This is a genomic window from Shewanella sp. 1CM18E (genome assembly GCF_023161665.1).
Taxonomy (GTDB): domain Bacteria; phylum Pseudomonadota; class Gammaproteobacteria; order Enterobacterales; family Shewanellaceae; genus Shewanella.
On record NZ_JALNTW010000002.1, the window covers coordinates 115343 to 230685 of the forward strand.

The following is a 115343-nucleotide window of genomic DNA, read 5'->3' on the forward strand; positions in this document are numbered from 1 at the left end:
AAGCCACCAATTAAACCTAAAGCAACGCCCACCGCAGTCACTAGCAATAAGTGGGTACCAAACAATACTCTTATCTGTTTCGCTGACGCGCCAAAGGTTTTCAGCATGGCGACCACGTCATAATGACGCTGGCAATAACGCTGCGCCGCAATACCAATTGCAGCACAAGCAAGCGCAATACCCAATAAACTTGCTAACAATAAGAAACGCTCTGCGCGTTTAACCGCTTCAGCAATCGGCGAGTCACCAGATTGCACATCTACCCAGCGCTGACTGGTGTTCAATAACGGTTTAGCCTGTACTTCGAAGTCTTTAAGCGCGGTCGCATCGCCAGCAAACTGATAACGGTATGTTACCCGGCTGCCCGGTTGAATGACTTGGGTTTTAGCCACATCTTCAATGCGCATTAACACAACTGGCGATGAGGCAAATGGGTTAAAGCCCGCATCCGGCAAACGAATGATCTCTTTCGAGAGTGCAAACTTGGCATTACCGAGTTCAATCTGCTGTGGATAACCTAACAACCCGCCTAAGCGAGTCTCAAACCAGATATTATCAGCTTGTGGTAAGCCATCAGCTTTACCAGTGCTAAGCTCAATATCACCTTTTAGTGGATAACCTTGCTCAACCGCGCGCACAGTAACCAGCTGAAACGCATCACCGGCGTAAAGCATCGAGTTAAACTGCATACTGCTAACACGAGATAAGCCAATGTCATCGGCGAGTGTCAGCACCTTAGGATCAATCTGATCTGGCGAGTCAATAATTCTGTCTGCGGCAATAAACTTGGATGCTTGACCGTTAATTGCCAACTGCAAACGCTCACTGACACTTGCAAGCCCGGTTACCGACAACACTGCTAAAGTAATTGCCAATATAATGAGTACAAGCTGCCCTTGAGACAACTCCCTTTTAAATAGTCGCCACGCTAAACTCAGCTCCATGCGCTCGCCTCTTCTGCTTGTTCTGGCTGCAGTTCAGCGCTGTTAACTTTCTCGCTCAAGGAGCCTGAGTCCATAATAAATTGGCGTTGGCAGCGGCTCGCAAGTTCCATATCGTGGGTAACCAACACTAAGGTAGTGTCACTTTCTCGATTAAGCTCAAACAACATATCGGCAATCTTGTCGCTGTTTGCTGAATCTAAGTTACCGGTTGGCTCATCAGCAAATAGCACTTTAGGTTCACAAATAAAGGCTCTTGCAATGGCAACGCGCTGCTGCTCACCACCAGATAGCTGATTAGGAAAATGACTTAATCTGTGGCTAAGTCCAACCCGTTCGAGCATGGCCTGGGCTTTTTCTTTGGCCTTTACTACCCCCGCTAGTTCTGCCGGCAACATAACGTTTTCTAAAGCATTCAGCGTGTCGACCAACATGAACGACTGGAAAATAAAGCTGACTTTCTGTTTTCTAAGCGATGCCTTAGATTCTTCATTAAGATTTTCTAACGCCACTCCATCAAGTTTAATAGAACCACTGCTTGGCGAATCTAGAGCAGCTAATAAACCTAACAAAGTGGACTTACCCGAACCAGATGGCCCGAGGATCGCCACACTCTCTCCCTGCTTGACATCCATATTAATGCCGTTGAGGATAGTCAGTTCTCCCTCTTGGGTATTAACTGACTTTACTAGGTGGCTTACGGTTATGGCGCTATTTTCAGACATAGGATCCTTCTTCAACATAAAAAACCGACTCAGCGGTTTGGTCTTATTATTGGTTTTCAGCAGTTTTGGGCTGAGTGCTTCCCCTATATTAATCCTAGGTGATAGCCTAAGTGCAAGTTATGGCATGCCAGAAAACCAAGGCTGGGTACAACTACTACGTGAGAAAATGCCAAATAGCACAATAATTAATGGTTCGGTTAGCGGCGAGACCTCTGCGGGCGGATTGCGTCGACTGCCCGCCCTGCTTGAATCCTCACAGCCAAAAATCTTGCTTATTGAGCTTGGTGGTAACGACGGCTTACGTGGTTTTCCACCTAAGCAATTGAAAAACAATCTTACAAAAATAATTGAGCTGGCTAAAACACAAGAGGTAAAAGTCCTTCTTAGTGAAATAATGGTGCCGCCAAATTATGGCCCTCGCTACGCCTCACAAATAAATACCGTATATAAAGAACTTGCTGAAGAACATGAAGTGACGCTAATGCCGTTTTTTATGGAGCAAATTATCACCGACAGCTCGTTAATGCAAAGAGATGGCATCCACCCAAATCAAAAGGCGCAGATAATAATTGCTGAGTTTATGTTGCCATGGTTTGAGCAGGCTTTATAATCTGCGAGCTAAATCATTGCACCTGTTTTTTACTAGATAAACCTTGAAACACAAATTTATATCTTGTTCAGAGTTGATAAGCCCAATATAAAATCAACCTTATGTTATAGATTATTCAGGGAATGCTTAATGGAATACCAAATGCGCTATACACTTATTGCTGCGAGCTGCCTTGCGGCCGTTTACTCAACTTCTGCCGTATCAGCAGAGAGCACCACTCCACAGACTATCACTCAAGAACAAACAATGACGCCGGAACAACTGTATCCGCCAGTTGACGCTAAATACGACTGGTTGCAGCTGACATCGCTTGAGCTTTTAAAAGGTGAAATTATCAACCTTTATGACGATAAGTTAGAGTTTGATAGTGATGAGCTAGATACGGTATTTATCGATTGGGAAGACGTAAAAGTATTGCAAACTAGCCGTTTAGTCAGCATTGGTTTTACCGATCTAAGCACTAAAACCGGCCGCCTTTTGGTAGAAAACGGTAAGTCTTACCTTAACGGTGAAGAGTTTGATAACGCCGATATTATGACGATTATTGCCGGCGATCAGTCAGAAGCAAACTACTGGTCAAGCAAGATCACCTTAGGTGTTAACTTCCGCAGTGGTAATACCGACCAAATCGATTATAGCGCCCTAGCAAAAACAGCTCGTCGAACTACCGAGTCACGCTTTAACTTAGACTATATCGGTAACTACTCTAAGACAGACGGTGAAAGCCGTATTAACAACCACCGTATCAACTCAAACTTTGACTGGTTTATCTCAAAGCAGTTCTATGTTCGACCTATTTTTGCTGAAGTGTATAAAGATCCATTCTCTAACATTGAATACCGTGCAACCTTAGGTTCGGGTTTGGGTTATAACATCATTGATAACTCAAAAACAGAATGGAGTATAAGTGGTGGTCCAGCTTACACTTACACTCGTTTCGATGAAGTAAAAGCCGGTGAAGCAAAAGATGACGGCAGTACAGCTATTGTTGTTGAAACCGTTTACGACACTGAAATCACCAGCGATATCGACTTCAACACCTTGTACCGAGTGCAATACGGTAACGAAGTCTCTGGTGGTTATACTCACCATGCTATTGCGACCTTAGAAATTGAACTGACTAGCATGTTTGATTTAGATCTATCCGTTGTTTGGGATCACATCAACAACCCACAAGCTGATGCCAGTGGATTTATTCCAAAACAAGATGATTATCAGTTTATTATCGGTTTTGGTATCGATATTTAAAACACACATTAGAAGTTAATAAGCAGCCGCTTATTACTCACTTTTAAGAAAATCCCTGCCCCCAAAAGGTAGGGATTTTTTATATCCCAATTCAGCAGCTAATTGCATAAATCAGACTTATACCGACTCACTGCCTCTAAAAAATGCGGATTTTTACGTAGGAATGCATATCCATACAAGCGTTTGAATTAGCTTATGTTTACTAAAATTTTCAATAGTTAAACATATCAACGCTGTTTAATTCATAGCATTATCTCTAATCGCATCAGGTTGTTAATAAAATGTTGTCCACATTTCACATTGTTTATCTTGTACGTCAGTGCAATCTAGGAAATGCATAATAACAATAATTTTGGAGACGCTATGCTCAACAAAAAACCTTCATGGCTGATGCCCACAATCATCGCCACTGCAGTGGCAATAAGCTTAGGCGCTTGTTCATCAGACGATGACGATGCCACAGTAGATGAAAACACAGAAGTCGTGACCCCAACTCCTGAACCAGGCCCCACCTTTCCTGAAGGTGCCATCATGATTGAAGATGGCGAAAACCTCACCACCAGAATCCAAGAAGCGCTTATTAACGCCCAAAGTGGTGACGTATTAGTGCTGCCAAAAGGTACCTTTGAAATAGAGTCGACCTTATTGTTTGATGGTGATGTTGACGGTGACGGCAGCTTTGCTAAAAACGTCACTATTATGGGATACGGCATGGAAGAAACCGTACTCGACTTTTCAAACGCTAACTCAGGCGATGGTATTTTTGTGCAAAATGCCCTCAATATCATTATTCAAGATCTGTCTGTCAACGAAGCCAAAAACAACGGTATTAAGCTTAAAAACACCAACGGTATTATCCTGCGCCGCTTAGCCACAGTGTGGGAAGGTGAACTTGATGAGGATAACGGCGCCTACGGTCTTTACCCTGTTGAGTGTGAAAACATTCTGATTGAAGACACATATGTACGCGGTAGTGCCGATGCCGGTATTTATGTCGGTCAATCACAATATATTGTTGTGCGCCGCAATATCGCCAAAGAAAACGTCGCCGGTATTGAGATTGAAAACTCAAAATATGCCGACGTCTATGACAACGAAGCCATGGGTAACACGGGTGGTATTTTAGTATTTGACTTACCTATTGGTAACCATAGATACGGCTCAAGCGTGCGTATATTTAATAACAAAGTCTATGATAACAATACTAAAAACTTTGCGAATGCGTCAGCTAACCCAGCTGGTGTACACATTGTACCGCCGGGCACAGGTATGATTATCCTGTCTACCGACGATGTGGAGATCTTTAATAATGAAATTACCAACCACGACACCATGGGCGTAACTATTTCGAGCTTCTTTATTGCCGAGCCAGATATTTCTGCATTTGTGGCCAATTATGGCCAACCGGGTCAGCCGATTGAAGATGGTTGGCGCCCTACACCGCGCAATATCTATCTGCATGGCAATAAAATTGAAGGTTTCGGTCAAAAGCCAAATGGTTATCTTATTGATGACATTATCAAAGGCTATCTGTTTACCCATGGCAAGTTTCCCGGCGTGCTATACGACGGCCTAGGTGAACTGCTTTCCAATAACGGCACCGCCGCTTACTTAGGTCTGCAAGAACTGCCATTTGCAGCTGACGGCAGTGACAATGTGTGTGCATCAGATAACGGCGATGTATCATTTGGCCGCTTATATGCAAATGACAATACCGACACCAACAGTCCAGAGTTTCTATTTGAAGATAGCCAAACTGACATAATGAACTGCCAACAAGTCAGTTTACCAGTGCATACGGTAACCTTTGGCGATCAAATCTTTGGTTGCGGCGTTGATGACGACACCGCAGGCTGTGACGGCGGTAATCTCGTTGGCGGCGGTGGCAGCATTGGTGAAGGAGAAGGTGGACTAGAAGGCGATGGTGATTTAAGTCTTTGTGTCGCTGAGGGCTCAAATGCTTCATGGGACGCACTACTCAAAGCCAACTGCCCTAACCTATCTGACTACAACCTATTTGCAGACATGAAAGACCCAACCAATGCCCCCCATTCAGGTGGACTGCCTTATGATTTAAATACGCCGTTATTTACTGACTACTCGAGTAAATACCGCTATGTATTTGTACCTGAAGGCACTAAAGCTGATTACTCAGCCACTGAGTCAATGGACTTCCCTGTCGGTACCGTCATCGTTAAATCGTTCGCGCTACCAATGGACACCAGCAAACGTGGTCTGGCGAATGAGGATCTGATTGAAACTCGCTTGCTTATTCACCGTGAAACCGGCTGGACGGCGCTGCCTTACGTATGGAACGCAGAAAAGTCAGATGCGGTGCTTGCAAAAGCCGGTGCGATTCAAGGTAAGAGTGTGAAGCACAATGGCACCGACATGAGCTTTGATTATGTTGTGCCTAGCATGAACCAGTGTAAACAGTGTCACCAGTACAAACCTGATGCCGACAGCCCTGCTAAGTTTGTGCCTATTGGCCCTAAAGCGCGCCATCTTAATAAAGATTACGCCTATAGCGATGGCAGCATGAATCAGCTACTTAAATGGCAAGCGGCTGGGATTTTACAAGGTGTTCCAGATGTAACCAGTATAGATACAGTTCCGGCATACAATGACGGTGATGAAGCAACAGTTAGCCAACTTTCTGATGTCGCACTAATGGATGCTGCCAAGGGATATCTAGATATCAACTGTGCCCATTGTCATCGCCCAGAGGGGAACGCCTCTAATACCGGTTTGAAGCTCGAATATTGGCGCTCCTATGCAGAAGATGCAGGTTTGTCTCACGGTACCTGTAAGTCTCCTGTGGCATATGGTGGCGGCGCATTAGGTTTCGATATCGTGCCGGGTAAACCTGAAGAGTCTATTTTGCACTTTAGAATGGAATCGAATGATCCGGGTGACAGAATGCCTGAAATTGGCCGCAGCTTGTCACACGCTGAAGGGGTCGTGCTTATCAACGAGTGGATTAAGCGTTTACCAGAAGCAAGCTGCTCAAACTAGCAACTCACTTACTTAAAGCTATACCAATAGCGATACACAAAAGCAAAGGCCGGCAAATGTCGGCCTTTTTCAACCGCAATAACTCCAATAAATGGAGAGCTATTTATGCGCATACCGATTTCACTCATCATCATGGCTCTATTTCTATTAACCACGGGCTGTGGCGGCTCAGATGAACAAGCACCTGCTGATGTTAGTGTGCCAGATCCTGCTCCTGAACCAACTCCTGAGCCAACACCCGATCCCTCATCTAGCTGCAACGCCACCACTACAGAAGTAAACTGGAATGCCTTGATGGAGCAAGATTGCGAGTCACTGTCGCAGTACGGTTTGTTTGTCGACCCAAGTATTCCCACCAGCTCAGCAGTATCACCGGGGTTAAGTTACCAACTGGCAACCGAGCTATTTTCAAACTATGCCAATAAGCACCGTTTTATCTTTGTACCCACAGGTAAAAGCATCGAATTTGATCCAACTTCTACTTTTGATATGCCAGTCGGCACGGTTTTAGTAAAAACCTTTTCGTTACCATTTGATACTCAAGTTAGTGGCGCCAATAACGAAGTGTTAATCGAAACTCGGCTATTAATTCATAGAGAGACTGGCTGGACAACGCTGCCCTACCTTTGGCAAGACGGCGAAGCCATACTGCAAGTTGCCGGTAAAGATATTGCTCATACACTTAACCATAAAGGTCAGAGTCAGAGCTTTGCTTACCACGTCCCTAGCCGCGCCGAATGTAAGCTTTGTCATCAAACCAGCAGCGATAGCAGTAAAATTGAGCCTATTGGCTTAAAAGCGCATCTGCTTAATCGAACCATCACTTATCAAGGGGCGCAAATTAATCAACTACAACTTTGGCAACAACAAGGGTTATTGCAAGGTCTGCCGCAGCTTAGCGAGGTTGGAAAAACATACGATATTTTCGATGAGTCAGCGCCGCTTACCGCAAGAGCCAAAGGCTATTTAGATGTTAACTGCGCTCATTGCCATAACCCGCAAGGCTTTGCCAGCATATCGGGATTAAGGCTAGGCTTTTATGTGGACCACACCAGCTTTGAATACGGGATCTGTAAACAGCCTCCAGGCTGGGATGGCGGCGAGCGCGGATTATCTTACGATATTATTCCCGGTGACGGTGAGCACTCGATATTGGTGTATAGGCAAGAGCTAAACCAGCCCAAAGACAGAATGCCACCCGTTGGCCGTTCAATCGCCCATACGGACGCGGTTGCACTTATCAAGCAGTGGATAGATGAAATGCCCACAGAGCTAGCAAATTGCCAGCAATGAACCACTTAAATATAAATTGAGCCGACCTAATACAACCACTAACACTCAATGAGATAAAACCTAACACGATGACTCAGTCACTAATGGCCGATTTAAGCGATGAAAATGCCCGGGGGGATGACCAATCCAATGTTTGAAGCTTTGGCGAAAATGGCTCACTTCGCCAAAGCCCATTAAGTCAGATATTTCATCTATCGAGTAATCGCTAGTTAAAATCAAATCGATAGCCATTTGGCAGCGAACTTGATCCACCAGCTTTTGATAGCTGGTATTAGCCGCCGCCAACTTACGCCTTAAGGTTCTTGCACTAATATTTTGCAGATCTGCCATCGCGTCCATACAAGGTAAATCTGGTGCTTGTTGACGTAAAATTTTAAGTAGATCAGATATATAGGATGACTCTACATCTAGCTGCTGTTGATTAAATTGTTGCTCAAACTGGTAAGTCAGTGGCAACTCGAGGTACTCATGGGCAATCGACCACTCAAAGAACTCAGCGTCAAACTCAACTTCAGCGCCGGTTTTAATCGCTAAGAAACTGGCGTCTCTACAGGGCTCTGCTAACGCAATATGACTTAATTGTATCGGCTGTGCCGTTAACTCTTTAGCAAAGGCCAACAACGAGCAAATGCTGTGCTGAAATTGACAGCTATAGCGCTCAAGCTCAACTTTATTAGTATTGAGCCAGCGCACATGCAAACGGCCTAAATCATTTCTAATCAGGGTATCTGAAAAGCTGCCAACCAGTTCAGGGTGAGCAATGGCAAACTGTAAGCAATCACCTAAAGTATTAAACTTAGCTAAATAAGGCTGCAACACATCTAATTCGACCACTTTATAGCGACTTGCGGCTTTAGCTGCAATTTCAGGATCTTGGCTTAATCTGCGGATAAAACTCATGGCGTAATCAACTTGCCACACATAAACAAATTCACTCGACCTAAGCACAGCGTTGTCTAAGCCAATGTTGGCATACAGCTGCTCAACATGCTCCTCCTTAAAGTTATCGGCTAGATAATTGATTAAGTTTTTGAGTTCATAGGCAGGATACGACTGATCCCCTACTCGCATATTGGGTTTGTAGCTGCAGATCTGTTGCATTGCACTCGATAACTGATGAACGGTAATAATATTTTTAGCGGATCTAAATAAGAATTAATAGCCTTTTATTAATTTAAACTTAAAAATATCTAGGCCTTCAATATGAAGCTTAGTTGTAATTTTTATGTTCGCTACAGACAAACCTGTGTGCTTACTAATTCAACGTTTCTCGATTGCCTGCTACAGGTGTTAGGACGCTGGGATAAAAGTCCAAATATCATAATCACATGTGCAATGAATTCGCTGAAAACAATAGTTAGCTGATTAAATTATTTAATAAAGCAAAAACAAAAAGCCCCGTAAAAACGGAGCTTTCATCTTTGAAGGTTTTCAAGGATTATTCAGCTAAGCCTATAACTGCAAGTCTTTCTTTCGCTAGAAGATATCTTGCACGGACATCATCTTTTTGCTCTTGAGTTAGCTGCTTACCAAGAGTGCGAAGACCGCCATCAGCATCATTATGGTGAATACCAAAAGCAAACTTAAGATATTCCATAAGCAGCGGCTGCGCATCAAGGTATGAGATAGAGTTCATCGCCTGAGAAATTTTGTTTGCCTCAGCCCATTCACCATTATTAACGTACTCTTGCATAGAAACACTGGCTTTTGGGAATATACAACCCACTCCGGTAATGCCACCACATGCGCCAGCAAGTCCTGCATGAACAGTGACAGTGTCAACACCTGCTAGAATTTTTAACTCTTTGTTCTCTAACATCAGCGTTTCAATAGTTGACACATCTGTGGTTGATATTTTCAGAGCCGTGACTTCAGGAAGAGCTGCAAGTCTTCTCAGTATATCAGTTGAAAGCGCATGATATCCGGCTGCATCAGGGTTGTTATAAGGCATAATGGTTATGCCAGCTTCTTTTGCTGCGATTGCAGAAAGCTCATAGTAGGCATACATTTCTTCATCAGAAGGTGCTTGCTTCGTTTTTGGTGGCATCACCATTACGGTATCCACTCCAACTGCCGCAAGTTCTGTAACAATAGTGGCAAGCTCTTCTTTAGTTTCAGCCGCAGCGCCACTGATCAATGGAACATTATATTGTTTAGCAACATCAGAAAGAGCTTTAAGTAAAACAAGACGCTGATCAGAGCTTAGGTAGCTATTCTCGCCTAACGTGCCAGAGCCAACAAGGCCGCCCATTCGACTTCCGCCCTTACCTTGAACTTGCAAAATATCTGCAGCGTATTTCTGTGTAGCTTCAAGATCTATTTCAAGGGCACCGGATCCTGACTCTTTTAGCCATGTAAACACCGCCGGCATAACCGTATAGCGCCAATCTGTGTTATTTGCTTCCATCATGTTACCTTTTTATTAAAAATTACATTACACAAAGTTAATTGTATAAAATATACCAAACAAACTGCGTAAGTTAAACCCCTTTTGGCAAACCTCGGCCTTATTGGTAACAAACCATCTGTGAAACTGGAAGTTCTGCTGCAATACTAAAACACATGCACATAGGTTGTGTCATTAAATGCTGCTGTTAAATAATGCTCCCTTACCTGTAGCTCAACTGCTAATGGCTTCCCTTTCGATGCACAACTTTTAGGATTATCAGTAGCGACCCTACTAATGTTTCAACCACTAAAGTGGTTTCATTTTCAGCTACAAGCTAACTCAAACGCGAGATATCTAACACCAAGTGTTGTGTTTTCAACAAGGTGGATTAGCCTTCGAATGAAGGGCATTACAATTTTTGGGTAACGCTATCTGATAGCGAATTATGAGTTGCACCTTTCGTTGCTATTAATCGCCTGCAGCGGGTGCTGGACAGGATGTCCGAATGTCGTGATCACATGGTCAATGATGTTCCCTACATCATAATGACATTTCCCATATCCCTATGGGTCAGATGTGAAGGAACGACCTTATGTGCAGACACTACTGCGAGACGCTGTGAATATATCCCTATACGCTCTGCGGTTTCATCCCTGAAACCGAAGCCCGCAGCCGTATATGCACTCGGTTAGCCAAGCATAATTCTGGTGGTTAGGAGCAATGGCTATAAGGCTAGTTCACTATCCGTATCTGTCGCTAATTCGCTCCGCCCCCCTTTATGTATCTTCAAAACCTGTCTCGGAATTATCATTTAGGCCGAAGCCTAGTGATTGTTCTTCCTGTGAACATTGCACTTTATGCAATGTAGCAGCTTCTTTGTTTCACTCAGATAAAGGAACAAGGAATCAGTTCTTTCCATACTGTAACTCATTGTTAAAAAACTGGTTTACTGTTAGTCTTGAGTGATTAAAGTATTGGCGATCTGTTCTTATTAAGACCGTTCTTATTCGGAATTCAGCCTAATATACTGTTATATTTTTTAGAGGATTAAATGGAATTTCCAACAGATCGGTTATACAAATTTGCATCATTTAATGAGAACTCATTGTCTGCATTAGCTGACCAAAGCGTTTGGTTTTCAGACGTAGACTCGCTGAATGACCCATTCGAACTATCTTTCGAATATGTAGTTTCGGAAAAAGAAGAGGAAAATATTGCGACATTCAAAGATATTGGTGCTAAAGAAATAGAGCGTTCTCGGTCAATTTCAACAGCCCACGCTAAGAAAATGGCTGAAGATATTTATATCAGAGACCCTGATTTATTCGTTAAGAAAATGCACGAAGCGATAGAGTTGATTCAGAGCCAACAAGAGAAAACACTTGGAAAACTGAATATATTTTCTACTTCATTGGACGTTCCTGAAGAGCCTGAGCATTACAAGAATATGTTAATGTGGGCTCATTATGCTGTAAGTTTTACTGGATTCTGCTTGCAGTTCTCAGCGACAAAATTGCTGGATTCATTTAGAAGTCATAACTTAGAGAGTAAAATTGGACACTGCAAAGTTGATTATTCTGATGTAACTCATAAGGTAAATCCATTTACCTATATGAATAACACTGACGAGTCGTACTTTGCTCCAGTGCAGTTTAAGCATTTGCAATGGAAATATGAGGGTGAGTTCAGGTTCATAAGCAGTGTACGCGGTCTTCATAAGTACTCACCAGATGCTCTAGAGCGCATTTATCTCGGGTGTAAAATGCCAGAGAGTAAGCAAAAAGTTATTCTCGCGATTGCAAAAGAGTATTTCCCACATGTCGAAGTTTATAAAACATCTATTGATAAAACCTGTTATGAGATCGTCACAGAAAAAATATAACAAACAATTTAAGAGGGATTCCCAACGCTTGGAATTTTTGGTTCTACTTCAAATTAAGTGTTTATGGCACAATGCTTTAGGTTTGGGTGGTAGCGTTGCTCCCCCCTTAATTGGGCGTTATATTTACAAGGAAGCTCGGTGAAAAATTTACTCTTAGTTGCAATAATTGCCATATCTACTTTTGGTTGTTCGTCTACCTCAAAAACCACACCTACACAGTTTGTTACCGCAAATAATGAATCAATTAATGACGGTTCCGACTTATATAAAGTTTTCTCTGCATATAACCCAAATCAAAATCCTACATCACTTGAATCTAGAACCGCGCAAGTTTTAGCTGAATATATATGTGCTGACACACAATACATTCCTTTAACTATAAAGAGAGAGGCGGAAGGAATAATTAGTGTCTATTACATAGCTAATACACCTTTAGATAAAGGCGCACAGTTTGGTCGTCATTACCGAGTTGATTATGATAGTAAATCTAATGAAATATCCACAATAGAATACTCAACTAAAGGCTGTGTTTTAATTCCAAATAATGCTCCCAATGGCGCTGAAGTAGCAGCACTTTTCATATCTCATATACTTGCTGATTCACCTTCCGAGTTTCATGTATTTTTAAGTCACTTACATAATAAAGAAATATACGTTGGTACTGCCGCAGGTAATTGGAAAATTAATAAAAGCAGTATTGAGTTAATGTAAATATAACAAGAAAATTAAGCGGGACTGCTAACAGTTGGCTCGGTTCCGCTTCGCTTCACATTTTAGCCAACTTGTTATTCAGCCCCTTATTTGGGCGTTAAAGGTTGCGCTTTTCTAACGAAGTGTAGATGCGGCCGTGACCGTCCATGACATGGACGTCATGGCCGAGCCTCCAAGGATGGACTTGCTGCGTGTCACGGAAGTGTCTGCACATGCGCTGGCCGCACGCCATTGGAACCACAGTTACTAGATGACACTCTGTAGCCAAAAATATATAGAATCTTTGTGGGCTTTGTTATCAAACGAAGTTTGATTTAGATGCAAGGGCTTGCAGAGCCGCAAGCTCCAACAAAATTTTGTCCAATAATCAGTCATGCTTCTAGTCTGGTGCGATAGTTAATTTAGCCACGAACATATAGACATAAAAAAACCTGCACTTGGCAGGTTTTTCAGTTTTTTAAAACGAATGTTCTAAAGCTAACGTTTTAAAACTAATGCTTTTAAACTAATGTTTTTAAACTCAGGCTCAATTACTTAAGCGGCTGGTTTTTCTCGGCAAACTTATCAAATATGGCGTTAAACGATAAAGATGCGCCGTGAGCAATTTTATCTGATAGCTTCTTTTTAAGCTGGTAGCTAACTTTAATCACTGTGCGCTCGTTGGCAAGCTTCATGATCACATCATCGCTCGTTGCGATTTCATCAACTAAACCAAGCTCAATCGCTTGTTGACCATACCAGTGTTCACCGGTTGCCACTTTTTCAAGATCAAGCTCTGGGCGGTATTTAGCAATAAATGCCTTAAATAGCACATGAGTTTCTTCAAGCTCTTGTTGAAACTTCTCACGGCCTTCATCGGTGTTCTCACCGAAAATAGTCAAGGTACGCTTAAAATCACCTGCTGTGTGCTGCTCGTAATCAATATCGTGCTTTTTAAGCAGACGATTAAAGTTTGGCACTTGTGCCACTACACCAATAGAACCCACGATGGCGAAAGGCGCTGAGTAAATCTTGTTGGCCACACATGCCATCATGTAACCACCGCTGGCTGCGACTTTGTCAACGCAGATGCTTAGTGGGATGTCAGCTTGTCTTAAGCGATCAAGTTGGCTTGATGCAAGACCGTAGCCATGAACCATACCACCGCCACTTTCAACATTCACAATCACTTCATCGCCTTTTTCAGCAATAGCCAAAATAGCGCTGATCTCTTCGCGTAGTGAAGCCACTTCACCCGCGTCAATACTGCCTTTAAAGTCGACAACAAAGACCTTAGGCTCTGCTTCTTCAACCTTGTCTTTCTGCTCTTTCTCTTTGGCTTTCTCATCAGCCTTTAACTGCTTCTCATAAGCCTTAAATGCTTTTTTCGACAGTAACTCTTCTTTAAGGTCATGCTTTAATGATTTTAAGTTATCGCTTAAATTAGTTAGCTTAAGCTCACCTTTATCGGTTTTATGTTTAATCGTTGAAGCCAGTACCACAATCACTACTGCTAGAATGGCTACAACGATAGTCACCGCTTTAGCTAAAAACAAACCGTACTCGTACAGGAATTCCAAAATATTCTCCAGCTTAAACTGATTATCTCTTCAATTGAGGCCTATTCTAGCAGCCTATTTAGCAATAAAACACGCCAATAAAAAACCCAGCTTTCGCTGGGTCTTTTTTTGAACAAATATGGCTAATTTAAACCACTATTTTGCTTATGGGCAGCTTTTTAGCACTGAGCTATCTTGCACTAAGATAGTCGCTGAGCCTTTACCTGCGGTTAGCGCAAATGCGGCAACTTGTTGCTGCATTTCAACGGTTGCTTGCGCAGCCATACCATCTGTTACCCCATCAATCTCATCAGGGCTTACAATTGAGCTGTGATGACCTTTACTAAAGCGCACCGCACCTGAACCTGCTTCAGTGCTATCTACACACTTAAGGCCAAGGTTAACAATCAACGGCTCAGTACCAGAAAGTGGGAAACCTTCTACTGTATTTGGCAATACCTGATCAGGCTTGTTCGTTGCATCACCCACTACTTCAATTAAGTGAATTGGTAACTGAGTGCTAGCAAGCGACACGGCATGATTAATTGGGTCTGCGCTATCAAAGGCTGTTTGTACTGCAAAAGCAAAGGTTGGAATAAACTCTGCGTATACTGCAGCCACAATCGCGTTGTATTCATCACTACCAGGCTCTGCACCATTTACATTGGCTTCATCAACCAGCGCTTGGAAGTCCTCTGTAGCAACTATAGTGTCAAACAATACTGGACCAAATGTTGGCGAACCAGCAAATGCACCGGCTAAGCCACCTGCAGGCGCAACTAATGATGCAGCATTTAAGCCGTAAGCATTTGGTAACTCAGTACCGCTAGCAGGGTCGCGAAGACCTGTTGAAGCGTAGTTAGCGAATGTTGAACCAACAATACCACCTAAACTTAAGCCTTGAGCGCTAATTTGGCTGATATCAAAAATCTGCTGACCACCCGCTTGAGCAATGCCCATGTATAGACCTGTCAAGGCTGCACGTAGCGCTAGATGATCTACCGTTGCTTGGCGGAAGTTATCACGAACAGTTAAAGTGCTAGCGATGTTAACAAAAGCTAGTGGGTTACCGTTTTTAAACGCATCTGGTGTACCTACAACCGCGCCATAGCTTGGATCGGTTGCAGAAACCTCATAAATACCATCACCATCAGCGTCAAATGAACGCGCACCATGCAATGGCATATCAATAGCAATCGTTGCAATACCAGAAGCGGCATAAGTACCCGCATATGCTAGCGCCATCTCCTTACCGCCACCTAAACCATGCATCGCCACCGTTGTCGGCCAACCATTAGTTGGTGGTGTAAACGGCAGACCTTGTTGCTGATAAAAACCAGCTAGCTTAGCCGCGTTTGGTAAAGTAATTTGAATCGCAACCTTTTCATAGCCTTTGATAGCAGGGATAGGGTTAAACTTAGTCAGATGCTTAGTTGTATCTGCAGGAGTGCCATCATCAAGTAGCCATGCTTTACCTGCTAACAGTGCTGGATTTGCGATACCTGCAGCAGGGTCAATACCATAAGCCATCGCTTGGCCTGCATAGTTGGCTTGGCTTAAGGTGCCAGCTTCTAATGCAAGTAATACTGAAACCGGGCTATCGCCTTGTGCTTTCCAGTGGCCATTAATCAATGGGTTTAGATTCGCGTCTAAACAAGCTGTAGATGAACAATCGCCATAAATTGGAATTTGAATCTCTGCCGCATATACATCAGCTAAATCAGATACCACATAAGCTAAGCCATCAGCAGGTGTTAGGCCTGCAGCCTGTGCAACAGTGACACCTAGCGGTGTTGGCATTGCTGTGAGCTTAGGTGCATAAGGGTTACCGTCTGTTGGGTCAACCATCAATAATTTAGTGGTCTCATACACATCGGCCACTGACTGAGTGGTAAACAGGCCTGAGTAAGTTACCTCTTCAACACTTGGGCCACCGGCTGCAGCCATGCCCTTCTCGTAGCTGTTTACTAGAGTTTGTAAAAATAACTGATCTGGGGTTTCTAACGGTTTAGTTTCGATATCTAACTTTAATAAATCATAAGTTGCTGACGGCGCAATTGGGCGGCCTGCAGAATCTTGTATAAGTGTGGTGGTCGCATAAATGTATGATTGACCAGCCTTAAGTGGCTTAAGTGGAATAATCGCAACTTTATTACCTGAAGCCTGAGAAACGTAATCAACCCCAAACTGCAGTTCGGCACCCACTTTACAGGCGGATACTGAAGGCGCTTCGCTACACTCTGGATCTGATGAAAGCGCTCCACCAACTGTAGCCTCAAATACACGTACCGCACCTGGTTGCGCAACTGACGCTGCATCAATTGTCAGCATAGTGCCATCGTTGTCTTTCGCTGGAACAACATCAATCGTTATTGGTGATGTTAGAGACCAACCATCTAACGCGCCCAATGCAATTTGCGGATCAACATAATCACCTGACTCTTCTCCAGGAATAGCCAATGTTCCGTCAGTTGTACCATTAAACAATAAGTCATTCGGTAAAGGTAGTTCAGAATTTGCGGGGTCAAAGACATAAACGGACTGTGGCACCAGCGGTTCGGTTTTGTCTACTAACTCGTTATAACTGTCTTCACTACAGGCTGTGAGCCCCAGTGCTGAGGTGATTGCTACGCCCAAAAAGAGTTTTTTCATCTTTTTTCCCCAAATCTTGTTGTAATAGTTTTGTTTTCTCTAAGAAATTGGTCACAATAGTCAACAATGTATACCAATAGGACTTATTGTTAGTCCTTAGCTAAGTTCAAGTTAACGTAAAATTATTGACTTAGCTACATTTTTGTCACAACCAAATGTTAATTGAACGGATAAAATTTAATCGTTTGTTTAAAACAACTGTTTAACATATCAGCGATTCTAGAAGTGACGGGCGTTTGAGCTCTGAGGAAGTATTAACTCATGTTGGAATATCAAGCAGCAAAAGATTTACTAAAAAACAAGACTATCTTGGTAACTGGTGCTGGCGACGGCATAGGTAAAGCCGCCGCGATAGCGTTTGCAAAACATGGCGCCACGGTGATCTTATTAGGCAAAACAGTAAAAAAACTAGAAGCAGTTTATGACCTAATTGAACAAGCCGGTTACCCTACACCAGCCATTGTGCCTCTCGACTTAAAAGGCGCGACAGAACAAAACTACAAGGATATGGCTGAAACGATTGAAGAGCAGTTTGGTAAACTTGACGGCCTACTGCATAACGCAAGCTTACTTGGCGTATTAGGCCCGTTCGAACACATCACCATGAGTACGGTAAATGATGTTCTACAAGTTAACCTGATTGCTGAAATCATGCTAACCAAAGCAATGTTGCCAATTATGCGCAAGTCAGACAGTGCTTCTTTGCTATTTACTTCTAGCAGTGTCGGTCGCCAAGGCCGTGCTTACTGGGGCGAATATGCAATTTCTAAGTTTGCGACTGAAGGCATGATGCAATCACTGGCTCACGAATATGAAGATACGGTTATTCGTGTAAACAGCATCAACCCAGGTGCCACTCGCACAGGCATGCGCGCTAATGCTTACCCAGCTGAAAACCCACAAACTTTAAAAGCGCCTGAAGACATTATGGCGACTTACCTGTATTTAATGGGTGATGACTCTAAAGAAGTGAATGGCCAGCAGCTTAACGCTCAGTAATTCAGTATTAGAGACAATATTTAAAAACAAAAAGGCCGCTAATTAGCGGCCTTTTTAATCTTCATCATCAGTAACTTAATAAATTAGCTACGCTGACGCGATGGCTTTGGCTTGCTTGTAGCAACTTTATGCTTGTGTACAGCACGCTTAATTTTAGCGCTACGTACTTTATTACGCGCAACACTGTGCTTGTCAGTACCAAGTAATGTACGCGTTTCTTCGTCCATACCTGCAGTTTTACGCAAGTAGTTTACTTCTTCAATCGGTAACTCAATCCAACCACCACGTGGCAAGGCTTTAGGTAGCTCAATCATGCCGTAGCGAATACGGATAAGGCGGCTTACCTGAACTTCTTGAGATTCCCATAGACGACGCACTTCACGGTTACGGCCTTCAGCTAAGCTAACGTGCCACCATTTGTTCATGCCTTCGCCACCAGCAGCTTTAACTTTGTCAAAGTTTGCTGGACCGTCTTCCAAGGTTACGCCCATGCGTAAACGTTGAATACAGGCATCTGTCACTTCACCAAATGTACGCACAGCGTATTCACGCTCAACTTCATTTGATGGGTGCATTAGGCGGTTTGCCAATTCACCGTCAGAGGTGAATAACAATAAACCTGAAGTGTTAATATCCAAACGGCCTACTGCAACCCAGCGCGAATCGCGGGTTTTTGGTAAACGATCAAATACCGTTGGACGCCCTTCAGGGTCTTTACGACTACAGATTTCACCTTCAGGCTTGTGGTATGCAATAACACGACAAACCACATCTTCTTCAGAACGAATTGAAACTGTACGGCCATCGATACGAATTTTTGCGTCTGATTCAACGCGATCGCCTAGGCTTGCAATTTCGCCGTCAACACTAACTCGACCTGCAGCAATCCATGCCTCCATCTCACGACGGGAGCCATGGCCTGCACGGGCCAAGACTTTCTGCAATTTTTCACTCATTAGTAGACTCTTCTGTTTTTTCGCTCACACTCTTTTCTGTTGAAAAAAGTGCAGCTAATGATTCAGCATCAGATAAAGGCGGTAAGTCCGCAATGGTATCTAAGCCGAAATAAGCTAAAAAATCGGTCGTCGTTGCATAAAGTGCCGGTCTGCCCGGAACCTCTTTATGTCCAACAACTTTAATCCAATTTCTATCGTTTAAACTTTTGATAATGTGGCTACTTATAGCCACGCCACGCACAAATTCAATGTCACCACGGGTAACAGGTTGACGATACGCAATTACCGCCAATGTTTCTAAAGTCGCACGTGAATATTTTGGGGCCTTTTCTTGCCACAAGGGCTGTAAAAATGGGCTCAGTTCAGCCAATGTCTGAAAACGATAACCACCAGCCACTTTTACTAATTGTACACCTCGATTCTCATAATCGAGCTGTAACTCTTCAATACATGCCTTAATTTTTACCCGTGACACATTAAAGTTAGCCAATACGCTTTCTTTTAATGCTTTAATTGTCATTGGTTTAGCTAACACAAATAGGCTAGCCTCGATTAACTGCTTAAGCTGATCTGGGTTTATCTGCGACAACTTAATAGGCCCTAACATGTATCGTTGAAAACGGCTCAGCTTGTACCAGCTCAACCAGTAACTCTTTTACCAGCTCCATTAATGCCAAAAAGCTGACTACAACCCCACTGCGGCCTTCTTCAAAATCAAATAAGGCTTCAAATGGTAAGTAAGTCTCAGCATTGAGCTTAGCTAATATTTGCGCCATGCGTTCACGAGTCGACAAGACTTCACGAACAACATGATGACTTTCAGTTGCTTCTATACGCTTTAATACTGAAGAAAACGCTCGAGCAATCTCAGTTAGAGACACCTCTGGAGGTAATAATTCAGGCTTGATATTCGCTGCGGGAACCGCTTTAGCTTGGAACATATCGCGTTCCATTCTCGGCAATTCATCCAGCTTTTCTTGCGCATCTTTGATCACTTCATAGGCTTTAAGTTGACGGATCAACTGTGCCCGTGGATCTTCTTCATCTTCTTGCTCAACCTCAGGCCTTGGCAGCAGTAGTCGAGATTTAATCTCGGCTAAGGTTGCTGCCATCACCAAGTAATCTGCTGCAAGCTCCACTTTGGCGCCTTGCAGGAGATTCACATACTCTAAGTACTGTTGAGTAATTGAGAAAATCGGTAAATCAACAACATCAAGTTTTTGTTTACGGATTAAATAAAGCAAAAGATCTAACGGCCCTTCAAAGGACTCAAGAAAAACCTCTAATGCCTCTGGCGGAATAAAAAGGTCTTTCGGCATCACCTTAAAAGGTTCACCCCGAACCACGGCTAAAGGCAATTTTTGCTGAACGCCCTCCATCCGTAATACCCTCTATTTTCGCAAACGCGCGATTATACCTGTAAATGTTCACCGATTAAAGCCATCAACGCAGGCAATTAATCGCGCAGCGATAACCGCCTTAAAGGAACGGTGTTACGTCGCCAGCACCTTCACGGATAACTTCAATTGTATCATCCGATAAATCAATAACTGTCGTTGGTTTTTCACCTAGGTAACCACCGTGAATAATCAAGTCAACTTGGTGTTCTAAGATGTCACGGATATGCTCAGGATCTGACTCAGTGAAGTCTTGGCCTGGCAGAATTAAACTGGTCGACATTAACGGCTCGTCTAGCGCTTCAAGCAAAGCCAGAGCAATCACGTTATCAGGTACACGGATACCAATAGTCTTCTTCTTTGGGTTTTGTAATCTTTTAGGTACTTCTTTTGAAGCCTTAAAGATAAAGGTGTACGGACCCGGTGTATTTTGCTTAAGCAAGCGGTATGCCTGATTGTCTACACGAGCATAATTAGCAAGTTCAGACTGATCGCGGCACATGAGTGAAAAGTTATGATCATTTTCAATCTGTCTAATACGAGCAATCTTGCTCATTGCATCTTTGTCACCAATCAAGCAGCCAAGGGCATAACCTGAATCCGTTGGATAAACAATGACACCACCGCTTTTAATGACGTTCACTGCTTGACTAATTAAGCGCGCTTGAGGGTTTTCCTCATGCATATAAAAGAACTGACTCATTGTACTACCTTCCATTTTTCTGACTGCCAAACCCAATTTACACCTTGGGGTTGGAACATATTTTTACCGATCTCAATCCAGCTACCTGGAAAATGAAAATCGCTGCCTAACGAGCACGTTAAGCCATTATTGATGCTAAGCGAGATAAGGTTATTACGATCATCAATAGTTTGCTGGCCTAACACCACTTCCATTGCATCACCGCCAGCCTCTTTAAATTCACGCACTAAGCGCTTAAGCCATTTAGCCGATAATTTGTAACCGCTTGGATGAGCAAGCACTGCGACTCCGCCCGCTTGGTGCACTATATCTATAGCGCTGGCCATATCGCCCCAATTATTTGGCACATAGCCGGTTTTACCGCGCGCTAAGTACTTTTTAAATACATTGGCGGTAGTAGTGGCGTAACCTTTTTCAGCTAACCAACGCGCATAATGCCCACGGCTAATTGCCGCTTCACCGGCATAACCTTTTGCACCTTCATAAGCGCCCTCAATACCGGCTTTAGCTAAGCGTTCACCTATCTCTTTAGCACGGCTTGATCGTAGCTCACGTTGGTTAACTAAAAATGCGGCCAACTCGACATTATTGATATCAACATTTAGCGCAACGATATGAATATCAAAGTTATTCCAGCGAGTTGAAATTTCAACCCCATTAATAAGCTCTAAAGGTGTGTCATGATGCTGATTAAAATGGTGAGCTTCTTTTAATCCATCTATGGTGTCGTGATCTGTAATGGCAAACATTTGCACGCCTTTAGATATCGCGCGTTCAACCAATTCTGAAGGGGACAGTTGACCATCGGATGCGGTCGTATGGCTGTGTAAATCAACCAATCTTACATCTGTATTATTTTCATCTTTCATGCGCCTATGATACTTGAGTTTAGCCCCTAAGGGTGATTTTAATCCGCTTTTTAGTAATTTAATCCCATGTACAAGCTTTTCTCTCATAATTGTTAGCAAGATTTACCCTTTTTGCAGGACACAGGCGCGGCTAAACAAACGATTTAACCAAGCTTAGCTACAATCACCTCAATCAATATGACTAAACTTAAAGTAGTCCCTAACATCCAGAGTGCTAACTCATTAATAAACATGCGTTTAATTTGTACTTTTAAGCTTCCCTATCAAGTATTGGCTATTCTAGGTAGCAAATTGTTTATTTTTATTCAATTTCTTGAGAAAGCTCTAAAAATATAAATTAATTCAATAACTTTATGTGCTGCAGCTTGCAGAACCCTTTTGAAGATTTCATTACTATGCTCACGCCTGACTAGGCTGACACCTGCCAATCTACAGTGATTGTTTAGATTGAGCTTTCGAGTAATTTAGTTAGTTATTGGATAAAAATAACCACATGAAAAAAACATACCTAGCTTTAGCGCTTTTGTGCGCGATGCCTGTGCTAGCTCACGCCGAAAAAGAGATGGAATTTGCGCCGTCATACCTAAGTGTTGAAGGTGATAAAAAGCCTGAGTTAAAACAATGGCGCGACTCAAACACTTGTAAAGGCTGTCATCCTCGTCAATGGAACGGCTGGCAAGGCTCAATGCACTCTATCGCCTTTATCGATCCAGTGTTCCAAGCTGAATGGGCTATGGGTGAGAAAGAAACCAACGGCGCAGCTAAAAACCTTTGTGGTGGCTGTCACACAGTGCTAGGTACTGTTACTCAAACGGTAGAATTTAAATCTGAATCAGGCAAGTTTGGTGGTTTCACCACCCAAGCAATCGCTAATCAAGGTGTATCGTGTGAAGTGTGCCACAGTGTGGTTGATACCAACATGCAACACACAGCTATGGGTGAGCATGGTAATGCTTCATTAGAAATAGCTAACGACAAAGTTAAACGTGGCCCATTTGATGATGCTAAGCCTCGCGGGCATAAGGCTGAATACTCAGAGCTACATACTAAGTCTGAGTTCTGCGCTAACTGCCATAACGTATTTAACCCTGTTCACGACAACTTTGCCCTTGAACATACCTATGACGAGTGGAAAAAATCTGACTACGCTAAAGCAGATATTCAATGTCAAGATTGTCACATGGTGCCTGTTGAAACAGCAATGCGCGTTGCAGACGAAATGCTACCGGCTAAAAAGCTTGAAGAGCACCGCTTAGGTGGTAAAGCAGCACGCGGCGGCCCAGTTCGTAGCTTAGTGCACGACCATGGCTTTGTGGGTGGCAATGCGGTTATCGCTCCGCTTTTAGGCGTTAAAAACGGCCAAGCTCATGCAGATGAAGCGGTTAAGCGCTTAAAATCAGCTGCCGCACTTGAAGCTGAAGTAACAGGTTCTGCCAATGCTCCGGTATTAGAAGTTACCGTGTTTAACCGCCGCGCAGGCCATGATTTACCAACGAGCTTGACCTTCATTCGCCAGATCTGGTTAGAAGTTATCGTTCGTGATGTTAATGGCAAAGAGCTTTTACGCTCAGGTACATTAACTGCTGAAAACGCGTTACCAGAAGGTACAGTTATTTTCCAAGACACTGCGGTTGATGTTCATGGCAAGTCTGAACACAAACCATGGAAAGTGGCTAGCTTCTCTGTACAAAACACGATCCCAGCTAAAGGTTCTAAAACAGTTAAGTATCCGTTCACTCTGCCAGCTGGTGTGACCGACTACAGTGTTGAGACTAAGCTACACTACCGTTCATTCGATCAAAGCGTTGCAGATCTACTACTTGAAGATAAAGTGATTGTACCTTCGGTTGAAATGGCTGAGTTAAGTCAGACGTACCAAGGCTTAGTGCGTAAGTAAGTAGCCTATTACATGGCATAATTAAAGATAACTCTCGGGTTATCGGTAAAATTAAAAAGGCCCACTCATCAGCGGTGAATGGGCCTTTCTTAATGCAAAAATTCTATATCTCAATTAGCTTGAGCCTAAGTACTAACTCGACTCAGCAAGATGAACCTCATGCTAATTTATAACGCATGATTTTATGCAGTTGATACTTAATAACCCTTTGCTCAAGCTTTGTGGTACATAAGCTACCAAAGATAATGACCGGCAAAAAACATAACCAGTAACCAAGCTCTTCAAATGGCACAACCCCATTTGCCGCCAATACGGTATTAAGTAAAACAATTAAAATGACTAAAAATGACGTTGATAACAAAAAACGTATAAATCTACTCGTCGATTTAGCCAGATTAATAAGCGCATAAGTATCTGCACTAGAAGTATATTTTAATTGAGGATACTTGTTTTTAAGCCATAGACTGTAATTCAATTGCTGACCCTAGTTTCAGAAAGCAGATCTCGAGAGAAAATATCACTAGTCTAACGCCAAGTACAGCAACTCCTAAATCAATACATCCTAAACAAAAACTTTAGTGCAGAAAAACAGCTGTACTCATGCTATGCGCAATTTAACAAAACTTGCTTCGCGCATTGCTCTTTCGTTGCCTCCGTAGAAATATCACCTAAGCAATAATCTAAACGAATAATCTGCTTTTCAGCTCTAGCAGCATTCTCACCCAATAACTCCCAGTCCATGCGTTTTACAGCTTTAAGAGCGAATTTAGCCAAGGGCTTGTTAGGCACAGAGCTTTCAACTTTAAGATTTTCTGCACGCCCTTCTTCAGAGATATCAAATGATATAACGCTGCAACCAGTGACACTAGCTCTAGCCAGTTCAATGGGATACTGAGTCTGTTTTTCGGAGGAACGACTCCATAATTTTGAATTTTGATCTTGTTGGCTAGTAACTAATACTTCCCCATAAATAGATTTTGCATTAGCTAGTTGAGGTATAAATAGCATTAGTAAAACGACTATATTTAGGGCTTTCATAAACATTCCTTTGTTTTAAAATTGTTAAATAACCTATCACTTTAGAAAAAGAATATAAAGTCACAGGTAAGAGATAAGGCAAGAGTTAACCACTAATTAGGAGGTTAACTCTTATTTTGAAGGGGATTTCATCAATCTAAATTTATTTCCCATTAGAGGCAGCCTAGTTTGCGGATCAAGCTTTTCAATCGCGTATCTTAAGGTGTTTCTTGGCATGACTGCCGAGTTTTGTTCAATAAACGCAACAACAGCGTCTTGATGATGAACAGCTGTTACTTTTAGTAGTCAACCAATGCTCTTTTGTACGAATTCATCATGATCTCCCAGTAATTGCTGTGCATTCTCGAATACAAGTTCAGGTCTAAGTTGATACACCTGCTTACCTATTTTACGATTAATAAACTTCACCCAGACCACATTGCTTGCATCACGAGGTTAGTACTTAGTGATATTGTTTTAGGTATATATGTTTAATAAGCACTAAACCTATTTTAAAGTTGGCCTCAAGGGAGATTCCATCCCCTAACGAAAGAGTGATGATTTCCGGTATGCTCACTATCGAGTTAAACAGACATCTGCCTAAATAAATGCTAGTTATATGTTACTAAATAAGCGATTTATCACCATCTGCGTTTCATCTCCCCAGCTCCGACAACAAGCTGCGCTGATGATAAGCCTTTCACTTTTGCCAATTAGGCTTGCATGCTACACTCAGCCTCAGTTAAATTCATTCTAACTGATACAAATCTATGAAACAGTTGCTCGACTTTTTACCTCTTGTGATCTTCTTTGCAGTCTACAAGTTTTTCGATATTTACATTGCCAGTGGCGCCTTGATAGCAGCAACCGCATTACAACTTGTCATCAGCTACATGCTTTATAAAAAGCTTGAAAAGATGCACCTTATAACCTTTGTGATGGTTACTGTATTTGGTTCGCTCACCCTCATCTTACATGACGACTCATTCATTAAATGGAAAGTGACCATAGTCTACGCCCTATTCGCGATTGCGTTAGCTATCAGCCAATTAATGAATAAGCCGATTTTAAAAAGCATGCTAGACAAGGAACTCGTGGTTGCAGATAAAATCTGGGCCCAAGTTACTTGGTACTGGGTAGCATTTTTTGTGATTTGCGGCTTAGTTAACGTCTACGTGGCCTTTAGTCTATCGCAAGAGACTTGGGTTAACTTTAAAGTATTTGGCTTAACGGCACTCACTCTGGTCAATACCGTACTAACCGTTATTTACTTATTTAAAAACATGTCTGAAGAAGATCGTAAGGAACTCAAATAATGTGGTATATGATTTCATCGCAAGATATTGAAAACAGCTTAGAAAAACGTCTATCCGTTCGCGCAGACCACTTGGCTCGCTTGCAAACGCTAACAGATGAAGGACGATTACTCATTGCCGGCCCTCATCCTGCAATTGATAGTGAAAATCCTGGTGAAGCAGGCTTTACTGGCTCATTGGTAGTTGCAGACTTTGCATCGCTTGAAGATGCACAGTGCTGGGCGGATGCCGATCCATATATCGCAGCAGGCGTTTATGAAAGCGTGATTGTAAAACCTTACAAATTGGTTTTACCTTAATAAAAGGACCTAATAATGAAAATTGTTTCATTTAACATCAATGGACTGCGCGCAAGATTGCACCAATTACAGGCACTAATTGATAGCCATCAGCCTGATATTATTGGTCTACAAGAAACCAAAGTGCATGATGAAGCGTTTCCAGTTGCTGATGTTGAAGCTATGGGCTACAAAGTGCATTACCATGGCGGCAAAGCCCATTACGGCGTTGCTATGCTATCAAAGGCCGAGCCCGTCAAACTACAAAAAGGTTTTCCAACAGATGAAGACGATGCTCAGCGCCGTATGATTATGGGCACCTTCACTCAGGAAAACGGCCGTCCACTTACCGTACTTAACGGTTACTTCCCTCAAGGCGATAACATCAGCCACGAAACTAAGTACCCTGCTAAGCGTAAGTTCTACAAAGATCTTATGCAGTACTTAAATGAACACCATAGTGCAGAGGAAGATATCGCTATTATTGGTGACATCAATATTTCACCAGTTGATCTAGATATTGGTATTGGTGAGCCAAATGCCAAGCGTTGGTTGAAAACCGGTAAGTGTAGTTTCCAACCTGAAGAGCGTGAATGGCTAAAAACCTTAATGGATTGGGGTTTAGTCGATACATTCCGCGAGCTTCACCCAACACGCACAGAACGCTATTCGTGGTTTGATTATCGCAGCAAAGGCTTTGATGATAACCGTGGCCTGCGTATTGACGTAGTGTTAGCCACTAAATCACTTGCAGAACGTCTTATTGAATCAGATGTAGACTACGATTTACGCGGCATTGAAAAGCCATCTGATCATGCGCCAATCTGGAGCACATTTAGCTAGTTTAATGGCTATAAGTAAGCCTAAAGACCAAACTAAAAGTTAGGCTCTGATTGAGTTTACATATAAAAAAATGCCAGCAATATTGCTGGCATTTTTTATCTGTTCGAGTTGGAGTCGCATTAGCGGCTAAAATATAAATCTTTACGACTCTTCAGCAGTTTGCTCTGCAGCAGCGCCTTGAAGTTTGTTGGTTAAGGTTATCAACTGGCCAGTTAGCAAACTCATGCTGTAACCTAACACTGCCCCTATCAATAACGGCGGAATAATCGCAGCAACATCACCGCCCATAGCAAAGGTAATGCAACAACCGATAAATGCACCAGGAATAAATGCCAACTTTTGGTAGCTCGCCTGCAAACACATAGCGGAAGTCGCAATAGCCGTGAAAATGTAGCCAAATAACGGAGATACAAAGAAGCTACTACCGGAGATAATTAGCCAGCCCCAGAATACACCTGATAAATTGGTGCTCATCGCCATAAACATGCCTTTAAGGCCTGAATGCGTTTGAGCAAAAAAAGTGCTACAGCTTAAAAAACCAATCCAAGTCACTAAATGAAGCGCGTCTGCAACCCCCGCCCAAATACCTGCGAGTAACCCAGCTGATATAGCAATTTGCCAACGATGTTCCATAGCTTACCTCTTAACGTATAACTCACGTAACGCTCAACTCACTAACTAATGATTCGGGGTCAATTCGATTAGTGAGTTAGATTCAGGCCAGCTAAACTACCTTTTTTATCTGTAAAAAAACACGATCTAGACCTAATTACTGTACTCAAATGTCGATTTATCGCACAAAAACTTAAATTTTGTAGTAAAAGTACCTACAAATAGCTACTCAGCTATATTAATTATTAACAATACAAGCATTAAAAGTTTGTTTAGAATAAATGCTCCAGCTCACCCAATCTGTGTATCAAAGAATGCTTGAATGCTGAAAGTAAAAGATCCACCTTCTGAAGAAGGTGGCTTTGATATAACTCCCTAAAAGGGAGCTTTCCAACCCTGCGTTAACAAGACGCCGTAAATATATCCCTATAGGCTCTACTAAATCATCCCTGATTTAGAAGCTTGTACCGCACTATTAGCAAAGCTCACGTATCAATTGAGCTTGTAAGCTATGTTTAAATGAACTTATAAGCCGTGTATCGCATGGATGCGATAAGCGAGCCTCCATGGACCCTTTTCTTTCAAAAATGTCGGCGTGCTTATAAGTCGTTAAACATCGCCTTAACTACGAAATTCCAGTAAACGTACTTCAGGCAAAGCCTAATTGATGATAACCACCTACTGAAGTAGGTGGTTTAAGGCTGAAAACAAAAAAGCGCCGGAAGGCGCTTCGTTTTTAGGGTGCAGCTATAGGATCTTTTACTTACAACTATGGCCTAACAAATATAACTCATTTAAATTGGCTCTTATTTAGCCAAACAGCTGATCGGCTACAAATGGGTTTTGTAAACGCTCATCACCAAAAGTCGATAACGGACCATGACCAGGAATAAACTGCACATCTTTACCTAAAGGCCATAACTTTTGGGTGATCGAGTCAATTAAATCCTGGTGATTAGATAACGGGAAATCAGTTCGGCCTATTGAGCCTCTAAATAATACATCCCCTACCCATGCAGTTTTGCTCGACTCTGCAAAAAACACCACATGACCCGGCGTATGACCTGGGCAATGTATTACCTTCAATACTTGATTACCAACGGTAACCTCATCGCCTTCTTCTAAATACTGAGCAGGCGTAAACGCATCGCAATGCACAAAACCGAAATGCTGGCTCTGCTTTGGTAAACTGTCTAACCAGTAGTCATCAGCTTTATGTGGACCAACGATTGGCACATTAAGTTGTGCAGCTAACGCTGCCGCACCACCAACATGATCTATATGTCCATGAGTCAGCAATACCTTTTCCACTACCACATTGTTTTTGGCTGCTTCTTCTAAAATACGCTCAATATTTCCACCAGGATCGACAACTGCCGCTTTCATGGTTTCTGAACACCAAATTAAACTACAGTTTTGCTGAAATGGGGTAACGGGTATTAACTGATACTTCATCGATAAACACCTAAGGCTCTTTTCGCTGTGAATGGCTAAAGGGTACGTTATGTTGGCCAATTCCACTATCTATTATTAGGATAATTTGCCCCATAGCTCACAAAAACTGCATTATATTTTTTACTCTGCACTCGTCGCTTTGTGGCAATTTGTTTCCATTTACATAATCCTGATTAATGCCTCATATTTGGTATACAATCAACGCAACCAGCACAATAGCTTGATGATTTTATCCAGTACGATTAATCGCCTACTCCATCACGCAGTGCTCACTTACTAGCGCATTTAAAAAGGTCGAAACCATGAACTCAACTTGTTCAGCTCAACTTACTTTCGCAGGTATGGTTGCCCGTAAGCATTATTTCAGTTTACCTCTAGACTACCAACGCCCTGATGGCGAGAAAATCAGCGTATTTGCACGAGAAATATCGAGTCCAGAAAATAGCGCTAAGTCATTACCTTTTATTGTTTTTTTTCAAGGTGGCCCAGGTTTCGGTGCTGTGCGCCCTGCCGCTAATGGTGGTTGGATAAAACGCGCACTTAAAGAATATCGCGTGCTTTTACTCGACCAACGAGGTACAGGTTTATCCACTCCTGTTAACTATGCCAGCTTGTCGCATCTTACCAGCAACGAGCAGAGTCAGTATCTAAGCCACTTTCGTGCAGATAACATCATTCGTGATGCAGAAGCCATTCGTCAGCAACTGACGGACAACCAAAAATGGACTATTCTTGGGCAAAGCTTTGGTGGTTTTTGTGTCTTAAAATACTTAAATGATGCGCCAGAGGGGCTAGCTGAAGCCTATATTACCGGCGGTATTCCGTCGCTAACACGCAGTGCCGATGAAGTTTACCAAGCAACTTACAAACGCGTATTAGCCAAAAACCATGACTTTTTTACCCGCTTTACCGATGCACAATGCTTAATTAAAGCCCTCGCTAACCATATCGAAAACAACCAAGTGTTGTTAGCAACAGGTGAGCGTTTAACCGTTGAAATGCTGCAACTACTGGGCATTAATATTGGTATGGAGCAAGGACCTGAAAGCGTTTACTACTTATTGGAGCAAGCGTTAATTGATACGCCATCCGGCACTCAAGTTAATCCGCTATTTTTGGCACACTTCTGTCAATTATTGGATTTCAATACCAATCCAATTTTTGCCTTGTTACATGAATCTATCTACTGCCAGCAAACCCATTCAAATTGGGCTGCGCACCGAGTAAGACAAACATACTCGGAGTTCAACTACAGCAGCGAAAAGCCGTTTCTATTTACTGGCGAAATGGTCTACCCGTGGTTTTTTGAGCAATTTGGTAACCTTAAGCCGCTTAAACAGGCCGCTGAGGATTTAGCCCAAAAATCAGACTGGCCAATGCTATACAACCTAGAGACCTTGGCTAATAACCAAGTGCCTGTGAGTGCAGCTATTTACAGTGAAGATATGTTTGTAGAAATGCAATATAGCCTCGAAACTGCAGCCCGAGTTGGCAACTTAAAATACTGGGTAACCTCTGAGTATGAACACAACGGAATTCGTATGGATGGCGAGCATATTCTAGATAGATTAATTGGAATTAATCGTGGGGAAAAGCTGCGTTAATTAATAAAGGCTTAAGCTTAATACGACATTATGTAATCTGTTCCTCACCTGTATCACTTTAGCAAGTCTTAACCAAGACTTGCTTTTTTTTGTGTTAAAATTACAGCGAGTTTTTTACTACGCATATGACGCCCCCATCCGTGCTCCCACATTGGCAATTTTGCATTTCACGATTCATACTTTGAAGACGAAAAAATCGACCAATCAGTAAAGCAAATAACGGAGCCATTATGAACAGTGATAAGCTCGATACATTATCAGCCGAAGTGCTCGTTGGTATTGCAAACGAACACCTACGTTTAAATTGTAAAGACCAACAGGCGCTGTTTTATGACTTAGATATTGATAGCAAGTTACTTGAACAAAAGCTCGCTGCCAGCGGATTTGAGTATGACCCAGTGTGTAATCAATACAAAACTCGATAATTAGCGATAGATAAGGTTAACAACTCATCGCCAACAAAAACCTCCATAGTGGCTACACCATAAGTATTCGCCACCTCCTGCTACATAATCATGACGCCAAACTTACTCGAATATCCACTAATAAACGGGTTTTTAGCGAGTACATTTGCTAGAATCCGTGCTAATTTTTGGCAGCCATATGACTGCCTCACTCAGAGCCACCAAAGCAACGTGGTATTGAGTCCCAAAGTTTTACTATTTAAGGCAGGCTATGACCGTTCTTTTAATGACTCCACCTATGACCCAGCTGAATACGCCCTATCCGGCAACAGCGTATTTAACGGGATTCTTACGCTCTCGTGGCTATGAGGCGGTGCAACGTGATCCTGCAATTGAACTCTTTCTTGAGATGATGACAGCGCCGGCACTTGAGGTTATTCGCCAGCATGTAGAGCAAAACTTTGAGCATTTTGAAGATAATGAACTGCCTGATGCGATTTTTAATTTTTTAGCCGAATTTGACCGTTACCATCTCACGGTAGAGCCTGCTATTCGTTTTTTACAAGGTAAAGACCCAAGTCTTGCCATGCGTATCAACTCGCGTCGTTTTTTACCTGAAGGACCAGCATTTGACACCATAGCGCAAATGGAAGCTGTATCCGGTGATGTGCTACAAGCTGCTTTTGGTAACCTTGGGGTACAAGATAAAGCAAAATATTTAGCAACCTTATTTATTAATGACCTTTCAACGGTTATTACCCAAGGCGTTGATCCCTACTTTGAAGTCAGTCGTTATGGCGAGCAGTTAGCTGCGGCGAACCCAAGCTTTGATAACCTCTATGACACCTTGATGGATGAGCCAAGTTTTAGCTCGGAGATCTTGGAGCAGTTGGTTGAGCAATACCTTGAAGAAACCCAACCTAGCGTAGTGGCATTAACCGTGCCGTTCCCCGGTAATATGCTAGGAGCGCTACGAATTGCGCAAACTTGTAAAGCCATCAACCCTGAGATCCCAATTGTTATGGGCGGCGGTTTTATCAATACCGAGCTTCGTGCCTTAAAAGATCCACGTGTATTTGAGTTTGTTGATTTTATCTGTCTCGATGATGGAGAGCGGCCTTTTATTACCTTGTTAGAGTACTTTCAAGGTCAACGTGAAGTCGACGACTTGGTTCGTACTTACTTCCTCGCAGAAGATGAAAATGGCGAAGCCTACGTTCACTTTAATGAAAATGCTGAGCTACACGATATTCCTCAATCGGATGTTGGTGCGCCGGTTTATGATGGCTTACCGCTAGATGAATACCTCTCTTTGTGTGAAATGCTCAATCCAATGCACCGTATATGGAGCGATGGCCGCTGGAACAAATTAACCATCGCCCATGGCTGCTACTGGCGAAAATGCAGCTTTTGCGATGTAAGCCTCGATTATATCGACCGTTTTGACTCCGCGAGTGCAGATGTGTTGGTAGACAGAATTGAGCAACTCATCGAAGAAACCGGTGAGACAGGCTTCCATTTTGTTGATGAAGCATTACCGCCCAAGCTGTTATTTACCATGGCAAAAAGACTTATCGAGCGAGGAGTGGTGATCAGTTGGTGGGGTAATATTCGTTTTGAGCGCACCTTTAGCAAAGCCCGTTGCCAATTGTTAGCTGATTCTGGTTGTATCGCTGTCAGTGGTGGCCTTGAAGTTGCCTCAGATCGCTTACTAAAACTGATGAAAAAAGGCGTCAGTGTTGAGCGTGTGGCGCAAGTGACCAAAGCCTTTAGTGATGCTGGTATTTTGGTGCATGCTTACTTAATGTATGGTTTCCCAACACAAACCGAGCAAGAAACTGTCGATTCATTAGAGATGGTGCGTCAAATGATGCAGCAAGGTTGCTTCCAATCAGCATACTGGCATCGTTTTGTGGCTACCGTACACAGCCCGATAGGCATCAACCCAGAACAATTTGGTATCACCCTTGAAGAGCGACCAGAGATCTTATTTGCTGAAAACGATGTTAACTTTACCGATCCGACAGGCACTGACCATGAAATGCTCGGTGAAGGCCTGCGTAAAGCGATTTACAACTATATGCATGGCATCGGCTTTGAGCAGCCAATGAGCTTTTGGTTTAACCAAAAAGTGACGCCAACAAAGATGAACAAAGACCTGATTTCAAGAGCCATAACTAACTTAATTGAAAGTGATTAACTTAGAACTGACTAACTTAAAACAGATGAACTTAGTTCTGGTGCAATGACCCACTACGAGCCACTATTTATAGTGGCTTGTTTATTATCGATCAGCTTAAACACTGCATATATCATTACAATAGCAATTGCGTTAATAAGCGTAGGCAGCGATTTTGAAAGCTCATACAGATTTGCAAAATCAATTGGTAAACCATTCATCGATATCACCAGCAGCGATAGAGGTAATTGCATTAAGATAATTGCCAACCAATTAAATGGAAATTGGCTTAATAGTCGTCGATAAATAAAAACCATCGTCCCTGAGATCAAAAGCGTAATAGCACTATCTTGCAGTATGACTAGCAACCACTCAGGGCTATTGCTATTTAAGCCCTCCACCGCAATTAAATAACTCAATAGTGGCGAATAACTCGCAGCAAAGCTATAAGCAACGCTAGATAGGACCACCGCCAACAAGCCTAATACCATAGCTGGTAAATATTTCATCGCAAATCCTTTGCTTATTCAAAATGATACTAAGGAGAATTTAGGCTCAAACCTTAACATAACGAACATGGATTAACCTTGAACCTGCAAATATTTGCGTAAGCCTATGCGGCTATGCCCTGCTGGAAAATCATCAAAACGAGTAAACTCCTCAAACCCTAAACGCTGATAAAACTCAGGCGCTTGCCAGCTTTGCGTCCACAGCCATAAACCAGACAGTTTTTCGCTCACAGCATAATAGCTCGGCTTGTTGCATCAGTTGTCTTCCCATACCGCTGCCGCGGCAATTATCAGCAACCCACAGTTCATCAATATATAACCAATCCCAAAGCAGATCAGCGGTTAAAGCTGCGACAAGATTGCCCTGCTCATCTTGTACAGTCCAATTAAGGCGTTGCTGCTCATATGCTGGTGCCATTTTATCTTGAGTATGAGACTCAAAGCCCGCGGTTAACTGCGCTTGTAATTGTGCGGCTAATTGGCCGTTACTAAATTCAATATTCATCATTTTAATCTCTAAATTTAACCGGCTAAATCTACAGGATAAATAGAGCAACTTGTCATTATTATCATCTATTTGTAGGGTTAAACTTATCAATACTTCTTATTTCAATAATGGTAAATTATTATTTAACTTATCAGCTTAATTCAATTCTTGTGCATCTTAGTGAATATCAGATCACAGTAAGGCCTTAACATGCTCAATCCAACTTGGCTCAATACCTTTAAAACACTCATTGATGTTGGCCACTTTACTCAAACGGCTGAAAAGTTATATATGACTCAGCCAGGTGTTAGCCAGCAAATTAAAAAGTTAGAGCAAGCTTGCGGACACCCGCTAATTAAGCGTATTAACAAGCAATTTGAGATCACCGAACAAGGTAGGCAGGTCTATCAATATGCGCTAGATGTTGCGCAACATGAAGCTAAGCTTATCGAAAGTTTAAACTTTGATGATCCCTATTCTGGGCAATGCCGTCTATCCTGCTCAGGCTCTTTAGCATTGCTGTATTACCCTGAATTACTCAAGTTGCAGCAACGGCACCCCAATTTATCTATTCATCTAGAGGCGGCGCCAAATAGCAAAGTCCTAAAAGACATAACTGACGCGAGTATTGATCTTGGTATTGTGACTCACAAACCCAACGCTTGTGAGTTTAATATCGAGCAATTAGGTTGTGAGTATTTATGCCTTATTCTGCCAAAACGCTTTAAAGGCCAAACAATTACAGCAAAGTCATTGATGGAATGCGGCGTAGTAAAACATCCTGACTCAGCCCATTACTTATCACTCTACTTTGACCAATGTGGCGTAGCTGAACTGGCCGAGATCAATATCGACAAACTACCCACCGCCAGCTATGTCAATCAACTCAGCCAAATTCTATTACCCGTATCCCAAGGCATTGGTTTTACTGTGCTGCCGAAAAGCGCTTTTAACAGCTTTATTCACAAGCAAGAGCTCACTTTACATCTGGCGCCACAAAAAGTGACGGAGCAATTGTACTTGGTCAATAAGCGTAATCGCCAGCTACCTGCGCGGTATCAAACCTTGCTAAAAGTGCTAAAGGCTAACGTATCACCGCTTTAAATCGACTATCGAAATGCTATACAAAGCTACTCACCCACTGGGCTGATTAGCTTTATACCCGATTAACGTTTCTTTGTTGCAGCGGCTTTAGTCGACTTACTTCTTGATGAGCTTGCCCTAGCATTTTTCGTCGCAGCGCTGGCACCTTTAGAGTATGTACTTTTTTTCGCTGGTGAACGGCGCTTTTTAAAACCAGCATCAGGAGATTTAACTCCTTGTAATGATGTTGGTAATTGCGCGCCAGCTTGTTCAATTAGAGCATGGATTGAGTTAATTAATGGCTGCATAAAGTTTTGATATTTAGCCTCTTTGCGGCTAATGGCATCGAGATTATTCTCCCATAATGCGGTCATATCTGGCGTGGTGGCACTTTGTGGCAAACTATTGACTAACCCCTTACCGACTTCAGTTGCTAAGATGGACTTACCTTGACGGGTTAAATAAGTGCGCTTAAATAACAACTCAATGATCCCCGCACGTGTTGCTTCAGTCCCTAACCCATCTGTATCTTTAAGGATTTTTCTAATTTCAGGATCGGTCACATAGCGGCTAATTCCCGTCATCGCACTAAGTAAGGTCGCATCGGTAAAATGCTTTGGTGGCTGAGTTTGTTTTTCGAGTAACTCGCCGCGCTCACAAAGCAATACTTGGCCTTTTTTCAGCGCAGGGATATTAGCTAGATGCTCGTCGTCATCATTTTTGCTGTCGCTGCTTGTATCATGACTGGCTGTTTTGCTCTGTTTAAGTAATTGCTTCCAGCCTAACGCCACTTCTTGTTTCGCTTTAGTTTTAAAAAGCCCACCCGCGATAATGATTTCAACCTGAGTTTCTTTGTACAAATAAGCAGGGTAAAACTGCATCAAATATTGGCGTGCTATCTGTAAATAAAGCTGTTTTTCCACTTGGCTAAGACTGGCCAAATTGGCAGTTTTTTCGGTGGGTACGATAGCATGGTGAGCATCGACCTTTTTATCATTCCACGCTTTAGATTTAAGCTTGGCATTGGGTTCATCACAACCTGCAACGAGTTCGCTCGCACCACTTATTACTGCGCGTATAACGCTTGGCGCTAGGCCATGCTGTTCTACTGGTAGATAACGACTATCTGAACGAGGATAAGTAATAAGCTTATGTTTTTCATACAATGACTGACAGGTATCAAGCACCGCTTTGGCGCTCATACCAAAACGTTTAGCAGCGTCAATTTGCAGTGCAGATAAGCTATATGGTAGCGGCGCATTCTGTTTTTTGTCTTGGGCAACAACTTTTTCGACAGTGCCGTTTTGGCCGTTTATCCGCCCCACTACATTTTGCGCTAGGCCTTTAGAGAGTACTCGCCCCTCTTCATCCATATAGGGCTGACAGGCTTCACTAGGCTGCCATTTAGCGCTAAAGCGTTCTTGTTTATCTGTCGCTAAATGCGCTAACACCTCATAAAAAGGCTTAGAAACAAATTCGGCTATTTCAGCATCACGGCGCACCACAAGTCCAAGCACTGGCGTTTGCACTCGGCCAACCGATAGCACACCTTGATAGCCGACTTTTCGCCCTTGAATGGTATAGGCACGGGTCATATTCATGCCATATAACCAATCAGCACGAGAACGCGCTAATGCTGATGTCGATAAAGGCACAAACTCTTTATTTAAGCGTAATTGGCCTAAAGCTCTTTTCACCGCCTGCGGGTTTAAGTCGCTTATCAATAATCGTTGTGCATTTTGTAATTTGGCGCCTTTAACCCCAAGGTGAGCGATAATTTCATCAACCAAAAGCTGACCTTCTCTATCTGGATCGCCTGCGTTAACAAGCTGGCTTGCCTCTTTAACTAAACTTCTAAGCACAGCAATTTGGCCACGCATCTTATACTTAGGCTTCATCTTCCAAGCGTCAGGTACAATCGGCAAATGCTCAAACTTCCACGACTTATACTCTGGTGAATAAGCATCTGGCTCAGCTTGCTCAAGCAGGTGCCCCACACACCACGAAACACAGTCGCCATTGGCTGCACGAATAAAACCATCGCCTTTCTTTAATGGCTTAGGTAAAACATCGGCTATCGCCCTGCCCAAACTTGGTTTTTCAGCAATATATAAGATCATCGGTAACAACAAGGATTACTGTATAAATTAACAGTAACTGTACCTTGAAGTGTTTGAAGGTGCAAACAAAAGCCGATAACTCAAGCGAGTTTGCCATTTGAAATGAACTGCCTGCTCAAAGATTGTAAATTTAGTTGAGAACCATTCTCATTAAGTGCTCTAATGGCGATATCTTAAACAGGAGGGATAAAGATGTTAGCGACCTTAAGTAACCATGGAGTTAGGCTCGATAAATTGATGCTATTTCATTTTTTATTAGTCACATCTTGGCTATTAATACTCTCTCCATTTGTACATTTAACCTTAGGTGCCACGCCGCTATTGCTGACCAGCCTTATTGTGCCATTAACCTGCATTAGCACCTTAATTGGTCTTAAGATTGGTCACGGATTTGATAAAAAACCGTGCAGCTTACTATTTGCAAGCTGGATGCTAGTTTGGGCCATGCATTTATTCTAGCGCTTTAAATCGATATGAAAAAGCCGAGCAATTGCTCGGCTTTTTCGTCAGCCTGTTTCGAGGCTAATAGGCTGTACTTATGGATGACAAACGTTATGCATCTCTAAGTTAGTGCCAATATCTTTACTGCGATTAGCTTTAGCGTCATCGTTACGCAACTGCGTAATGTAATCTAAGTATTCTTGGTTTACGTCGTTAGTGACATATTTACCGTCAAATACTGAAGTTTCAAAACGCTTAATCGCAGGGTTTTCTTTACGTACCGCTTCAATTAGATCCGGTAGCGATTGGAAAATCATGCCATCTGCACCAATCAGCTTGTTGATCTCTTCAACGTCACGGCCATGTGCAATAAGCTCATTAGTCGTTGGCATATCGATGCCGTATACATTCGGGAAGCGAATTTCCGGTGCAGCTGATGCAAAGTATACTTTATTAGCCCCGGCTTCACGTGCCATCTCGATGATCTGCTCAGACGTAGTACCACGAACAATAGAGTCATCTACTAGCAAGACGTTTTTGCCCTTAAACTCAGCGTTAATTGCGTTCAGTTTACGACGCACTGACTTTTTACGCTCTTGCTGACCCGGCATAATGAAGGTACGGCCAATATAACGGTTTTTCACGAAGCCTTGACGATATGGAAGATCCATATGACGAGCGATCTCAAGTGCGATATCACACGAGGTTTCAGGAATTGGAATAACCACATCAATATCGTGATCTTCCCATTCTTTCTTGATCTTCTCACCCAGCATAGTGCCCATATTCACACGGCTGCTATAAACAGAAATGTTGTCTATGGTTGAATCAGGACGGGCGAAGTAAACGAACTCAAAAATACACGGTGCATAGCTTGGCGAATGTGCACATTGGCGGGTATAAAGCTCACCTTCTAAAGTAATATAGATAGCTTCACCTGGGGCTACATCACGCATAAACTCAAAGCCAACTGCATCAAGTGCTACACTTTCAGAGGCAACCATATATTCAGTACCCGTCTCAGTTTCGTGCTTACCTAGCACTAACGGGCGAATACCAAATGGGTCTCTAAATGCAACCAAGCCCTGACCAATAATCATCGCCACAACAGCATAAGCGCCGCGCGTTAATTCGTGAACTTGGGTGACGGCGTTAAACACTTCATCAGCGCTTAGATTGTGAGTGGTGGTATTTTGTAACTCGTCGGCTAATAGGTTCAGTAGCACTTCAGAGTCTGAAGTCGTGTTAACATGACGGCGTTGCTTCACTAGGCGCTCATGCAACTCAACCGTGTTGGTTAAGTTACCATTATGAGCAAGTGAAATACCAAATGGCGAGTTTACATAAAACGGCTGCGCCTCTGACGCACTTGAGCTACCTGCCGTAGGATAACGCACATGTCCAATACCTGAATTACCTTGCAGGCGTTGCATATGCTTTGGCTCAAAAACATCCTTAACCAAACCATTAGCTTTACGTAATCTAAACGCATAGCCATCTACAGTCACAATGCCTGCAGCATCCTGTCCACGATGCTGAAGCACGGTCAGTGCATCATAAATGGTTTGATTAACCGATGTCTGACCTACTATTCCGACGATACCACACATGGGTGAGTTTCCTCATTGTAAGATGTTCTATTATTTAATATTTATTGCCGTAATCGCTTGTCAAAACTCGACTATGACCAAGTAATGCTTTAGTGCATTTTATATTTTGGGTACAAAGCTTGAGGTGTTTTCCACGTAGTCAAAAAACCACTGGATCACAACTCCAAATTCGGGCACGAGTGTAGAATCTTGCCACCAATCTGTGTTGGGTGCTCCGGTAAAAGCATCCATAAAAAACAGTAATGCGCTAACGATTAATGCGCCCCTAAGCGCACCAAAACATAAGCCCAATACTCTATCTGTGCCTGACAATCCGGTTTTAGAAACCAATTGACCAATTAAGTAATTAACTAATGCGCCAAGCACCAGCGTTGCGACAAATAAGATAGCAATGGCAACACCATTACGTACCATTTCATCCTGCATCTGAGTGAGATGTTCTGCGAGCTTAAGATAGAACTGGCTTGCAATAAAAAAGGCGGCAAACCAAACAACGAGAGACATGGCTTCTTTTACAAAACCACGGACCAAACTTATCAGAGTTGATAGTCCGATAACGATAATGATGGCGTAATCAATCCAAACCATTTAAGAAATAATCCAGCAAAGGGGTTAAGACGGCGCGATTCTATCAGAGACAGAGTTATTTCTCACCCTTTGGCAACGAAATAACTTTTTCTCTGATAAAGACAATCGCAATTTACTATTTTTCCACAGGATTGTAGGCAACAATGCGCCCTTTTAACTCTGTGAGTTTATAGATATCGTTCTGCATACGGCTCAATTTATCTTTAGAAATATTGGGCCCAACAAACACTTTAGTTAACTGGCCGTCAACTGGCTTTGTTGGCAAAGTATAAGCGGTAAAGCCTTTTGCTCTGAGTCGATTAACAAGACCTTTAACGTTAGCCGCGTTATTGAAACTGCCTAGCTGAATCGTCCAAGCTGCTGACGGTTTAACCGCTGGCTTAGGTTGTGGTTTAGCTTCAGTAACTTTTGCAGATTCAGTTGCAGGAGCTTTAGCTGCCGATTGCGCTTGATTAGCATCTAAAGTTTCAGCGATATGCCAAGAATCATCACCGTTTGAGTCAGCATTTTCGCCTTCGCCAAGATCAAGTGAATTGATATCCTGCTCAGGCAAGCTGTCTTGCTCAGATAAACTGCTTTGCTCGATCTCAGGCCTTAGAGGAATTTCTGCAAACTGCTCCTCTTCACGCTGTTTTTTGCCATCTAATATATCGGGTAAAAATATAACCCCTAGCGCAACAATTACGATGACGCCCACTAGACGGTTTTGAAATTGACTAGACAAGCTCTTCCCCCTTAAACAAATCTTTAAAACCCGCTACTGTGTAAAACGAACCAAAAACAATAACAACGTCATCAGCTTGTAACTGAGCTTTAATAGCGTGCCAAGCATCTTGCATCTGCGCAAATGTTTGTGAACTCACGCCATGAGGCATAAGTGCATTTAGCTCAATCGCTGATGCACCGCGAGGCCCGCTTAAATCACATAAAAACCATTCATTAACATCTGTAGCTAGCTCTTGTAAAACTGAGCGTGCATCTTTATCTTTTAACATGCCGCAAAGCGCAAATAAGCGCGCTTTGGGCATGGCAGCCAAACGCGACTTTAAATAACGCGCAGCATGAGGATTATGGGCAACGTCCACAATGACCTTTGGCGATTGACTCAAATGTTCTAATCGACCAGCCAGCTGAGTTTCACCAACGGCTTTAGCAATAATATCGGCAGATATTGTTGGGCATAAATGCTCTAGTACCGCAATGACAGTTGCAGCATTGGGTTGCGGCAAAAACGGCAACGGAAGTTTATTTAAATTAAACTGCTGACCTTGGTAGTGCCAATCTTGTGCTGTGCATTGATAGTTAAACTCGCTGCCAACTCGATACAATAACGCGCCGATATTTTCAGCCACTTGAATCAATGACTCAGGGCAATCTTCCTCACCAACAATTGCTGGCCTATTTGCCCTAAAGATCCCTGCTTTTTCTGCGCCAACCAGTTCACGCGTGTCACCAAGATACTCTTGATGATCTAAATCGATTGAAGTGACAACCGCAATATCAGCATCAATTAAATTTATCGCATCTAAGCGCCCGCCAAGACCAACCTCGAGTAACACGACATCAAGTTTGGCTGCTTTAAATAAATACAATCCAGCAAGCGTTGCGTACTCAAAGAAAGTTAATGAGATTTCAGCTCTTGCTAATTCTATCGCTTCAAACGCTGCAACTAATGCCACATCAGTTGCATCAACACCATTGATCCGTACTCGCTCATTGTACTTAAGCAAATGAGGCGAGCTATATACGCCCACACTCTTACCAGATAATCGTAGCGCGGCTTCAATCATGGCGCAGGTTGTGCCTTTACCGTTAGTCCCCGCTACCGTCACCACTTTGGTATCACCTAAGTGGTCAAGCTCCATACGCTTTGCCACTGCCTGTACTCGCGCTAGCCCCATATCAATTTCAGTTGGGTGTATCGCGAGTAAAAAATCTAACCAAGTGGTTAGTGCTGCTCCGCTTGGCGGTGCAGCTTGCATAAGTGTATCGTTTTCAATCACAAAATTTATCCATTAACATCGTAAAAGGTTGCAAGTTTACGTTACAAAAAGGCATTCAAAGCAAGCTGGATTAATCCAACATAAATAACGGCCCTAGGGCGAGCTTTGGTAATTGGTAACTCTCTGGATATGTCACATCAACTAAATACAGACCGTTCGGCTTAGCTGTCGCTGCCGCTTGATTTCTATCTTTCAGTGCAAGTAACTGCTCAATCCACTCGACAGGTTGATTACCGTAACCAACTTCAAGTAAAGAACCGACAATATTGCGCACCATATGATGCAAAAATGCATTGGCTTTGATATCAACACAAATATACATGCCTTGGCGAGTTACATTGACTTCGTGCACACAGCGAAACGGGGTATTTGACTGACAATGAACAGCTCTGAAACTGGTAAAGTCTTGCTCACCTAGTAGGTATTGCGCTGCTTGATGCATTTTAGTTTCATCAATATCACCTGGGTAATGACTCACGCCACCACGTAAAATACCTGGGCGTAATTGGTGGTTATAAATCATGTAGCGGTAACGTCTTGCCGTTGCAGTAAAACGAGCGTGAAACTCATCATCTACCACTTTTACCCAACGTACAGCGATATTATCAGGAAGGTGAACGTTAACCCCTAACGTCCATGCAGTGTCTTTACGTATAGCGTTGGTTTCAAAGTGAACCACTTGACCTGTTGCAGAAACACCGGCATCGGTACGACCCGCGCATTGCACAGCGATAGGCTCGTTTGCGACTTTGGATAATGCCTTTTCTAAACGCGCCTGTACTGTGTCAACTTCCGCCTGACGTTGCCATCCGAAATATTGACTACCATCGTACTCTATACCTAGTACAACCCGCATTTCACACCTCTATCACTCGGTTAAACTGCTATAAGACTGTTAGCATTTTAGTAAAACAATCAAATAGGCAAAATCTATTAATTGGCGGCGATTCTAGCACACTCAGAACAAACGATGAGTATAAAAAAGGCGCCAAAGGCGCCGTTTTTACAATGTGATATTTATACTAACTCTTTCAGTAAGCCGACTGCTTCTGCTTGTTGGCGATCATTACCGTCTAGCTCAACTTCTTTGAGTAGTGCTCGAGCGCTGTCATTATCATCAATTTCAATATAAGCACGGGCCAAGTCTAACTTAGCGTTAACAGAGTTCTCTTCATCATCAACATCGACCATTGAAGAGTTCCCCATCAACGAGTTGAGCTCCCCCATATCAACATCAAACTGTTTATAAAGATCAGTTTCACCATTGTCTTCATCGGCTTCACTTAACAGCATATCAATATCGATAAAGCCATTATCGCGTTGGAAATTACTTAAATCTTGCTGCTCTGTCGCTTCATCATTTGGCTTATGCTCAACATACTCTTCGGCATCGAGCGCGGCTAATGCTTCATCAACCGTCATTTTACTATCGCTGTCGAGCGTAAAGGTGTCATCAGACAAGTCGAGTGAATTATCTTCAACATCACCGGCTTGAGCTAAATTACTCAACAATTCTTCATCTGTTAACTCTGTTGCCGCTGCAATATCAAAGTCTGAGTTTAACGCTTCAAGATTATTGTCTTTTTCGTTGAAACTATTGTCGTTATCAAGGTCGACTTCATTATCAGCTGGTGTAGGCTGAGGCGCAGAAATTGATTCCCAATCAAGCGAATTATCCGTGGTTTGATTATCTGCTTTTAAATCGTCAAAGAAACCCGATTCTTTTTCGCTAACTTGTGGCACTTCAGTCGACTCAAGCTCAGTTTTAGGCGCTAAAAACGCATCTATGTCGGCTTGTTTTGCAACCTTAGCTTGCTCTTGCTGCGCTGCAGCCTCTTGTAGCTCTCGAGTTAAAAAATCTTGTTCGCTCTCTGAACCGAGCTTATCTGAGTCAACGGTCTCGCTATCTTGATCTGCGCGACTGAAGTTAATGTTATCGAACTCTATGCTTCCTACATCACTGCTCAAATCTGATTCACTTGATTCGGCAGTAAAGCTCTGGGTTTCAGTTTCTGCCTCAAGCTCAGGTTCTAGCTCTGTTACAGGCTCAAGAGTATTTGCCGTTGTTGCAAGCTCTAGATCATCGATTTCATTAGGATCAAACTTTGTTGTTTCTTCTGCGCTGTCGGTATTGTCTATACCGCCAGTAATCTCAGGGCTTTCAGAGCCGCTTGGCATATCAAACTCTGCCAACAGCGCATCAATTTCACTGTCTAATTCACTATCAAGCTTTTGTTGCTCAGTGTTATCTTCATCTTCTAGCTCTGCTGCGATTTCAAAGCCTAACGCAAGCTCGGCAGCCATCTCATCAGATAACGAATCGATATCTTGTTGAGGTTCAGCATCATTCGAATCGTTTTCTAACGATGCTAATAATGCTTCTAATTCGTCGTCATCAGTAACCGATGTAGTATCATTTATTTCAACAGCAGTATTATCACTAGTGACTGTATCTTGAGCTTCAGATTCATCAAAACCTGCAAACAGCGCATCTAAATCATCATCAGTATTTACTGTATCATCGCGAGTAACAGCATCTTGTGCCTGAGCTTCAGGCTCATCAAAACCTGCAAGCAGCGCATCTAAATCATCATCAGTATTTACTGCATCAACGCGACTGACTGTATCTTTCGTCTGAGTTTCAGGCTCATCAAAACCTGCAAGCAGCGCATCTATATCGTCATCATCAGTATTTACTGCATCATCGCGACTGACTGTATCTTTCGCCTGAGTTTCAGGCTCATCAAAACCTGCAAGCAGCGCATCTAAATCGTCATCATCAGTATTTACTGTATCATCGCGAGTAACAGCATCTTGTGCCTGAGCTTCAGGCTCATCAAAACCTGCAAGCAGCGCATCTAAATCATCGTCATCAGTATTTACTGCATCATCGCGAGTAACGGTATCTTGCGCCTGAGTTTCAGGCTCATCAAAACCTGCAAGTAGTGCATCTAAATCGTCGTCATCAGTATTTACTGCATCAACGCGAGTAACGGTATCTTGCGCCTGAGTTTCAGGCTCATCAAAACCTGCTAATAATGAATCTAAGTCATCGTCATCTTTACTAGTGTTAGTTTCAAATCCATCAAGAGAGTCAGCTTGGTCTTGCTCTCCCATTGCTTCAGCCCACAAATCATCAAGAGACTGACCATCATCCTGACTATCTTCAACAACAATATCTTGCTCATCTGCAACAGCACCAACCGCTAGACCTACAGCACCGGCGGCAGCAATTTCTTTTAGCGGAAGATCATCAGCGCCACTGTCAGTGTCTAGGTGAACAGCCATATCATCAGCGTCATCAGTTTTTGATTCTGCATTATTAACTGGCTTATCATCAGACTTGCCGTTCTCGGCTTGTTGCTCTGCCGTTGAGTCTTTTGCTACTGGCTCCTTTTTACGACGTAAGAACAGCCAGAAGATCCCAATAACAATAATCGCTGGAAGCACCGCTCCTAGGACCAACAATAGTGGATTGTCCATTATGGTGCGCCACAAATTACTTGTTGGCTCACTTTGTGGTTCTGTAGCCGCAGCTATTTGTTGTTGACTGACTTTAATTTCTTGCTCTAGTGCCGCAGTTTCAGCTTTTGCCTCTTGCAATGCTTGCTTTAACAGTGCGTTTTCTTGTTTGAGCTGACTGATTTCATCTTGAAACGCAGCAGTATCAGAAGAACCCACCACGATTTCATCACTCGCTCGTGCCAGTTCGTCGGTAAGTTCTAAGTTTTTAGCTTGGATTGATTCAACTTGTGCAGTTAAGCTCTTAACCTCTTCAGATAGCTCAGCAATCAGCGGGTTAGACTTTGAACTTCCATTCGAGCTTACAGTATTTGTTGCAGGGACCACTTTAGCTGGCGTGCGAGGTTGAGCAACAACTGAACTTGAAGACCATCTTTGATCATTGTTTTCTGCACGAGCTTTGGCATCAGCAGCAGGCATTTGTTGCATTACTGATTTACTCGGCACCAACAAAATCATACCGCGCTCTAAACTGTTGTAATTTTTGCTTGAAAAAGCGTGCGGGTTAGCATCAAAAAGTGCCGACATAACCTGATAAACAGTCACACTATTATCAGGCTTTACAGCTTGAGCAATGCTCCAAAATGTATCCGCTGACGTTGTCGGACCATACTGGCGAACACCTTGAGGATCACTCTGATTTACTTGCGCATTTGTTTGAATATTACTTTTTACTTGGCCGTCGGGCCCGGTAATTTTCAGTGGCTCAGCGGCCGTCGCAGAATGAATCGAAGGAGCAGCAATAGCCACTATTCCAGTAGCTATTAAGCCAACAAGATACGAAGTGCGAAAGTTCATCAATCCTTCCCTTTAAAGCACGCTTGTGTCACCACCCTGGTGACGAGCTTTAGGCAATTGTATTTATTGAGATTACTATAAACTAGATTCCGATGCCCTGCTACTGTTCACATCTTTAAAACATAAAAAGCCCGCGTTCTGCGGGCTTTTTCATCATTTACTTATATTAAAAACAGCGATTAATAATAATCTCTGATTAAAACCTCAGCAATTTGTACGCTGTTTAGTGCTGCACCTTTACGGATATTATCCGATACAACCCAAAGGTTTATGCCGTTTTCATGGGAGATATCTTTACGAATACGACCAACATACACAGGGTCGCTGCCTGCGCCTTCAGTCACTGCAGTTGGGTAATCTTCATCACCTTCAAACAGTTCAACACCCGCTGCGCCGCGAAGTACAGACTTAACATCTTCAGCATCAACAGGTTGAAGTGTTTCTAAATGAATTGCTTCTGAGTGGCCATAAAATACAGGTACGCGCACCGCTGTTGGGTTAACAACGATATTGTCGTCACCAAAGATTTTTTGTGTTTCCCACACCATCTTCATCTCTTCTTTGGTGTAGCCGTTTTCCATAAATTTATCAATTTGTGGTAATACGTTAAACGCGATTTGCTTTGGATACGCTTTTGGCTCTACAGGTAAGCCCTGTAATAACTTAGCGCACTGACCAGCTAATTCTTCAATCGCTTGCTTACCAGAACCAGATACTGATTGATACGTCGCTACGTTAATACGCGAAATACCGTATGTATCGTAAATAGGCTTAAGTGCAACCAACATTTGGATGGTTGAACAATTTGGGTTGGCGATGATATTGCGGTTTCTAAAATCAGCAATCGCTTCTGGGTTCACTTCAGGGATCACCAAAGGTACGTCAATGTCGTATCTAAAGTGCGAAGTGTTATCAATAACAACACAACCATTTTCAGCGGCAATTGGTGCCCACTTTGCAGACACATCGCCACCAGCAGAGAAGAAACCAATCTGAGCCTGTGACCAGTCAAAGGTGTCTACGTCTAAAATTTCGACCTGTTTACCGTGGAAGCTGACCGTATCACCGGCACTGCGGCTGCTGGCCAATGGATATAAATTTGCAACCGGAAAGTTACGCTCTTCTAGGATCTCAATCATTGTTTGACCCACTGCGCCCGATGCACCTAATACGACAACATTAAATTCCTGCGACATAATTACAGCTCGACTCCTGAAAACCCTAAATTGGACAACCAATTTACATCAGTTTGCCCCGTATTGCCTACCTTTAATGCACTAAATTCACGGCGATGTGTGTGATTTTTTCTCATCTGATCAAACCCCAGAGGATTTAGGAACTGTTTTCTAAATAATTCATCATCATCGCGCAGATCATAGACAAATCTAGCCAGCTGTAATAATGCTCTTTCATTGCTCATTTCAGCAACTGAAACCTGCTCACTCCACAGGCTAGGTAGTAAACTGTCCATTTGTTTATCCGCCGCTATATTTAGCACTTTGGATAATTGCTGATAGAGCATGTAAGTACCGCGAGCTTTACCTTCGAGCGAGTAACCTGCAATGTGCGGCGTACAAAATTCAATATAAGGTACAAGCTCTGCCATCGGATTAGGCTCACCTTCCCACACATCAAGTACAACTTTCACATCGTCCCGCTGTTGTTTGAATTTTATTAGCGCGCGGTTATCAATGACCTCACCACGACAGCAATTAAGTAACCAAGTATCTTGCTTTAAACTATTTAAACGCTGTTCATCAAACAAATACCAAGTCTTGTGCTCACCCTGTTTGGTTATAGGCACATGTAAACTAATGACATCGGATTGCGCAATCAGTGCGTCTAGGGTTACAAAATCACGCTCATCACCGCTTTGCTCTAGTAACGGGTCACACAAAAGTACACTAATACCATATGCCTCAAGGCATTTAGCCACTGCAGTACCAGTATTGCCCGCCCCCACAATTCCCACCACTTTACCTTGTAATGGGCTATCAAAACGCTGCGCTAACTCCAGCATCGCGATAAATGCAAACTCGCCCACAGCAGTCGCGTTGCAACCTGGCGCATTTGAAAAAGGAATATTACGGCTTGCGAGAAAATCTACATCAATATGGTCGGTGCCAATCGTTGCGCTACCTACAAACTTAAGCTTGGAATTAAGTGCTAATAACTCTGGATTCACCTGAGTGACTGAACGCACTAACAACACATCGGCATCTTGTACTTGCTCTGCAGTTAGCTCCCTACCGTTTACAGCTTCAATGCTGCCGAGATCGGCAAATAACTGTTTTACATAAGGCATATTTTCATCGGCAAGAATTTTCATTAGGGTGTCCAATAACAGCTCAAGTAAGTGTGTGGGCATTCTAACAAGAGGAACTATCCAATAGAAACAAAGGATTAAAATAAAAACTGCTGATACCAATCAGTATAAACATTTAGTCGCTCAGCAAGAATTTAGCGGCTTTGAGACAAGGTCATTAAGTGCTCCTGCTTTAATGACATTCGCTGCATCTGACCTCCATGGAGGGAGGGAATGTCTTATGTATGTCCGGAACATTAAAGACCATGCAGCTCGCAACGAATGAAGAGCATAGTTATTCTGCGTTCAAGTTCGTTAACACGGTATCAAAGCCGCTAAAACTCGCCATTCTGGAGCGTTTTTGACTGCCTAATTCTGCGTTGAATAACTTCAAAAGGGAGCGACCATTCTTTCAGTTATTCGCCTTAAATTAGTTTGCCAACAACGCTCTAAGTAGATCAAATTCTTATACTGAATGGTATTACATTACTAGTATGTAGTTTCTACTCAAATTCACTCTAGCAATTAGCCTGTTAAATATTGCTCATTTGCCAGCGCAAAATACATAACTGCGGGTCTTATCTTATCGCTCGATGAACAACCGTTTTTATTCAATGCTCAACAATTCTCTGTTCAGTTAAGCAGCGTATTTTGGTGATCTCGCTCTAAATTAATTCAGACAACCAATAACAATAACCCAGAAATGTGACATTCCGCTGACAAAGGGACTACCAATCCCACTTGATTAAAAGTATATATAATTAGGTATATATATGTAATTTTGCATATTTGATATTATTTAAAGGTGTGGGTTTATGAGCGAGAAAATCGATACACGCAGAAGAACGCTATTAAAAACAACAGCTGCGACTACGGCTTTAGCAACAGTAGGCTGCAGTAACTCAATGACTCCTGTCATTGAAGGAATTGAGCACGAACTACCTAAGTCCGACAAGCTCACTGGCACAGGCAAATGGGTGGCAACAACCTGCCAAGGCTGTACCTCCTGGTGTGCTAAACAAACCTACATTATTGAGGGGCGAGCGGTAAAAGTAAGAGGTAACGTAAACTCTCATGTCCATGGAGAGTCGAGCTGCCCAAGACAACACTTAAGTCTGCAACAGGTTTATGATCCCGACAGAGTTCGCAGCCCTTTAATGCGTACCAACCCTAAAAAAGGCAAAGAACATGATCCTATGTTCAAGCCAATTTCTTGGGATGAAGCATTCGATCTGCTCGCCGATAAGATCATCGCATTGCGTAATGCCGGTGAAGCGCACCAATACGCATTACTTCGTGGCAGATATTCGCATATCAATGAGTTTATCTATAAACATCTGACGAATATGATTGGCTCGCCAAACAATATCTCTCACAGTTCTATTTGTGCTGAGGCGCATAAAATGGGGCCTTATTATCAGGATGGTAACTGGGGGTATAACCAATATGATATCGAGAACACTAAGTTTATTTTATCTTTTGGTGCAGATCCCATCGCCAGTAATCGCCAAGTATCTTACTACTCTAAAACATGGGGCAGCGCGTTAGATAACGCCAAGGTTGTTGTGGTTGACCCGCGCCTATCTATTTCAGCGAGTAAAGCGCATAAATGGATCCCAATTGAACCGGCTCAAGATAGTGTACTTGCACTTGCTATCGCTCATGTCGCATTAGTTGAAGGCATTTGGCATAAACCGTTTGTTGGTGACTTTAAATCGGGTAACAACCTCTTTAAAGCGGGACAAACCGTTGACCCTGCACTCTTTGACGAAAAGCACACTCACGGGCTTGTTGAGTGGTGGAATTTAACGCTAAAGGATTACACCCCAGAATGGGCAGAATCGATTAGCCAGATCCCAGCACAAACCATTGTCCAAATCGCAAAAGATATGGGCCAAGCAGCACCTGCAGTGCAAGTATGGACATCTCGCGGCGCGGTAATGCATACACGCGGCACTTATACTTCATTGGCTTGCCATGCGCTAAACGGACTATTTGGCGGTATCGACAGTAAAGGTGGTGTGTTCCCCGCGAATAAAATAGACCTAAATAAAAAATTCCCAGACTCTAAGCCCTATCTTGATGACATTGCGGCTAAGGGCATTAAACAAGCTAAAATCGATCAACGTGGCACCTTAGCCTTTCCAGCATTAAAGAAAGGCAAACCGGGAGGCGGCGTCGTTACCAGCAACACAGCAAATGGCATGTTAAGTGGCGATCCATACAAAATTAAAGTGATGTTGGCTTACTTTAATAACTTTAACTTCTCCTCTCCTGAAGGCCAGCGATGGAATGATGCCTTGAGTGAAGTGGAGTTTATGGCTCATGTTACCACTAACATTTCTGAATTCAGCTGGTTTGCCGATATTATCTTGCCTGCAAATCATCACATGTTCGAAAAATGGGGCGTATTAGACTCAATTGGCAACAGTGTCCATCAAGTATCTGTGCAGCAACCGTCAATTGACCGCTTGTGGAATACTAAAGATGATGAGTCCGAAATCCCCTATCTACTGGCGAAAAAGCTGGCAGAGAAAGGCTTCGATAAGCCATGGCAATACATCAACGAGCAATTGCTGGATCCAGAAACTAAACAGCCTGCAAGCAATGAGTTAGATTTCGGTAAGTTACTCGTCAGATATGTCACCTCTCCGCTGTGGTTAAATGCTTCAGATAAATATGGCCCGCCAATGAAAGGCTGGGATGATTTTATCGACAAAGGTGTATGGAACAGTCATCCATACAAACTTGGGTCACGTTGGGGCAATTTTAAAACTGAAACTAAACAGTTTGAGTTTTATAGCAAAACCTTAGAAAAAGCCTTAACTAAGCATGCCAAAAATCACCACGTTAGCGTAGATGATGTGATGCAAGCTTGTGAATATGATGCGAGAGGCCAAGTAGCGTTTGTGCCCCACTACGAAGCGCCATACCGATTTGGCGACGCTAAGCAATATCCGTTTTTACTCGTAGACCAAAAGTCGCGCCTAAATAAAGAAGGCCGCTCAGCGAATACGCCTTGGTATTACGAATTTAAAGATCTCGACCCAGGTGATATCACCCAAGAAGACAGCGCCAAAATAAATCCAATCGATGCAGAGCTGCTCGGCATTAAAACTGGCGATAAAATTATGGTTACTAGCCCTGTAGGCCAACTCACTTGTACCGCCGTGTTATGGGAAGGCGTTAGACCCGGCACCATTGCAAAATGCTTCGGTCAGGGCCATTGGGCTTACGGCCGCAACGCCAGCAAGATGTTTGGTAAAACCGCTAGAGGCGGCGCCAACAACGACATTATCGCCGACCGTTATGACCGCTTAAGCGGCGCGTCAGCGTTCTATGGACATATTCGAATTCAAATAGCAAAGGTCTAAGGGGAATATTATGAGACTTGGAATGGTAATAGACCTACAAAAATGCGTTGGTTGTGGTGGCTGTGATTTAGCGTGTAAGACTGAAAATAACACGCCTGATGGAATAAAATGGTCAAACCATATCAATCAAACCGAAGGCCGTTTTCCTGATGTAAAGTACAGTTACATACCAACCCTTTGTAACCACTGTAGCGATGCAGCTTGTGTGAAAGTATGCCCAACTGGTGCTATGTATAAAGATAAACGTGGCTTAACTTTACAAGATAACGACAAGTGTATTGGCTGTAGAAAGTGCATGCGCGCCTGCCCTTATGGCGTGATAAGCTACAACAAGCAGATCCCCCATCGCCAATGGCAAGACGATGAGGCATTAATCAGCAAAGGGATGGCTTCGCCTTATGATGTATTAAAACAGGTAAAAACTAAAACCTTGCCTTACCTTAACCCAGAGCGTGGTGATACATATCCTAATACTCGCTCAAGACGTACCACCGAAAAATGTACCTTGTGTGATCACCGCTTGGATCAAGGGCTGAAACCTGCATGTGTCTCAGCTTGTCCATCGGGTGCTAGAATATTTGGCGATTTTGACGATCCAAACAGCGAAGCAGCAAGATTGATTAAAATGCACAAAACTCAACAGTTAAACTTAGACGCCAATACTCGCCCTAATGTTTACTACATCCGCAGCTTCAATGTTAAAACCCTTTACTAACATTGAATGAATCAAGGAGCTGAAGCATTCAGCTCCTTATTTTGGATTACATAAGATCTTTGGTCGTGCTTCATGCTCACCAATTTTATTAAGTTTGACTAACGCCTGTTCGATATACTCCTGATTTCCAGAATAAGTCTCGTTAAGCGTGTTAAGCGCCCATTGTGGCAATTCATCATTAATAGAATAATAGATCCATTGGCCTTGACGACGATTAACAACGAGTCCTGCCGTTTTTAGCAAGGCTAAATTACGTGAGATCTTAGGTTGAATCTCATCAAGTGCTTCACTAAATTCACAAACGCAAAGCTCTTCCTCAACATGCAAAAGTAAAATAATCGATAAACGAATTTTATCTGATAGTGCTTTAAATAAGCTAATAGGCTCAAGCTGAGTAGTCATGGGATCTTCTATTTATAATTGAGGCTGTACATTATGAGTTGTAAATTTATTTAGTCAATTTCGCCGTTTAATTAATGACTAAATTTAAACCAAAGATAGCGGTTTTCAGCAAGCTATATTGCTTTATACAGGCTTCTTTATGGAGCAGCTGATAATAAAAAAGGGAACCTATGCTCCCTTTAAACTCATTTAGACTTTACCTAAATGCTTATTTGTACTTACGCATAACCAAAGTTGCGTTTGTGCCACCAAAACCGAAGCTGTTGCTCATCACAGTGTTAAGCTCTTTCTCGGTCATTTCGGTCACAATCGGCATACCTTCAGCTTTCTCATCGAGATTATCGATGTTGATGCTTGGTGCAATAAAATTGCTTTCCATCATGATCAAGCTGTAAATTGCTTCGTGAGCACCGGCTGCGCCTAACGCGTGACCCGTTAAAGACTTAGTCGATGCGATGGCTGGCAGATTATCACCAAAGGTTTCACGCAGTGCTTCAAGCTCACGCATGTCACCCACTGGCGTTGATGTCCCGTGGGTATTGATGTAATCAATTGGTGTATCAACATCAGCAAGTGCCATCTGCATACAACGAACAGCGCCTTCACCTGATGGAGCAACCATGTCATAACCGTCTGATGACGCGCCATAACCGATAACTTCAGCGTAGATTTTTGCGCCGCGGGCTAATGCATGCTCTAATTCTTCAACAACAACAATACCGCCGCCGCCAGAGATAACAAAACCATCACGGTCTGCATCATAAGTACGTGATGCTTTCGTTGGCTCATCATTATACTTAGTCGATAGTGCGCCCATAGCATCAAAGCCCATGGTTAGCGTCCAATCCACTTCTTCAGAACCACCAGCAAATACCATATCTTGCTTACCCATTTGGATAAGCTCGACTGCATGACCAATACAGTGGGCACTGGTTGCACAAGCAGAACTGATTGAGTAGTTCATGCCCTTAATTTTAAATGGCGTTGCCAAACACGCACTCGCTGTGCTCGACATAATGCGTGGCACGATATACGGGCCAACACGTTTAACGCCTTTTTCACGTAATGTGTCTGCTGCTTGAACTTGGTTTGCTGAAGATGCGCCACCCGTACCGACAATAATGCCAACACGTGGGTCTGAATACTGCTCTTCAGTTAAGTCAGCATCTTTAATCGCTTCTTGCATTGCGATATGTGCATATGCTGCAGCATTACCCATAAAGCGCAGTGCTTTACGGTCAATATATTCTGATGGGTCAATCTTAATGTCGCCCCAAACATGACTACGCAGCTTCATTTCTTCAAACTGATCTGAGTGGGTAATACCACTACGACCTGCTTTTAATGATTCAGTGACTTCTTGCTTGTTGTTACCGATACTTGACACTACGCCAAGTCCAGTGATCACGACTCTTTTCATTATTAACTTTCCATTCTGTACATCTAGTACCAATTTTGCTGAACCAATGGTATCGCTTTTCATCCATATAAGTGGTCAGCTTTCCATAAGGAACACAAAAATAATGCCGATTATGAGACCTTACGTATAATCTTTGCCAAAATCTACCCGTAAAAAGGTACACTTTCGACAAGTAAAAGCGATTGTAACGCATATTTGTGAGCGTTTAATTTAACATTAAAGACGGAACCATGACAGTAAGTAAAATTGTTCAGCAAATTATTGATACAAAATCCACCCATTCAGTAGTGATTGCTCAACTTGGATTAAGCTCGCTTAATAATTTAAAAGCGCTGGTTTTAAATCAAGGCAGTGCTCGAGTGTGCTTAAAAGTATTCAGCCCAATTGACCAAACATTAGCTCAGGTTTTAAAGGAAAAACAATTTGAACAAATTTGCGCTCATGAAAACGTCTTACCGATACTAGCCATAGAAGGTTGCCAACGTCGCATCTTAAATAACGGCCGCTTAGTAATTGATTTTCACTTTGGTCCGTTATTGCAACAGCTACAACAAATCCCATTAGTAAATTCTGGCTTTATCAATCATTGGTGTTTTGCAGAAAACTTTGATCCCGAACTACTCACACTGGATCTGTTTTGGCAGATGGCGAAGCTCAGCGAAGATAATGCCCAGCTTGATTTAGATAATCTAAATTGTTCACAAACCTTCGCCGAGGCTAATCTAAGCACTAAAACTAATACTCACATTAGCACTGAACCAAGCTCTAAAGATAATACAGAGCAAACATTTATATCTTGGGCAAAACTGGTTGGCTTATATCAAAATGCTCCCCTTAAAGCCGATGATATTGCCTTATTAGAGCGCAGAGCCCTTCGCTCACAGCAGCAACAAAAACAAGCGCCTTATCCAATCAGCAGCAAATCTTCGCCTCAAGCAAGTGAGAACACCCAGCCTATCGCGATTATTGGCGGCGGGGTTGCCAGTGCCAATTTGGCATTATCATTAGCTGAGCGCGGCCAACAAGTGCATTTATTTTGTGAAGATAGCGCATTAGCTCAAGCAGCATCGGGCAATAAACAAGGTGCTATTTATCCGCTATTAACACCGGATAACAATCATTTAAGTCAATATTTTCAACAAGCATATTTGTTTAGCTTACAAAGACTAAAAACATTAGCAGCTCAAGGCCACTCAATTGATTATGATCTTTGTGGTGTGGTTCATACTGGCCATGATGAACGCAGCCGAAAACGTGTTGCCAAGATCATAGACAGCTATGATTGGCAATCACTTATCGCGACCAAAATCACAGCCAAACAAGCGTCAGAAATTGCCTCGGTGAAAATAGACGATGGTGGGATCTTATACCCACTAGGCGGCTGGGTATCACCGCAAGATTTCACCCAAGCGGCATTTAAACAAGCTCAGGCCATTGCCGATGTAAAATTGGCGCTTAATACACAAATTACTGCAATTGATTATCAAAACGATGCTTGGTATCTAAGCAATGAACAACAACGCTTTGGCCCATTTAGTGCGCTAGTTGTCGCCAATGGCAAATCTCTCACTCAATACAATCAAACCCAGTATTTACAAGCTACGGGCTTTAGAGGCCAAGTAAGTCATGCCCCGAGCAGGGCTAAGCTATCCAAGCTAAGTACAGTATTGTGCGCACATGGTTATATGACGCCAAGCAATAATAATCTGCACTGCCTAGGTGCTAGTTATGTGAAAAATGCAGAACATTTAGACTACTGCCCAACAGAGCAAGTCGAGAACCTTAAAAAGATCCAACACAGTTATATAGAGCAAGATTGGGTTGAAGATATTGATATTTCAGGTCACAGCGCCCGCGTAGGTGTGCGCATGGTGACCCGTGATCACGCACCTATGATGGGACCAGCGCCAGATATTGACAGCATTCTTGCGCTTTATAAAAATCATCAGCTAACACCTGAAAGTCGAAAGTTTTGGCAGTCACAACCAGCACCAACTTATCCAAATCTTTACGTATTAGGCGGCCTTGGCTCTCGTGGATTAAGCTCTGGCCCATTAGCAGCAGAAGCCCTTGCCGCACAAATTTGTGGTGAAAACATGCCTATTAGCAATGATTTTGTGGCACTACTTAACCCAAATAGAATGTGGCTGCGTAAATTGTTAAAAGGCAAGGCGTTAGATAATAGTGAAACTAATATTTAATTAGTTTCACTTCACAAAAAAACAGAGCGCCAATTAGGCGCTTTGATTGTGACGAGCATCGTGGGTTAAATCTATTGCGCTCCAGCTTCCATCAGCGCATTTTTAAAATCATTCACCCAGCGGCGATATACGGTTTTCACGTCTCCCCAATTAAAGACTTGGGTATTTTGACTCCATTGATCAAAACCTTGGCCTCTATCCGCAGCTTTTGCGAGGATCTCACCGGTTTCACCATCTTTAATCACCGCTAATAACATCATCGAACCTGAGTTTTCGGTATAGGTCCGCCCCATAGAGCTGAAACTACGACGGCTCGACTCAATGGGCGCACTCAAACGAATATCGGTAACAGCCGCTTCTATCACTAGTGTATTAGCGCCAGCTTTATCAACAAGCTCAAATGGTTGTTCACTATTAAACACATCTTTTACGGTGGTTTGAAATTGAGCCGACATTTTCTCTAGCGCTTCAGGTGGCAGATCGTAAGTCGCATTTAAACCATCAGCTCTTTTATCAATACGCGGCGGCTTATAATCTGCGGGGTGATCATTAGTCACTTTTACGGGAGCAAAATATAACTTGGTATATTTTTTCCACTCAACGTTCGGTCTTGCATAGGACAAGTCCAATTTTGAGTGATCCACTTTAACTAATCCATCTTTGGTTGTTTCTGCATTAGGCCCCTGCTCTAGCCTAGCAGGTTCAGTGCTACAGGCACCTAGACCAACTAAGCTTAATACCACTGCAGCCTTAATAGCGACATTCTTTAATACTGGTGTTCGCATCAATAGTAATCCTTTTCTAGGTGAACTTTTATCCCTCACGGTAGCCCCTGTACAGCTAAAACTAATCGCTAATCGCTAATCGCTAATCAGCATAAATTCCAAGGGTTCAGTCTGTACAATTAAATATGGTCAGGAACGCATTAACAGTCAAATAAAGGTAATACTTATTAGGAGGCTAGATACTTTTACGTTAGGGAGAAAACAATAAAGCCACTATCAAAGTGGCTTTAGGAGCAATACAAATAGAGGCTCAACTTAGCGTTTTACTCGTACGCGATTATTGGTATCACGACTGTTGCGAATAAGTTCATCGCTAGCAATTGAAGCTGATTTAGCTAAGCGGTCATATAGCAAAACATTGACTGATGCCGCTAAGTTCATACAGCCAACAGTCGGTACGTAAACGACCGCATCAGCACTATTAACGATTTGCTGATTAATTGTGCCATCTTCTGGGCCGAAGATATAAATCGCTTTTTCTGGGTGCTCAAACTCAGGTAGCGGAATAGCACCTTCAACGAGATCGACACAGACCACTTTAACGTCAGGTGCAATTGCATCGAGTAAAGACTCAACCTTAGTTAAAGGAATTGAACTGCTAGCCCGCTTGGTGTCGGTGTTATATTGCGCTGTGCCATTGCTGGCCGCTAGCTCATAGCGTTTACCTGTATAAAATACTGCATCGGCACTGTAGCAACCTACAGCGCGCATGATCCCACCGACATTAGTCGGGCTTTTTGGATTGACTAGGCCAATACCAACGTAACTACTCTTACTCATAACAGGGTAAACTCTTTCACTCTATCTATTGGCAAACACATTAATCAATACGTTTGCCCTAACCGGCTTTTATAAGTTGCCAGCTTTTACTTATGCAGCTAATTTAGTGCTTAATTGTGTCCATGCATCATTTACTAATGCATAGTCTGCGTCACTGAGCTCTTCTCTTGCTAATGCTAAACACTCAGTCATTTTCACTTCTAGTGCCGCCATATCTTGTTCACTCTCAACTTCTAACTGAGACAAGACTACCGCAAAATGGCCTTGTAAATAACCACTAGCAAATAATGCATCATCATCGCCTTCGGCAACAATATTCTCAATCCAGTCTTGTAATGTCTGCTCGTACTTCTCAATCATCGAGGGCTCCGCGTCTTTATCTGTTTAGTAGGCAGCAACTATTCGCTGCCTGCTTAAGTGTTCTTTCAAACTATTTTTTAATATATCCGTGGTTATTGACTCAATCTTACTCAGTCTCAGTGTTAGCGGCGTTGCCAACAACTGCTAAGCTAGATCTGGATTAGCGACTTGATACATCACGTAATCATGGTAGCCAGTGACCACCTTATAATAACCCGTTAACTGCTTATCTAATTCTGGGTCGCCACTATCCACAATTAATGGCCTGCCATCAAGTGCTTTTAGCTTTGTTTTTGTCGCTAAGATAACAATATTGTCTTTTCCGACGCGCCTTATTAGTTCAGGGCAGAGTTGCTGATTACCCCGACCAAGTATGTGGCCTTGACCGCCAATCAATGTGATAAATAACTTTAGCGGTTTATTTTCAGTAAGCTGCAATAGTTCATTCGCCGATAAGTCACTGGCGACGAGGGTTTCATCTTGAATAAGATCAACACCCAAAAGTGTGTTTTCAAGTCCAAGCTCTCCCATTACTGCAGCGACCGTGCTACCCGAGCCCATAACACAAAGGTTATCTTCCATCAGCTCAATAGCTTCAGCAGCAAGATCGGCAAGCACTAGCTCATCACTTTCTTTACCGCCCATTTTTACCGCTTGTACATATCTAGGCTCCGCTGGCACCTGCATCTCACCAAAACGCCGTGCTCGAACCACTCCGGTTCTAAAGGCGACTTCATCAATATCCATTACATCTGCGCTCATTAGGCTGACTAGTTCACCATCGAGCAGCATTTTAACCACCATGCCCGATGCATGCGGGGTAATGCCATAAACGCCAGAGTGAATTTTCACCCCTGCTGGTACACCTAATACTGGGATATTCTCGTCCGCAATCGCAAACACATCACGGGCAGTACCATCCCCTCCCGCAAACAACAACAAATCTAATGTTTCATTTAATAGCTCTGCCACCACTTTTTGAGTATCTTGAGCTACAGTTTCATTCGGAGCTTGATAAACCACTCTGGTTGTAAAGCCCATCTGCACCGCCAAGTCTTCCCCCATCGCGCCAGATGCAGTTATCACTTCAATGCTATCTTTGTAAGGTTCAATAACAGCTAATGCTTGTTGCATACGAAGATGTGCTTTAGGTACTGCGCCTTTAGCAATTGCTTGCTCAGCGACACCATCGCTGCCCTTAAGAGCTACGCTACCACCTAAACCGGCAAGTGGATTAATGATCAACCCAAGACGAAATGTGCTCACTATCAATACTCCATTTTTGACATTTTCTAGTTATTATTTGATTAAGCTATTTTGCTGTTTCAAGCTGTTCAGCCCTGTGCTCTTTCGGAATTAACAACACGGCTAGCATGGATAAAAAGGCGCATCCTGCCGCAAAGACCCACGTTGAGACAGCGCCACTACCATCGCCCCAAATAATGCCGCACAGCCAAGTGCCTAACGCGCCACCAACACCAAAGCTTAAACTGGCGTAAAGTGCTTGGCCTTGGCTACGCCTGCTGATATCAAAATGCTTATGCACAAATTGAATTGAAGCTGCGTGTGTTAAACCAAAGGTAAAGGCATGTAATAGTTGACTTATACTCAAGTAAATAATGTTTTCAACGCCATACGCCAGCAATAGCCAACGTACAGCGGTTAAACCGATACTGACAATAAGCAATAACTGAACACCAAAGCGACCGAGCAGCTTTGGCGCATACATAAACATGAAAATTTCAGCGACTACACCCAGTGCCACAAAAATACCAGCGGCAGATTCTGAGTAACCCGCTTGTTTAAGATACAGTACAAAGAACCCATAAAAAGGACCGGCGCTCATTTGCAGTAACATGGCTGACACTAAAAACCAAATAAGCGCTCTATCAAATACTAGCGGTTTGCGCTTAAAACTGCGGTCGACAGTCGCTCGATTAGAAGGCAGTGGCAAAGCACTAATCAGCATGCCAATAAAGAGCGTCATACCTATATAAGGTAGAATTTGCGGGCCCCAATGACCAATTGCAAAACCGCCACTAATCACCAGTACAATGTAACCCACACTGCCCCAGCTACGTATCGCGCCGTAGCGATTGGCATCATCGCCTAATGTTTCGAGGGTTATCACTTCAAGCTGAGAGAGAATCGCATTCCAAAAGAAAGTATATACTGCAAGGCTAATGGCTAGATAGGCTAAGCCGCCATCATAGAAAAAGGTGAGATAACTTAATGCTGCCGCACCCGCACCGATTTTAATGAGCTCAGAGCGCATGCCGGTTTTGTCAGCGACTATCGCCCACAAGTTTGGCGCAATAATCCTCGTACCCATTAAAATCGCCAGTAGAAAACCGATTTCTTGAGCGTCAAAACCGCGGCTATCAAAAAAAACGCCAAGATAAGGCACCATGATGCCAAGGATAGAAAAGAAGAAGAAATAACAGGCACAGAGCCAGCGAAGTTGCTGCTCTGTGCTTTTAGGTTGAAACATTAACGCATTCCGATAATAGGGGTACTACTGTTGACATCCATGTTTTGCGCGCGGTGACGTAGTAAATGATCCATTAATACAATTGCTAGCATGGCTTCAGCAATCGGCACAGCTCGAATACCAACACATGGGTCGTGACGACCTTTAGTGACCACTTCAGCGGTTTCACCTTGGGCAGTCATGCTTTCGCCTGGCACACTGATGCTTGAAGTTGGCTTCATCGCCATATGGGCAACAATTGGTTGACCCGATGAAATACCGCCTAAAATGCCGCCAGCATGATTAGAAGCAAAACCTTCTGGCGACATCAAATCACGGTGCTCAGAACCTTTTTGATTGACCACTTCAAAACCATCACCAATCTCAACACCTTTAACCGCGTTTATTCCCATCAAAGCATGGGCAATATCCGCATCAAGTCTGTCAAATACCGGCTCACCTAGCCCAACAGGCACACCTGTTGCTACAACAGAGACTTTCGCACCAATCGAGTCGCCGCTCTTTTTCAGATCGCGCATATACTCGTCTAATGAATCGAGTTTTGATGCATCAGGAAAGAAAAAGGCATTTTGTTCAATTTGGTCAAAATCAACAGTATCTGCTGAAATAGGTCCAAGCTGCGATAAGTAAGCGTGAATTTCGACGCCATGAACTTGCTTAAGGTATTTTTTAGCCACGGCACCTGCTGCCACTCGCATTGCAGTTTCACGGGCAGATGAACGGCCACCACCGCGATAATCGCGCTGACCATATTTTTGCTGATAGGTGTAATCTGCATGTCCCGGACGGAACAAGTCTTTAATGTTTGAGTAATCTTTGCTGCGTTGATCGGTATTTTCAATCAATAAGCCAATTGACGTACCGGTAGTTTGACCTTCGAAAACACCAGAAAGAATGCGCACTTCATCAGGCTCGCGACGAGCAGTAGTATAACGAGAGGTACCAGGGCGGCGTCTATCTAAGTCGTGCTGCATATCTGCTTCAGTCAACTCAACACCTGGAGGACAGCCATCAATAATACAGCCAATTGCGACGCCGTGGCTTTCACCGAATGTTGTAACTACGAAATTTTGACCAATACTGTTTCCCGACATTCGTTTTATCGCCCTCTATCTCTTTATTCTAATTTTCATTTACCCGCGTTGTATCGGTAAATTCCTCATCTAATACCAATCTTGTTGTAGGTGTACAGATTGGTAGTTCACCAAATAGCCTAAAGCTACTTGGTGATAAGCCGCAGCCTAAGCTGCGGCTAAACACTATTATTCACTATCTTTATAGATCGCGAAAAGTGATTCATTTTCAACTAGCTGGTCACGGGTTAATACAAACACGCCGTCACCGCCATTTTCGAAGTTAACCCAAGTAAATGGCACATCAGGGAACTGCTCGCTCAAGTGCACCATAGAGTTGCCCACTTCAACCACAAGTAGGCCATCTTCAGTTAGGTAATCAGCCGCATTCGCAAGAATGCGTTTAGTCAGATCTAAACCGTCACGACCTGATGCTAAACCAATTGCTGGTTCATGGTGATATTCATCTGGCATGTCGCCAATATCTTCAGCATCAACATAAGGCGGGTTAGATACGATTAGATCGTAATGTGGCCCTTTAGGGATCGCCGAGAATAGATCGGATTCCATAGGGAATACTCTATCCATTACCTCAAGCGTTTCAATGTTAATCTGCGCCACTTCAAGTGCATCAACGCTAATATCTAGCGCGTCGACTTCAGCATCTTCAAATTCATAGGCACAAGCAATTGCAATACATGCACTACCGGTACATAAATCCAATACGCGATTAACTGGTTTGTTGTATAACCAAGGGCTAAAACGATTTGCGATTAATTCTGCAATTGGTGAGCGTGGAACCAATACGCGCTCATCAACATAAAACTCTAAGCCGGCAAAACGCGCTTGATTTGTTAGATATGGCACTGGCAAACGCTCTCTTACGCGGCGAATGATCAGTTCAACAATCTTATGTTTTTCACTAATAGTTAGATTAGAGTGAATAACTTGCTGACCAATTTCTTCAGGTAGGTGCAATGCGTGAAAAACTAACGCAACGGCTTCGTCCCATGCGTTGTCTGTACCATGGCCATAGTAAATATTTGCATCATTAAAACGACTGACACCCCAACGTAGCATATCGCCAATAGTGCGTAACTCTGTAACCGCTTCATCAACAAAAATCTTATCCAAAATTCACTCCAACTTTTTAATTCCGAATCATTGTAACTGAAGTCTATTCATAAGGCATCGGATTCAATAAAATAGAGAGATGAATAAAAACAAAGATAACGATGAATGGGCGCTTTTTGCAGAGTTGACTAAGGGGATCACCCCTTTGCAACAAAATAAGCGTCATTTCACTACGGCAACCAAAAACCGTAAAATAATCGAAGAGAAAGAGCAGCAACTGCATGCTGATAGCTACTTCTCTGACACCTACCAACCGCTATTACCTCTGGATGGCCCAATGAAATGGGCTCGAGACGATGTAGATAGCTATGATGTTAAGCGCCTCAGGCGAGGTGATTATGTGCCTGATCTTTTGTTAGATATGCACGGTATGCGTCAAACGGAAGCTAAGCTCGAACTTGCTGCGCTTATTCAAGCCTGTATTAAGCAGCAAAGTCATTGTTGCTGCGTCATGCACGGCCACGGCACTGGCATATTAAAGCAAAATATTCCGATGTGGTTAGCCCAGCACCCGCATGTAAAAGCGTTTCATCAAGCCACTAAAGAATGGGGCGGCGACGCTGCATTGCTGGTATTGATTGATATTGGCGATCAGCCTTATCGCCGTTAGATAACAACTAAAAACACATTGTTGTAAAACGAAAAAAGTGAGTCACATTAGACTCACTTTTTAGGTGTTTGAAGCAGACTAACCCAATAGCGCTAAATTAATACCCAGCACTTACCGAATAAAAATCAACGATTAGTTAAAAGCATCAACTAATAGAGTGCGGTGCATGTTGCCATACAAGATCGTTTTTTTCGTTTTCTCTGCTAATTAAGGCAACCCCGGATGTGGCAAATAGCGGTGGTTCCTCTCCAGCAACAAGCTCACTGACAAGGTAGCCAAGAAGCGGCATATGCGCTAATACCAGTACATTTTTTGCTTGATATTGCTCAGCATAAGCAAGCACCAGATCTGCTACTTGACCAGGATTACCAGAGGGAACTAACTCATCAAGCGTTATCCAGTGCAACGGCTCTGGGAAGTGTTTACTGACTTCCTGCCAGCTTTGCTGCGCTCGCAAGTAGGGACTGACTAGCACTAAATCAAACTCTGTGATCGAGCGCCCTAACCAGTTACTCATCAAGGCCGTATGATGCCGACCTAAGTCGGTTAGTTTGCGTTCTCTGTCTGAATGCGCGTTATAACCCGCTTCACCATGACGCATTAAAAATAGCTGCATACTGCTTGGCTACTCCCAATTCTTTTATTGTTATAAACCAATTGTAGTCTGAATTGGTTCGCCAACATACCGTTATTTAGTTATTAATTAGTCGAATAGAAAGCCGAGTTTTAAAACAAGAGTCTCGACCAATCACTGTGCATGACTTAACTACTAACCTCTCATTTTTTGCTTTGATTTACCTACCGATTTATTAAAACAAAATTAAAGTGTAAAAAAATTAGTCAAACTCGTAGCTAATTTAAACATTTGTAACGGTTGTGTTTGAAGATAAACAAAAATAATGGCAAGTTAGTTCAATAGTTTAATCAACTATACTTTCCTCAATAAGTTACGCGTATAGGTACGTCTACATCTAGACTTGAGCAATCAAGATACGTTGCCTCACCTGTTGGTAATACTGGAGCCATGCATTGTCAAAAGTTACACAAATTAAAATCAGCCCAAATGATCATCGCCGCTATCGCCATTTTACCCTGAAAAACGGTTTATCTGTTTTATTGGTTGAGGATAACGAAGCGACGCAATCAGCAGCTTCTATGGCTGTGGCTGTTGGTCATTTTGACGACCCAGTGGCACGCCCAGGCATGGCACACTTTCTTGAACATATGTTGTTTCTTGGTACCGAAAAATACCCTGAATCTGGTGAGTATTCCGCTTTTATCAATCAACATGGTGGCACCAATAACGCGTGGACTGGTACCGAACACACTAATTTTTTCTACAGCATTAACGCAGAGCAATTTGAAGATTCTCTAGACAGGTTTAGCCAGTTTTTTATTGCACCACTGTTTAATATCGACTTAGTCGATCGTGAACGTCATGCCATCGAGTCAGAATTTAGCATGAAGTTAAAAGATGACGTACGCCGCGTATATCAAGTGCAAAAGGAAACGGTAAACCCTGCTCATCCTTTCTCAAAATTTTCAGTTGGCAATCTTAAGACCTTGGCCGGCAAAGAAGAGGAACTTAGACAGGAGCTTCTTGAGTTTTACCAGCAGAAATACAGTGCCAACATTATGACTCTGTGTTTAGTAGCGCCTAAAAGCCTAGATGAATTAGCCTCTTTAGCAGAACAGTATTTCAGTGATATTAGTGATCATACACGTACAGATCTTTACCCTGATGTTGCCATTTACTTACCAGAGCAACTGCAAAGTCAGATAAACATTATTCCATTAAAGGAACAAAAACGGGTAGCCATTACTTTCGCTCTCCCTGAGCTTGAACGTTTTTACAAGCATAAACCCCTCACTTTTGTCAGTCATTTATTGGGCTACGAAGGTAAAGGCAGTTTACTGTCTTATTTAAAAGAGTGTGGGCTGGCGAATAATCTCTCCGCAGGCGGCGGCGTTAATGGTTATAACTTTAAAGATTACAATATCAGTATTCAGCTTACTGACCGTGGTCTAGCAGACTTGGATGAGGTTATCAGCGCAACATTTGAATATATTAACCTCATCAAAACCCAAGGGTTACAGTCTTGGCGCTATGATGAACGTGCAGCATTACTACAAATTGCATTTCAGTATCAAGAACAAGTAAACGCGTTAGATTTAGCGAGTCATTTAAGCATCAACATGCATCACTATGATATTGAGGATGTTATCTACGGTGACTACCGCATGGATGGTTTGCACCTTGAGGAAACCCAAGCGTTATTGTCGTTAATGACACCAGAAAATATGCGTTTACAACTTATCGCCTCAGAGCTGAATACCAATAAAAAAGCAGCTTGGTATCATTCACCGTATCAAATAAAGGCAATTTCTAGCGGACGCCTAACTCACTGGTCGCAAACCAATGTTCGTGAACAATTGTATTTGCCGAGTAAAAACCCGTTCATTATCAATGAATGCATTGCAAGACCTGATAAAAGTAACAACCCTGTACCGACAGTGGTGGCACAAAAACCGGGTTATCGGATTTGGCATCGTAAAGATGATGAGTTTAATGTCCCTAAAGGTCATCTATATTTATCACTCGATTCCGCTCAAGCGGCGGCTTCACCTAAACATGCAGCCTTAACCCGCTTATATGTAGAAATGTTGCTCGACTACCTAACTGAATGTACTTATCAAGCTGAAGTTGCTGGGCTGAGTTATAACATCTATCCGCATCAAGGTGGCATAACTCTGCACCTAACAGGTTTTACTGGTAAACAAGAGACTTTACTAGAACTCGTTATAGAAAAAGCACGTGAACGTAACTTTACCCAAAGTCGGTTTGAATTGATCAAGCGTCAAATTTTGCGCGCTTGGTACAATCACTCTCAAGCAAAGCCAATATCACAGCTATTTACTAGCCTGACAGTGACTCTGCAAAAACGTAGCTTTGAACCCACTAGAATGGCTGAAATTCTGGAAGAAATTACGCTGGATGACCTGCATGCACACGTAAAAAGCTTCTATGAAAAAATCCATCTTGAAGGCTTGGTCTATGGTGATTGGTTAGAAAGTGAAACTAAGGTATTGGGTGATCGACTAGAACGCATTTTATCGCTAGTCACAACGCCAAGCCGAGAATCATCTCGGGAGCTAATCGACCTTTCAAACAAAGGAACATTACTCCGAGAAATTCCGGTGTCGCATCCAGATAGCAGCATTATTGTTTATTACCAATCTGATGTGGCCACGCCCGAAACCATGGCCTTATTTAGCTTGTTAAACCATACCATGTCATCGACTTTCTTCCATGAGCTTCGAACTCAAAGACAACTTGGTTATATGGTTGGCACAGGCTACCTGCCACTTAATCGTTATCCGGGAATTATTTTTTACATACAATCACCAACGTGTGGACCTCAGCTATTACTTGAAGCTATCGATGAATTTATTGCAGATTTCACTTATGCCGTATTACAAATTACAAATGAGCAGTGGGAAGCAACGAAACACGGTTTAGTGAATCAAGTTCTGGTAAAGGACTCGAGCCTTAAAGTCCGCAGCCAACGCTACTGGTCTAGCATTGGCAATAAGGACTATAACTTTAACCAACGCGAGCTAGTCGCAGAACAAATCAAGCAGCTAACCCGTGCAGATTTAATCAAGTTTATTATGCAAAAAATGCGTACTAAACATTGTGACCGTTTAGTGCTATTCAGCACCGGCGACACTCACCACGACCAAGTCCCACTTGAGTCAGACAAGATGATCACCGATTTAAGAGCCTTTAAACAAGATGCAGCTCAGTTTAACTACTGAGCTACTTTTCATTGCTCGTCAGCATCTCGCGCCCTGCCTAAACTTAAATATTCATCACATGAATAAACTCAAAAATAACTAACTGAATACAGTTGTTCTGACCTCTAAAGGGTCAGAGCAAAACAGAACAAGCCAGTCTACAGCAAATTACCAGATTAATTAGCATTGTTATTCTTATGAATGCAAAGATTATCAACTACAATTAGCCCTCATTTCTTTGACAATGATGTCACTTTCTGAAAAAGTGTAATCAACAAATAATTTATCCTCTACATTGGCGAATAATCAAACAAAAACATATGCCTAAAATTATTTTGCAAGCGATTCTTTTGTTCATTATCACACTCGTTTGGGCTTCGCCTTTACGAGCACTCACACTTAATTCAACAGCGTTAGGCGTACCAGACGGCCTATCGCAGAGTAATGTGACCTCGATTGTGGAAGATCAAGATGGATATATCTGGATAGGAACCGTAAATGGACTGAATCGCTACGATGGAAAAGACTTTAAACACTACTTTCCGTCTGCCGATAACCAACTTCCAAGCGCATTTATACGCAGTCTGTTTATCAGCGACAGCGGCACCATGTATATAGGCACAGACAAAGGTCTGGCTGTATACGATAAAATTAAAGATAAGGTTATATCTTCCAGCTCACTAGGCGCAAAAATCGACAAAGCAATTTGGAGTATTAGCCAATCTAATAACCATCTCTATTTAGGTTCAGAAAACTCCATTACCGTCGTCGATGAACGAGCAATCTCATCAAGCTTACCTAAATTAAAAATCAAAGAACTGATATCCGGTGAGTTTGGTGCAGCCAAGCAAATTATTGAAGTAAAAAACAATTTATTTATCAGAAATTATGCAGGAACAGTAATAAACCTATCAAATATTTCCACCCCTATTACTCAATCTGCTACCTCTATGTATCGCACTAAAGATCAACTTTACATATTCTCTCTCGATGGAGTCTTTACATTAAAAGGTGAAAAGCTAGAGAGAGTAAGCAAAAATATATACGAAAGTACCAGTTACCAAGGAAAATCTATCATTGCTCTATCTCAAAACGAGCTTTTTGATGTTTCATCAATAAATTCACCTATTCTATTGGGAAGTTTTGAAGGTAACCTTACGGACATAGAATCTCCTCTTGTAATAAAGGGCATAACCAAAGATTTTATAATAAACCAGAACATTGGACTAATTATAATAGATAAAAGCAGTAATATAATTAAGACTAAAAAGCTAACAACAAAAAATGTCTGGTCAATAGAAAAACATAAAAATTCATTACTCGTTGCGACTGACGACCCAATAATCAAAGCTTACAGTACTGACTTGAAATTACTTGGCTCCTTCAACTCAAAATCACAGGGCCCTAAATCAGCTATTTTAATAGGTAACTCTATATATGTTGCGGGTGCTAGTGGATTTATATCTATTGATACGACAACTGGAATAATTGAAACCTTAGACCCTGAACCTTCATTTATTGTAAAATCAAGCACTGACAAAACAAAGGTGATAGTAGGCACCAACTCTGGTTCAATTATCAACTTCCAAATAAGAACTAAGCTCAAAGAAAAATTCATAATTGACCAAGGAAACCCAATCTTTGAAATAAAAACATATAGAGACACTATTTTTATTGCAACTCAAGGAGGACTTTTTAGGTTTTCAAGCAATGAAGTGACCTCAGTTTTTTCCGGACAACTTGTTATTAGCCTTGAAATTAGTGGTAACAAAGTCTACTTCGGAACAGGTACAGGCCTAAACACTTTAAATGTCGATACAGGTAAAATTGAAAGCATTTATAAAAATAACAAGCCAATTTTTTCTATTTCCAAAAATGCTAGCAACATCATAGCCTCTTCTGTAAGTGAATTAATAATTACAAATAGTAAAAAAACATTTGTTGTAAATACAGATTTAGGTGTCCAGGAAGAATACAACGTACATGCAATACTTAGTAAAGATAATAAAACATATGTCGGTGGATTTTTTGGTATCACCATAATCCCAATTGATAAACTAATGGAGTATCTACTAGACAATACTCCTCCTAAAGTAACATTAAGTGAACTGAAAATATTCAACATTTCAGAGAATGTTGATCAAGGGATACTGAAGAGCCAACTATCAAAAACGGCTGAAATCCAATTAAAATATTCTGACTACCCATTTACTATTTATTTCAATAGTCCAGGTAGTACGTTCAATAATATTGACTATGTGTATCAAATGCAGGGACTATCTGAGTCTTTAATACATTCTAAAGGCACAAACTCTGCAACCTACACCAATCTATCTCCCGGTGAATATAACTTCTCAATTTACGCTATAGATCCAATTACGGGTAAGCAAGGAGAAACAACCGAGCTAAAAATAGAAATCACTCCTCCATGGTGGCTTTCTAATTCAGCGAAGTCTGTCTATTTTCTTTGTGCTTTGTTCATATCCATCATGATAGTCAGGACAATTTTACGTCGTCGTGAAATTCAAAAACAGATAGCTAAAAGTGAAGAGCGCCTCAAACTTTCATTATGGGGCAGTGGCGATGAAATGTGGGATTGGGACATTGAAACCGGTCAGATTTATCGGTCTAACATTTGGGGATCACTAGAATTCCCTCAAGATGGACAACGTTCAGGTAACGAAAGCGGTGAAAGTAACATTCATCCTATGGATCAAGAGCGAGTCCGAGAAGCATTAAATAAACATTTCTATGGCGAAACCGATCACTTCGAAGCTGCATACCGAGTTAAGGGAAAAGCTGAAGGCTGGGTGTGGATTTTAGATAGAGCCAAGATTGTTGAACGTGATGAACACGATCATGCACTGCGAATGACTGGCACGATTAAAAACATCACCAATTTTAAGCAAACAGAAGAGCAACTAAAACTATTTGAACGCGCGATTCAAAATATTTCTGAAGGTATGTTTATCCTTGATAATGAGTTTAAGTTTGTAGAGGTCAATGAAGCATGTTGCGATCAAATCATGCTAAACAAAGAAGAGTTTACAGGTACTCTCTTTAACTTTGATTTATACCCGAATAGTTACTCTGAACAGATCCGCTCAATCTTAAAACAGCAAGGACGTTGGAATAACGAGGTCGAAGCATTAAAAGGGAATGGCACTAGTTTTCTAATGGAACTTTCCATTGATGCTATTTATGATGAGCAAGGCGAACTTTCTCACTATGTCGGGGTATTTTCAGATATTAGTCGCCGTAAACAACAGGAAGAAGAGCTTAGAAAACTCACTAACAATGATTTACTCACTAACCTCCCCAACCGTTCAAACTTAATGGTCACATTAGGTAACTTAGTAAAAAGAGACTCCCACCATACACTAATGGTATTAGATTTAGATAACTTTAAGAAAATTAATGACTCTTTGGGCCATCAAGTCGGTGATGACCTGTTAATTCAAGTTGCAAAGAGAATTGAAGCTGCCGTGCCAGGGCATACTAGCATTTATCGCCTTGGCGGAGATGAGTTCGCAATTCTTATTGATAAAAATCCAGATATCGGTACGAGTGCAGTCATCGCTAAAACAGTTATCCATGCTTTTGAAGTACCTTTTGAGCTAATCAATGAAAAAGTTGTTGTTGGTGTCAGTATCGGAATTGTGCTTTACCCTGAAGATGACCAAAACGAACAAGCTCTTTTACGAAAAGCAGATATTGCTATGTACCATGCAAAATCTGCTGGAGGTAACAGATATCAGTTTTACTCTGAATCACTAAATAAAAATGCTATCAGACAGCTCGAAGTTGAAAACCTTATTCGCGAAGGCTTGAGAGACGACCTATTTGAAGTGTATTACCAGCCAAAAATCGATCTAAAGTCCGGGCAAATGGCAGGTATGGAAGCCTTAGTACGTTTAAATCACCCAGAACATGGACTCATTCCGCCTAATAAATTCATTCCTTTGGCTGAAGAAAACGGTTTAATTGTAGAAATTGGTGATCATGTACTTAAAAAGGCTTGTTTTGCTGCGCAAAAATGGCGAAGCCAAGGTTTATTTAATGGTCGGGTCGCCGTCAATTTATCGTCGAAACAATTCGCATTACCCGATCTTCAGCAGCGAATAGAGTCAATTTTACGACTCACTCAATTACCTGCAGCTAATTTAGAGCTAGAAATAACTGAAGGTACCGTAATTAGAGAACCAGAAAAAGCCATAAAAGTAATGCAGCAACTTGCTAAAATGGGAGTGAGTTTAGCACTGGATGATTTTGGTACCGGTTATTCCTCATTATCTTATTTAAAGCAGTTCCCTATCCATACATTAAAGATTGATAAAGCCTTTGTTGATGACATTGATAAGTCAGATCGCGATTTAAAAATGGTAGATTCAATTATCACTATTGCCCACAACATGGGGCTTTCTGTAGTTGGTGAAGGCGTTGAAGAAACATCTCAACTTAATATATTAAAGGCTCTAAAGTGCGAAGAGATCCAAGGTTATATATATAGTAAAGCTGTCAAAGAATCCGAATTCACTAAGCTATTACGCTTAGATGCAAATAACCAATATCTGCCCCCAACTGATGGAACCAGAAACTAATTAACAACAAAAAACCATCATTGGCATAACAACTGCAAGTACCTTTTCATTCAGTCAAGAATATAACTTTATATTTAATACTCTATGAGAAGGTACAAAATGAAAAATACAATTAAAGGATTAATCACATCTGTTGCACTTGTTGGCGCATTTTCAGCTACAGCGTCTCAAAATAGCTTAGAGATAACATCTCATCATGTTAATTCAGCCGAAACTAGCCAGATTAGTCTTTTAGCTGGTATTCCAAATATTAAGTTTAAGTCAGTTCAAACTGCTGCAATCCCAAATATTAAGTTTAAGCCTGTTCAAACTGCTGCTATCCCGAACATTAAGTTTAAACCTATTCAAACTGCTGCTATCCCGAATATTAAGTTTAAGCCTGTGCAAACTGCTGCAATCCCAAATATTAAGTTTAAGCCTGTTCAAACCGCTGCTATCCCGAACATTAAGTTTAAGCCTGTGCAAACTGCTGCTATTCCAAATATTAAGTTTAAACCTGTTCAAACTGCAGCTATTCCAAATATCAAAGTAAAGCCTGTTCAAACTGCAGCTATCCCAAATATTAAGTTTAAGCCAGTTCAAACTGCAGCTATCCCAAATATTAAGTTTAAGCCTGTGCAAACTGCTGCTATCCCAAACATCAAGTTTAAGCCTGTTCAAACTGCTGCGATTCCAAACATCAAGTTTAAGCCTGTTCAAACTGCTGCTATCCCAAACATCAAGTTTAAGCCTGTTCAAACTGCTGCGATTCCAAATATTAAGTTTAAGCCAGTGCAAACTGCGGCTATCCCAAATATTAAGTTTAAGCCAGTGCAAACTGCTGCGATTCCAAACATCAAGTTTAAGCCTGTTCAAACCGCAGCTATCCCGAACATCAAATTTAAACCTGTTCAAACTGCCGCTATCCCAAACATCAAGTTTAAGCCTGTTCAAACTGCTGCGATTCCAAACATCAAGTTTAAACCGGTTCAAACGGCAGCTATCCCAAACATCAAGTTTAAGCCTGTTCAAACTGCAGCTATCCCAAACATCAAGTTTAAACCTGTTCAAACGGCAGCTATCCCGAACATCAAGTTTAAGCCTGTTCAAACTGCCGCTATCCCGAACATCAAGTTTAAACCGGTTCAAACGGCAGCTATCCCGAACATCAAGTTTATTAATAAAACAACTGCTTAAGTAAGGAGATCAATTATGTTTGATTCAATTATTAAGGCGCTAGGATTCGAGAAGCCTGTTCGTAAGAAAGAGCCTCTACCTGCAGGGTTAGACAATTTAAAAGTTATTCCAGCCAAGGGTTGGTGGAACTAAAACTAAAGCTAAAAATGAAAGACTGAGAGGTGAGATTATGTTTGATTCATTAATGAAAATATTTGGATTAGCCAAGCCTGCTCGTAAAAAAGTTCAGCTTCCAGAAGGCTTGAACCATTTAGAAGTTATTCCAGCAAAAGGTTGGTGGAATTAGTTGATTACCTTAAAGTAATTGATGCTAACCTAACTGGTTAACGAAGAATAAAAAAGGAGCCTAAGCTCCTTTTTTATTATTTCTATTCAATCACATAGCTTCAATTTAATAAACAAAACGTCCCTAGGTGGGTGAGTAAGAATCTAGAATGAATAATCATATCCATTTATAAACGTATGAGTATGCCCTGCTTTCCCATCGCTTTGCGGTAAGCCAGCTGTTTATGTGAGTTCAGCAGCGGATAGGCTACAGGACCTACGGCTAAACCTAATAACGCCCAGCGTTTAACTGGCAATCCTGCATTGAACGCAGAGTTTCCAAGCAAGTAACTTGAATAAAGTAATATAAATCCAATAACAAATTCCACTTATCTACACCTCACTTCAAATAAGCTTGCCATCCTAGCCACAGCTAAAACAATGCGGTCATTATATAGACAAAAAGCACCAAAAGAGAATGTTTTTTAGGCACAACCTTACCTTTGACACAAAAAAAGACGGCACAATGCTGCCGCCTTGTTAAATCAAATAAAGCTAGCTTAGGTAAAGCTAGTGCTTTATTTGTGCAATAGCATTGCTCAATACACAGATACAGATCTGCTTAAGCATTGAAAAAACGTGTGCCTTCGCTAGCCATCTGCTTGAGCTTTGCTGCAGGCTCAAATCGGTCGCCATATCGCGTTTGATAATTTTCTAACATCTTAACCAAATTACCTGCGCCTAAAGTATCGATATAGTGGAAAGGACCGCCTAAGAATGGTGGGAAGCCTATGCCGAAAATCGCACCGATATCACCATCTCTAGCTGAAGCAATAATGCCATCATCTAAACAGCGAACCGCTTCATTGAGCATTTGTACCACACAGCGCTGCGCGATTTCAGTAGCTTCAGTGTCAACGCCTGGTTTTAAACCTAAAACGCTGTAAACGGTCTCATCAACTTGTTTTGTCTTAGTTTTACCGCCGTAAATATAAAAACCTTTACCATTTTTACGCCCTTTTCGATCGTCGGCAAGCAACTTGTCAAACGCGGCTGGTGCCATAAAGCGCTCACCTAACTCCTTCTCTAGAATAGGTGAGATCTTAGCTCCTACATCAATACCGACCTCATCGAGTAATGTCATTGGGCCAACTGGGAATCCAAACTTAACCAGAGCTTTATCCAGATGCTCAACGCTCTGCCCTTCTAGCAATAATTGCGCGGCTTCATTCATATACAAGGCTAAAATACGGTTAACATAAAAACCTGCACCGTCTTGAACTACGATTGGCGTCTTACCTTGTTTTTTAGCAAATGCTACCGTAGTCGCAATGGTTTCAGCAGATGTTTTTTCATGTGCAATGACTTCGACTAAAGGCATTTTTTCAACAGGTGAGAAATAGTGCAAACCAATTACATTTTCTGGTCGACTAGCCGCCTCTGCGATCTGTGATATCGGTAAAGATGAAGTGTTCGATGCAAAAATAGTATTTTCACCACACTCACGCTCAACATCCTTTACCATTTGATGCTTAAGGGCTAAATCTTCAAACACAGCTTCAACAACAATATCGGCATCTTTAATGCCTTTATATTCTGTTGTAGTTGTCATCAATGCCATAGTGTTATCACGCACAGCTGGTGTCATATGGCGGCGTTTAACGCCTTTATCTAACAACTTATATGCATAGGCTAATGCGTTACTTAGCCCGGCTTCATTGATATCTTTAACTCGAGCAGGGATTTTTGCTTTAGTGGTGGTTACAGAGGCAATACCCCCTCCCATAAGTCCGCCACCAAGTACCATTGCCTTTTTAACCTTACGTGGCTCAACATCACCTGCGCCAGTTTCTTTTTTCATCTCAGTTGTAGCAAAGAAAATACTGCGCAGCGCAGCAGATTCTTTTGACATAACAAGTTCAGCAAAATGGCTTGCTTCAACCTCAAGGCCTTTGATCATGCCTTTAGTCATACCTTGTCGAACACAATCAATAATCTTGTTTGGCGCGGGATAATTACCTTGGGTCTTCTTAGCGACTTGTTTTGCAGCTTGATCAAAAATGATATTTCGTCCTGCGCTCGTGCCTTCAAGCACTTGGTTAACGATGGACTGTTTCTTTTTCTTTGCTGGGCGCTTACCAACCAATGCCATTTCCACTGCTGTACGCAACAAAATAGACTCAGGTACAGCATCATCGACAAGGCCCAGCTTTACTGCTTGCTTAGGGCGAAGTTGTTTGCCAGTTAGCATCATATCCAGTGCTTTAGTCACGCCAACTAAACGCGGTAAGCGCTGAGTACCGCCGCCACCAGGTAACAAACCGAGTTGCACTTCAGGCAAGCCCATCATGGTTTTAGGATGCAATGAACACACACGCTTGTGGCACGCTAACGCTAGCTCTAATCCACCACCAAGACACGCACCATTAATCGCTGCAACAACCGGAATTGAAAGGTTTTCTAATTCATTAAATACCACATGGCCTTGCTGCGATAAAAACTTTGCATCTTCTGCTGTATTGCAAGCATCAAGCATTGAAATATCTGCGCCAGCAACAAAAGAGTCTTGTTTGCCCGAAATAAGCACTAAGCCTTTAATGCTGCTATCAGACTTAATTTCAGCTAGTACTTCAGAGATCTCTGGGCCAAATTCACTGCGAAGCGTATTCATGGTTTCGCCTGGTACGTCCATTGTCAGTACCGCGATCCCGTCTTCACGACGACTTAAATTAAATGTTTTTTCCATGTGATTACTCCACCTCAACAATCATTGCTGCACCTAAACCACCCGCAGCACATGCTGTTGCGAGACCTGTACCACCGCCGCGGCGTTTAAGCTCATGACATACTTGGGTCACCAAGCGTGTACCGGTTGCAGCAAACGGATGACCATAAGCAAGAGAGCCACCAAGAACATTAAACTTAGCCATGTCAATTTCACCAATCGCACGATTACGACCAAGCTTTTCTGCAGCAAATTTTTTCGAAGCAAACATCTGCATATTCGCTAGTGTTTGCGCCGCGAAAGCTTCATGCATCTCGATAAGCGTAAGATCTTCCAACTCCATGCCTGCGCGCTTTAACGCTAGCGGTGTTGCATAAGATGGGCCCATTAACATGTCTTGCCACACATCAATTGCCGTAAACGCGTAACTTTTTATATAACCAATAGGTGTATAACCTAGCGCTTTAGCGCGGCCTTCGCTCATTAATAATACCGCTGAGGCACCATCAGTTAACGGTGTACTATTTGCTGCGGTAACCGAGCCGTGTTTACGATCAAATGCAGGGCGTAGCTTAGCGTAAGATTCAAGTTTTGAGTCTTCACGAATATTGTTATCGCGATCAATAAATGCCTTATACGGCGGCACGTGGGCGGTCATCACTTCATCTGCTAACTTACCTGCATTCCATGTTTCAGTAGCCAAAGAGTGAGAGCGGTGAGCTAAAGCGTCTTGATCAGCACGGCTAATGTTGTATGTCTTGGCCATCTGCTCAGCGGTTTGCCCCATCGACAAGCCTGTAGAGTATTCAGCAACAGCAGGAGGAACGGGCAACAGATCTTTTAATCCTAAACGACGGAAGATAGCCATTTTCTGGCCAAAGCTACGCGCTTTATTCAAATCAACTAACGCATGAGCAAGCTTTTTAGAAACACCAATAGGCAAAACAGAAGAAGAATCCGCGCCACCAGCAATACCAATATCCATGTTGCCGGTCATTATTGACTCAGCCACATTAACGGTAGATTGAAAACTTGTTGCACACGCGCGAGTAACGCTATAAGCGTCAGTGCTTACATTCATGCCTGTACCGAGTACAATTTCGCGGGCAATGTTTGGCGCTGCTGGCATTTGCACAACTTGGCCATATACCAGTTGCTCAATTTCTTTAGGGTCAAGCTCAGAGCGAGACAGCAGTTCATTTACAACCATCTTGCCCATATCCAATGCAGACACACCATGAAAGGCGGTTGCTTGTTTTGCAAATGGCGTGCGCAAACCGGAAACAATCGCTATCCGCTCGCCTCTGGCATTTGTCACCTGTTGTCTATCACTCATTTTTTGCCCTCTTATTCTGCGCGTGGTGTATTCACACGCTTTTTTTATATCCTTGAGAAACCTATTTGCCGCAAATTAAACAGGTCTGACCATTAAAGTGTGATCTGATTCTAACTTCTTAATGAAAAGTTTTAAACACCTGTTTGTTTTTTTGTCTACAAAATATAAGAAAATTGTTAGTTAACAATGATTAATCTAATATTTTCTCGATATTAAACTCATTAAGCTACGCCATTAAACGCTTTATAAAGCGTTAGTTAGCTATTAAAGCTGTCATTTTGTCACCAAGTAAAGCTCTGCTCGCACTATTAACATCAATTGGTACTAGCCAAACCCATAGGGAATTTTTTAGTATGTGGTTGGTCTATACCTTACTAACTTTAAATAAACCGAGTAGCATCATGCCTTTGAGTCGATTTCACGCGTTACGCGAATACTTAAACACTGTCATTTTAGGACAGCCTGTTCTCACCGAGAATCTACTAATTGCATTAATTGCCGACGGACACTTGTTAGTTGAAGGCCCACCAGGTCTTGCAAAAACTCGCGCAGTTAAAGCACTTTGTGACGGTGTTGAAGGTGATTTTCATCGTATCCAATTTACGCCTGACTTGTTACCAGCAGATTTAACCGGTACTGATATTTATCGTGCACAAACGGCAACTTTTGAATTCGAAGCTGGCCCAATTTTCCATAACCTCATTCTGGCTGACGAGATCAATCGCGCACCCGCTAAAGTGCAATCAGCGCTATTAGAAGCCATGGCCGAAGGCCAAGTCACTGTGGGTAAACATAGCTACCCACTACCTGAATTATTTCTGGTTATGGCAACCCAAAATCCATTAGAAAACGAAGGAACCTACCCGTTACCTGAAGCCCAGTTAGACCGCTTTTTAATGCACCTGAACTTAGATTACCCAAGTGCAGAAACTGAATTTGAGATCATGAGAATGTCTCGCAATGAAGCGTTAAAGCAAGCAGCGCCTCATGTAGAGCCAATTATTCAGGGCGATATATTTGCTGCGCGCGAACAAGCACTGCAGATCTATCTGGCCGAGCCTCTCGAGAAATACATCGTTGACATCATTATGGCCACACGTAAACCCGAAGCTTATAGCCAAGAGCTAGCAAGCTGGCTTGAATACGGTGTAAGCCCTCGAGCAACCTTATCTTTAGAGCGTTGTGCCCGTGCTCGCGCTTATTTATATGAGCGTGACTTTGTGTCACCAGAAGATATTCAAGCCGTTGCACCTAACGTACTGCGTCATCGTTTATTACTGAGTTATCAAGCACAAGCTGATGGTGTGAACGCCGATGATGTAATCAACCATATTCTTTCTCAAGTTGCGGTCCCTTAATGGTCGATACAGCACTGCCGTTGTTTAGCGACGGCATTCATATTACTGAAAAAGAACTCCTAGCCTGCCAAAGCTTAGCCAAAGCGCTGCCAGAAAAACGTGCCAAGGCAAAGGCGAGCCTTGCTGGTCACCGCGCCAGTTTAATAAAAGGCAGAGGTATGGAGTTTGCCGAAGTGCGCCACTACCAAAGTGGTGACGATGTGCGCACTATAGATTGGCGTGTAACCGCACGAACCGGTCAAGCACACACCAAACTTTTTGTCGAAGAGCGTGAGCGCCCAGTATTGCTATTACTTGATTTAAGTAGCAGCTTATATTTTGGCTCAAGCCTTATGTTGCAATCAGTACAAGCAGCGCACCTTGCCACAACACTAGGTTGGAATGCGATTATGCATGGCGACCGTCTAGGTGCGTTAATCGCTACTGAACATGAGCATATAGAGCTTAAACCACGCAGTCGTCAGCAAGGTATTTTGCAAGTGGTATCAGCAATTAAAAAGCTGCACCACAATCAATTACAAAACCTGACTCAAGAGCCTGAACCTGATCATATGGCCAAAGCCTGTCAGCGTTTGCGCCGCCTAGCCAAACCCGGATCATTAATTTGGATTGTTACTGACGGCAGCCACTTCTCACCAGCCTGCTTAGCTGCATTGTCAGATCTAAAACGACACTGTGATATTGGCGCGTTTTTAGTTACCGACCCACTGCGTCAAGGCGAGCTAACGCTACCCAAGCATTTTCAATTACCGGTTAGAGAAGGCGCTAAAGAGCTAATTATTGATCGTAACAGTTACGAGCAATGGCTATTGAGCCAAAAAACGCTACAAAACAACTTTATTGAAATGATGCAAAAATTGAACGTTCAAACTCGAATTGTCGATGCTGGCCGTCGTTTAAATCAACAATTAGGAGCGTTGAGATAAATGACTAGCTTAGCTAATCCGGCACTCGCTGGCCTGCAGGATATCCAAACGCCAGCAGAGATCGGCCTTTGGCCATTTGCATACGGATATTGGATTGCTCTAATCCTTATTCTCAGCTGCATTGCTGTTACGATAATTTGGTATAAAAACCGCCGTAAAATTCATGCTGCTAAAAATGCAGCACTAACCGAACTAACAAAGTTAGAGCTGCAAAATGAACAGTTTGTTTATGAAGTCAGTGCCATTTTAAAACGCGCTGCACTCAGTTACTCTCCACGCAGCCAAGTGGCGCAGCTTAGCGGCAATGATTGGTATAAATGGTTAAATGAGCAAGTCAGTACACCGCAAGATGAGTTGTGCGAATTACTGGCCAAACGTTTTCAAGCCAATGCATTTAGCGACGCAGACAAAACACAACTTAGAAATTGTGCCGAGCGCTGGATAAAATCCGCCTTGCCGTTAAAAAAGGCAGTAAAAAGTGAGGACGCAACATGTTAACCCTTGCTTGGCCTTTATTATTGATATTATTACCTTTACCTCTGTTGTTTAGAAAAAAGCAGCAGAGCAAGCCAATGACAGGTCACTTAGTGTTACCCGGTGCAAGTCAGTCATCCAATCAAGTGGTTACAGAGACGCGTCAGCGTACCCAAAAACGCTACTGGATTGTTTGGTGCCTATTAGTGTTAGCCTGCGCGAGACCATTATGGGTTGGTGAGCCGATTGAGCTGCCTAGTAAAGGTCGCGATTTAATGCTGTCGGTGGATCTGTCCGGCAGTATGCAGATTGAGGATATGGTGCTCGATGGTAAAACCATTGACCGTTTTACCCTTATTCAGCATGTCATCAGTGACTTTATCGAACGCAGAAAAGGCGACCGAATTGGTCTTATCTTATTTGCTGATCATGCATATCTACAATCACCGCTCACTCAAGATAGACGCACTGTTGCTCAATACCTAAAAGAAGCACAAATAGGCTTAGTCGGTAAACAAACCGCAATCGGAGAAGCCATTGCTTTAGGGGTAAAACGCTTTGATAAAGTAGAGCAAAGTAACCGCGTATTGATTTTGCTTACCGATGGCTCTAACAATGCTGGCGCCATTTCGCCTGAACAAGCAACTGAAATTGCTAAGCAGCGTGGGATCACCATCTACACCATAGGCGTTGGTGCAGATGTTATGGAGCGCAGAACCTTGTTTGGCAAAGAACGCGTCAATCCATCGATGGATCTAGACGAAACTCAACTACAGCAAATCGCTAGTGTCACAGGTGGCCAATATTTTCGCGCTCGCAACACCGAAGAGCTTGAAAAAATCTATCAAGTAATTGATAGCCTTGAGCCCGTAGCGCGCGACCAACTTAGCTACCGCCCACAAGCCGAGCTTTTTTATTGGCCACTAGCCTTAGCCCTTTTAGCATCAATTATTATGTCTTTTAGTTACATCTCTTTTGGCACCAATCGCCGTAAAAGCACCAATAAAGCTAATTCAGCCAAAGGAGGACGTTAACCATGCATTTTTTACGTCCTGAATGGTTTATTGCGCTTGTGCCGTTGGCACTACTGTTATTGATACTTTTTAAAAGCAAAGCCGCCAGCTCAAGTTGGGATCACTATATCGCGCCGCACCTAGCCAAAATATTGGTGGGTGGTGTAAGCAATAAAAAGCGCAACAATGTGTATTACCTTGCACTAGCTTGGTTTATTGCAGTATTTGCACTTACAGGCCCAGCATTCGAAAAACGCTCACTGCCCGTATATGAGTCAACCCAAGGTCGAGTACTGGTGATGGATATGTCTCTGTCTATGTACGCCGACGATTTAGCGCCAAACCGCTTAACTCAAGCAAAATATCGGGCAACCGATCTAATTGGTGAACTCAGTGATGGCGAAACTGGATTAATTGCTTATGCAGGCGATGCATTTGCCATTAGCCCCCTCACCCGCGATAAAGCTACATTATTAAACTTACTACCAACATTAACCCCGAGTATTATGCCCGTTAGAGGCTCAAACCTTGAAGCAGCGATTACTCAGGCACAGTCTTTACTCAGCCAAGGTGGCCACCTTCGCGGCGATATTGTGTTATTTACCGATGGCATTTCAGTGGCGCAGTTCAAGCGGGGGCAGTCGGCCGTAAAAGACAGTCCTTATCGTTTGGCTATTTTTGTTTTTGGTAGCCAACAAGGTGCGCCCATTAAATTACCAGATGGGCAACTGCTGCGAGATAACGCAAATCAAGTGGTCATAGCTAAAACTGACTACGCCCTACTAGATGAGTTAGCAAGTGATGCTAATGGCATCATGGTGGCTAATCGTGCCGATGGCAGTGATATAACCCAAATTAAACAGTGGCTTGCTAATACAAATGATACCAAAGCCAGTGATTTACAAGGTGAAACTTGGGTAGATCTGGGGCCTTATGTCGCCTTGTTATTATTACTTCCGGCGTTACTGAGTTTTAGAAGTGGCATGTTAGCTGCAGTAGCACTATTGATTATTGTGCTGCCAAACAATGTGGTCTATGCCAGCACTTGGGATAATTTATGGCAAACACAAGATCAACAAGCGATGCAAGCCTACAAAACTGAAGACTATGAAGCTGCTGCTAACCAGTTTGATGAGCTTCAATGGCAAGCCAGTGCACTATACAAAGCCGGCAAATACGCTGAGGCACTCACAGCTTTTGAGCAAGATAACTCAGCCAAAGGTTTATACAACCAAGGTAACGCGTTAATGCAACAAGGCCAATATCAACAAGCGCAAAAACGTTACGAAGCGGCTCTAGAACAAACTGCGGACTTTCCCCAAGCACAAACGAATTTGGATTTAGCCAAAAAATTACAACAGCAACAAGAGCAAAATAGCGGTCAGAATCAAGACTCTGAGCAGCAAAACAAACCCGATGGCCCTCAAGATCAACAGTCGCAAAGTGATCAGTCAAAGAATGAACAATCACAGGGTGATCAGTCGCAGGATAGTCAGTCACAAGCTCAAGATAAACAATCTAATGATCAGCAGCAATCTGAATCAGAGCAATCTCAAGAGCAATCAGAGCAGCAGTCATCAGATAATGAGCAAACTTCAGAGCAAAATAGCGAGCAACAGCCTCCACAAGATGAAGCTCAAAATGAACAGCAAAGCAGTCAAAGTGAAACAAATGAGCAGCAGCCAAACAATGACGCGGAAATGCAAGCCTCTGCGAGCGAACCACCAGCTCAACAATCTGAACAGCAAAAACAACTGACGGAGCAACAAGCTCAATCAAACTCTGCAGCACAAACTGAAGAAAACACTGAGCAGTCAGCTGAACAGTCTGAACAAGTTGCCGCAACAGCATTACCCGCAGATGAACCTCTGCCACCAGAAATGGAGCGAGCACTTCGCGCTATTGCTGATGATCCGCAGGTATTACTGCGCAACAAAATGCAACTTGAGTATCAGAAACGTCGCCATCAAGGCATCAATTCTAAGGAAAACGAACAGTGGTAATACGGTCTATTTTTGTGTTGGCGCTTCTCGCCCTAACCACCTTTCCAGCAAGTGCGCTGACGCAACTGCAAGCATCAGTTGACAGCAACCCGATTATGGAAGGCGAAACTCTGGTGCTCACCGTCACAGCTGATGACGATATCAATAGTGGCAAATTAGATACTTCAGCACTGCTTAAAGACTTTATGGTGGGCCGCACCAGCATCAGTCGCAGCAAGAAGATCATGAATTTTGATGCTTCTAATGAAACACGCTGGCAAGTTTTGCTGTCGCCTAAAAAAGCTGGGAATATTGTTATTCCAGCCTTTATTATTGATGGGGTTAGCTCTACACCAATCCAGCTATCAGTGTTAAAAGCAGGTTCTCAGCCACAGCAAATGCAAAATATATTTATGCGCGCCAGCCTCTCAAATGAAGAGGCCTATGTCGGGCAAATGCTTACTTATACAGTGAAGCTATATTTGGCTCTAGAACTACAGCGTGGTGTATTAAATGCGCCCGATCTCAATGGCGCTCAAATAAAGCAGCTGGGTGAAGACAGCGATAGCACCGAAATTGTTAACGGTCGCCGCTACCGAGTCATCGAGCGAAATTATTCAATCATTGCCGACCAACCAGGTGAGTTGAGCATCACTGGCGCCAGCTTTGCTGGTGACGTGTTAGTGCAATCAAGACGCAATGGTGCCATGTTCTCGTTTAACGAAAGCAAGCCAACTCAAACTCAAGCGCCAGATATAAAAGTGCAAATAAAGCCTATTCCTCAAGATTATCATGGCGAGTGGTTAGTATCTGATTTGGTGGTATTAAAAGAAGATTGGCCTGAGAAAACTGTCGAATACAATATTGGCGATCCGATAACCCGTACAATTACCCTTTTAGCATCAAATACAGATGAAACGAGCCTGCCGGAAATTAGTTTATCGGCACCTGCAGCATTAAAAACCTATCCAGAAAAAGCGCAGCGCAATACATTCTTACGTGAAAATCAAATGGTGGCTCAGCTAACACAAACCACTGCGATTGTAGCAACAAGCGGTGGTACTTATACTCTGCCTGAGATCAAAGTACCTTGGTGGAATCCGCACCTAAATAAGCAGCAATTTGCCACCCTGCCTGCGCGCACTATTGTGATAAAAGGCGCTGTTGTAGCCCCACCGCAGCCACAACAGCTACAAACACAAGAGCCCGCAACCAACACCAGTGCAGGATTCTGGCCATGGTTATCTTTAGTGCTGGCGCTGTTATGGCTAGTCACACTAATGCTATGGATAAATGCACGTAAACAGATCAAAGCAAAACCTGCAGCTAAAGCGGTAATTGCCAGCTCATCACCAAGCTCGAGTTTTGCAGAGTTAAAAGTCGCTTGTGATGCAAACAACCCAACTCAAGTATTAAACAGTATAAGCCGTTACTACACCGAGCTTTACCAGCGACCTATGTCATTAAGTCAAATTGCAATGACCGATGACTTTATCGCTAAAAGCATTAGCCTTATGCAAAAAGCGGCTTATGCACCTGTAAATACCAGCTCGGTAAATGCTAATTCGGTAAATACTAGCCCTGTAGGCAGCTCGAAAAAACCAGCTGAAGCTGTCGATTACGCTAAGCTAATTAATGTGGTTAAAGCGGCAAAATCAGAGCAGCAAAACGTTAATACGTCGGCATTGAGGCAGTTGAACCCTTAATCTGTATAAAGCGCTATTGACTCAGTTCAGCGATAATAGTTTTAGCACTTTAAATCTAAAAAGCCCGAAAGTGCATTAAGCGCTTTTGGGCTTAATTTTATTTCTACCTCATTTATTGGCTGCCTCACTTATTAGCTACCTCAATAGCTTCACACGCTTGTTTTGAACCGTGCTTACGACCAACCACTGATCTACGTTCTCGATCCTTTTGTTCCTATATACAGCAATCCTTTCCCTAAGCCTTGGGATTCAAACTCCTTGCTTATATCTAGTCGTGAGTACAAAGCAACGTTAACTTGCCCCATATTCTAAATCTGCAACTCATTCTAAATAAACAGCGTAATTGGTATTCCTCCAGTAACAAGGTTAAGCTGTGTTTTATTGATCCAATTAAAAAAATTAAAAATGTTTGAAAGTTGGCGAAATAAAAAATCAAAGTCCACGGTCTCCTCAGACATGGTTAGCAAACAACGACGATACGATAGCCTTGTCAGGGCACTTCATGCAGATATATATCGCTTCGCCTATTGGCTATGCGGCGATAAACACATTGCAGAAGACATCACTCAGGAAACCTTCCTTCGGGCTTGGCGTTCGCTTGATTCTTTAAAAGATGAAAAAGCCGCGAAGTCATGGTTAATAACGATTTTACGCCGCGAAAACGCAAGGCGTTTTGAACGTAAACAATTTAACTACTCAGATGTCGAGCAAGAATTTATCGAAGATACCTTCTCAGGGAGCACTGAGGAGCATGCTGAACAGCACTTGTTGCGTCGACAAATAGCCAAACTTGAGCTGGAATACCGTGAACCATTATTACTACAAGTGATAGGTGGATTCAGTGGCGATGAAATCGCTAAACTCCTCGACTTAAATCGTAACACCGTAATGACGCGACTGTTTCGCGCGAGAAACCAATTGAAAGATGTACTTGAACAACCAAGTCACAGGGGGCAATCCAATGGATGAGTTAAAATTCCGCCGCCAGGCCTACAGTGAACCCAATAACCAAGATCCTGACTTTCTTAAAGCAGCTAAAGACTCACCGGAACATGATGCGTTTTTAAATGATCTAAAGCAGCTCGATAATAAAATTGACCAAGCGCTGAAAATTGATGTGCCCGATGATCTTGCCGCCAAACTGCTACTTAAACAGCAATTGCAGCACCATCACACACAGCGCCGCAAAACCGGTTTTGCCTTTGCTCTTGTCGCATCTGTGGCTTTTCTGGCTGGTATGACATTTACCTTACTCAGAATGGGACCGGTTGACTTAAGTCAACATGCTCTTGCTCACGTGTATCACGAAGACAAAGCGTTGCATATTGACCGAGATGTACAATATCAAGATGTTAACTTTCAATTGGCCTCCCTTCGTGGCGGTCAAAATATGAAATTTACTCAGCAACCCGGCAAAGTATTTTATAGCACTTATTGTGACTTCCAAGGCGTACAAAGCCTGCATTTGGTAATGCAAGGCGAACAAGGTAAAGTCACCCTGTTTATTGTGCCACTAGAAGACAGGTTAGTGCTGGAAGAGGCTTTTGCCGATAATAAATACAAAGGCATGGGCTTTGAAACAGATAATGCCTATATGTTACTTGTCGGTGAGCAAAGCCAAGATCTCAACTTTGTTAAAAGCGAAATAAAACAAAGTTTCATCTAAATCCTTTACAACCAATGATGCCAACTAGGCATTATTGGTTGTAATTCATCACATTTCTCCCCTTTATTGGGCTCCAGCTCATACTTCTGTTAACATAGCGCTCCCACACATCGAAAATAAAAGAAGCGTGAATCACACATGACAATTGAATTACCCATTTTAATTACTTTTATAGGCTATCTCTCTTTAATGATGGGAATTGGCTTATGGGCTTATAAAGCGACAGATTCGGTCGACGATTACATTCTAGGCGGACGCGGCATGGGGCCGGGCGTAACAGCATTGAGTGTTGGTGCATCAGATATGTCAGGCTGGCTACTACTAGGCTTACCCGGCGCTGTATACCTCGGCGGACTTGGTGAAGCATGGATTGGTTTTGGTCTAGTGTTTGGCGCATGGCTAAACTGGTTGTTTGTTGCGCAACGCTTACGTGTTTATACCGAGTTTACCGACAATGCATTAACTCTGCCTGACTTCTTTGAAAAACGTTTTGAAGACAACAAAGGCATATTAAAGCTCGTTTCAGCCGTTACTATTTTAGTGTTCTTTACCTTCTATGCTTCGTCTGGCATGGTCGGCGGCGCTATTTTATTTGAAAAAGTCTTTGGTTTAGATTACACCCTAGCGTTAATCATAGGTTCAACCATTATTGTTGCTTATACTTTCGTTGGTGGCTTTTTTGCGGTGAGCTGGACCGATTTTTTCCAAGGTTGTTTGATGTTAGTTGCCCTACTAATAGTGCCTGTTGCTATTATGAGCCAGCCAGAAACACAAGCAGGATTGGAAAACATCGATCCAAAGATGCTTGCGTTTATCAGTGAAGACACGACGGTGCTTGGGATTGTTTCGCTGCTCGCATGGGGATTAGGTTACTTTGGTCAACCACATATTCTGTCGCGCTTTATGGCCATCGCAACACCAAACGATATACCAGTTTCTCGCCGTATAGCCATGAGCTGGATGTTACTTGCTCTTATTGGTGCATTAGCAACAGGTATTGCGGGTAGCTTATATTTTGCTGCTGCTCCACTTGCTAACCCAGAAACAGTATTTATCCACCTTGCACATGCTGCATTTAATCCATGGATTGGCGGGCTGCTAATTGCTGCCATTCTCTCAGCAATTATGAGCACCATCGATTCTCAGCTGCTTGTTTGTTCAAGCGTTATCACTGAAGATTTCTATAAGAAGTGGCTACGCCCACAAGCCCAAAGTAACGAGCTTATGCTTGTTGGTCGTATTGGCGTACTCGCTATTGCTGTCATTGCCGGCATTGTGGCACTCAATCCGGAAAGCAGTGTTTTAGGTTTAGTGAGCTATGCCTGGGCGGGCTTTGGCGCCGCATTTGGTCCAGTTGTATTATTAGCACTATTTTGGCGTGATTATAGCCGTAACGGCGCCATTGCAACAATTGTGGTTGGTGCCTTAACCGTTGTCATTTGGAAACAGCTAGACGGTGGTATTTTCGATATTTATGAGATCTTGCCAGGCTTTATTTTAGCCAGCCTAGCAGGTGTTATTGTAAGTAAGATTAACGCTCCTTCTGAGACAATCAAACAGCAGTTTGACCACTTCGAAGCTAAGCTATAAACACAGTAAATAGCTAAAACAGACAAAAAGCGTACACTTGTACGCTTTTTTATTTTTCAGAATAAGCGCCTTAAATTTCTTACAGTTACATCCCATTAACGAGTAGTGAAACCTGCTGCGTACTGCAAGTCCGTGTTGGCTATACTTTCTTTTAGCTGTTTCAATTAACTGCTTTATATATAAGCAGACACCGATGTTGTAATTAACTAATACTTAACAAAAAACAATCTCTGGTCGGAGTTGTTAGCTTGCCCTCTACTACCTACTATGCACTGGTCTAATAAGTGGATCCTGCCGTCAATCACAGTGAATTGGCCTAAAATAAGCGGGACCAAAAATAATAGAGATGAATAATAATGAAGTATTTCAACAAGACTCTTATTGCAGTATCAGTAGCTCTAGCAAGCACACAAACAATGGCAGCCGGCTTCCAGCTAAATAGCCAATCTGCAGCAGGTATCGGCCGCGCATTCGCCGGTGACGCTGTAATTGCAGATAACGCATCAGTTTTAGCTCGTAACCCTGCAGCAATGGCGATGTTCGATGACAAAGCTATCTCAGTAGGTATGACCTACGCCGATGTAACAGTTGAAGTGCAGGATGCGAACTGGACTCGTCCTCCTCTTGAAACTGTTGAGTACGGCCATGTAGCCAATGCCGCTGAAGGAAAGGTTATTCCAAACGCATACTATATTCAGCCAATCAATGACACTTTCGCATTTGGCCTAGCTGCATTTTCTAATTACGGTACAGGTACTGACACTAGTGACTTAACGGCAGGTGGAAACCTACCAGTTCCAGGTGATCTTGTTGGTAATACCGAAGTCACAACAGTAAACTTCAACGCTAGCGTATCGGCCCGCATCAACGACCAATGGAGCGTAGGTTTAGGCCTAGATATTATTCACGGTGAAGGTGTACTGACTCGTGACGGTCAAACAGTTCTTACTGGTCCAAACTCAGTAAACTTTGTTGATGTTGAAGCTGATGGTATCGGTTTTGGTGGTATCGTGGGTGTCACCTATGAAATGAACGCTAATAACCGTTTTGGTCTTAGCTACCGCTTCAGTCCTGATATCGAAGCTGAAGGCACCCTAAACCGTCTTGGTACTGAATATGATGAATTAACAGTACCACTAGCTGATATTGCTCAGTTTGCCGGTTTCCACCAGCTAACAGATGCCTTTGCAGTGCACTACACGGCGCAATGGACTCAGTGGAGCAATTTTACATCTGTTGATTTACACGATAACAATGGCACTACAGTGCTTAAAGAATACCAATGGAACGATTCTTGGTTCCTAAGTGCCGGTGTAACTTACCAATTAGATGAAAAAATGACACTACGTGCAGGTATTGCATACGACCAAGGTGTTGTTGGTGATATCGAGTCAATCTCTATCCCAGATTCTGACCGTAACTGGTTTACTGCTGGTGCAACTTATAAGTTAAACAAACACTCATCAGTTGATTTTGGTTATGCATACGTAACTGGCCGTGATACTGAAGTGACGGAAAAATCGTTAGGCGGCCTAAATGGCACACTAACCGCAACAACTAGCACTGGTGCTAACTACTTCTCATTAGCATACAACTATCAGTTTTAAGCTAAACGCTTAATTCTAGACAGCTTAAAAAGCCGCACTCAGTGCGGCTTTTTTATTGGCTGAAATACGTAAAACTAAATTCATTTGTTTTACTTGCTCAATCCTTGTTAACGTAAAGGCATAATTTTTCAGCGAGAAAATACCATGTCTAAAAACAATGCCCTTGCAGCGCTTATCCTTGGCGGCTTACTGTGTATAGGCCTAATCATGTTGGGTAACACTGTTGGCGATAAGCTTATCAAAATGAAAGCCATGGAACGGACTGTAACCGTTAAAGGTTTAGCTGAAAAAGAAGTGCGCGCCAACGTCGCCATCTGGCCCATACGCTTTACCGAGGTAAGTAACGATCTTAACCAACTTTATAAAAGTGTTGAGAATAAAACCGCTAAAGTGGTCAGCTTTTTGAAACAACAAGGCTTCAGTGATGATGAAATAACCGTTGCCTTACCAGCCATAAACGACAGGCAAGCACAGGGTTATGTCGATCCGAATGTGAAATACCGCTACTCAGCAGCAATCTCCATCTCACTGTATACTGAGCAAGTTGATTTGCTCCTAAGCACTCGCAGCAATATGCTCAGCCTCGCTAAAGATGGCATCGCCATATCTGATCAAGATTACAATAGCAAAGCACAGTTTCTATTTACCAAGCTCAATGACGTCAAACCTGAAATGATCCAATCGGCCACTCAAAATGCTCGACAGGTTGCCGAGAAGTTTGCCAAAGATTCAGACTCTAAACTAGGTAAAATCAAAAAAGCAGCTCAAGGGCAATTTAGTATTAATGACCGTGATAGCAATACCCCTTACATCAAAAAAGTACGTATCGTATCTACCCTAACCTACTATCTAAATGACTAAATGGACTAAGCGACTAGAAAAGCTAATCACCTAGCAGATTAACGCTATATACCTAAGGCTTCTGAAGCCTGAAGTAGCAATGTTCATCTAGAGGTTTACTTTACGCTCACCAAAAGTAAACCTCTGTCAGCTCAATAAAACAATCTCTAGGGCTAGCAATACCAATTGCCTGATCCGTGCAAATACCGCCAACATTACAGTAGCTAACTTCTAGCGATTTTAAATTCATCGCCTCCTCTTCTAATGACCTCATTGCCATTGCCCCCTAGCAACCTAGCAACCTAGCAACCTAGCAACCTAGCGACTCAAAGCTGACCTTTCATAGACATTGATTCAGAACATCCTAAAAAAATAAGCACGCTACTGAGTCAACATTCTACTGCTCCAACATTCGGCATGATTTACTTACAACTCATCCATCGTATTCCTCTAATGAATATTTATTGCATATAAAAAACACATCCATTAGAATTATTGCATGAATGAGTTTTTGGTATAAATTACAATGAAAAACGCCCTACACAACTCGAAGATAGTCAAAGCAGTATTGATAAGCGCATTAATTTCCGCCAGTACCACAGCACAATCAGCTGAGGCACTGCAGACAATAAAGGTTGAATTAACGCCTTCAGCAAATATCGTATCTCTTGATGCCTATGTTGAACCAGTAAAAGCCGCAACCGTGTCAGCGCAAACATCAGGTCGAATATTAAAACTGAATTACGATATTAACGATGTGGTGGAAAATGGTGCGCCATTATTAGAGATCACCAATGTAGAACAAGGGGCGCAGCTTGCTACAGCTAATGCCGAACGTGCCAAGGCACAAGCGATAAACATTGAAGCGCAGCGTCAATTAGCCCGCCATCAAACATTGTTTCCTCAAGGCGCGATTTCTCAAGGAGCGATGGACGAAGCTGAAGCGAATGCTAAAGCGGCGGAGCAACAACTTAGCGCTGCCAATGCCAGAATTACTCAGGCGACTGAATCAGTAAAATATACGGTTGTCACCGCCCCATTTTCAGGCATTGTCAGCCAAAGGCACGTTGAAGAAGGCGAAACGGTTAGCCCAGGCCAAGCCTTATATTCCGGTTACTCGCTAAACCAAATGCGCGCAGTTGCCCATGTACCCCAGCGTTATATTGGTGCGGTGAAAGCTCAGCCCCAAATTAAACTCCTACTGCCAAATGGCGAGCAAGTAGAAAGCCAGCAGTTCACGTTATTTAGCTTTGTTGACCCCAATACTCATAGCTATAAAGTACGGATAAACCTACCTGAAAACCTAACGAGCGTCATTCCAGGTAGCTTAGTCAAAGCACAGTTTTTAGCTGCTAGCCGCCCAGCCATATTTTTACCTGAATCATCACTGCTCACCATGAATGAGTTAAGCGCAGTTTATGTACTGCAAAATAACAGTTGGGTGCTCACTCAAGTGAGAACCGGGCAAAGTGACAGCGGTAACGTCGAGATCTTAGCAGGGCTTTCTAGCGGTGATGTTGTCGCTAAAGAGGCCTATCAAGCGCTGCAAACGCTCGACAAAAATAACTAATCATCGTTCACGCTCAAGTCATACAGCATTGAAATTAGTAAGTTGAAACTAGGATAGTCGTTATGCCAACTCAGCAGGATTTAGGAATTTCAGGCCGTATTGCGCGTGCCTTTCAGTCCAGTGCCATTACGCCGTTATTAGCGCTTTTAGGTTTATTATTCGGACTGTTTGCCGTGGTGGTCACGCCTAAAGAGGAAGAACCGCAGATTGATGTCACCTTTGCCGATGTGTTTGTGCCCTTCCCCGGCGCCACTCCGCGCGAGGTTGAAAACTTGGTGACCTTGCCGACCGAACAAATAATTTCAGAAATCAAAGGTATCGATACCCTATATTCTTTCTCTCAGCCTGATGGTGCGCTGTTTATTGTGGCCTTCGAAGTAGGGATTTCACGTAATGATGCCATTGTAAAACTCTATAACCAGCTTTACTCAAACCAATACAAGTTGCCGCTAGCAGCAGGTGTGGGTGAACCGCAGATTAAGCCACGCGGCATAGATGATGTGCCAATTATTAGCCTAACCTTATGGTCAAAGGATTCATCAGTGTCAGCAGAAATGCTCACTCAAGTCGCAAATGGATTAGAAACTGAGATAAAACGGATCCCGGGAACCAGAGAGATCAGTTCTTTTGGCGATCATCAGCTAAGTCTAAATGTCAGAATCGATCCGGTAAAAATGAATTACTATGGCGTGTCGTTCGATGAAATGAACCAAAGCTTACTAAGCAACAATCACATTTCAATGCCCAGCTCATTGGTTCAAGGTAACCAAGAGATAAAAGTCCAAGCCGGGCAATTCCTGCAAAATATTGAAGATGTTAAACAACTTGTGGTTGCGGTAAAGCAAGACAGCCAGGGTCATTCAGCACCTGTATATCTAGCTGATTTTGCTGACATCAGCCTTAAAGCTGCGCTGCCGACCCAAAGTGCTTGGCATGGTGATAAATACAATATTTATCCTGCTGTCACCATAGCTATTGGCAAACAACCCGGTGAAAACGCCGTTGATGTCGCCAATAATATTATGCAGCGCATCGAGACACTGCAAAACGTTTTGATCCCAAAAGGAGTTGAAGTCAGTGTTTCGCGTAACTACGGCGAAACTGCTGGTGAAAAAGCCAATACGCTTATTCTAAAACTGATGTTTGCCACAGCAGCAGTGGTATTGTTAGTACTTATTACCATGGGACTTAGAGAGTCAGCAGTCGTTGGCATTGCCATTATCATTACTTTGGCACTCACTTTATTTGCCTCTTGGGCGTGGGGCTTTACCTTAAATCGTATTTCCCTGTTCGCACTGATTTTTTCGATAGGTATTCTCGTCGATGATGCGATTGTTGTAGTTGAAAATATTCACCGCCATATGGCAATGGGCAAACGCTCATTTACTGAGTTAATTCCAATAGCCGTTGATGAAGTTGGCGGCCCGACAATTTTGGCAACCTTTACCGTGATTGCAGCGCTACTGCCTATGGCCTTTGTATCTGGACTAATGGGTCCGTATATGAGCCCAATTCCAATCAACGCCAGTATGGGAATGCTGATTTCATTGGCGGTCGCTTTTATGGTAACGCCGTGGCTTAGCCGAAAATTATTGCGAAAACCATCTAGTGCAAATACAGCCAATCATGTCACTGATGATAATCAAGGGCTGATGTTTAGATTGTTTAATCACTTAATTGGACCATTTGTACTAGGGCAACATGCCCGCAAAGCGCGAGTTGGTTTAGCGGCAGCGATTTTCATTTTAATTGCTGGCGCCGTTGCTTTGCCTATGGCCAAACTCGTGGTACTTAAAATGCTGCCTTTTGATAATAAATCAGAGTTTCAAGTCATGGTCGACCTGCCAGAAGGCACGCCGGTAGAACAAACTCAAAAGGCACTGAAAGAGCTTGGCCGTTATCTTAATCAAGTAGAGGAAGTTGCGAGCTATCAGCTTTACGCAGGCACCAGTGCACCCATTAACTTTAATGGTTTAGTACGCCACTATTTCTTACGTCAAACCCAAGAGCTTGGCGATATTCAAGTCAACTTAGTTGATAAAAAGCATCGTGACCGCGACAGTCATAGTATTGCGCTATCCGTTCGAGCTCCACTGCAAGCCATTGGCGTAAAATACAATGCCAATATAAAAATCGTTGAAGTGCCTCCGGGGCCGCCTGTATGGTCACCTATTCTTGCAGAAGTTTATGGTCCTAGCGAAGCAATTCGCGAGCAAGCCGCTAATCAGTTACTAGGCATATTCAAGCAAACTCAAGATGTGGTCGATATTGACATCTATCTACCTGCAGCAGCGCAAAAGTGGCAGGTAATCATCGACCGGAGTAAGGCCAGCTTACTAGGCGTGCCATATCAGCAAGTTGTTGACTTAATCGCGACCTCTGTTGGCGGCAAAAATGTCAGCTACCTGCATAAGAGCAATCAAAAATACCCAGTTCCAATAAACCTGCAGTTACAGGAAGGCGCCAAAGTTGATTTAGACCAAGTGTTGAATTTGACATTACGCGGCAGCAACGGTCAAACGGTTGCCGTATCAGAGTTGGTAAGGATTAACAAAGGCCATATTGATGCGCCGATTATTCATAAAAATATGATCCCTATGATCATGGTGGTTGCTGATATGGCAGGACCACTCGACAGCCCGCTGTATGGCATGTTCGATATGGTCGGGCAAATCAACAAGCAAAACCAGTCGAATGACCATTCAGGCTTTACGTTCGAACAACATTACATTGAACAACCTAGCGGTATAGATAGCGTTGCAGTGCTTTGGGACGGCGAATGGAAAATCACTTACGAGACCTTTAGAGATATGGGCATAGCTTATGCTGTAGGTATGATTGCCATTTACCTATTGGTGGTTGCACAATTTAGATCTTATCTGGTGCCACTCATCATCATGGCGCCTATCCCGCTGACCATAATCGGTGTTATGCCTGGCCATGCGCTCTTGGGAGCACAATTTACCGCCACTTCCATGATAGGCATGATTGCACTCGCCGGAATAATAGTGCGCAACTCAATATTGTTGGTGGACTTTATTCATCAACAAACTACGGCAGGCGTTCCATTTCAGCAAGCAGTGATTCATTCCGGTGCGGTACGTGCAAAACCCATCATGCTTACAGCCCTTGCGGCTATGATAGGTGCGTTATTTATTATCGATGATCCGATTTTTAATGGACTCGCCATTAGCCTTATCTTCGGCATTTTGATCTCCACCCTACTCACTTTGGTGGTGATCCCTGTGCTGTATTACGCCGTGATGAAAAAGCGCTACTCGTAATTTAAAACTGCTTGGCTCGCTATAAAGCCAAGCTAACTTGCAAAAATAACCGCTCAATCAAAATCAAAATAAGGAAGCACTATGTCAGTTGAACGCGCAACCATGGCTTTTGCCGGATTAATGGTATTACTATCAGTAGCCTTAACTATATGGATTAACGATAATTTTATCTGGTTCACAGTTTTTATAGGGGCAAATTTATTACAAAGCGCCTATACTCAATTTTGTCCCGCGGCGATTATTTTACGCAAAATGGGCTTTCAATCTGAAGCCCAATTAGCAACAGCCGAACATTGATGAATAACAAAAATAAGGTATTTTGATGAGTAACGCGTTTAAACTACAGTTTTTACAGCCAAAAATGATGGTTTTCTTATTAGGGTTAAGCTTACTACTTACTGTATTTAGTTCAGTAGTAACAGCAGCGGAGCTTGATGCTAAAGTCGCTTGGCAAAAAATTGACTCCGGTGCATTAGTTATTGATGTGCGCACAGCTGAAGAATTTGCCCAAGGCCATCTACCAGACGCTATCAACATTCCTTACCAGCAGATTAATCAAGCCTTTAGCCAGCAAGAAATCGCAAAAGACCGCTCAGTAGTGGTTTACTGCCGCAGCGGTAATCGCAGCGGTATCGCTGACAAAATGTTAGAAAACGCGGGCTTTACTAATGTTTACAACGGTGGTGGCTACCAAACATTAATGACGGAAAAGCGCTAAATACCATACCACTCTATTTAATTTACGCCATAAAAAGCTGCTTACGCAGCTTTTTTTATATAAAAGACATCAAAATATTAATGTTATAAAAAGCAGTTAACTTAGCTAATTCACCCACCCCTCTTATTTTAAGTAGCAATAACATATAACAATAATTGCATTATGTATTTCAACTATGAATTCATACACTTAATATTAGTTAAATCTAAATAAAACTTTTTGACTACTTTATACAAATAAACCAATTCGTAAATAGTAAAATAGCCACCAACAATACTAACCCACCAAAACCGACTAAAAAGCTAAAATAAGACATCTATTTAGCATAATTAATCATTAGCAGGTTTTTTTCTGCTTAGTACTTTCTATTTATTCCTTCCCCACCCCAAAATTAACATTTTGTTTACAACCAACCTTTCCATGGATACATTCTTTATCTCAAGAGCAACTTTTCAAGATTTTGCTCTGCAAAAAATACTAAAAACAAATAAATAACCTAAAAACATGGAAGACAGTAATGACTAAAAAAAATGTCAAACAGACAGCGCTATCGCTTTCGGTACTAGCACTTGCTATCTCTACAAGCATAAATGCCGCCCCCTCTTTGGACCTTAAACTTCAAGGTAATTCGCAGCAGCTCACTCAAGAAAACCCTTTACCTAAGCGTTATATCGTCAAATTTAAAAATGCTAACCCTAGTGCAGGGTTTACCCAATCCATTAACGGGCTCCAAAGTGCGCAATATGAGCCAAGAACCAATGAAGTATTCTCACATTTTCGCGCTCTTAACAGTGTTGCAGCAAAAGAAATGAAACGTATTGGTCGCAGTAATAGCTACTCCGTAAAATTAGATGACAACAAACTACAGCAACTTAGATTTCGCGCCGATGTAGATTATGTAGAAGAAGACGTGCCACGCCGATTATTAGCAGAAACGACTCCTTGGGGGCAAACCTATGTAGGAGCAACCAGCATTAGCGATAATCTGGCAGGTAACCGCACGATTTGTATTATTGACTCAGGGTATGACAGAGCTCATAACGATCTTAATGCTAACAATGTAACCGGTAGCAATAATTCAGGAACGGGTAACTGGTTTGATCCAGGAGCTGGTAATGCTCATGGCACCCATGTAGCCGGCACGATTGCGGCAATAGCAAATAATGAGGGTGTAGTCGGTGTTATGCCGAATCAAAATGCCAATATTCACGTGATTAAGGTATTTAATGCATCGGGCTGGGGCTACTCATCATCTCTGATCTCTGCAGTTGACACTTGCGTCAATAATGGCGCCAATGTGGTGACAATGAGCTTAGGTGGAGCAAGCTCAAGCAACAGCGAAAGAAATGCGCTCGCCGCACACCAAGGTAATGGCGTACTACTTATTGCCGCTGCGGGTAACGACGGTAATAGCAGCCATAGCTACCCTGCATCTTATGATTCGGTGATGTCAGTGGCCGCCGTTGATAGTAATAAAGATCACGCAGCGTTTTCACAATATACCGACCAAGTTGAAATATCTGGTCCAGGTGAGGCAATTCTTTCAACTGTTACACGCGGCGAAGGACGTCTTGCAGATATCACCATTGCAGGTCAGTCTTACTTTGATAATGGCATCGTCCCCCACAATCGTTATGTAAGATCAGGTACTAACCACGTAAGCTCGCCGTTAATCGGCAGCGCCAGTGGTACGCTAGCAGAATGTACTATCAATGGCAGCAGTTTTAACTGCGGCAACATGAGCAATAAAGTCTGTTTAGTTGAGCGTGTAGGTAACCAAGGGACAAGCTATCCTGAAATCGACGCAGTAAAAGCCTGTGCTAACGCCGGTGCACAAGCTGCAATCGTATACAGTAATAGTGCACTACCGGGTCTACAAAATCCGTTTTTAGTCGACAGTAATAACGAAGCCCCAATCGTGTCAGTTTCAGTTGATCGCGCTACAGGTTTGGCCCTAAGAAATCAATTAGGTAGTAACGTCAATGTATCTAATACTGATAATGAGGACTATGAATATTACAACGGTACCTCAATGGCAACACCACATGTATCTGGAGTTGCCACGTTAGTTTGGAGCCATCATACCCAATGTAATTCAGAGCAAATTCGACAAGCACTAAAAGCCACAGCTGATGATTTGGATGTTGCAGGACGTGATAATAAAACAGGTTTTGGTCTAGTGAATGCTGAGGCAGCAAAAGCTTATTTAGACGCCTCATGCGATGGCCCAACTGATCCAGGTACTGGAGATAATGTGCTAACAAACGGCGTAGCTAAAGTTAACTTAGCGGGCGCTAAAGGTGATGAACTCTATTACTCACTTGATGTTCCTGCTGGTGCCAGCGAACTAAGCTTTAATATGAGTGGTGGTAATGGCGATGCAGATCTCTATGTGCAATACGGCGCTTCACCAACTACCAGTGATTACGACTGCCGACCTTGGAAAAACGGTAACCTCGAGTCCTGCCCAATCACAACCGCACAATCAGGCACTTATTACGTTATGGTACAAGGTTATAGCGCCTTTAGCGGAGTCAATCTTATCGCAAGCTATAATGAGTCTACAGGTGGTGGTAATACCGGAGGCCCAGCAACTTACAGCAACACCAACAGCTACAATATCCCTGATAATAGCAGTGTCGGTGTTGAAAGTGTGATTGCGGCCACTCGCTCGGGTGATTCAGGAACGGTTACCGTAAAAGTAAACATCAGTCATACCTATATTGGCGATCTGCAAGTTGAATTACATAGCCCATCAGGTCAAATCGCAATCTTGCACGACAACTCTGGTGGCAGCAGCAATGATATTGTTAAAACCTACAATGTTGATATGTCTGGCGTTGATTCCGCAGGTGACTGGAAACTTAAAGCCGTTGATAGTGCGCGCCGTGACACTGGTAGCATTAACTCGTGGGAATTAAGCTTTCAATAAATGCTAAATAGCGTTGAAATGATCAAAGAGAGCCGTATAGGCTCTCTTTCATTTATTTCTTGTTTACTCATTTGTTGTACCAATGACAACCACTCTACTAACAATAAAGATCTGCCACAAATAAGCTGATATAATTACACCATTCAGGCAAGTACCAACAAGATGATTGCAACAACACTATGACTCAAGCAAATAACCCACTGCACGGAATTAAGCTCGAAGATCTATTAACTGATCTCGTCGACCACTATGGTTGGGAAGAACTCGGTAGCCGCATTGATATCCGCTGCTTTAATCACGACCCAAGTATTAAGTCTAGCTTAAAGTTTTTACGTAAAACTCAATGGGCACGTGACAAGGTTGAGTATCTTTACCTGAAGATGAATAACTTACCGCTGCCAGCACCAAAAGAATACAAGGATGAGCCTGCACCAGCTAAAGCTGTGAAGCCAAGAAAACAACTGCCGGCTGCTAACATAAAGATCTGGGGCAATAGATAATCCCCAATAGGATTGACATTAATAGGCTGGTTTATCAAGCCAGCCTATTAAAAATAGAACAGCATGAAATCAATTCTGATTAGTGCTAAATCGGAAACTCAAATATCAAGCGCCACACTTCGACTCCATCTCCTGCTCGATAACTGACACCAAAGCGCTCAATGCTAAATAGATCCCAGCCCACAGGCTTTGAAAACGCTAAAGTAACACCTACCTCATAACTATTTGCCACTAATACATCATCTTCAAATGGTGTAGCAAAACTTAGCTTATCAAAATACCAATAACCAGCAGCAAAAAAACGTGGCTCAATCTCAACGCCTTTCACCTGCACGAAGTAATTAGTGCCGATATCGACACCAGACAGCACCGCAGAATAGGTCTCACTGCTGTTGTCATGCAAGGTGGTATAACCGGCAAAAAAAGCTCGATTAACCCAAACCGGTGAAGTCTCACCCAGCTCAAAATCAAGCAAGCTCGACATACCCGCAGAATAGATAAGTACATCATTACCGTTGGTAAAGTTAGTGCCAAAGCCTAAATCAGCGTAGGTTTGAAACTCATGAGTATCAGAGGTTCTGACTCGGTATTCAATGCCGGGAGTCACGGTTAGTGTTCCCACACTTTTGGGAAGCTCACCGTCTGGTAAATCGCTCCATTTGAAATTAAAAAAACCTAACGAAATAGGCGTTTTCAACACTAGTGATTCAGTATCACTGCGCTGCAGATCAAAACTAATGGGGATATTGGCAACTGTTGCATCTTGGCCAGAGGTTCGATAGATACCACTCCCCAGGTAATTGGCAAACGCGTAATGGGTATAGTCCGTTTCAGCGGCTACAGGAAGTGCACAAATTAACGCAGAAGGAGCAAGGTAACGCAATCGGGCCATAGACTAAATTAAGGGTAATAAAGTACTGAGTGATAGCCCGAATATAGCGGTATAACTGGGTAAAAGCCAAGAAAATTCACGCTTTTACCCATCAAGGGTTACTCTTTACTGTCGTCCTGTTCGGTTTCAGTAAAGTGATGTTCAGACATCATATGACCCAATTGTGTCGATTTGGTCTTTAGGTAGTTTTCGTTATAACGGTTTTTACCTACTTGCAACGGTACGCGCTCAACCACTTCTAGGCCAAAGCTTTGCATCGCTTTAACTTTACGTGGATTGTTAGTCATTAAACGTACTTTATCGATCCCAATTTTTTGCATCATTGGAATGATCATGTCGTACTTACGCATATCCGCTTCAAAGCCTAAACGCTCGTTTGCTTCAACAGTATTGGCACCTTGATCTTGCAATTCATAAGCACGAATTTTATTAAGCAAGCCAATTCCGCGGCCTTCTTGGCGTAAGTAAAGAATAAAGCCCTGACCTTCTTCAGCAATATTTTGCATCGCCGTTTGCAGCTGAAAACCGCAATCGCAACGCAAGCTAAACAGTGCATCGCCAGTAAGACATTCTGAATGAATACGCCCTAAAACTGCAGCGCCCGGAGAAAACGTACCAAAGGTAAGTGCAACGTGCTCTTTACCCGTCTCACTATCTTCAAAACCATGCATTTCGAAAACACCCCAAGGGGTTGGTAATTTTGAAGACGCGATGTATTTAATCGACATGAAAAAACCTTAACGACAACTCTCATTCCTTGAGACTGCAAACATCCTGATAAAGAAAATAAATGCTTGAGACGAAACTCTTGCTAGCTCTATGACTTAACCGATTAAGTGCACCATTAAAGATGGTGTCCCCTCAACCTATCATCGAGCCAGCATAAGCCTACTATCTAGTGATAACCTTGAAGCGGCTCACTAAATCGATAACTAAACAGCCTTAAAACTCTTTTGGAGCAAAACCTGTGACTTGCTTAATACCCATTTCACGGCCAAGTGCCGTCATTGGGTGCACAACAACCAAACCTTTAACTGACTTTTTCAATTTACCCATGTCAGCTTGCTCTGCTTTGGTCAACACACGGCTAAACTTAAGGCCAGCTACCGTGCCGCCTTGCTTGCTTAGTTCGCGTGTTTGTTGCGCTTTAACGCTACCAATGCGCTTGGTGATCGCCGCAATCTCTTGCTTAAATTGGATCACAACCGTTGGATCGCTGCGCTTTTCAGCTGCTGCTAGCTTACGACGAAATTTGTCTAACTTATCGTTGAGCGTTTGCAGCTCCTGCTTTAAATTCATTTACAAACCTTAAATTCAAATCTAAATAACACGTTTAGAAACAAAAACAGCACCAGATAACTGACGCCGCTTTTCTATATATTGCCACATTATAACAGCATCTAAGCCAATTTTACCTAGGTTTATAACGAAACACTTTCAAGCAGTGTAAAGTCCTAGGGGGTCAGGCTTATCTTAGGTAGTGGATCTGCTGATTGCTGCTGCCTTTAAACACCAAACTTGGGTCAGCTAATGCCTGCTCAAACTTGCCATCAACCACTACATTAACGAGGTCAACAACTTGTTGCTGCTCCGGGCTTAAACTCGCTAAAGTGTAGCCAGTCCACAGCCAGATATCTTTGCCCGGACATTCCGCGTTCACCCGCTTAACCAAAGCTAAAATCGCCGCGAGATTAGCAGGAAATAACGGATCACCACCAGAGAGTGATAAGCCACGACGCTTAATGCGAACATCATTTAAATCATCAATAATGCGCTGCTGCATCTGCTCGTCAAACTCATGGCCAGAGCATGCATTCCAAGTTGATTGGTTATAACAACCACGGCATTGATGTTCACAGCCAGACACAAAAAGTGTCGCTCGCGTACCTGGGCCATTAATCACATCGGTTTGATAATATTGATGATAATTCATAATAAACTCGCTTTAGCCAAAAAGACAAAAAGGTGCTGATAACAGCACCTTTAGTTTAACTAACACCTCTAGAAGCATTAGCTAATGAGACTCACATTCAGCCTAGTTAGACTATAAATGCTTAACTCGGCGCTTCACTTCTTCTTGCTTACCGTAGTTAAACGGTCTTGCGTCTGGGCTACCTAAATAACCACATACACGACGGGTTACCGATACACGGCTTGGCTCATGGTTGCCACATTTAGGGCAAGTAAAACCTTTGCTAGTACAGCTAAATTCGCCGGTATAGCCACAGTCATAACACTCATCAATTGGCGTGTTAGTACCGTAATATGGTACGCGGCTGTAACTGTAATCCCATACGTTTTCTAACGCTTCCACGTTATTTTGCATGTTCGGGAATTCGCCGTAACAAATAAAGCCGCCATTCGCTAACTCTGGGTATGGCTGTTCAAAGTCGATTTTATCGTACGGGTTAACCTGCTTTTCAACATCTAAGTGGAAGCTGTTGGTGTAGTAACCTTTTGCTGTTACGCCTTCAACAACACCAAATACTTTAGTGTCTAATGCGCAGAAACGGCTACATAGGTTTTCACTTGGCGTGCTGTATAAGCTAAACGCATAACCTGACTCAGCTTTCCAGCTGTCAGTTGCTTGCTTCATGTACTTAATAACAGCAATGGCTTTTTCACGTAGCATTTCGCTGTCGTAAACATGCTCTTCAGTACCATAAAGTGCATTAATGGTTTCGTGCAGACCAATGTAACCTAGTGAAATTGACGCGCGACCATTTTTAAAGATCTCAGACACATCATCATCAGCACGTAAACGCACACCACACGCACCTTCCATATAAAGGATTGGCGCAACGCGAGCTTTAACACCTTCAAGACGAGAAATACGCGTATCCAATGCTTTACGAGCCATTACTAGGCGCGCATCTAAAATACGGTAGAACTCAGCTTCATCGCCATTTGCTTCAAGCGCAATACGTGGCAAGTTCAAGCTTACAACACCTAAGTTGTTACGGCCTTCATGTACTAACTCACCATCTTGCTCGTAAGTACCTAAGAAGCTACGGCAACCCATAGGGGTCTTAAATGAACCAGTTACACGCTCAACTTGCTCGTAGTTCAGAATGTCTGGATACATACGAGTTGAAGCACACTTAAGCGCTAGTTGCTTAATGTCGTAGTTGCAATCGCCAGCCTTGTGGTTAACACCGTCGCGAATAGCAAATACCAACTTAGGGAATACCGCTGTTTTACGGTTTTTACCAAGACCTGCAATACGCACTTTCATCATAGACTGTTGAATTAGGCGTGATTCCCACGATGTACCTAAACCAAAACCAAAGGTCACAAATGGCGTTTGGCCGTTAGCTGTGTGCAGCGTGTTTACTTCATACTCTAGTGACTGGAATGCATCGTGACACTCTTTCTCAGTTTGAGCTGTCGCAAAGGCTTTGGCATCTGTAATGCCCCAGTTTAAAGCGATTTGGTAATGCTTGTCGTAACTCTTAGCCACAAACGGCGCTAATACTTCGTCGATACGGTTGATTGTGGTGCCGCCATAAATATGGCTCGCCACTTGAGCAATAATTTGCGCAGTAACTGCTGTAGCAGTTGAAATTGACTTAGGCGTTTCAATTTCAGCATTACCCATTTTAAAGCCATGAGTTAACATGCCGCTTAAATCGATAAGCATGCAGTTAAACATTGGGAAAAATGGAGCGTAATCTAGGTCGTGATAGTGAATTTCACCCGACTCATGAGCTGCAACAACGTCTTTTGGCAGAATATGGCACTTAGCATAATGCTTAGCCACAATACCGGCTAACAAGTCACGCTGAGTAGGAATAACTTTAGAGTCTTTATTGGCGTTTTCATTTAATAAAGCCGCGTTGCTTTGTTCAACCAAGCCACGGATCTCTTTATTTAAACGACTGCTCACTTCACGATGAGTATCACGGTCATGGCGGTACTCAATATACATACGCGCAAGCGATTTATATGGACCTTCCATCAGTAAGTTTTCAACAGTATCTTGTAAGTCATGGATCTTAACTTCATCCAATTCTGCGACACTTTGTTTTACTTTTTCTGCCACTTGCTGTGCGTACTCAACGCATTCAATGCCTGCCGAGTTAGCAGCTGCTATCACGGCATCTTTAATCCTTGTTTCGTCAAAAGGCGTACGGTAACCATCCCGTTTAATAACCACTGGCATTGTATAAATCCTCTTCAGCTCTCGTTACTAAGCAACACTATATATAGTGCCACTTTTTCAATACATCACAATATGTGGCGCATTAAGCTATAAAACAAGCTTCATTACTTTGATCCAGATCATTATTTCAAAAGAGGAAGACAATAAGAAAACAGTTCTGCAAATAAACCCGCTTATCTCAAATTATGACCTTGACGCGGAGCATTTGTCGGGCTAGTAACAGGATAATAAAGGTATAAATTGTGGATAAAAATCAGTGAAAATATCTGCTGTTGCAGTCAGGCAACTGCAACTCATTGGCTGGTTTAATAAAGGTGCAGCGATAAGCACTAATAGCCTAGCATTGTAGAGCAGCTTTAACTAAGTATTGCTGCTTCACAAAATGCCATTTAGCGAAAAACACTATTAGCTCTAATGACGTTTTGCTAACGCGAGATAACTATTGAGTTGACCATGATCTTGTTGATGCTCACCTGTCATCGAGGTTAACTGCATGAGCGACTTGATCCCTTGATATTGGTTTCTTTGCTCATCGGTTAATGGTCTGTCTGATTGCAGCAACTCGGTTATCTGGCTCGAAACACGATTAGCCTTTTGCGCAACAAGTGGCGATTGCGACACATCCATCGCACCCATCACCCATTTTGCATCATCAAGCATTTCAGCAAGCTTTTTATCTTCATCATTATCGCTTAAACCTTTACGCTGCTCATCAATAAAGTTTGCTAGCGATTGCTCACTGGCTGGCGGAATATCAAAACCACTTTGAGATAAACGATTGAGCTGGCCTTCCGACAGAATACCGTCTTGATACAAGCGTTGAATAAGCTGTGGCAACTGAGCCGAGGTGAAATTACCGCCTTTAAAAAAATCGTTCGCCATCGCTTCGATTTTTTGTGCACGTTCGGCGCGGCCAGACAACACTAGAGTATTATCACTTTTGGTTAACTCATTATTGGCAGTGTCTGGCGTTTTTGCAGGCAAATTAGCAATAGCGCCTGCCCCGCCCACATTTGACTGACCACTATTAACGCCGTAGGCGTCAGATAGCACATTGTTATTAATTGGAGTGTTAATACTGCTCAATGGGTTCATCGTCAAAATGCCGGCGTAAAATAGGATTACCCCGAATAAAGCATTTAACGTGCCGATTTAACGGCGAAAGTTTTGGTTGCTTATTTTTGCAGCGATATAGCAATAACTATTTAAGCTGCAATGGCATTAGCTGTTTATTTAGCTTTTACGTTAGCTCTTGGGTCAGCGTCAGGCAAAGCTGTCTAAGCTGCTCAACATCCTCATTGTTCATCGCCACTTTATCAAGCAAGGTTTGCTTAAGCGCCAAAGCTTCGACTTTTAACTGTTTGCCAGAATCTGTTAGCGCGATAACTTTTTTACGCTCATCAGTTGTATCCGCAAGGCGTTGTAAAAAACCTTTAGCTTCAAGCCGTTTAACAATAGGCGTCAGAGTGCCCATATCAAGGCGAGTAGAAAGTGATATTTGAGTTAGACTAATTCTGTCTTGAAGCCATAGTGCTTGCATCACCAAGTATTGCGGGTAAGTTAATTCATAGCGTTCTAATAATGGACGATACGCGCGCATCAAAGCATTGGCTGCGGTATAAAGCGCAAAGCAGACATTATCTGAAAGAGTGGCATTTTCCTGAGTATTTTGTAGCGGGTCTGTCACAACGAATAACTTAAATTTAGGCGAGATAAAGCCAATATTACCCCACATCAATAGCTAACACTAGCCAAGTGCCAGCAGTTTGCGAACGAGCTATTTGCAAACAAGTAGTTTGCGCGCAAAGCATTTGCAATATAACTAAGCTTTACTTATGATGCTGACAATTACTTTGCGCACAAAATAAATTAAGGAATGATATGAAATCTCAAATGATTCAGCTTAAGTCTCGCCCAGAAGGCCTGCCAACAAGCGACAACTTTAGCCAAGCAGAACAAACTCTGGCGGCGATAAAAACCGGCGAGTTTCTGGTTAAAAACCAGTGGATGTCTGTCGACCCTTATATGCGTGGGCGAATGATTGATAGAAAAAGCTACATTGCACCATTTGAGATCGGTAATACGTTAGAAGGCGGCGCAATTGGTGAAGTGATTGAGTCTCTTAACCCTGACTTTCCGGTTGGCAGCAAAGTAAGCAGCATGCTGGGTTGGCGCAGCCACTTTGTCAGCGATGGCACAGAGATCACCCGCCTACCAGAAACGCCACTGTGCCCATCGCACTTTTTAGGCGTATTAGGTATGCCGGGCATGACAGCTTGGACAGGCCTTAATCGTATTGCCGAGTTAAAAGCAGGAGAAACCTTGTTCGTATCAGCAGCATCAGGCGCTGTCGGCAGTGTTGTGGCACAAATTGGTAAACTGATGGGCGCACGGGTTGTTGCATCTGTTGGTAGCGATGAGAAAGCCGCATACCTTACTAACTTAGGCATTGATGCCGTTATCAACTACAAAACTTGTGGCGACTTAACTGCAGCGCTTGGTCAAGCGGCGCCAGAAGGCATAGATGTTTATTTTGAAAACGTGGGCGGAGAGCACCTAACTGCTGCGTTAAATCATATGAAAGATCATGGCCGAATTGCAGTGTGCGGCATGATTGCACAGTACAATGACACTACGCCAACACCGGGGCCGAATAACCTTGCGCAGATCATTATTAAAAAGCTAAAAATTGAGGGCTTTATTGTATTTGAGCATTGGGATCATTACGGCGAGTTTGCAGCGCAAATGGGGCAATGGTTAGCAACGGGTAAAGTACAAGCTGAGCAAACTATCTATGAAGGTTTAGACAATGCGCCTGATGCGTTTATCGGCTTATTTGAAGGTAAAAACAAAGGCAAAATGATAGTGAAAATAGCTTAACTATCCTGAGCTAATATTAGCCAGAATAAGCTAATAGCTTTAAGCATACAAAAGGCGCAATTAAGCGCCTTTTTGGTATGCAAGGGTTATGCGAGCGATTAACTCTTTGTCGTTGCAAGCTCAGTTGAATGCTGCGCTAATGCAGCTTCAATCAAATGCGCTACTTTTTCAACTGCTGCTTCACCCGCAGCAATCGCTTCTTCTGCACGATGAAACTCCATGGTTCCGATATCGCCTAAGTCCGGCACAATGCAGATATCTGGCGGATCGCCCATTAAACGCGCACGCTTATGGCGCTGCTCTAAAATATCCATCGATTGTGACATTACAGCGAGCATACCCGGATTCGGGTTTTGCGGTGAACCAGACTTACTACCTAAAGAAAACTTATCGGTTAAGCCAGTAATATAGTCACGACCACGGGCGAGAAGATCAGTAAAACCTTTATCTTGATGCTTTTCAGCTTCTTCGACTTGCTCTACTGTTGGTTTATCGCTTTTCATATTGACTGGAAGTACTTGCATACGGCCGCGCTTTAAGCCGTGTAAATCAACGGCAATCACTAAGTCAACGTCCATTGCGCGGCTAACGGATACCGGTACAGGGTTAACCACTGCGCCATCAACCAACCATCTGTTACCCACTTTTACTGGCGGTAAAATGCCCGGCATAGAACATGATGCGCGCACCGCATGGCGTAAATCACCTTCTGTAAACCAAATCTCTTGCCCTGAATAAAGGTCGGTAGCCACAGCTGCAAAAGGTCTTTTTAAGTCATCAATTTGCAAATCGCCGATGCGCTTTTGCAAAACATCAAATACTCGCTCACCGCCAATTAAACCACCGCGGCCCCAGCTAAGATCCATTAAACCTAACACGTCCCAACTACTAAAGCTGCGCACCCAATCTTCAAGCTCTTCAAGATGATCGTTTGCGTATGCTGCGCCAACGAGTGCACCAATTGAACAACCAGCAATTTTGTCTGGATAAATACCTAGCTTTGCCAAGCCATTAAGAACGCCGATATGGGCCCAACCTTTTGCCGCGCCGCTGCCAAGCGCCAATCCAATTCGTACAGCTTGTTTATTTGTCGACACCTAAAATGACCCCATAACTCTATTAAAATAATGCGAAGCACCACTCACCTGGTATATAGGTAAGCAAAAGCGACTATAAAAATGCCATTAAAGGATTAACGATTAATGTCAATTACAACGCTTTAATTGCAAAGCCGAGTATTTTAGCAGATTTATCGGCATCTGAAGAACAAAGTTGACGGGTATTCGTAGCGCAATCATAAATCTGTAGGTTATAATACGCGGTCGTATCATTTATGGAGTACACCTTTGCAATTTACCGATTTCGCACTGGATCAACGTCTGTTACAAAGTCTTAAGCACATGGGTATTGACACCCCAACAGAGATCCAAGAGCAAGCCATTCCTGTAGCCCTAGCGGGTAAAGACTTAATGGCGTCTTCTAAAACAGGCTCAGGTAAAACATTAGCCTTTTTATTGCCGGCGATGCAAAGACTGATTTCGTGTAAAGCATTGAGTAAGCGCGATCCACGTGTGGTAATTCTATTGCCAACCCGTGAGCTTGCCACTCAAGTGTACAGCCAACTGCGTTTATTAGTTGCCAACACTCAGTTTAAAGCCACTAAAATTTTAGGTGGTGAAAACTTTAATGATCAAGCAAAAGCCTTAGCCCGTGATCCACACTTTGTTGTGGCAACGCCGGGTCGTTTAGCTGACCACCTCAAACAGCACCACCTGCACCTAAATGGTCTAGAGCTACTGATTTTAGATGAAGCAGACCGTATGCTTGATTTAGGTTTTGCTGAGCAGCTAAAAATGATTAACGCTGCAGCGGATCACAAACGTCGCCAAACACTGATGTTTTCAGCAACATTGGACCATGGTGATGTAAACGATATCGCTAACGAATTATTAAAGTTCCCTGAGCACGTTGCTATTGGCGCGGGTAACTTAGAGCATAAAGATATTACCCAGCGTATTTTCTTAGCGGATCATTTAGATCATAAAGAAGCGCTACTGACTCGTATTTTGAAAGAAGAGCAGCAAAAGCAGATCATCATCTTTACTGCAACTCGCCAAGACACTGACCGTTTAGCTAAAAAACTGGCTGATGAAGGCTTTAAAACCGCATCATTAAGCGGTGAGTTAAAGCAAAATGCTCGTAACCAAATCATGGATGAATTTAGCCGTGGTCTACAGCAAATTCTGGTTACCACCGACGTTGCTTCTCGTGGTCTAGATCTGCTTAACGTCTCTTTAGTGATCAACTTTGACATGCCAAAGTTTGCTGAAGAGTACGTACACCGTATTGGCCGTACAGGTCGTGCTGGTGCAAAAGGTGATGCTATTTCACTTGTTGGCCCAAAAGACTGGGTTAACTTTACTCAAGTGCAAACTTTCTTAAATAAGAAGTTTAGCTTTAGCGAGCTAGAAGGTTTAAAAGGCAAGTTTAACGGCTTAAAACCAAAAGCACCGAGCAAACATAAAGCCAAGCCAGCCGCTGCCGCGAAAAAGAAAGCAGCAAGCGCGAAGAAAAAGTCAGCAGCAAAAGCGGCGGCTAATCGCGATAAACGCTTTGCAACCGGTATTGATGTTGGTGATGCGCCAATGCTTAGAAAACCTAAATCTAAGCTACAAGACACACCAGAAGATTAAGTAATTCGCTTGTATCTATACATGCTGAATATCAAAAGCCGCCGTGAGCCAACTCACCGCGGCTTTTGTCTTTATTGGCCATGTATCCCCTCGCTTTAGTGCGCTTTGCCTGCAAAAAAATCAATCAAGTTGATAGCGACTAATCACTACATAGAAAAAATTGATTTGAATACATTAGAAAGCGCATTAAAACGCTGACCGTTTCAAGAAATAGCGTTACAATACAGCTAATATTGTTTTTTTAAGGTTTATCATGAGAGTTTGTGGCGTAGAGTTAAAAGGTGGCGAAGCCATCATCAGTTTATTAAGTTATGAAGGCGAAACCTATAACGTGCCGGATTGCCGTCAAAAGTCGTTCGCGATTTCAAACTCTGAAAGCACTGAGACCATGCGTGAATTTCACTTTGCTTTTGGTAAGTTGATTGAAGACTACCGCGTTGATGAAATTGTTATCATTCAACGTGAACAAAAAGGTAAAGGCGCTGGCAGCGTAACTAGCTTTAAACTAGAAGCATTGATCCAAGTATTACCTGTACCAGTATCAATTGTGTCTCCAGTTGCCATTAAAGAGCAGCTAAAGCGTAATCCTCCGCAAGTAGATTTTGAAGGTCTAGAGCTTAAGCGTTTTCAAAAGAGCGCATTTGAAGCAGCTTATGCTTTCCACAACATGACTATCTACAAAACTGACGAAGAATAAGTTTATCAGTAATAAGTAGAAACTAATGGGCGCACTAATAGCGCCCTTTTTATATCTACGACTTTTATTACCATACTTTAAGAAACCGAGCACAAGATGCAGCCACTTAAATACCTAGCAGGCTACTCAAGCGAAATACAAGATCAAGTACAAAACTTAATTGCTCAAGACAAACTTGGCCAATTTTTGCTGAAGCGCCACCCACAGATCCATGATGTGCGCACAGACAAAGCACTGTACGACTACACCATAGAGATAAAAAACCAGTATTTACGTAAATCGCAGCCACTGTCTAAAGTGATCTTTGACGATAAGATATCGCTGAGTCACCAAGCGCTTGGCCTGCATTCTTATGTGGCGCGTAAGCAAGGCGCCAAGATAAAAGCCAAGAATGAAATCCGTATTTCATCTAGACTGAAAAAAGTCCCTGAAGGACTTTTACGCATAGTGGTTGTGCATGAGCTTGCTCATTTAAAAGAAAAAGATCATAACAAAGCCTTCTATCAGCTTTGCTGCCACATGGATGGCGATTACCACCAGCTTGAGTTTGAATTACGACTACTTCTTACTCTAATTGACGCGGGTAAGAACCCCTACCGTTAAACGATAAATCACTGCACGCTATGGTGCTGATACCATAGTTCAGATGCTATAGCGCTGCTTTCTCTTCAACTGACCTAGCTTATCAACTAGATTAAAGCCTTAGCCAGCACCCGTTTAGTACAGACCACTTAATGGTTTAAATACCAGCGCTCACTAATCCCCTCAACCTTAACGATAATGATTTTCATTTATATCAAATTGCATTACACTCACGCTATTAGTGCAATTAACGAATTAGTCGTTAAATATCGCGTCCTGAGTGTGCAACTGAAGCTTAACGGTAAGTGAGGTTGTCATTGATATGTTTAGGGTAATTGATCATGAGTGATGATTTAGTTAAAAAGCAGCAAAAATCACGTCGTAAGCTGGCTAAGTACCAGCAGAAAATCAACTATTACACTCAGCTCTGTGATAAAGATATTACTCTGAAGAAGCGAGCAGCAAAGCTGTGTAAATATCGCTTAAAGGTTATCAAACGCCAGCTCAAACTTAAGCGTATAGATGCACAAATTACCCCATCTAGCGCTTACACTAAGCTTACTCCCGCAAATGATGCCGTTGTTAATATGCCAATATTGACACAGCACAGCGTCAACCTTCCTTTTCTTGCTCAGGCAAGCATTTATCAGCCTTATAAACGTAAACCCTGTAAAAGCTGCCCTGCACTTCGTGGTAAAGCCTGTTTATGTGCCATAAAAAGCGAGCAACGCAAACAAGCTTAGCTCTGCCCTTCAAATGAAGGGTTACTACATTTATTTTGGTTGTGCTATCTGATAGCGAGTTAAGAACTTTAACTTCATCATTATCAATCTTTTTAAAAAACTAATCCCACCACGAAGCGCACGAAGGTAAAGATAAATAACTCAAACAGCTGAGACTGCTGACTTTCTTCGTGTCCTCTGTGTCCTCAGTGTCCTTCGTGGTGAATAGCTTTTGCCCCAAAGTGAGTTAGCCTTTGAATGAAGGGTTATTACATTTTTATCTGTGCAGTTGCTACGGGGAAGTGTGTTCTACATTTTAGCTTCATGGCTATCAATCGCCTGCAGCGGGCGCATGTGCAGACACTTCTGAAGCTCGCCGCTAGTACGTCCGTGTAGGCTCAACGAAAACATCCCTGTTTTCGACGGCTTCAGCTGTATCTACACGGGATAATTGGTGTACTCATTAGGTCGTGGACTAACGCGGAAATGCCCCATTATCGGTTTCAGGCGATAAGCAGCAAAGAACAGTAACAAGGCTGTTGACCTACTTTTGCTAATCGATAAGTGACAATCACCGATTACCTTCGATTCAAACATCAATACCAATGCTCCGTTTGCCATTTCTTGTGCTCGCTTATTTAGTACCACTCTGATATAGTTCTTATAAATCAATAGCTTTTCTTTAGTAAGAATTAAATAATAGGTTTGTTAAATGTGCATGCGTGTTTTGCCAAATACGTGCGCATGCGCACTATACAAATGTTAGCAATCAAGAAGTAATACGTGAATAAATCGAATCAAGAATATCTATCAATGGCTTTAGCCTACCTTGAAATTGGTAAGGTGAGTGCAAGTAGTAACTCTGAGTTAATGAATACACATGAGTTCGAAAATGCAATTGCTTATCAGTTATATCATGCTGTCGAGCTTTTTTATAAGTACATGTTATTAAGCAAAGGTTTTACCAAAAAGGTCCATGATATTGCAGAGTTAGAAAAAGAATATGAGCAGCATTTCTCCGAAGAGAAGTACAAGCTCAATCATCCTTTTGATTTTTCAAACTATGAAGCTAGTAGTTTAAACCAGGGGGAGGAAAAATTGGCACAGGCACACTTCCAGCAATTTAAGACGAAGTTTATGGATCAACATTTAAGGTATCCAAGCAACAATAATACTGGTGGTTACTCTTACAAGTTTGAGCCGTCGTATTTTGATAACATTAAAAATCAGATTTTATCCATCGCAGCAGTTAATTGCTAACAAGAGACTATGGCGTCAATAGCTAACTTTGAGCTTTTGGCGCTTCCCACATTACACCATCTCTTAGCATCGAATTTAATGTTACAACCATCTTTCTAACGCAGGCAATTATCGCCAATTTCTTTATTCATCCCGTGCATACAGTGCCTGACAAAGCTAATAGTCTGTCCGTCTACATATCTAACCATTAAATCCATAGGTGAGCATGGCTTGCCAGCCTCAATTGCCGTTACACCTAACGATCCTTCATGCCAGCCTACCGAAAGTGTAAGGGGGCTGGCGCTGAAAAAGAGGTTGCGCCTTCTATGTAAAATAGCCCAACAGACTCATAGGTACTGCAGCTGGCACTGAAATAAGATGCTAGGCCCATCAGGGGTGTCACTGAAAAGAGTAGTTTCGTATTTTTACACATGGGAGGTCATTCCTAGAACGGTAGTCCAATGCTAATACAGTTCGTCAGTGATTCACTCGATGCGTGGGACAGGAAACCGTTTTCAAACACGGCGTAATGATAAGAAGCGCTGCCGTCAGAGTAATACGTTAATACTGAATGATACTTCACTCCTTGCTGGTAGCTAACGCTGATATCAGTGTCTGAGTAGTTAATAGAGATACTAGATCCCCAAGTATCCCTGGACAGCTTTATTGGCCCTCTTTTATAGGCACCAAGATCCTTAATGTTATTGTTCTTCATTCTCAGATTAGGCCCTGAAATGAAGTATTCACTTGAGGGGTCATTAGCCCAGGTGTACTTGCCAGCAGCACCTTTTTCACACTGAAGTTTAAATTGCTTGTTACTCCAATCTTCGGTATCGGCGTTAGCACTGAAAGAAAAAGCGGAGACTATTAACGCTGATAAAAGTAGTTTCTTCATGGGAGGTCATTTCTAAGTGCTTTGCACTTTCACTGAAAGAGGTGGTGATTCATGGGGGTCACTCTATCAAAAAACTATCCAGGTTAAAGTGAGGGTAGTCTTAGTTTTACAACTCTCTAAATTTTCAACGATAGCCACCACCAATCGATCACCATTAATCGCTAACCTATC

Annotated in this window: 95 protein-coding genes and 2 pseudogenes (1 of these 97 cut by a window edge); 46 read left to right on the forward strand and 51 right to left on the reverse strand. The window is 42.7% G+C overall.

Going from position 1 to position 115343, the window contains the following annotated elements:
- Together MSG37_RS03760 and MSG37_RS03765 are read right to left on the reverse strand one after the other, a co-directional pair.
- Positions 1 to 944, reverse strand: partial view of an FtsX-like permease family protein gene (locus MSG37_RS03760; protein WP_248469239.1) — the 5' end (the start) only. Its footprint begins 1510 nt before the window's first position; only the first 944 of its 2454 coding nucleotides appear in the window; it begins with the start codon at positions 942 to 944; its stop codon lies beyond the left edge, outside the window.
- Entirely contained in the window at positions 935 to 1666 is a 732-nt protein-coding gene (locus MSG37_RS03765; RefSeq protein WP_248469240.1) for an ABC transporter ATP-binding protein, read from the reverse strand. The genes MSG37_RS03760 and MSG37_RS03765 overlap by 10 nt, the downstream gene beginning before the upstream one ends.
- A 16-nt stretch (positions 1667 to 1682) precedes the next feature.
- On the opposite strand from MSG37_RS03765, the gene MSG37_RS03770 reads away from it, so the two are divergent.
- From MSG37_RS03770 to MSG37_RS03785, 4 genes are all read left to right on the forward strand, one after another.
- Positions 1683 to 2276, forward strand: a complete 594-nt coding sequence (locus MSG37_RS03770) for an arylesterase (RefSeq protein ID WP_248469589.1) — start codon at positions 1683 to 1685, stop codon at positions 2274 to 2276.
- A gap of 129 nt (positions 2277 to 2405) precedes the next feature.
- The gene (locus MSG37_RS03775; protein WP_248469241.1) at positions 2406 to 3524 is read left to right on the forward strand and encodes a DUF481 domain-containing protein; all 1119 of its coding nucleotides are present in this window, start codon (positions 2406 to 2408) and stop codon (positions 3522 to 3524) included.
- Between the two features lie 363 nt (positions 3525 to 3887).
- Positions 3888 to 6539: a parallel beta-helix domain-containing protein gene (locus tag MSG37_RS03780; RefSeq protein WP_248469242.1), complete on the forward strand. Its 2652-nt coding sequence runs from the start codon at positions 3888 to 3890 to the stop codon at positions 6537 to 6539.
- A 105-nt stretch (positions 6540 to 6644) separates the two neighbouring features.
- The gene (locus MSG37_RS03785; RefSeq protein WP_248469243.1) at positions 6645 to 7832 is read left to right on the forward strand and encodes an SO2930 family diheme c-type cytochrome; all 1188 of its coding nucleotides are present in this window, start codon (positions 6645 to 6647) and stop codon (positions 7830 to 7832) included.
- Between the two features lie 60 nt (positions 7833 to 7892).
- Here the strand turns inward: MSG37_RS03785 and MSG37_RS03790 are convergent, their stop codons facing one another.
- The gene (locus MSG37_RS03790) at positions 7893 to 8933 is read right to left on the reverse strand and encodes an AraC family transcriptional regulator (protein ID WP_248469244.1); all 1041 of its coding nucleotides are present in this window, start codon (positions 8931 to 8933) and stop codon (positions 7893 to 7895) included.
- Between the two features lie 337 nt (positions 8934 to 9270).
- Positions 9271 to 10239 carry a dihydrodipicolinate synthase family protein gene (locus MSG37_RS03795; protein WP_248469245.1) on the reverse strand — a complete coding sequence of 323 codons (969 nt, stop codon included), beginning with the start codon at positions 10237 to 10239 and terminating at the stop codon, positions 9271 to 9273.
- A gap of 1033 nt (positions 10240 to 11272) precedes the next feature.
- Between MSG37_RS03795 and MSG37_RS03800 the strand changes: the two genes are divergently transcribed.
- Positions 11273 to 12103 carry a DUF2971 domain-containing protein gene (locus MSG37_RS03800; RefSeq protein ID WP_248469246.1) on the forward strand — a complete coding sequence of 277 codons (831 nt, stop codon included), beginning with the start codon at positions 11273 to 11275 and terminating at the stop codon, positions 12101 to 12103.
- Between the two features lie 138 nt (positions 12104 to 12241).
- Positions 12242 to 12814, forward strand: coding sequence for a hypothetical protein (locus MSG37_RS03805; RefSeq protein ID WP_248469247.1), 573 nt, complete (start codon positions 12242 to 12244; stop codon positions 12812 to 12814).
- A 97-nt stretch (positions 12815 to 12911) separates the two neighbouring features.
- Here the strand turns inward: MSG37_RS03805 and MSG37_RS03810 are convergent, their stop codons facing one another.
- From MSG37_RS03810 to MSG37_RS03820, 3 genes are all read right to left on the reverse strand, one after another.
- Positions 12912 to 13082: a hypothetical protein gene (locus tag MSG37_RS03810; RefSeq protein ID WP_248469248.1), complete on the reverse strand. Its 171-nt coding sequence runs from the start codon at positions 13080 to 13082 to the stop codon at positions 12912 to 12914.
- Between the two features lie 262 nt (positions 13083 to 13344).
- The gene (sohB, locus tag MSG37_RS03815; protein WP_248469249.1) at positions 13345 to 14373 is read right to left on the reverse strand and encodes a protease SohB; all 1029 of its coding nucleotides are present in this window, start codon (positions 14371 to 14373) and stop codon (positions 13345 to 13347) included.
- Positions 14374 to 14517: 144 nt separating this feature from the next.
- The gene (locus tag MSG37_RS03820; RefSeq protein ID WP_248469250.1) at positions 14518 to 17004 is read right to left on the reverse strand and encodes a VolA/Pla-1 family phospholipase; all 2487 of its coding nucleotides are present in this window, start codon (positions 17002 to 17004) and stop codon (positions 14518 to 14520) included.
- Positions 17005 to 17265: 261 nt separating this feature from the next.
- Between MSG37_RS03820 and MSG37_RS03825 the strand changes: the two genes are divergently transcribed.
- Positions 17266 to 18003: a YciK family oxidoreductase gene (locus tag MSG37_RS03825; RefSeq protein ID WP_248469251.1), complete on the forward strand. Its 738-nt coding sequence runs from the start codon at positions 17266 to 17268 to the stop codon at positions 18001 to 18003.
- An 83-nt stretch (positions 18004 to 18086) separates the two neighbouring features.
- Here MSG37_RS03825 and rluB read toward each other — a convergent pair whose 3' ends face one another.
- From rluB to MSG37_RS03850, 5 genes are all read right to left on the reverse strand, one after another.
- The gene (rluB, locus tag MSG37_RS03830) at positions 18087 to 18959 is read right to left on the reverse strand and encodes a 23S rRNA pseudouridine(2605) synthase RluB (protein ID WP_248469252.1); all 873 of its coding nucleotides are present in this window, start codon (positions 18957 to 18959) and stop codon (positions 18087 to 18089) included.
- Complete coding sequence (gene scpB, locus MSG37_RS03835) at positions 18952 to 19566, reverse strand: SMC-Scp complex subunit ScpB (protein WP_248469253.1); 615 nt, start codon at positions 19564 to 19566, stop codon at positions 18952 to 18954. The genes rluB and scpB overlap by 8 nt, the downstream gene beginning before the upstream one ends.
- On the reverse strand, positions 19550 to 20338 hold the full coding sequence (locus MSG37_RS03840; protein ID WP_248469254.1) for a ScpA family protein: 789 nt from the start codon (positions 20336 to 20338) through the stop codon (positions 19550 to 19552). Before MSG37_RS03840 ends, scpB begins: the two co-directional genes overlap by 17 nt.
- A gap of 100 nt (positions 20339 to 20438) precedes the next feature.
- A complete protein-coding gene (locus tag MSG37_RS03845) occupies positions 20439 to 21059 on the reverse strand; it encodes an L-threonylcarbamoyladenylate synthase (RefSeq protein WP_248469255.1) in 621 nt (206 codons plus the stop codon).
- Entirely contained in the window at positions 21056 to 21928 is an 873-nt protein-coding gene (locus MSG37_RS03850; RefSeq protein ID WP_248469256.1) for a PHP domain-containing protein, read from the reverse strand. Before MSG37_RS03850 ends, MSG37_RS03845 begins: the two co-directional genes overlap by 4 nt.
- 493 nt (positions 21929 to 22421) lie before the next feature.
- Between MSG37_RS03850 and MSG37_RS03855 the strand changes: the two genes are divergently transcribed.
- Positions 22422 to 23825, forward strand: a complete 1404-nt coding sequence (locus MSG37_RS03855; protein WP_248469257.1) for a multiheme c-type cytochrome — start codon at positions 22422 to 22424, stop codon at positions 23823 to 23825.
- Between the two features lie 603 nt (positions 23826 to 24428).
- On the opposite strand, the gene MSG37_RS03860 is transcribed toward MSG37_RS03855, so the two are convergent.
- Both MSG37_RS03860 and MSG37_RS03865 read right to left on the reverse strand, forming a co-directional pair.
- The gene (locus MSG37_RS03860) at positions 24429 to 24863 is read right to left on the reverse strand and encodes a TonB family protein (protein WP_248469258.1); all 435 of its coding nucleotides are present in this window, start codon (positions 24861 to 24863) and stop codon (positions 24429 to 24431) included.
- Between the two features lie 111 nt (positions 24864 to 24974).
- Positions 24975 to 25283 (reverse strand): annotated as a pseudogene (locus MSG37_RS03865) (DNA alkylation repair protein); the annotation flags it as partial.
- A gap of 329 nt (positions 25284 to 25612) precedes the next feature.
- Here MSG37_RS03865 and MSG37_RS03870 point away from each other — a divergent pair.
- The 3 genes from MSG37_RS03870 to xthA are packed head-to-tail and all read left to right on the forward strand — an operon-like array spanning position 25613 to position 27279.
- Positions 25613 to 26158: a septation protein A gene (locus MSG37_RS03870; protein WP_248469259.1), complete on the forward strand. Its 546-nt coding sequence runs from the start codon at positions 25613 to 25615 to the stop codon at positions 26156 to 26158.
- Positions 26158 to 26457, forward strand: coding sequence for a YciI family protein (locus tag MSG37_RS03875; protein WP_248469260.1), 300 nt, complete (start codon positions 26158 to 26160; stop codon positions 26455 to 26457). The genes MSG37_RS03870 and MSG37_RS03875 overlap by 1 nt, the downstream gene beginning before the upstream one ends.
- 15 nt (positions 26458 to 26472) lie before the next feature.
- Entirely contained in the window at positions 26473 to 27279 is an 807-nt protein-coding gene (xthA, locus tag MSG37_RS03880; RefSeq protein WP_248469261.1) for an exodeoxyribonuclease III, read from the forward strand.
- A gap of 141 nt (positions 27280 to 27420) precedes the next feature.
- Here the strand turns inward: xthA and MSG37_RS03885 are convergent, their stop codons facing one another.
- Positions 27421 to 27912 carry a DUF1097 domain-containing protein gene (locus tag MSG37_RS03885; RefSeq protein WP_248469262.1) on the reverse strand — a complete coding sequence of 164 codons (492 nt, stop codon included), beginning with the start codon at positions 27910 to 27912 and terminating at the stop codon, positions 27421 to 27423.
- Positions 27913 to 28701: 789 nt separating this feature from the next.
- Positions 28702 to 29346, reverse strand: a complete 645-nt coding sequence (locus tag MSG37_RS03890) for an MBL fold metallo-hydrolase (RefSeq protein WP_248469263.1) — start codon at positions 29344 to 29346, stop codon at positions 28702 to 28704.
- A gap of 302 nt (positions 29347 to 29648) precedes the next feature.
- On the opposite strand from MSG37_RS03890, the gene MSG37_RS03895 reads away from it, so the two are divergent.
- The 3 genes from MSG37_RS03895 to MSG37_RS03905 all read left to right on the forward strand — a co-directional run bounded on the left by MSG37_RS03895 (position 29649) and on the right by MSG37_RS03905 (position 33554).
- On the forward strand, positions 29649 to 30950 hold the full coding sequence (locus MSG37_RS03895; RefSeq protein WP_248469264.1) for an alpha/beta fold hydrolase: 1302 nt from the start codon (positions 29649 to 29651) through the stop codon (positions 30948 to 30950).
- Positions 30951 to 31180: 230 nt separating this feature from the next.
- Positions 31181 to 31375 carry a DUF4250 domain-containing protein gene (locus MSG37_RS03900; protein ID WP_248469265.1) on the forward strand — a complete coding sequence of 65 codons (195 nt, stop codon included), beginning with the start codon at positions 31181 to 31183 and terminating at the stop codon, positions 31373 to 31375.
- A gap of 250 nt (positions 31376 to 31625) precedes the next feature.
- Positions 31626 to 33554, forward strand: a complete 1929-nt coding sequence (locus MSG37_RS03905; protein WP_248469266.1) for a radical SAM protein — start codon at positions 31626 to 31628, stop codon at positions 33552 to 33554.
- A 53-nt stretch (positions 33555 to 33607) separates the two neighbouring features.
- Here MSG37_RS03905 and MSG37_RS03910 read toward each other — a convergent pair whose 3' ends face one another.
- Positions 33608 to 34042, reverse strand: a complete 435-nt coding sequence (locus tag MSG37_RS03910; protein ID WP_248469267.1) for a hypothetical protein — start codon at positions 34040 to 34042, stop codon at positions 33608 to 33610.
- 175 nt (positions 34043 to 34217) lie between these two features.
- Positions 34218 to 34550: a GNAT family N-acetyltransferase gene (locus tag MSG37_RS03915; protein WP_248469268.1), complete on the reverse strand. Its 333-nt coding sequence runs from the start codon at positions 34548 to 34550 to the stop codon at positions 34218 to 34220.
- A gap of 189 nt (positions 34551 to 34739) precedes the next feature.
- Here MSG37_RS03915 and MSG37_RS03920 point away from each other — a divergent pair, with 189 nt between their 5' ends.
- Positions 34740 to 35633, forward strand: coding sequence for a LysR family transcriptional regulator (locus MSG37_RS03920; RefSeq protein WP_248469269.1), 894 nt, complete (start codon positions 34740 to 34742; stop codon positions 35631 to 35633).
- Between the two features lie 62 nt (positions 35634 to 35695).
- Here MSG37_RS03920 and MSG37_RS03925 read toward each other — a convergent pair whose 3' ends face one another.
- The gene (locus tag MSG37_RS03925) at positions 35696 to 37732 is read right to left on the reverse strand and encodes a DNA topoisomerase III (protein ID WP_248469270.1); all 2037 of its coding nucleotides are present in this window, start codon (positions 37730 to 37732) and stop codon (positions 35696 to 35698) included.
- 192 nt (positions 37733 to 37924) lie between these two features.
- Here MSG37_RS03925 and MSG37_RS03930 point away from each other — a divergent pair, with 192 nt between their 5' ends.
- Positions 37925 to 38191, forward strand: coding sequence for a hypothetical protein (locus MSG37_RS03930; RefSeq protein ID WP_248469271.1), 267 nt, complete (start codon positions 37925 to 37927; stop codon positions 38189 to 38191).
- A gap of 77 nt (positions 38192 to 38268) precedes the next feature.
- On the opposite strand, the gene purF is transcribed toward MSG37_RS03930, so the two are convergent.
- The 8 genes from purF to MSG37_RS03970 all read right to left on the reverse strand — a co-directional run bounded on the left by purF (position 38269) and on the right by MSG37_RS03970 (position 49023).
- Positions 38269 to 39783 carry an amidophosphoribosyltransferase gene (purF, locus tag MSG37_RS03935; RefSeq protein WP_248469272.1) on the reverse strand — a complete coding sequence of 505 codons (1515 nt, stop codon included), beginning with the start codon at positions 39781 to 39783 and terminating at the stop codon, positions 38269 to 38271.
- Positions 39784 to 39882: 99 nt separating this feature from the next.
- Positions 39883 to 40371, reverse strand: coding sequence for a CvpA family protein (locus MSG37_RS03940; RefSeq protein ID WP_248469273.1), 489 nt, complete (start codon positions 40369 to 40371; stop codon positions 39883 to 39885).
- 115 nt (positions 40372 to 40486) lie between these two features.
- Positions 40487 to 41095, reverse strand: coding sequence for an SPOR domain-containing protein (locus MSG37_RS03945; RefSeq protein WP_248469274.1), 609 nt, complete (start codon positions 41093 to 41095; stop codon positions 40487 to 40489).
- Positions 41088 to 42353 (reverse strand): bifunctional tetrahydrofolate synthase/dihydrofolate synthase, encoded by a 1266-nt coding sequence (gene folC, locus MSG37_RS03950; protein WP_248469590.1) that lies wholly within the window; start codon positions 42351 to 42353, stop codon positions 41088 to 41090. Before folC ends, MSG37_RS03945 begins: the two co-directional genes overlap by 8 nt.
- A 91-nt stretch (positions 42354 to 42444) precedes the next feature.
- Positions 42445 to 43230 carry a tRNA pseudouridine(38-40) synthase TruA gene (gene truA / locus MSG37_RS03955; RefSeq protein ID WP_248469275.1) on the reverse strand — a complete coding sequence of 262 codons (786 nt, stop codon included), beginning with the start codon at positions 43228 to 43230 and terminating at the stop codon, positions 42445 to 42447.
- A gap of 161 nt (positions 43231 to 43391) precedes the next feature.
- The gene (locus MSG37_RS03960) at positions 43392 to 46694 is read right to left on the reverse strand and encodes a FimV/HubP family polar landmark protein (RefSeq protein WP_248469276.1); all 3303 of its coding nucleotides are present in this window, start codon (positions 46692 to 46694) and stop codon (positions 43392 to 43394) included.
- Between the two features lie 179 nt (positions 46695 to 46873).
- Positions 46874 to 47890 (reverse strand): aspartate-semialdehyde dehydrogenase, encoded by a 1017-nt coding sequence (locus MSG37_RS03965; protein ID WP_248469277.1) that lies wholly within the window; start codon positions 47888 to 47890, stop codon positions 46874 to 46876.
- A gap of 2 nt (positions 47891 to 47892) precedes the next feature.
- Complete coding sequence (locus tag MSG37_RS03970) at positions 47893 to 49023, reverse strand: 4-phosphoerythronate dehydrogenase (protein ID WP_248469278.1); 1131 nt, start codon at positions 49021 to 49023, stop codon at positions 47893 to 47895.
- A gap of 791 nt (positions 49024 to 49814) precedes the next feature.
- On the opposite strand from MSG37_RS03970, the gene arrA reads away from it, so the two are divergent.
- Positions 49815 to 52373, forward strand: coding sequence for an arsenate respiratory reductase molybdopterin-containing subunit ArrA (gene arrA, locus MSG37_RS03975; protein ID WP_248469279.1), 2559 nt, complete (start codon positions 49815 to 49817; stop codon positions 52371 to 52373).
- 10 nt (positions 52374 to 52383) lie between these two features.
- Positions 52384 to 53088: an arsenate respiratory reductase iron-sulfur subunit ArrB gene (arrB, locus tag MSG37_RS03980; RefSeq protein WP_248469280.1), complete on the forward strand. Its 705-nt coding sequence runs from the start codon at positions 52384 to 52386 to the stop codon at positions 53086 to 53088.
- A 36-nt stretch (positions 53089 to 53124) separates the two neighbouring features.
- Here the strand turns inward: arrB and MSG37_RS03985 are convergent, their stop codons facing one another.
- Entirely contained in the window at positions 53125 to 53490 is a 366-nt protein-coding gene (locus MSG37_RS03985; RefSeq protein ID WP_248469281.1) for a metalloregulator ArsR/SmtB family transcription factor, read from the reverse strand.
- Between the two features lie 208 nt (positions 53491 to 53698).
- Positions 53699 to 54910 carry a beta-ketoacyl-ACP synthase I gene (fabB, locus tag MSG37_RS03990; protein ID WP_248469282.1) on the reverse strand — a complete coding sequence of 404 codons (1212 nt, stop codon included), beginning with the start codon at positions 54908 to 54910 and terminating at the stop codon, positions 53699 to 53701.
- A gap of 230 nt (positions 54911 to 55140) precedes the next feature.
- Here fabB and mnmC point away from each other — a divergent pair, with 230 nt between their 5' ends.
- Complete coding sequence (mnmC, locus tag MSG37_RS03995; RefSeq protein ID WP_248469283.1) at positions 55141 to 57111, forward strand: FAD-dependent 5-carboxymethylaminomethyl-2-thiouridine(34) oxidoreductase MnmC; 1971 nt, start codon at positions 55141 to 55143, stop codon at positions 57109 to 57111.
- Positions 57112 to 57182: 71 nt separating this feature from the next.
- On the opposite strand, the gene MSG37_RS04000 is transcribed toward mnmC, so the two are convergent.
- From MSG37_RS04000 to prmB, 7 genes are all read right to left on the reverse strand, one after another.
- Positions 57183 to 57896: a DUF3313 family protein gene (locus tag MSG37_RS04000; RefSeq protein ID WP_248469284.1), complete on the reverse strand. Its 714-nt coding sequence runs from the start codon at positions 57894 to 57896 to the stop codon at positions 57183 to 57185.
- 255 nt (positions 57897 to 58151) lie between these two features.
- Positions 58152 to 58676 (reverse strand): RNA methyltransferase, encoded by a 525-nt coding sequence (locus MSG37_RS04005; RefSeq protein WP_248469285.1) that lies wholly within the window; start codon positions 58674 to 58676, stop codon positions 58152 to 58154.
- A 90-nt stretch (positions 58677 to 58766) separates the two neighbouring features.
- On the reverse strand, positions 58767 to 59036 hold the full coding sequence (locus tag MSG37_RS04010) for a YfcL family protein (RefSeq protein ID WP_248469287.1): 270 nt from the start codon (positions 59034 to 59036) through the stop codon (positions 58767 to 58769).
- Between the two features lie 144 nt (positions 59037 to 59180).
- Positions 59181 to 60302 carry an ATP-NAD kinase family protein gene (locus MSG37_RS04015; RefSeq protein ID WP_248469288.1) on the reverse strand — a complete coding sequence of 374 codons (1122 nt, stop codon included), beginning with the start codon at positions 60300 to 60302 and terminating at the stop codon, positions 59181 to 59183.
- 46 nt (positions 60303 to 60348) lie between these two features.
- On the reverse strand, positions 60349 to 61527 hold the full coding sequence (locus MSG37_RS04020) for an MFS transporter (protein WP_248469289.1): 1179 nt from the start codon (positions 61525 to 61527) through the stop codon (positions 60349 to 60351).
- Positions 61527 to 62621, reverse strand: coding sequence for a chorismate synthase (gene aroC, locus MSG37_RS04025; RefSeq protein ID WP_248469291.1), 1095 nt, complete (start codon positions 62619 to 62621; stop codon positions 61527 to 61529). Before aroC ends, MSG37_RS04020 begins: the two co-directional genes overlap by 1 nt.
- A gap of 168 nt (positions 62622 to 62789) precedes the next feature.
- Positions 62790 to 63734 carry a 50S ribosomal protein L3 N(5)-glutamine methyltransferase gene (gene prmB, locus MSG37_RS04030; protein ID WP_248469293.1) on the reverse strand — a complete coding sequence of 315 codons (945 nt, stop codon included), beginning with the start codon at positions 63732 to 63734 and terminating at the stop codon, positions 62790 to 62792.
- Positions 63735 to 63813: 79 nt separating this feature from the next.
- Here prmB and smrB point away from each other — a divergent pair, with 79 nt between their 5' ends.
- Entirely contained in the window at positions 63814 to 64344 is a 531-nt protein-coding gene (gene smrB, locus MSG37_RS04035; RefSeq protein ID WP_248469294.1) for an endonuclease SmrB, read from the forward strand.
- Between the two features lie 145 nt (positions 64345 to 64489).
- On the opposite strand, the gene sixA is transcribed toward smrB, so the two are convergent.
- Positions 64490 to 64960, reverse strand: a complete 471-nt coding sequence (sixA, locus tag MSG37_RS04040; RefSeq protein ID WP_248469296.1) for a phosphohistidine phosphatase SixA — start codon at positions 64958 to 64960, stop codon at positions 64490 to 64492.
- Positions 64961 to 65373: 413 nt separating this feature from the next.
- Here sixA and MSG37_RS04045 point away from each other — a divergent pair, with 413 nt between their 5' ends.
- The 3 genes from MSG37_RS04045 to MSG37_RS04055 all read left to right on the forward strand — a co-directional run bounded on the left by MSG37_RS04045 (position 65374) and on the right by MSG37_RS04055 (position 73919).
- Positions 65374 to 68163, forward strand: a complete 2790-nt coding sequence (locus tag MSG37_RS04045) for an insulinase family protein (RefSeq protein ID WP_248469298.1) — start codon at positions 65374 to 65376, stop codon at positions 68161 to 68163.
- Positions 68164 to 68462: 299 nt separating this feature from the next.
- Complete coding sequence (locus tag MSG37_RS04050) at positions 68463 to 72743, forward strand: EAL domain-containing protein (protein WP_248469299.1); 4281 nt, start codon at positions 68463 to 68465, stop codon at positions 72741 to 72743.
- A gap of 99 nt (positions 72744 to 72842) precedes the next feature.
- Positions 72843 to 73919: a hypothetical protein gene (locus MSG37_RS04055; RefSeq protein ID WP_248469300.1), complete on the forward strand. Its 1077-nt coding sequence runs from the start codon at positions 72843 to 72845 to the stop codon at positions 73917 to 73919.
- Between the two features lie 452 nt (positions 73920 to 74371).
- Here the strand turns inward: MSG37_RS04055 and MSG37_RS04060 are convergent, their stop codons facing one another.
- The 3 genes from MSG37_RS04060 to fadI all read right to left on the reverse strand — a co-directional run bounded on the left by MSG37_RS04060 (position 74372) and on the right by fadI (position 78244).
- Positions 74372 to 74572 (reverse strand): hypothetical protein, encoded by a 201-nt coding sequence (locus tag MSG37_RS04060; protein ID WP_248469301.1) that lies wholly within the window; start codon positions 74570 to 74572, stop codon positions 74372 to 74374.
- Between the two features lie 233 nt (positions 74573 to 74805).
- The gene (gene fadJ / locus MSG37_RS04065) at positions 74806 to 76929 is read right to left on the reverse strand and encodes a fatty acid oxidation complex subunit alpha FadJ (protein WP_248469302.1); all 2124 of its coding nucleotides are present in this window, start codon (positions 76927 to 76929) and stop codon (positions 74806 to 74808) included.
- Between the two features lie 4 nt (positions 76930 to 76933).
- A complete protein-coding gene (fadI, locus tag MSG37_RS04070) occupies positions 76934 to 78244 on the reverse strand; it encodes an acetyl-CoA C-acyltransferase FadI (RefSeq protein WP_248469303.1) in 1311 nt (436 codons plus the stop codon).
- A gap of 401 nt (positions 78245 to 78645) precedes the next feature.
- Between fadI and MSG37_RS04075 the strand changes: the two genes are divergently transcribed.
- The 11 genes from MSG37_RS04075 (at position 78646) to MSG37_RS04125 (ending at position 91427) form a co-directional block, all read left to right on the forward strand.
- Positions 78646 to 79602 carry a MoxR family ATPase gene (locus MSG37_RS04075; protein ID WP_248469591.1) on the forward strand — a complete coding sequence of 319 codons (957 nt, stop codon included), beginning with the start codon at positions 78646 to 78648 and terminating at the stop codon, positions 79600 to 79602.
- Positions 79602 to 80528, forward strand: a complete 927-nt coding sequence (locus tag MSG37_RS04080; protein ID WP_248469304.1) for a DUF58 domain-containing protein — start codon at positions 79602 to 79604, stop codon at positions 80526 to 80528. The genes MSG37_RS04075 and MSG37_RS04080 overlap by 1 nt, the downstream gene beginning before the upstream one ends.
- Entirely contained in the window at positions 80529 to 81026 is a 498-nt protein-coding gene (locus tag MSG37_RS04085; protein ID WP_248469305.1) for a DUF4381 domain-containing protein, read from the forward strand.
- Positions 81020 to 82036 (forward strand): VWA domain-containing protein, encoded by a 1017-nt coding sequence (locus MSG37_RS04090; protein ID WP_248469306.1) that lies wholly within the window; start codon positions 81020 to 81022, stop codon positions 82034 to 82036. The genes MSG37_RS04085 and MSG37_RS04090 overlap by 7 nt, the downstream gene beginning before the upstream one ends.
- 2 nt (positions 82037 to 82038) lie before the next feature.
- Positions 82039 to 84018, forward strand: coding sequence for a VWA domain-containing protein (locus tag MSG37_RS04095; RefSeq protein ID WP_248469307.1), 1980 nt, complete (start codon positions 82039 to 82041; stop codon positions 84016 to 84018).
- Positions 84012 to 85703, forward strand: coding sequence for a BatD family protein (locus MSG37_RS04100; protein WP_248469308.1), 1692 nt, complete (start codon positions 84012 to 84014; stop codon positions 85701 to 85703). Before MSG37_RS04095 ends, MSG37_RS04100 begins: the two co-directional genes overlap by 7 nt.
- A 405-nt stretch (positions 85704 to 86108) precedes the next feature.
- Positions 86109 to 86672 (forward strand): sigma-70 family RNA polymerase sigma factor, encoded by a 564-nt coding sequence (locus MSG37_RS04105; protein WP_248469592.1) that lies wholly within the window; start codon positions 86109 to 86111, stop codon positions 86670 to 86672.
- On the forward strand, positions 86665 to 87369 hold the full coding sequence (locus tag MSG37_RS04110; protein WP_248469309.1) for a DUF3379 domain-containing protein: 705 nt from the start codon (positions 86665 to 86667) through the stop codon (positions 87367 to 87369). The genes MSG37_RS04105 and MSG37_RS04110 overlap by 8 nt, the downstream gene beginning before the upstream one ends.
- A gap of 138 nt (positions 87370 to 87507) precedes the next feature.
- Positions 87508 to 88959 (forward strand): sodium/proline symporter PutP, encoded by a 1452-nt coding sequence (gene putP, locus MSG37_RS04115; protein WP_248469310.1) that lies wholly within the window; start codon positions 87508 to 87510, stop codon positions 88957 to 88959.
- A gap of 356 nt (positions 88960 to 89315) precedes the next feature.
- On the forward strand, positions 89316 to 90566 hold the full coding sequence (locus MSG37_RS04120) for an outer membrane protein transport protein (protein ID WP_248469311.1): 1251 nt from the start codon (positions 89316 to 89318) through the stop codon (positions 90564 to 90566).
- A 144-nt stretch (positions 90567 to 90710) separates the two neighbouring features.
- The gene (locus MSG37_RS04125; RefSeq protein WP_248469312.1) at positions 90711 to 91427 is read left to right on the forward strand and encodes an SIMPL domain-containing protein; all 717 of its coding nucleotides are present in this window, start codon (positions 90711 to 90713) and stop codon (positions 91425 to 91427) included.
- A 106-nt stretch (positions 91428 to 91533) separates the two neighbouring features.
- Here MSG37_RS04125 and MSG37_RS04130 read toward each other — a convergent pair whose 3' ends face one another.
- On the reverse strand, positions 91534 to 91680 hold the full coding sequence (locus tag MSG37_RS04130; protein ID WP_248469313.1) for a hypothetical protein: 147 nt from the start codon (positions 91678 to 91680) through the stop codon (positions 91534 to 91536).
- 252 nt (positions 91681 to 91932) lie between these two features.
- Between MSG37_RS04130 and MSG37_RS04135 the strand changes: the two genes are divergently transcribed.
- The 6 genes from MSG37_RS04135 to MSG37_RS04160 all read left to right on the forward strand — a co-directional run bounded on the left by MSG37_RS04135 (position 91933) and on the right by MSG37_RS04160 (position 100410).
- Positions 91933 to 92976 carry an efflux RND transporter periplasmic adaptor subunit gene (locus MSG37_RS04135; RefSeq protein WP_248469314.1) on the forward strand — a complete coding sequence of 348 codons (1044 nt, stop codon included), beginning with the start codon at positions 91933 to 91935 and terminating at the stop codon, positions 92974 to 92976.
- 62 nt (positions 92977 to 93038) lie between these two features.
- Positions 93039 to 96260, forward strand: a complete 3222-nt coding sequence (locus tag MSG37_RS04140) for an efflux RND transporter permease subunit (RefSeq protein ID WP_248469315.1) — start codon at positions 93039 to 93041, stop codon at positions 96258 to 96260.
- Between the two features lie 81 nt (positions 96261 to 96341).
- Entirely contained in the window at positions 96342 to 96557 is a 216-nt protein-coding gene (locus tag MSG37_RS04145) for a DUF2892 domain-containing protein (RefSeq protein ID WP_248469316.1), read from the forward strand.
- Between the two features lie 25 nt (positions 96558 to 96582).
- On the forward strand, positions 96583 to 96978 hold the full coding sequence (locus MSG37_RS04150) for a rhodanese-like domain-containing protein (protein WP_248469317.1): 396 nt from the start codon (positions 96583 to 96585) through the stop codon (positions 96976 to 96978).
- Positions 96979 to 97495: 517 nt separating this feature from the next.
- A complete protein-coding gene (locus MSG37_RS04155; RefSeq protein WP_248469318.1) occupies positions 97496 to 99910 on the forward strand; it encodes a S8 family serine peptidase in 2415 nt (804 codons plus the stop codon).
- Positions 99911 to 100089: 179 nt separating this feature from the next.
- Entirely contained in the window at positions 100090 to 100410 is a 321-nt protein-coding gene (locus MSG37_RS04160; RefSeq protein ID WP_248469319.1) for a VF530 family protein, read from the forward strand.
- An 85-nt stretch (positions 100411 to 100495) separates the two neighbouring features.
- On the opposite strand, the gene MSG37_RS04165 is transcribed toward MSG37_RS04160, so the two are convergent.
- The 7 genes from MSG37_RS04165 to MSG37_RS04195 all read right to left on the reverse strand — a co-directional run bounded on the left by MSG37_RS04165 (position 100496) and on the right by MSG37_RS04195 (position 107199).
- Complete coding sequence (locus MSG37_RS04165; RefSeq protein ID WP_248469320.1) at positions 100496 to 101302, reverse strand: hypothetical protein; 807 nt, start codon at positions 101300 to 101302, stop codon at positions 100496 to 100498.
- Between the two features lie 98 nt (positions 101303 to 101400).
- Complete coding sequence (ribA, locus tag MSG37_RS04170; RefSeq protein WP_248469321.1) at positions 101401 to 102030, reverse strand: GTP cyclohydrolase II; 630 nt, start codon at positions 102028 to 102030, stop codon at positions 101401 to 101403.
- A gap of 214 nt (positions 102031 to 102244) precedes the next feature.
- Positions 102245 to 102601, reverse strand: a complete 357-nt coding sequence (locus tag MSG37_RS04175; protein WP_248469322.1) for a YibL family ribosome-associated protein — start codon at positions 102599 to 102601, stop codon at positions 102245 to 102247.
- A 169-nt stretch (positions 102602 to 102770) separates the two neighbouring features.
- Complete coding sequence (nrdG, locus tag MSG37_RS04180; RefSeq protein ID WP_248469323.1) at positions 102771 to 103235, reverse strand: anaerobic ribonucleoside-triphosphate reductase-activating protein; 465 nt, start codon at positions 103233 to 103235, stop codon at positions 102771 to 102773.
- 111 nt (positions 103236 to 103346) lie between these two features.
- Complete coding sequence (gene nrdD / locus MSG37_RS04185) at positions 103347 to 105464, reverse strand: anaerobic ribonucleoside-triphosphate reductase (RefSeq protein WP_248469324.1); 2118 nt, start codon at positions 105462 to 105464, stop codon at positions 103347 to 103349.
- A gap of 411 nt (positions 105465 to 105875) precedes the next feature.
- Positions 105876 to 106559, reverse strand: a complete 684-nt coding sequence (locus tag MSG37_RS04190; RefSeq protein ID WP_248469325.1) for a hypothetical protein — start codon at positions 106557 to 106559, stop codon at positions 105876 to 105878.
- 145 nt (positions 106560 to 106704) lie between these two features.
- Complete coding sequence (locus tag MSG37_RS04195; protein ID WP_248469326.1) at positions 106705 to 107199, reverse strand: MarR family transcriptional regulator; 495 nt, start codon at positions 107197 to 107199, stop codon at positions 106705 to 106707.
- 146 nt (positions 107200 to 107345) lie between these two features.
- On the opposite strand from MSG37_RS04195, the gene MSG37_RS04200 reads away from it, so the two are divergent.
- Complete coding sequence (locus tag MSG37_RS04200; RefSeq protein ID WP_248469327.1) at positions 107346 to 108344, forward strand: NADP-dependent oxidoreductase; 999 nt, start codon at positions 107346 to 107348, stop codon at positions 108342 to 108344.
- 98 nt (positions 108345 to 108442) lie between these two features.
- Here the strand turns inward: MSG37_RS04200 and rssA are convergent, their stop codons facing one another.
- The gene (rssA, locus tag MSG37_RS04205) at positions 108443 to 109441 is read right to left on the reverse strand and encodes a patatin-like phospholipase RssA (protein ID WP_248469328.1); all 999 of its coding nucleotides are present in this window, start codon (positions 109439 to 109441) and stop codon (positions 108443 to 108445) included.
- 249 nt (positions 109442 to 109690) lie between these two features.
- Between rssA and MSG37_RS04210 the strand changes: the two genes are divergently transcribed.
- The 5 genes from MSG37_RS04210 to MSG37_RS04230 all read left to right on the forward strand — a co-directional run bounded on the left by MSG37_RS04210 (position 109691) and on the right by MSG37_RS04230 (position 114298).
- A complete protein-coding gene (locus tag MSG37_RS04210) occupies positions 109691 to 111037 on the forward strand; it encodes a DEAD/DEAH box helicase (RefSeq protein ID WP_248469329.1) in 1347 nt (448 codons plus the stop codon).
- Between the two features lie 253 nt (positions 111038 to 111290).
- Positions 111291 to 111734 carry a DUF3010 family protein gene (locus MSG37_RS04215; RefSeq protein WP_248469330.1) on the forward strand — a complete coding sequence of 148 codons (444 nt, stop codon included), beginning with the start codon at positions 111291 to 111293 and terminating at the stop codon, positions 111732 to 111734.
- Positions 111735 to 111830: 96 nt separating this feature from the next.
- On the forward strand, positions 111831 to 112337 hold the full coding sequence (locus tag MSG37_RS04220; RefSeq protein ID WP_248469331.1) for a M48 family metallopeptidase: 507 nt from the start codon (positions 111831 to 111833) through the stop codon (positions 112335 to 112337).
- 320 nt (positions 112338 to 112657) lie between these two features.
- Positions 112658 to 113059, forward strand: coding sequence for a hypothetical protein (locus MSG37_RS04225; protein WP_248469332.1), 402 nt, complete (start codon positions 112658 to 112660; stop codon positions 113057 to 113059).
- Between the two features lie 762 nt (positions 113060 to 113821).
- Positions 113822 to 114298 (forward strand): hypothetical protein, encoded by a 477-nt coding sequence (locus tag MSG37_RS04230; protein WP_248469333.1) that lies wholly within the window; start codon positions 113822 to 113824, stop codon positions 114296 to 114298.
- Between the two features lie 22 nt (positions 114299 to 114320).
- On the opposite strand, the pseudogene MSG37_RS04235 reads toward MSG37_RS04230, so the two are convergent.
- Positions 114321 to 114422 (reverse strand): annotated as a pseudogene (locus MSG37_RS04235) (IS110 family transposase); the annotation flags it as partial.
- Positions 114423 to 114722: 300 nt separating this feature from the next.
- Complete coding sequence (locus tag MSG37_RS04240; protein ID WP_248469334.1) at positions 114723 to 115172, reverse strand: hypothetical protein; 450 nt, start codon at positions 115170 to 115172, stop codon at positions 114723 to 114725.
- Positions 115173 to 115343 lie beyond the last annotated feature (171 nt).

Excerpts from the sequence above, each read along its gene's own strand:
- MSG37_RS03765 (WP_248469240.1), bottom strand. The coding sequence starts at position 1,666 with ATGTCTGAAAATAGCGCCATAACCGTAAGCCACCTAGTAAAGTCAGTT.
- MSG37_RS03775 (WP_248469241.1), top strand. The coding sequence starts at position 2,406 with ATGGAATACCAAATGCGCTATACACTTATTGCTGCGAGCTGCCTTGCG.
- MSG37_RS03780 (WP_248469242.1), top strand. The coding sequence starts at position 3,888 with ATGCTCAACAAAAAACCTTCATGGCTGATGCCCACAATCATCGCCACT.
- MSG37_RS03785 (WP_248469243.1), top strand. The coding sequence starts at position 6,645 with ATGCGCATACCGATTTCACTCATCATCATGGCTCTATTTCTATTAACC.
- MSG37_RS03790 (WP_248469244.1), bottom strand. The coding sequence starts at position 8,933 with ATGCAACAGATCTGCAGCTACAAACCCAATATGCGAGTAGGGGATCAG.
- MSG37_RS03795 (WP_248469245.1), bottom strand. The coding sequence starts at position 10,239 with ATGGAAGCAAATAACACAGATTGGCGCTATACGGTTATGCCGGCGGTG.
- MSG37_RS03800 (WP_248469246.1), top strand. The coding sequence starts at position 11,273 with ATGGAATTTCCAACAGATCGGTTATACAAATTTGCATCATTTAATGAG.
- MSG37_RS03820 (WP_248469250.1), bottom strand. The coding sequence starts at position 17,004 with ATGAAAAAACTCTTTTTGGGCGTAGCAATCACCTCAGCACTGGGGCTC.
- MSG37_RS03825 (WP_248469251.1), top strand. The coding sequence starts at position 17,266 with ATGTTGGAATATCAAGCAGCAAAAGATTTACTAAAAAACAAGACTATC.
- rluB (WP_248469252.1), bottom strand. The coding sequence starts at position 18,959 with ATGAGTGAAAAATTGCAGAAAGTCTTGGCCCGTGCAGGCCATGGCTCC.
- scpB (WP_248469253.1), bottom strand. The coding sequence starts at position 19,566 with ATGTTAGGGCCTATTAAGTTGTCGCAGATAAACCCAGATCAGCTTAAG.
- MSG37_RS03840 (WP_248469254.1), bottom strand. The coding sequence starts at position 20,338 with ATGGAGGGCGTTCAGCAAAAATTGCCTTTAGCCGTGGTTCGGGGTGAA.
- MSG37_RS03845 (WP_248469255.1), bottom strand. The coding sequence starts at position 21,059 with ATGAGTCAGTTCTTTTATATGCATGAGGAAAACCCTCAAGCGCGCTTA.
- MSG37_RS03850 (WP_248469256.1), bottom strand. The coding sequence starts at position 21,928 with ATGAAAGATGAAAATAATACAGATGTAAGATTGGTTGATTTACACAGC.
- MSG37_RS03855 (WP_248469257.1), top strand. The coding sequence starts at position 22,422 with ATGAAAAAAACATACCTAGCTTTAGCGCTTTTGTGCGCGATGCCTGTG.
- MSG37_RS03860 (WP_248469258.1), bottom strand. The coding sequence starts at position 24,863 with ATGAAAGCCCTAAATATAGTCGTTTTACTAATGCTATTTATACCTCAA.
- MSG37_RS03870 (WP_248469259.1), top strand. The coding sequence starts at position 25,613 with ATGAAACAGTTGCTCGACTTTTTACCTCTTGTGATCTTCTTTGCAGTC.
- MSG37_RS03875 (WP_248469260.1), top strand. The coding sequence starts at position 26,158 with ATGTGGTATATGATTTCATCGCAAGATATTGAAAACAGCTTAGAAAAA.
- xthA (WP_248469261.1), top strand. The coding sequence starts at position 26,473 with ATGAAAATTGTTTCATTTAACATCAATGGACTGCGCGCAAGATTGCAC.
- MSG37_RS03885 (WP_248469262.1), bottom strand. The coding sequence starts at position 27,912 with ATGGAACATCGTTGGCAAATTGCTATATCAGCTGGGTTACTCGCAGGT.
- MSG37_RS03890 (WP_248469263.1), bottom strand. The coding sequence starts at position 29,346 with ATGAAGTATCAGTTAATACCCGTTACCCCATTTCAGCAAAACTGTAGT.
- MSG37_RS03895 (WP_248469264.1), top strand. The coding sequence starts at position 29,649 with ATGAACTCAACTTGTTCAGCTCAACTTACTTTCGCAGGTATGGTTGCC.
- MSG37_RS03900 (WP_248469265.1), top strand. The coding sequence starts at position 31,181 with ATGAACAGTGATAAGCTCGATACATTATCAGCCGAAGTGCTCGTTGGT.
- MSG37_RS03905 (WP_248469266.1), top strand. The coding sequence starts at position 31,626 with ATGACCGTTCTTTTAATGACTCCACCTATGACCCAGCTGAATACGCCC.
- MSG37_RS03910 (WP_248469267.1), bottom strand. The coding sequence starts at position 34,042 with ATGAAATATTTACCAGCTATGGTATTAGGCTTGTTGGCGGTGGTCCTA.
- MSG37_RS03915 (WP_248469268.1), bottom strand. The coding sequence starts at position 34,550 with ATGATGAATATTGAATTTAGTAACGGCCAATTAGCCGCACAATTACAA.
- MSG37_RS03920 (WP_248469269.1), top strand. The coding sequence starts at position 34,740 with ATGCTCAATCCAACTTGGCTCAATACCTTTAAAACACTCATTGATGTT.
- MSG37_RS03925 (WP_248469270.1), bottom strand. The coding sequence starts at position 37,732 with ATGATCTTATATATTGCTGAAAAACCAAGTTTGGGCAGGGCGATAGCC.
- MSG37_RS03930 (WP_248469271.1), top strand. The coding sequence starts at position 37,925 with ATGTTAGCGACCTTAAGTAACCATGGAGTTAGGCTCGATAAATTGATG.
- purF (WP_248469272.1), bottom strand. The coding sequence starts at position 39,783 with ATGTGTGGTATCGTCGGAATAGTAGGTCAGACATCGGTTAATCAAACC.
- MSG37_RS03940 (WP_248469273.1), bottom strand. The coding sequence starts at position 40,371 with ATGGTTTGGATTGATTACGCCATCATTATCGTTATCGGACTATCAACT.
- folC (WP_248469590.1), bottom strand. The coding sequence starts at position 42,353 with ATGCAAGCTGCACCGCCAAGCGGAGCAGCACTAACCACTTGGTTAGAT.
- truA (WP_248469275.1), bottom strand. The coding sequence starts at position 43,230 with ATGCGGGTTGTACTAGGTATAGAGTACGATGGTAGTCAATATTTCGGA.
- MSG37_RS03960 (WP_248469276.1), bottom strand. The coding sequence starts at position 46,694 with ATGAACTTTCGCACTTCGTATCTTGTTGGCTTAATAGCTACTGGAATA.
- MSG37_RS03965 (WP_248469277.1), bottom strand. The coding sequence starts at position 47,890 with ATGTCGCAGGAATTTAATGTTGTCGTATTAGGTGCATCGGGCGCAGTG.
- MSG37_RS03970 (WP_248469278.1), bottom strand. The coding sequence starts at position 49,023 with ATGAAAATTCTTGCCGATGAAAATATGCCTTATGTAAAACAGTTATTT.
- arrA (WP_248469279.1), top strand. The coding sequence starts at position 49,815 with ATGAGCGAGAAAATCGATACACGCAGAAGAACGCTATTAAAAACAACA.
- arrB (WP_248469280.1), top strand. The coding sequence starts at position 52,384 with ATGAGACTTGGAATGGTAATAGACCTACAAAAATGCGTTGGTTGTGGT.
- MSG37_RS03985 (WP_248469281.1), bottom strand. The coding sequence starts at position 53,490 with ATGACTACTCAGCTTGAGCCTATTAGCTTATTTAAAGCACTATCAGAT.
- fabB (WP_248469282.1), bottom strand. The coding sequence starts at position 54,910 with ATGAAAAGAGTCGTGATCACTGGACTTGGCGTAGTGTCAAGTATCGGT.
- mnmC (WP_248469283.1), top strand. The coding sequence starts at position 55,141 with ATGACAGTAAGTAAAATTGTTCAGCAAATTATTGATACAAAATCCACC.
- MSG37_RS04000 (WP_248469284.1), bottom strand. The coding sequence starts at position 57,896 with ATGCGAACACCAGTATTAAAGAATGTCGCTATTAAGGCTGCAGTGGTA.
- MSG37_RS04005 (WP_248469285.1), bottom strand. The coding sequence starts at position 58,676 with ATGAGTAAGAGTAGTTACGTTGGTATTGGCCTAGTCAATCCAAAAAGC.
- MSG37_RS04010 (WP_248469287.1), bottom strand. The coding sequence starts at position 59,036 with ATGATTGAGAAGTACGAGCAGACATTACAAGACTGGATTGAGAATATT.
- MSG37_RS04020 (WP_248469289.1), bottom strand. The coding sequence starts at position 61,527 with ATGTTTCAACCTAAAAGCACAGAGCAGCAACTTCGCTGGCTCTGTGCC.
- aroC (WP_248469291.1), bottom strand. The coding sequence starts at position 62,621 with ATGTCGGGAAACAGTATTGGTCAAAATTTCGTAGTTACAACATTCGGT.
- smrB (WP_248469294.1), top strand. The coding sequence starts at position 63,814 with ATGAATAAAAACAAAGATAACGATGAATGGGCGCTTTTTGCAGAGTTG.
- sixA (WP_248469296.1), bottom strand. The coding sequence starts at position 64,960 with ATGCAGCTATTTTTAATGCGTCATGGTGAAGCGGGTTATAACGCGCAT.
- MSG37_RS04050 (WP_248469299.1), top strand. The coding sequence starts at position 68,463 with ATGCCTAAAATTATTTTGCAAGCGATTCTTTTGTTCATTATCACACTC.
- MSG37_RS04055 (WP_248469300.1), top strand. The coding sequence starts at position 72,843 with ATGAAAAATACAATTAAAGGATTAATCACATCTGTTGCACTTGTTGGC.
- fadJ (WP_248469302.1), bottom strand. The coding sequence starts at position 76,929 with ATGGAAAAAACATTTAATTTAAGTCGTCGTGAAGACGGGATCGCGGTA.
- fadI (WP_248469303.1), bottom strand. The coding sequence starts at position 78,244 with ATGAGTGATAGACAACAGGTGACAAATGCCAGAGGCGAGCGGATAGCG.
- MSG37_RS04075 (WP_248469591.1), top strand. The coding sequence starts at position 78,646 with ATGCCTTTGAGTCGATTTCACGCGTTACGCGAATACTTAAACACTGTC.
- MSG37_RS04080 (WP_248469304.1), top strand. The coding sequence starts at position 79,602 with ATGGTCGATACAGCACTGCCGTTGTTTAGCGACGGCATTCATATTACT.
- MSG37_RS04085 (WP_248469305.1), top strand. The coding sequence starts at position 80,529 with ATGACTAGCTTAGCTAATCCGGCACTCGCTGGCCTGCAGGATATCCAA.
- MSG37_RS04090 (WP_248469306.1), top strand. The coding sequence starts at position 81,020 with ATGTTAACCCTTGCTTGGCCTTTATTATTGATATTATTACCTTTACCT.
- MSG37_RS04095 (WP_248469307.1), top strand. The coding sequence starts at position 82,039 with ATGCATTTTTTACGTCCTGAATGGTTTATTGCGCTTGTGCCGTTGGCA.
- MSG37_RS04105 (WP_248469592.1), top strand. The coding sequence starts at position 86,109 with ATGTTTGAAAGTTGGCGAAATAAAAAATCAAAGTCCACGGTCTCCTCA.
- MSG37_RS04110 (WP_248469309.1), top strand. The coding sequence starts at position 86,665 with ATGGATGAGTTAAAATTCCGCCGCCAGGCCTACAGTGAACCCAATAAC.
- putP (WP_248469310.1), top strand. The coding sequence starts at position 87,508 with ATGACAATTGAATTACCCATTTTAATTACTTTTATAGGCTATCTCTCT.
- MSG37_RS04120 (WP_248469311.1), top strand. The coding sequence starts at position 89,316 with ATGAAGTATTTCAACAAGACTCTTATTGCAGTATCAGTAGCTCTAGCA.
- MSG37_RS04125 (WP_248469312.1), top strand. The coding sequence starts at position 90,711 with ATGTCTAAAAACAATGCCCTTGCAGCGCTTATCCTTGGCGGCTTACTG.
- MSG37_RS04130 (WP_248469313.1), bottom strand. The coding sequence starts at position 91,680 with ATGAGGTCATTAGAAGAGGAGGCGATGAATTTAAAATCGCTAGAAGTT.
- MSG37_RS04135 (WP_248469314.1), top strand. The coding sequence starts at position 91,933 with ATGAAAAACGCCCTACACAACTCGAAGATAGTCAAAGCAGTATTGATA.
- MSG37_RS04140 (WP_248469315.1), top strand. The coding sequence starts at position 93,039 with ATGCCAACTCAGCAGGATTTAGGAATTTCAGGCCGTATTGCGCGTGCC.
- MSG37_RS04145 (WP_248469316.1), top strand. The coding sequence starts at position 96,342 with ATGTCAGTTGAACGCGCAACCATGGCTTTTGCCGGATTAATGGTATTA.
- MSG37_RS04150 (WP_248469317.1), top strand. The coding sequence starts at position 96,583 with ATGAGTAACGCGTTTAAACTACAGTTTTTACAGCCAAAAATGATGGTT.
- MSG37_RS04155 (WP_248469318.1), top strand. The coding sequence starts at position 97,496 with ATGACTAAAAAAAATGTCAAACAGACAGCGCTATCGCTTTCGGTACTA.
- MSG37_RS04160 (WP_248469319.1), top strand. The coding sequence starts at position 100,090 with ATGACTCAAGCAAATAACCCACTGCACGGAATTAAGCTCGAAGATCTA.
- MSG37_RS04165 (WP_248469320.1), bottom strand. The coding sequence starts at position 101,302 with ATGGCCCGATTGCGTTACCTTGCTCCTTCTGCGTTAATTTGTGCACTT.
- ribA (WP_248469321.1), bottom strand. The coding sequence starts at position 102,030 with ATGTCGATTAAATACATCGCGTCTTCAAAATTACCAACCCCTTGGGGT.
- MSG37_RS04175 (WP_248469322.1), bottom strand. The coding sequence starts at position 102,601 with ATGAATTTAAAGCAGGAGCTGCAAACGCTCAACGATAAGTTAGACAAA.
- nrdG (WP_248469323.1), bottom strand. The coding sequence starts at position 103,235 with ATGAATTATCATCAATATTATCAAACCGATGTGATTAATGGCCCAGGT.
- nrdD (WP_248469324.1), bottom strand. The coding sequence starts at position 105,464 with ATGCCAGTGGTTATTAAACGGGATGGTTACCGTACGCCTTTTGACGAA.
- MSG37_RS04190 (WP_248469325.1), bottom strand. The coding sequence starts at position 106,559 with ATGAACCCATTGAGCAGTATTAACACTCCAATTAATAACAATGTGCTA.
- MSG37_RS04195 (WP_248469326.1), bottom strand. The coding sequence starts at position 107,199 with ATGTGGGGTAATATTGGCTTTATCTCGCCTAAATTTAAGTTATTCGTT.
- MSG37_RS04200 (WP_248469327.1), top strand. The coding sequence starts at position 107,346 with ATGAAATCTCAAATGATTCAGCTTAAGTCTCGCCCAGAAGGCCTGCCA.
- MSG37_RS04215 (WP_248469330.1), top strand. The coding sequence starts at position 111,291 with ATGAGAGTTTGTGGCGTAGAGTTAAAAGGTGGCGAAGCCATCATCAGT.
- MSG37_RS04220 (WP_248469331.1), top strand. The coding sequence starts at position 111,831 with ATGCAGCCACTTAAATACCTAGCAGGCTACTCAAGCGAAATACAAGAT.
- MSG37_RS04225 (WP_248469332.1), top strand. The coding sequence starts at position 112,658 with ATGAGTGATGATTTAGTTAAAAAGCAGCAAAAATCACGTCGTAAGCTG.
- MSG37_RS04240 (WP_248469334.1), bottom strand. The coding sequence starts at position 115,172 with ATGAAGAAACTACTTTTATCAGCGTTAATAGTCTCCGCTTTTTCTTTC.